The sequence below is a fragment of the Methylobacterium sp. HMF5984 genome (genome assembly GCF_045033435.1).
In the GTDB taxonomy this organism is placed as follows: domain Bacteria; phylum Pseudomonadota; class Alphaproteobacteria; order Rhizobiales; family Beijerinckiaceae; genus Methylobacterium.
On the sequence record NZ_JBJFLN010000001.1, the window covers coordinates 697501 to 807911 of the forward strand.

108 protein-coding genes (2 of these 108 only partly in view) are annotated in these 110411 nt (G+C 70.9%); 56 read left to right on the plus strand and 52 right to left on the minus strand.

Annotated features, from left to right (window positions below; translation table 11 throughout):
- From dnaK to ACFZ8E_RS03330, 4 genes are all read left to right on the plus strand, one after another.
- A protein-coding gene (gene dnaK / locus ACFZ8E_RS03315; protein ID WP_147728273.1) for a molecular chaperone DnaK crosses the window boundary here: on the plus strand, window positions 1-1692 show its 3' portion. Its footprint begins 225 nt before the window's first position; 1692 of the gene's 1917 nt are visible here — the last part of the coding sequence; its start codon lies beyond the left edge, outside the window; its stop codon occupies window positions 1690-1692.
- A 213-nt stretch (window positions 1693-1905) separates the two neighbouring features.
- Complete coding sequence (dnaJ, locus tag ACFZ8E_RS03320; protein ID WP_147843274.1) at window positions 1906-3066, plus strand: molecular chaperone DnaJ; 1161 nt, start codon at window positions 1906-1908, stop codon at window positions 3064-3066.
- Between the two features lie 203 nt (window positions 3067-3269).
- A complete protein-coding gene (locus ACFZ8E_RS03325; protein ID WP_147728271.1) occupies window positions 3270-3899 on the plus strand; it encodes a class I SAM-dependent methyltransferase in 630 nt (209 codons plus the stop codon).
- Window positions 3900-4020: 121 nt separating this feature from the next.
- Complete coding sequence (locus ACFZ8E_RS03330) at window positions 4021-4347, plus strand: hypothetical protein (RefSeq protein ID WP_147860226.1); 327 nt, start codon at window positions 4021-4023, stop codon at window positions 4345-4347.
- Window positions 4348-4384: 37 nt separating this feature from the next.
- On the opposite strand, the gene deoA is transcribed toward ACFZ8E_RS03330, so the two are convergent.
- Genes deoA through cdd form a run of 4 tightly spaced genes read right to left on the minus strand, consistent with a single transcriptional unit; the run spans window position 4385 to window position 7685 of the window.
- Window positions 4385-5695: a thymidine phosphorylase gene (deoA, locus tag ACFZ8E_RS03335; protein ID WP_405042006.1), complete on the minus strand. Its 1311-nt coding sequence runs from the start codon at window positions 5693-5695 to the stop codon at window positions 4385-4387.
- Window positions 5692-6438, minus strand: a complete 747-nt coding sequence (gene deoC, locus ACFZ8E_RS03340) for a deoxyribose-phosphate aldolase (protein WP_405042007.1) — start codon at window positions 6436-6438, stop codon at window positions 5692-5694. Before deoC ends, deoA begins: the two co-directional genes overlap by 4 nt.
- Window positions 6439-6466: 28 nt before the next feature.
- Window positions 6467-7276 (minus strand): purine-nucleoside phosphorylase, encoded by an 810-nt coding sequence (locus tag ACFZ8E_RS03345; RefSeq protein ID WP_405042008.1) that lies wholly within the window; start codon window positions 7274-7276, stop codon window positions 6467-6469.
- Window positions 7269-7685: a cytidine deaminase gene (gene cdd / locus ACFZ8E_RS03350; protein WP_243933862.1), complete on the minus strand. Its 417-nt coding sequence runs from the start codon at window positions 7683-7685 to the stop codon at window positions 7269-7271. Before cdd ends, ACFZ8E_RS03345 begins: the two co-directional genes overlap by 8 nt.
- A 137-nt stretch (window positions 7686-7822) precedes the next feature.
- On the opposite strand from cdd, the gene ACFZ8E_RS03355 reads away from it, so the two are divergent.
- A complete protein-coding gene (locus tag ACFZ8E_RS03355; protein WP_147728475.1) occupies window positions 7823-8041 on the plus strand; it encodes a DUF2093 domain-containing protein in 219 nt (72 codons plus the stop codon).
- Window positions 8042-8048: 7 nt separating this feature from the next.
- On the opposite strand, the gene ACFZ8E_RS03360 is transcribed toward ACFZ8E_RS03355, so the two are convergent.
- From ACFZ8E_RS03360 to ACFZ8E_RS03390, 7 genes are all read right to left on the minus strand, one after another.
- Window positions 8049-8429 carry a VOC family protein gene (locus tag ACFZ8E_RS03360; RefSeq protein WP_147728474.1) on the minus strand — a complete coding sequence of 127 codons (381 nt, stop codon included), beginning with the start codon at window positions 8427-8429 and terminating at the stop codon, window positions 8049-8051.
- A gap of 15 nt (window positions 8430-8444) precedes the next feature.
- Window positions 8445-9671 carry a gephyrin-like molybdotransferase Glp gene (gene glp / locus ACFZ8E_RS03365; RefSeq protein ID WP_243937643.1) on the minus strand — a complete coding sequence of 409 codons (1227 nt, stop codon included), beginning with the start codon at window positions 9669-9671 and terminating at the stop codon, window positions 8445-8447.
- A 187-nt stretch (window positions 9672-9858) separates the two neighbouring features.
- Entirely contained in the window at window positions 9859-10350 is a 492-nt protein-coding gene (moaC, locus tag ACFZ8E_RS03370; protein ID WP_147729090.1) for a cyclic pyranopterin monophosphate synthase MoaC, read from the minus strand.
- 2 nt (window positions 10351-10352) lie between these two features.
- Complete coding sequence (gene trpC, locus ACFZ8E_RS03375; protein ID WP_405042009.1) at window positions 10353-11228, minus strand: indole-3-glycerol phosphate synthase TrpC; 876 nt, start codon at window positions 11226-11228, stop codon at window positions 10353-10355.
- Between the two features lie 9 nt (window positions 11229-11237).
- Window positions 11238-12251, minus strand: coding sequence for an anthranilate phosphoribosyltransferase (gene trpD, locus ACFZ8E_RS03380; protein WP_405042010.1), 1014 nt, complete (start codon window positions 12249-12251; stop codon window positions 11238-11240).
- A 36-nt stretch (window positions 12252-12287) separates the two neighbouring features.
- Window positions 12288-12935 (minus strand): aminodeoxychorismate/anthranilate synthase component II, encoded by a 648-nt coding sequence (locus ACFZ8E_RS03385; RefSeq protein WP_147729087.1) that lies wholly within the window; start codon window positions 12933-12935, stop codon window positions 12288-12290.
- Window positions 12936-12993: 58 nt separating this feature from the next.
- Entirely contained in the window at window positions 12994-13776 is a 783-nt protein-coding gene (locus ACFZ8E_RS03390; protein ID WP_405042011.1) for a VOC family protein, read from the minus strand.
- Window positions 13777-13845: 69 nt separating this feature from the next.
- Here ACFZ8E_RS03390 and ACFZ8E_RS03395 point away from each other — a divergent pair, with 69 nt between their 5' ends.
- Complete coding sequence (locus ACFZ8E_RS03395) at window positions 13846-14286, plus strand: MarR family winged helix-turn-helix transcriptional regulator (protein ID WP_147843136.1); 441 nt, start codon at window positions 13846-13848, stop codon at window positions 14284-14286.
- Between the two features lie 2 nt (window positions 14287-14288).
- On the opposite strand, the gene trpE is transcribed toward ACFZ8E_RS03395, so the two are convergent.
- The 5 genes from trpE to ACFZ8E_RS03420 form a co-directional block, all read right to left on the minus strand.
- On the minus strand, window positions 14289-15806 hold the full coding sequence (trpE, locus tag ACFZ8E_RS03400) for an anthranilate synthase component I (RefSeq protein WP_405042012.1): 1518 nt from the start codon (window positions 15804-15806) through the stop codon (window positions 14289-14291).
- 5 nt (window positions 15807-15811) lie between these two features.
- Window positions 15812-17710 (minus strand): peptidylprolyl isomerase, encoded by a 1899-nt coding sequence (locus tag ACFZ8E_RS03405; RefSeq protein WP_243933978.1) that lies wholly within the window; start codon window positions 17708-17710, stop codon window positions 15812-15814.
- A gap of 125 nt (window positions 17711-17835) precedes the next feature.
- A complete protein-coding gene (locus tag ACFZ8E_RS03410) occupies window positions 17836-19302 on the minus strand; it encodes a TadE/TadG family type IV pilus assembly protein (RefSeq protein ID WP_405042013.1) in 1467 nt (488 codons plus the stop codon).
- A complete protein-coding gene (locus ACFZ8E_RS03415) occupies window positions 19287-20000 on the minus strand; it encodes a TadE/TadG family type IV pilus assembly protein (RefSeq protein WP_405042014.1) in 714 nt (237 codons plus the stop codon). The genes ACFZ8E_RS03410 and ACFZ8E_RS03415 overlap by 16 nt, the downstream gene beginning before the upstream one ends.
- On the minus strand, window positions 20000-20551 hold the full coding sequence (locus ACFZ8E_RS03420; RefSeq protein WP_405044321.1) for a TadE/TadG family type IV pilus assembly protein: 552 nt from the start codon (window positions 20549-20551) through the stop codon (window positions 20000-20002). Before ACFZ8E_RS03420 ends, ACFZ8E_RS03415 begins: the two co-directional genes overlap by 1 nt.
- A 263-nt stretch (window positions 20552-20814) precedes the next feature.
- Here ACFZ8E_RS03420 and tpiA point away from each other — a divergent pair, with 263 nt between their 5' ends.
- On the plus strand, window positions 20815-21576 hold the full coding sequence (gene tpiA, locus ACFZ8E_RS03425) for a triose-phosphate isomerase (RefSeq protein WP_147728023.1): 762 nt from the start codon (window positions 20815-20817) through the stop codon (window positions 21574-21576).
- Window positions 21577-21591: 15 nt separating this feature from the next.
- Here the strand turns inward: tpiA and ACFZ8E_RS03430 are convergent, their stop codons facing one another.
- Window positions 21592-22032: a nuclear transport factor 2 family protein gene (locus ACFZ8E_RS03430; protein WP_405042015.1), complete on the minus strand. Its 441-nt coding sequence runs from the start codon at window positions 22030-22032 to the stop codon at window positions 21592-21594.
- Between the two features lie 260 nt (window positions 22033-22292).
- On the opposite strand from ACFZ8E_RS03430, the gene secG reads away from it, so the two are divergent.
- The 8 genes from secG to ACFZ8E_RS03470 all read left to right on the plus strand — a co-directional run bounded on the left by secG (window position 22293) and on the right by ACFZ8E_RS03470 (window position 29524).
- Window positions 22293-22724 (plus strand): preprotein translocase subunit SecG, encoded by a 432-nt coding sequence (secG, locus tag ACFZ8E_RS03435; RefSeq protein WP_147859624.1) that lies wholly within the window; start codon window positions 22293-22295, stop codon window positions 22722-22724.
- Window positions 22725-22898: 174 nt separating this feature from the next.
- Window positions 22899-24527 carry a CTP synthase gene (locus ACFZ8E_RS03440; RefSeq protein ID WP_147729175.1) on the plus strand — a complete coding sequence of 543 codons (1629 nt, stop codon included), beginning with the start codon at window positions 22899-22901 and terminating at the stop codon, window positions 24525-24527.
- A 16-nt stretch (window positions 24528-24543) separates the two neighbouring features.
- Window positions 24544-24942: a DUF350 domain-containing protein gene (locus ACFZ8E_RS03445; RefSeq protein WP_405042016.1), complete on the plus strand. Its 399-nt coding sequence runs from the start codon at window positions 24544-24546 to the stop codon at window positions 24940-24942.
- A gap of 185 nt (window positions 24943-25127) precedes the next feature.
- A complete protein-coding gene (locus ACFZ8E_RS03450) occupies window positions 25128-25736 on the plus strand; it encodes a DUF1190 domain-containing protein (protein ID WP_405042017.1) in 609 nt (202 codons plus the stop codon).
- Entirely contained in the window at window positions 25736-26902 is a 1167-nt protein-coding gene (locus ACFZ8E_RS03455) for a glutathionylspermidine synthase family protein (RefSeq protein ID WP_405042018.1), read from the plus strand. The genes ACFZ8E_RS03450 and ACFZ8E_RS03455 overlap by 1 nt, the downstream gene beginning before the upstream one ends.
- Window positions 26903-26955: 53 nt before the next feature.
- Window positions 26956-27408 carry a DNA polymerase III subunit chi gene (locus ACFZ8E_RS03460; RefSeq protein ID WP_147728855.1) on the plus strand — a complete coding sequence of 151 codons (453 nt, stop codon included), beginning with the start codon at window positions 26956-26958 and terminating at the stop codon, window positions 27406-27408.
- A 200-nt stretch (window positions 27409-27608) separates the two neighbouring features.
- Complete coding sequence (locus ACFZ8E_RS03465; protein ID WP_405042019.1) at window positions 27609-29141, plus strand: S10 family peptidase; 1533 nt, start codon at window positions 27609-27611, stop codon at window positions 29139-29141.
- Window positions 29138-29524: a hypothetical protein gene (locus tag ACFZ8E_RS03470; protein WP_147728854.1), complete on the plus strand. Its 387-nt coding sequence runs from the start codon at window positions 29138-29140 to the stop codon at window positions 29522-29524. The genes ACFZ8E_RS03465 and ACFZ8E_RS03470 overlap by 4 nt, the downstream gene beginning before the upstream one ends.
- A 74-nt stretch (window positions 29525-29598) precedes the next feature.
- Here ACFZ8E_RS03470 and ACFZ8E_RS03475 read toward each other — a convergent pair whose 3' ends face one another.
- Window positions 29599-31389 carry a hypothetical protein gene (locus ACFZ8E_RS03475; RefSeq protein WP_405042020.1) on the minus strand — a complete coding sequence of 597 codons (1791 nt, stop codon included), beginning with the start codon at window positions 31387-31389 and terminating at the stop codon, window positions 29599-29601.
- A gap of 169 nt (window positions 31390-31558) precedes the next feature.
- On the opposite strand from ACFZ8E_RS03475, the gene ACFZ8E_RS03480 reads away from it, so the two are divergent.
- The 4 genes from ACFZ8E_RS03480 (at window position 31559) to ACFZ8E_RS03495 (ending at window position 35469) form a co-directional block, all read left to right on the plus strand.
- Window positions 31559-33061: an NAD(P)/FAD-dependent oxidoreductase gene (locus ACFZ8E_RS03480; protein WP_405042021.1), complete on the plus strand. Its 1503-nt coding sequence runs from the start codon at window positions 31559-31561 to the stop codon at window positions 33059-33061.
- Window positions 33062-33209: 148 nt separating this feature from the next.
- Window positions 33210-34505 carry a sorbosone dehydrogenase family protein gene (locus ACFZ8E_RS03485; protein ID WP_243933962.1) on the plus strand — a complete coding sequence of 432 codons (1296 nt, stop codon included), beginning with the start codon at window positions 33210-33212 and terminating at the stop codon, window positions 34503-34505.
- Window positions 34506-34637: 132 nt separating this feature from the next.
- The gene (locus tag ACFZ8E_RS03490) at window positions 34638-34958 is read left to right on the plus strand and encodes a cytochrome c (protein WP_147728826.1); all 321 of its coding nucleotides are present in this window, start codon (window positions 34638-34640) and stop codon (window positions 34956-34958) included.
- A gap of 67 nt (window positions 34959-35025) precedes the next feature.
- Window positions 35026-35469 (plus strand): hypothetical protein, encoded by a 444-nt coding sequence (locus tag ACFZ8E_RS03495; protein ID WP_405042022.1) that lies wholly within the window; start codon window positions 35026-35028, stop codon window positions 35467-35469.
- A 63-nt stretch (window positions 35470-35532) separates the two neighbouring features.
- Here the strand turns inward: ACFZ8E_RS03495 and ACFZ8E_RS03500 are convergent, their stop codons facing one another.
- The 4 genes from ACFZ8E_RS03500 to ACFZ8E_RS03515 all read right to left on the minus strand — a co-directional run bounded on the left by ACFZ8E_RS03500 (window position 35533) and on the right by ACFZ8E_RS03515 (window position 40098).
- Entirely contained in the window at window positions 35533-36657 is a 1125-nt protein-coding gene (locus ACFZ8E_RS03500) for a GNAT family N-acetyltransferase (RefSeq protein WP_405042023.1), read from the minus strand.
- A complete protein-coding gene (locus ACFZ8E_RS03505; protein WP_405042024.1) occupies window positions 36654-38000 on the minus strand; it encodes a lipopolysaccharide biosynthesis protein in 1347 nt (448 codons plus the stop codon). The genes ACFZ8E_RS03500 and ACFZ8E_RS03505 overlap by 4 nt, the downstream gene beginning before the upstream one ends.
- 95 nt (window positions 38001-38095) lie before the next feature.
- The gene (locus tag ACFZ8E_RS03510; RefSeq protein ID WP_243933955.1) at window positions 38096-38995 is read right to left on the minus strand and encodes a GDSL-type esterase/lipase family protein; all 900 of its coding nucleotides are present in this window, start codon (window positions 38993-38995) and stop codon (window positions 38096-38098) included.
- Between the two features lie 11 nt (window positions 38996-39006).
- Window positions 39007-40098: an OpgC family protein gene (locus ACFZ8E_RS03515; protein ID WP_147729421.1), complete on the minus strand. Its 1092-nt coding sequence runs from the start codon at window positions 40096-40098 to the stop codon at window positions 39007-39009.
- Window positions 40099-40281: 183 nt separating this feature from the next.
- On the opposite strand from ACFZ8E_RS03515, the gene ACFZ8E_RS03520 reads away from it, so the two are divergent.
- Complete coding sequence (locus ACFZ8E_RS03520; RefSeq protein ID WP_147729422.1) at window positions 40282-40554, plus strand: hypothetical protein; 273 nt, start codon at window positions 40282-40284, stop codon at window positions 40552-40554.
- 30 nt (window positions 40555-40584) lie between these two features.
- Here ACFZ8E_RS03520 and rfbA read toward each other — a convergent pair whose 3' ends face one another.
- The 5 genes from rfbA to queE all read right to left on the minus strand — a co-directional run bounded on the left by rfbA (window position 40585) and on the right by queE (window position 44923).
- On the minus strand, window positions 40585-41463 hold the full coding sequence (gene rfbA / locus ACFZ8E_RS03525) for a glucose-1-phosphate thymidylyltransferase RfbA (protein WP_243937701.1): 879 nt from the start codon (window positions 41461-41463) through the stop codon (window positions 40585-40587).
- The gene (gene rfbD, locus ACFZ8E_RS03530) at window positions 41460-42359 is read right to left on the minus strand and encodes a dTDP-4-dehydrorhamnose reductase (RefSeq protein ID WP_243933952.1); all 900 of its coding nucleotides are present in this window, start codon (window positions 42357-42359) and stop codon (window positions 41460-41462) included. Before rfbD ends, rfbA begins: the two co-directional genes overlap by 4 nt.
- Window positions 42360-43436, minus strand: coding sequence for a dTDP-glucose 4,6-dehydratase (gene rfbB, locus ACFZ8E_RS03535; RefSeq protein WP_405042025.1), 1077 nt, complete (start codon window positions 43434-43436; stop codon window positions 42360-42362).
- A 47-nt stretch (window positions 43437-43483) separates the two neighbouring features.
- Window positions 43484-44035 carry a dTDP-4-dehydrorhamnose 3,5-epimerase gene (rfbC, locus tag ACFZ8E_RS03540; protein ID WP_243934421.1) on the minus strand — a complete coding sequence of 184 codons (552 nt, stop codon included), beginning with the start codon at window positions 44033-44035 and terminating at the stop codon, window positions 43484-43486.
- Window positions 44036-44290: 255 nt separating this feature from the next.
- Window positions 44291-44923: a 7-carboxy-7-deazaguanine synthase gene (gene queE, locus ACFZ8E_RS03545; RefSeq protein ID WP_243950222.1), complete on the minus strand. Its 633-nt coding sequence runs from the start codon at window positions 44921-44923 to the stop codon at window positions 44291-44293.
- A gap of 252 nt (window positions 44924-45175) precedes the next feature.
- Between queE and ACFZ8E_RS03550 the strand changes: the two genes are divergently transcribed.
- The 3 genes from ACFZ8E_RS03550 to ACFZ8E_RS03560 all read left to right on the plus strand — a co-directional run bounded on the left by ACFZ8E_RS03550 (window position 45176) and on the right by ACFZ8E_RS03560 (window position 48807).
- Window positions 45176-46690 (plus strand): serine hydrolase, encoded by a 1515-nt coding sequence (locus ACFZ8E_RS03550; protein ID WP_405042026.1) that lies wholly within the window; start codon window positions 45176-45178, stop codon window positions 46688-46690.
- Between the two features lie 48 nt (window positions 46691-46738).
- Window positions 46739-47809 (plus strand): CobW family GTP-binding protein, encoded by a 1071-nt coding sequence (locus tag ACFZ8E_RS03555; RefSeq protein WP_405042027.1) that lies wholly within the window; start codon window positions 46739-46741, stop codon window positions 47807-47809.
- Window positions 47810-47916: 107 nt separating this feature from the next.
- Window positions 47917-48807, plus strand: a complete 891-nt coding sequence (locus tag ACFZ8E_RS03560) for a hypothetical protein (RefSeq protein WP_243950218.1) — start codon at window positions 47917-47919, stop codon at window positions 48805-48807.
- A 4-nt stretch (window positions 48808-48811) separates the two neighbouring features.
- Here ACFZ8E_RS03560 and ACFZ8E_RS03565 read toward each other — a convergent pair whose 3' ends face one another.
- The 5 genes from ACFZ8E_RS03565 to ACFZ8E_RS03585 all read right to left on the minus strand — a co-directional run bounded on the left by ACFZ8E_RS03565 (window position 48812) and on the right by ACFZ8E_RS03585 (window position 52866).
- Window positions 48812-49132, minus strand: coding sequence for an HPr family phosphocarrier protein (locus ACFZ8E_RS03565; RefSeq protein WP_147728691.1), 321 nt, complete (start codon window positions 49130-49132; stop codon window positions 48812-48814).
- Window positions 49133-49258: 126 nt separating this feature from the next.
- Complete coding sequence (locus tag ACFZ8E_RS03570) at window positions 49259-49660, minus strand: PTS sugar transporter subunit IIA (RefSeq protein ID WP_147728692.1); 402 nt, start codon at window positions 49658-49660, stop codon at window positions 49259-49261.
- Between the two features lie 124 nt (window positions 49661-49784).
- A complete protein-coding gene (locus tag ACFZ8E_RS03575; RefSeq protein ID WP_405042028.1) occupies window positions 49785-50321 on the minus strand; it encodes an HPr kinase/phosphorylase in 537 nt (178 codons plus the stop codon).
- An 8-nt stretch (window positions 50322-50329) separates the two neighbouring features.
- Complete coding sequence (locus ACFZ8E_RS03580; RefSeq protein WP_147842981.1) at window positions 50330-52135, minus strand: sensor histidine kinase; 1806 nt, start codon at window positions 52133-52135, stop codon at window positions 50330-50332.
- Window positions 52136-52155: 20 nt separating this feature from the next.
- The gene (locus ACFZ8E_RS03585) at window positions 52156-52866 is read right to left on the minus strand and encodes a response regulator transcription factor (RefSeq protein ID WP_147728688.1); all 711 of its coding nucleotides are present in this window, start codon (window positions 52864-52866) and stop codon (window positions 52156-52158) included.
- Window positions 52867-53168: 302 nt separating this feature from the next.
- On the opposite strand from ACFZ8E_RS03585, the gene ACFZ8E_RS03590 reads away from it, so the two are divergent.
- Window positions 53169-53966, plus strand: coding sequence for a HugZ family protein (locus tag ACFZ8E_RS03590; RefSeq protein ID WP_405042029.1), 798 nt, complete (start codon window positions 53169-53171; stop codon window positions 53964-53966).
- A gap of 59 nt (window positions 53967-54025) precedes the next feature.
- On the opposite strand, the gene ACFZ8E_RS03595 is transcribed toward ACFZ8E_RS03590, so the two are convergent.
- Entirely contained in the window at window positions 54026-54289 is a 264-nt protein-coding gene (locus ACFZ8E_RS03595) for a hypothetical protein (RefSeq protein ID WP_243950209.1), read from the minus strand.
- Between the two features lie 271 nt (window positions 54290-54560).
- Between ACFZ8E_RS03595 and lepA the strand changes: the two genes are divergently transcribed.
- The 11 genes from lepA to eutC all read left to right on the plus strand — a co-directional run bounded on the left by lepA (window position 54561) and on the right by eutC (window position 66252).
- Complete coding sequence (gene lepA, locus ACFZ8E_RS03600; RefSeq protein ID WP_147726221.1) at window positions 54561-56366, plus strand: translation elongation factor 4; 1806 nt, start codon at window positions 54561-54563, stop codon at window positions 56364-56366.
- A 106-nt stretch (window positions 56367-56472) separates the two neighbouring features.
- Entirely contained in the window at window positions 56473-56766 is a 294-nt protein-coding gene (locus ACFZ8E_RS03605; protein WP_243934410.1) for a nucleotidyltransferase family protein, read from the plus strand.
- Window positions 56767-56807: 41 nt separating this feature from the next.
- On the plus strand, window positions 56808-57113 hold the full coding sequence (locus ACFZ8E_RS03610; RefSeq protein WP_243950204.1) for a DUF86 domain-containing protein: 306 nt from the start codon (window positions 56808-56810) through the stop codon (window positions 57111-57113).
- Window positions 57114-57246: 133 nt separating this feature from the next.
- Complete coding sequence (gene poxB / locus ACFZ8E_RS03615; protein WP_243934408.1) at window positions 57247-58980, plus strand: ubiquinone-dependent pyruvate dehydrogenase; 1734 nt, start codon at window positions 57247-57249, stop codon at window positions 58978-58980.
- Window positions 58981-59052: 72 nt separating this feature from the next.
- The gene (locus ACFZ8E_RS03620) at window positions 59053-60072 is read left to right on the plus strand and encodes an NADP-dependent oxidoreductase (RefSeq protein WP_405042030.1); all 1020 of its coding nucleotides are present in this window, start codon (window positions 59053-59055) and stop codon (window positions 60070-60072) included.
- 62 nt (window positions 60073-60134) lie between these two features.
- Window positions 60135-60878 carry a (Fe-S)-binding protein gene (locus ACFZ8E_RS03625; protein WP_147726217.1) on the plus strand — a complete coding sequence of 248 codons (744 nt, stop codon included), beginning with the start codon at window positions 60135-60137 and terminating at the stop codon, window positions 60876-60878.
- Complete coding sequence (locus ACFZ8E_RS03630; RefSeq protein WP_243935873.1) at window positions 60875-62458, plus strand: lactate utilization protein B; 1584 nt, start codon at window positions 60875-60877, stop codon at window positions 62456-62458. The genes ACFZ8E_RS03625 and ACFZ8E_RS03630 overlap by 4 nt, the downstream gene beginning before the upstream one ends.
- On the plus strand, window positions 62455-63069 hold the full coding sequence (locus ACFZ8E_RS03635; RefSeq protein WP_405042031.1) for a lactate utilization protein C: 615 nt from the start codon (window positions 62455-62457) through the stop codon (window positions 63067-63069). The genes ACFZ8E_RS03630 and ACFZ8E_RS03635 overlap by 4 nt, the downstream gene beginning before the upstream one ends.
- Window positions 63070-63154: 85 nt before the next feature.
- Complete coding sequence (locus ACFZ8E_RS03640; RefSeq protein WP_243934399.1) at window positions 63155-64015, plus strand: transglutaminase family protein; 861 nt, start codon at window positions 63155-63157, stop codon at window positions 64013-64015.
- An 81-nt stretch (window positions 64016-64096) separates the two neighbouring features.
- Window positions 64097-65479 carry an ethanolamine ammonia-lyase subunit EutB gene (locus tag ACFZ8E_RS03645; protein ID WP_405042032.1) on the plus strand — a complete coding sequence of 461 codons (1383 nt, stop codon included), beginning with the start codon at window positions 64097-64099 and terminating at the stop codon, window positions 65477-65479.
- Window positions 65476-66252 carry an ethanolamine ammonia-lyase subunit EutC gene (eutC, locus tag ACFZ8E_RS03650; protein ID WP_405042033.1) on the plus strand — a complete coding sequence of 259 codons (777 nt, stop codon included), beginning with the start codon at window positions 65476-65478 and terminating at the stop codon, window positions 66250-66252. The genes ACFZ8E_RS03645 and eutC overlap by 4 nt, the downstream gene beginning before the upstream one ends.
- Before the next feature lie 10 nt (window positions 66253-66262).
- On the opposite strand, the gene ACFZ8E_RS03655 is transcribed toward eutC, so the two are convergent.
- Window positions 66263-66790: a hypothetical protein gene (locus ACFZ8E_RS03655; protein ID WP_405042034.1), complete on the minus strand. Its 528-nt coding sequence runs from the start codon at window positions 66788-66790 to the stop codon at window positions 66263-66265.
- A 599-nt stretch (window positions 66791-67389) separates the two neighbouring features.
- Between ACFZ8E_RS03655 and ilvD the strand changes: the two genes are divergently transcribed.
- Window positions 67390-69120, plus strand: a complete 1731-nt coding sequence (gene ilvD / locus ACFZ8E_RS03660) for a dihydroxy-acid dehydratase (RefSeq protein ID WP_147726211.1) — start codon at window positions 67390-67392, stop codon at window positions 69118-69120.
- Window positions 69107-70003 (plus strand): tetratricopeptide repeat protein, encoded by an 897-nt coding sequence (locus ACFZ8E_RS03665; RefSeq protein WP_147842963.1) that lies wholly within the window; start codon window positions 69107-69109, stop codon window positions 70001-70003. The genes ilvD and ACFZ8E_RS03665 overlap by 14 nt, the downstream gene beginning before the upstream one ends.
- A 147-nt stretch (window positions 70004-70150) precedes the next feature.
- Here the strand turns inward: ACFZ8E_RS03665 and ACFZ8E_RS03670 are convergent, their stop codons facing one another.
- The gene (locus ACFZ8E_RS03670; RefSeq protein WP_405042035.1) at window positions 70151-70774 is read right to left on the minus strand and encodes a glutathione S-transferase family protein; all 624 of its coding nucleotides are present in this window, start codon (window positions 70772-70774) and stop codon (window positions 70151-70153) included.
- A 201-nt stretch (window positions 70775-70975) separates the two neighbouring features.
- Between ACFZ8E_RS03670 and ACFZ8E_RS03675 the strand changes: the two genes are divergently transcribed.
- A complete protein-coding gene (locus ACFZ8E_RS03675) occupies window positions 70976-72148 on the plus strand; it encodes a zinc-dependent alcohol dehydrogenase (protein ID WP_405042036.1) in 1173 nt (390 codons plus the stop codon).
- A gap of 64 nt (window positions 72149-72212) precedes the next feature.
- Here the strand turns inward: ACFZ8E_RS03675 and ACFZ8E_RS03680 are convergent, their stop codons facing one another.
- Complete coding sequence (locus ACFZ8E_RS03680) at window positions 72213-73238, minus strand: GNAT family N-acetyltransferase (protein ID WP_147726659.1); 1026 nt, start codon at window positions 73236-73238, stop codon at window positions 72213-72215.
- A gap of 151 nt (window positions 73239-73389) precedes the next feature.
- Window positions 73390-73776 (minus strand): DUF2780 domain-containing protein, encoded by a 387-nt coding sequence (locus tag ACFZ8E_RS03685; protein WP_147726661.1) that lies wholly within the window; start codon window positions 73774-73776, stop codon window positions 73390-73392.
- Window positions 73777-73913: 137 nt separating this feature from the next.
- Here ACFZ8E_RS03685 and ACFZ8E_RS03690 point away from each other — a divergent pair, with 137 nt between their 5' ends.
- The gene (locus ACFZ8E_RS03690) at window positions 73914-75458 is read left to right on the plus strand and encodes a helicase HerA-like domain-containing protein (RefSeq protein ID WP_405042037.1); all 1545 of its coding nucleotides are present in this window, start codon (window positions 73914-73916) and stop codon (window positions 75456-75458) included.
- A 32-nt stretch (window positions 75459-75490) separates the two neighbouring features.
- Here the strand turns inward: ACFZ8E_RS03690 and ACFZ8E_RS03695 are convergent, their stop codons facing one another.
- A complete protein-coding gene (locus tag ACFZ8E_RS03695; RefSeq protein WP_405042038.1) occupies window positions 75491-77002 on the minus strand; it encodes a DUF2252 domain-containing protein in 1512 nt (503 codons plus the stop codon).
- 138 nt (window positions 77003-77140) lie between these two features.
- Entirely contained in the window at window positions 77141-77935 is a 795-nt protein-coding gene (gene xth / locus ACFZ8E_RS03700; RefSeq protein ID WP_147726667.1) for an exodeoxyribonuclease III, read from the minus strand.
- A 101-nt stretch (window positions 77936-78036) separates the two neighbouring features.
- Here xth and ACFZ8E_RS03705 point away from each other — a divergent pair, with 101 nt between their 5' ends.
- The 3 genes from ACFZ8E_RS03705 (at window position 78037) to glpX (ending at window position 81352) form a co-directional block, all read left to right on the plus strand.
- Window positions 78037-78717, plus strand: a complete 681-nt coding sequence (locus ACFZ8E_RS03705; protein ID WP_405042039.1) for a ceramidase domain-containing protein — start codon at window positions 78037-78039, stop codon at window positions 78715-78717.
- 169 nt (window positions 78718-78886) lie between these two features.
- Window positions 78887-80209 carry a homoserine dehydrogenase gene (locus tag ACFZ8E_RS03710; RefSeq protein WP_243947107.1) on the plus strand — a complete coding sequence of 441 codons (1323 nt, stop codon included), beginning with the start codon at window positions 78887-78889 and terminating at the stop codon, window positions 80207-80209.
- 147 nt (window positions 80210-80356) lie between these two features.
- Window positions 80357-81352 carry a class II fructose-bisphosphatase gene (glpX, locus tag ACFZ8E_RS03715; protein ID WP_147726672.1) on the plus strand — a complete coding sequence of 332 codons (996 nt, stop codon included), beginning with the start codon at window positions 80357-80359 and terminating at the stop codon, window positions 81350-81352.
- A gap of 59 nt (window positions 81353-81411) precedes the next feature.
- Here glpX and ACFZ8E_RS03720 read toward each other — a convergent pair whose 3' ends face one another.
- The gene (locus ACFZ8E_RS03720; protein ID WP_147858917.1) at window positions 81412-82398 is read right to left on the minus strand and encodes a L,D-transpeptidase; all 987 of its coding nucleotides are present in this window, start codon (window positions 82396-82398) and stop codon (window positions 81412-81414) included.
- A gap of 445 nt (window positions 82399-82843) precedes the next feature.
- Between ACFZ8E_RS03720 and ACFZ8E_RS03725 the strand changes: the two genes are divergently transcribed.
- The 5 genes from ACFZ8E_RS03725 (at window position 82844) to ACFZ8E_RS03745 (ending at window position 88534) form a co-directional block, all read left to right on the plus strand.
- A complete protein-coding gene (locus ACFZ8E_RS03725; protein ID WP_147728408.1) occupies window positions 82844-83107 on the plus strand; it encodes a hypothetical protein in 264 nt (87 codons plus the stop codon).
- Between the two features lie 400 nt (window positions 83108-83507).
- A complete protein-coding gene (locus ACFZ8E_RS03730) occupies window positions 83508-84761 on the plus strand; it encodes a nitrate/nitrite transporter (protein WP_147728409.1) in 1254 nt (417 codons plus the stop codon).
- 418 nt (window positions 84762-85179) lie between these two features.
- Complete coding sequence (locus ACFZ8E_RS03735; RefSeq protein WP_147844086.1) at window positions 85180-86472, plus strand: MFS transporter; 1293 nt, start codon at window positions 85180-85182, stop codon at window positions 86470-86472.
- A gap of 10 nt (window positions 86473-86482) precedes the next feature.
- Window positions 86483-87703, plus strand: a complete 1221-nt coding sequence (locus tag ACFZ8E_RS03740; protein ID WP_147858916.1) for a CaiB/BaiF CoA-transferase family protein — start codon at window positions 86483-86485, stop codon at window positions 87701-87703.
- Between the two features lie 21 nt (window positions 87704-87724).
- A complete protein-coding gene (locus ACFZ8E_RS03745) occupies window positions 87725-88534 on the plus strand; it encodes an enoyl-CoA hydratase/isomerase family protein (RefSeq protein WP_243937584.1) in 810 nt (269 codons plus the stop codon).
- Between the two features lie 274 nt (window positions 88535-88808).
- Here ACFZ8E_RS03745 and ACFZ8E_RS03750 read toward each other — a convergent pair whose 3' ends face one another.
- The 3 genes from ACFZ8E_RS03750 to dctP form a co-directional block, all read right to left on the minus strand.
- Window positions 88809-90161 (minus strand): TRAP transporter large permease, encoded by a 1353-nt coding sequence (locus ACFZ8E_RS03750; RefSeq protein WP_243947095.1) that lies wholly within the window; start codon window positions 90159-90161, stop codon window positions 88809-88811.
- On the minus strand, window positions 90158-90853 hold the full coding sequence (locus ACFZ8E_RS03755) for a TRAP transporter small permease (protein ID WP_243947093.1): 696 nt from the start codon (window positions 90851-90853) through the stop codon (window positions 90158-90160). Before ACFZ8E_RS03755 ends, ACFZ8E_RS03750 begins: the two co-directional genes overlap by 4 nt.
- Before the next feature lie 112 nt (window positions 90854-90965).
- Window positions 90966-91988 carry a TRAP transporter substrate-binding protein DctP gene (gene dctP, locus ACFZ8E_RS03760; protein ID WP_147726682.1) on the minus strand — a complete coding sequence of 341 codons (1023 nt, stop codon included), beginning with the start codon at window positions 91986-91988 and terminating at the stop codon, window positions 90966-90968.
- Window positions 91989-92148: 160 nt separating this feature from the next.
- Here dctP and ACFZ8E_RS03765 point away from each other — a divergent pair, with 160 nt between their 5' ends.
- Both ACFZ8E_RS03765 and ACFZ8E_RS03770 read left to right on the plus strand, forming a co-directional pair.
- The gene (locus ACFZ8E_RS03765) at window positions 92149-92805 is read left to right on the plus strand and encodes a GntR family transcriptional regulator (RefSeq protein ID WP_147843307.1); all 657 of its coding nucleotides are present in this window, start codon (window positions 92149-92151) and stop codon (window positions 92803-92805) included.
- A 157-nt stretch (window positions 92806-92962) separates the two neighbouring features.
- On the plus strand, window positions 92963-93889 hold the full coding sequence (locus tag ACFZ8E_RS03770) for a class I SAM-dependent methyltransferase (RefSeq protein WP_405042040.1): 927 nt from the start codon (window positions 92963-92965) through the stop codon (window positions 93887-93889).
- Window positions 93890-93893: 4 nt separating this feature from the next.
- Here the strand turns inward: ACFZ8E_RS03770 and ACFZ8E_RS03775 are convergent, their stop codons facing one another.
- Together ACFZ8E_RS03775 and ACFZ8E_RS03780 are read right to left on the minus strand one after the other, a co-directional pair.
- Entirely contained in the window at window positions 93894-94595 is a 702-nt protein-coding gene (locus tag ACFZ8E_RS03775) for a GntR family transcriptional regulator (protein WP_147726689.1), read from the minus strand.
- Window positions 94596-94651: 56 nt separating this feature from the next.
- On the minus strand, window positions 94652-97609 hold the full coding sequence (locus ACFZ8E_RS03780; protein ID WP_243947086.1) for an FAD-binding and (Fe-S)-binding domain-containing protein: 2958 nt from the start codon (window positions 97607-97609) through the stop codon (window positions 94652-94654).
- Window positions 97610-97723: 114 nt separating this feature from the next.
- On the opposite strand from ACFZ8E_RS03780, the gene ACFZ8E_RS03785 reads away from it, so the two are divergent.
- A complete protein-coding gene (locus tag ACFZ8E_RS03785) occupies window positions 97724-98815 on the plus strand; it encodes a low specificity L-threonine aldolase (RefSeq protein WP_243947116.1) in 1092 nt (363 codons plus the stop codon).
- A 136-nt stretch (window positions 98816-98951) separates the two neighbouring features.
- On the opposite strand, the gene ACFZ8E_RS03790 is transcribed toward ACFZ8E_RS03785, so the two are convergent.
- Entirely contained in the window at window positions 98952-100370 is a 1419-nt protein-coding gene (locus tag ACFZ8E_RS03790) for a TadE/TadG family type IV pilus assembly protein (protein WP_405042041.1), read from the minus strand.
- Window positions 100371-100671: 301 nt separating this feature from the next.
- Entirely contained in the window at window positions 100672-100932 is a 261-nt protein-coding gene (locus ACFZ8E_RS03795) for a PepSY domain-containing protein (RefSeq protein WP_147729719.1), read from the minus strand.
- 125 nt (window positions 100933-101057) lie between these two features.
- On the opposite strand from ACFZ8E_RS03795, the gene ACFZ8E_RS03800 reads away from it, so the two are divergent.
- The 3 genes from ACFZ8E_RS03800 (at window position 101058) to ACFZ8E_RS03810 (ending at window position 103669) form a co-directional block, all read left to right on the plus strand.
- Complete coding sequence (locus ACFZ8E_RS03800; RefSeq protein WP_405042042.1) at window positions 101058-102590, plus strand: YifB family Mg chelatase-like AAA ATPase; 1533 nt, start codon at window positions 101058-101060, stop codon at window positions 102588-102590.
- A gap of 41 nt (window positions 102591-102631) precedes the next feature.
- Entirely contained in the window at window positions 102632-103126 is a 495-nt protein-coding gene (locus ACFZ8E_RS03805) for a ParA family protein (RefSeq protein ID WP_405042043.1), read from the plus strand.
- A gap of 69 nt (window positions 103127-103195) precedes the next feature.
- Complete coding sequence (locus ACFZ8E_RS03810) at window positions 103196-103669, plus strand: hypothetical protein (protein ID WP_405042044.1); 474 nt, start codon at window positions 103196-103198, stop codon at window positions 103667-103669.
- A 13-nt stretch (window positions 103670-103682) separates the two neighbouring features.
- Here the strand turns inward: ACFZ8E_RS03810 and ACFZ8E_RS03815 are convergent, their stop codons facing one another.
- From ACFZ8E_RS03815 to ACFZ8E_RS03835, 5 genes are all read right to left on the minus strand, one after another.
- Window positions 103683-104405 carry a glutathione S-transferase gene (locus ACFZ8E_RS03815; protein WP_243947046.1) on the minus strand — a complete coding sequence of 241 codons (723 nt, stop codon included), beginning with the start codon at window positions 104403-104405 and terminating at the stop codon, window positions 103683-103685.
- A 24-nt stretch (window positions 104406-104429) separates the two neighbouring features.
- Window positions 104430-104852 carry a hypothetical protein gene (locus tag ACFZ8E_RS03820; protein WP_147843604.1) on the minus strand — a complete coding sequence of 141 codons (423 nt, stop codon included), beginning with the start codon at window positions 104850-104852 and terminating at the stop codon, window positions 104430-104432.
- A 182-nt stretch (window positions 104853-105034) separates the two neighbouring features.
- Window positions 105035-105421: a hypothetical protein gene (locus ACFZ8E_RS03825; RefSeq protein ID WP_147727633.1), complete on the minus strand. Its 387-nt coding sequence runs from the start codon at window positions 105419-105421 to the stop codon at window positions 105035-105037.
- Between the two features lie 109 nt (window positions 105422-105530).
- Window positions 105531-107402, minus strand: a complete 1872-nt coding sequence (locus ACFZ8E_RS03830) for a methylmalonyl-CoA mutase family protein (RefSeq protein WP_405042045.1) — start codon at window positions 107400-107402, stop codon at window positions 105531-105533.
- Between the two features lie 112 nt (window positions 107403-107514).
- Window positions 107515-108318 carry an undecaprenyl-diphosphate phosphatase gene (locus ACFZ8E_RS03835; RefSeq protein ID WP_243947114.1) on the minus strand — a complete coding sequence of 268 codons (804 nt, stop codon included), beginning with the start codon at window positions 108316-108318 and terminating at the stop codon, window positions 107515-107517.
- Here ACFZ8E_RS03835 and ACFZ8E_RS03840 point away from each other — a divergent pair.
- From ACFZ8E_RS03840 to queG, 3 genes are all read left to right on the plus strand, one after another.
- A complete protein-coding gene (locus ACFZ8E_RS03840) occupies window positions 108302-108502 on the plus strand; it encodes a hypothetical protein (protein WP_405044461.1) in 201 nt (66 codons plus the stop codon). The genes ACFZ8E_RS03835 and ACFZ8E_RS03840 overlap by 17 nt on opposite strands.
- A gap of 75 nt (window positions 108503-108577) precedes the next feature.
- Window positions 108578-109270 (plus strand): glutathione S-transferase family protein, encoded by a 693-nt coding sequence (locus ACFZ8E_RS03845; protein WP_147727635.1) that lies wholly within the window; start codon window positions 108578-108580, stop codon window positions 109268-109270.
- 29 nt (window positions 109271-109299) lie between these two features.
- Window positions 109300-110411, plus strand: partial view of a tRNA epoxyqueuosine(34) reductase QueG gene (gene queG / locus ACFZ8E_RS03850; protein WP_279603570.1) — the 5' portion only. It continues 19 nt past the right edge of the window; only the first 1112 of its 1131 coding nucleotides appear in the window; the start codon lies at window positions 109300-109302; its stop codon lies off the right edge, out of view.

The window sequence follows — 110411 nt, forward strand, 5'->3', positions numbered from 1 at the left end:
ACCTACGACGATCCGATGACGCAGAAGGACAAGGGCCTCGTGCCTTACAAGATCGTCCGCGGCGACAACGGCGACGCCTGGGTCGAGGCCGACGGCAAGAAGTACTCGCCGTCCCAGATCTCGGCCTTCACCCTTCAGAAAATGAAGGAGACCGCCGAGTCGCATCTCGGCCAGCCGGTGACGCAGGCCGTCATCACGGTGCCGGCCTACTTCAACGACGCCCAGCGCCAGGCGACCAAGGACGCCGGGCGGATCGCCGGCCTCGAGGTGCTGCGCATCATCAACGAGCCGACGGCGGCCGCGCTCGCCTACGGCCTCGACAAGAAGAAGGCCGGCACCATCGCGGTCTACGACCTCGGCGGCGGCACCTTCGACGTGTCGATCCTCGAGATCGGCGACGGCGTGTTCGAGGTGAAGTCGACCAACGGCGACACCTTCCTCGGCGGCGAGGACTTCGACAACCGCGTGGTCGAGTACCTGACCGCCGAGTTCAAGAAGGAGCAGGGCATCGACCTGACCAAGGACAAGCTCGCCCTCCAGCGCCTCAAGGAGGCCGCCGAGAAGGCCAAGATCGAGCTGTCCTCGGCGACCCAGACCGAGATCAACCTGCCCTACATCACCGCCGACGCCACCGGTCCGAAGCATCTCGCGCTCAAGCTCAGCCGCGCCAAGTTCGAGTCGCTGGTCGACGATCTGGTCCAGCGCACGATCGAGCCGTGCCGCAAGGCACTCAAGGATGCCGGCGTCTCGGCCTCCGAGATCGACGAGGTCGTGCTCGTCGGCGGCATGATCCGCATGCCGAAGATTCAGGAGGTCGTGAAGTCGTTCTTCGGCAAGGAGCCGCACAAGGGCGTCAACCCGGACGAGGTGGTGGCCATCGGCGCCGCGGTCCAGGCCGGCGTGCTCCAGGGCGACGTCAAGGACGTGCTGCTGCTCGACGTGACCCCGCTCTCGCTCGGCATCGAGACGCTGGGCGGCGTGTTCACCCGGCTCATCGATCGCAACACCACGATCCCGACCAAGAAGAGCCAGACCTTCTCGACGGCCGAGGACAACCAGAACGCGGTCACCATCCGGGTCTTCCAGGGCGAGCGCGAGATGGCGGCCGACAACAAGCTGCTCGGCCAGTTCGACCTGATGGGCATTCCGCCGGCCCCGCGCGGCATGCCGCAGATCGAGGTGACCTTCGACATCGACGCCAACGGCATCGTCAACGTGACGGCCAAGGACAAGGCGACGAACAAGGAGCACCAGATCCGCATCCAGGCCTCTGGCGGCCTCTCGGACGCGGACATCGAGAAGATGGTCAAGGACGCCGAGGCGAACGCGGAGGCCGACAAGCGCCGCCGCGAGCTCGTCGAGGTGAAGAACCAGGGCGAGAGCCTGATCCACGCGACCGAGAAGTCGGTCAAGGAGTACGGCGACAAGGTCTCGGAGGCCGACAAGGGCGGCATCGAGACGGCGATGACCGCGCTCAAGACCGCGCTCGAGGGCGAGGATGTCGAGACGATCAAGGCCCGCACCACCGACCTGATGCAGGCCTCGATGAAGCTCGGCGAGGCGATGTACGCCGCGAGCCAGACCCCCGAGGGCGGTCCGGACGCCGCCGCCGGCCAGGAAGCCAAGAAGGACGACGTCATCGACGCCGACTTCTCGGAGGTCGACGAGAAGGACCAGAAGAAGCGGGCGTAAGCTCCGCGCGCAGCCTGAAGCGGGGCCGGAGCGATCCGGTCCCGTTTTCGCTTGCGGGTTCGGCTTCGGGCCGTCATTCCGGGGGCCGCTCCGGCGCCCGCGCGGAACGGGCGGCCGCCCGGGCGCGACACGACCCTTCAAGACGCGGAAACAGCGACATCGCCGACTGCCTGGGGCAGGCGGACGGATCGTTAGGGACTATCGAGGCAAGGCATGTCGAAGCGGGACTATTACGAGATCCTGGGCGTCGCCAAGACCGCGTCGGACGGCGAGATGAAGGTCGCCTTCCGCAAGCTCGCCATGACCTACCACCCGGACAAGAATCCCGGCAACAAGGACGCCGAGATCAAGTTCAAGGAGATCAACGAGGCGTATCAGTGCCTGTCCGACGGGCAGAAGCGCGCCGCCTACGACCGCTTCGGCCACGACGCCTTCACGCAGGGCGGCGGCCAGGGCGGGCCCGGATTCGGCAACGAGTTCGGCGACTTCATGTCGGACATCTTCGACAACTTCTTCGGCGACGGCCGCGGCGGCCAGCAGCAGGCCCGCGGGCGCGGCGGCGCACCGGGACGCGAGCGCGGGGCCGACCTGCGCTTCAGCCTGGAGATCTCGCTCGAGGAGGCCTTCACGGGGAAGGCCGAGACCATCAAGATCCCGACCTCGATCACCTGCGAGACCTGCGCCGGATCGGGGGCGAAGCCCGGCTCCAAGCCGCGCACCTGCCAGACCTGCGCCGGCTACGGCCGGGTGCGGGCGGCGCAGGGGTTCTTCGCGATCGAGCGCACCTGCCCGAACTGCCACGGCCGCGGCGAGATCGTCGACGACCCCTGCACCGCCTGCGCCGGCGCCGGCCGGGTCAACCGCGAGCGCACGCTGGCGATCAACGTGCCGGCGGGCGTCGACGACGGCCTGCGCATCCGGCTCGCCGGCGAGGGCGAGAGCGGCCTGCGCGGCGGGCCGGCCGGCGACCTCTACGTGTTCCTCTCGATCAAGCAGCACGCCTTCTTCCAGCGCGACGGCGCCGACCTGTTCTGCCGGGTCCCGATCTCGATGGTGACGGCGGCGCTGGCCGGCGAGATCACCGTGCCGGTGATCGACGGCTCGCAGACCCAGGTGCGGATCCCGGCCGGGACCCAGACCGCCAAGCAGTTCCGCATCAAGGGCAAGGGCATGCCGGTCCTGCGCACCCGCGAGGTCGGCGACCTCTACATCCAGGTCTTCGTCGAGACGCCGCAGAACCTGACCAAGCGCCAGCGCGAGCTGCTCCAGGAGTTCGGCCAGACCGCCTCCGACGACAATCATCCGGAGGCCGCCGGCTTCTTCTCAAAGGTGCGCGATTTCCTCGGCGGCTTCGGCGGCACCGCCCGCCAGTAGCGGGAAACGCAAGATGCGGGGCCGGGCGGATCAAAACCGGCCGGCCCCGGTTGAGCCTTCGGCCGAGGTCGCTTCGATCGCCGAGGCTGGTGTGATCGCAATGCGCTAGGCACGAGCGCAACCTTGCCTGTAAGACATGTGCCGACCGCTGCGCTGACCGCCGGGATCGCGACGTCGCGATCGGACCTGAAGGAACATCGGACTTGCCGCCGCTACGTCGTTCCAGTGCGAAAGCCTCGTCCGTGAACGCGAAGGTGCGGCGCGATCCGCTGGAGGACGAGGCGCGATTCCTCAAGTCCTGGCTCGAGCGCCCCCTCGTCACCGGCTCGGTCACCCCGTCCGGCAAGATGCTGGCCCGGACCATGGCGGCCTACGTCGATCCGGCCGTCTCCGGCCAGGTGATCGAGATCGGACCCGGCACCGGCCCCGTCACCGAGGCGCTGATCCGCCGGGGCGTCGCGCCCGAGCGGCTGGTGCTCATCGAGTTCAACCCCGATTTCTGCACCCTGCTGAAGCGCCGGTTCCCCGGCGTCACCGTGGTGCGCGGCGATGCCTACGACATTCGCGGCAGCGTCGGCGCGGTGCTGACCGGGCCGGCGGCCGCGACGGTCTCGAGCCTACCGCTGTTCACCAAGCCGCTCGAGCAGCGCCTCGACCTGCTCAACACCGCCCACGACCTGATGCATCCCGGCGCGCCGTTCGTGCAGTTCACCTACGCCGTCGTGCCGCCGATCCCGGCGCGCTGCGCGCTGGGCAGCTACACCGCCAGCGGCTCGAACCGGGTCTGGCTCAACCTGCCGCCGGCCCGGGTCTGGGTCTACCGCCGGCCCTGATCGGCGGGGTGCCCCAATGCGAGCTGAGCGTAGGCCTCAGGTCGCATTCAGGTGCTGGTTGCTACTTCTCCTCTCAAGGCCGGTGCGCGAGCAGCCGGTCGCCCGAGAAGGAGAACCGCCGATGTCCACGACGCCGACCCGAACCCGCCTCGCCCTCGCGGCCCTCGCGCTCGCCGGCGGCCTCGCCGTCGCGGCGCCGGCCCAGGCCGCACCGTTCGCACCCGCTCCGCTTGCCGGGGCCCCCGCCGACGTGGTCCAGGCGCAGTATGGTTACGGCTACGGTCACGGCCCCCGTCATTTCGGCCACGGCCCGCGCCACTTCGGCTACGGCCCGCCGCGCCCCCGCCACTTCGGCTGGGGCGGCCCGCGCTTCGGCCATCATCACCATCATCGCGGCTACGGCTACGGCTACGGCCGGGGCTACGGATACGGCCGCGGCGGCTGGTAGGCGAGACCGGGCCGGTGGTGAGAACCACCGGCCCCTTTCATGTCGCCGGGGCGATCCGCTCGAGCACAACCGGTCCCTCGGGCGGCCCCTCGGCCGGCGGCGCCCGGAGACTGTAGGCTGCCCGCAACGCGGCCTCGGCCCGATCGGCCGCCGCCGCGTCGGCCGCGTGCACGATCCCGAGCCGTCCGCTCGCATCGCCCGGCCGGGCGAGCTGCGAGAATCCCACCCGCCCGTCGATCCCGTCCTCCGGCCGGGTCCGGCCGCCGCCGAGGCCGATCACCGCGAGCCCGATCGCGCGGGTCGCGACCCGTTCCACCGTGCCGACCGCGCGCACCTCGCGGATCACCGGCGCGACCGGGAGGTGCTTTGCCGGCTTCTCGATCAGGTCGGCCGGGCCGCCGAGCGCCGAGACCATGCGAGAGAAGCGCTCTGCCGCCCGCCCCGAGGACAGGCTCGCCTCCAGCCGCACCGCGGCGTCGCGCGTGTCGGGTGCGAGCCCACCGGCCACCAGCATCTCGGCCGCCAGCGCCAGCGTCACCGCGTGGAAGCGCGGCTCGCGATGCCCGGTGAGGTAGTCGACCGCGTAGGCGATCTCCAGCCCGTTGCCGGCGGCATGCGCCAGCGGCGCGTCCATGTCGGTGATCAGCGCGACGGTGCGCAGGCCGGCGCCGTTCGCCACCGCGACGATGCTGTCGGCGAGCGCCCGCGCTTCGTCGATCCTAGTCATGAAGGCGCCGGAGCCGACCTTCACGTCCATCACGAGGCCGTCGAGCCCGGCCGCGAGCTTCTTGGCGAGGATCGAGGCGGTGATGAGATCGAGCGATTCCACCGTGCCGGTCACGTCGCGGATCGCGTAGAGCTTCCGGTCGGCCGGCGCGAGGTCCGCGGTCTGGCCGATGATGGCGCAGCCGACCTCCGAGACGACGCTGCGGAACCGGGCGAGATCGGGCGTCGCGTCGTAGCCGGGAATGCTGGCGAGCTTGTCGAGGGTGCCGCCGGTATGGCCGAGGCCGCGGCCCGAGATCATCGGCACGTAGCCGCCGCAGGCCGCGACCATCGGCGCGAGCACGAGGCTGACCGCGTCGCCGATCCCGCCGGTGGAGTGCTTGTCGAGGACGGGGCCGGGGAGGTCCCAGGCGAGCACGTGGCCGGACCGCGTCATCGCCCGCGTCAGCGCCACCCGTTCGGCCACCGACATCCCGCGCAGGAACACCGCCATGGCGAAGGCCGCCGCCTGGCCCTCGCCGACGCGCCCGTCGGTCAGGCCGGCGACGAAGCCGGCGATCTCGTCGGCGTCGAGCGCCTTCCCGTCGCGCTTGTCCCGGATGGTCTCCTGCGGCAGCCTCATGACGTCCCCTCCGGGGTCGCGGCGGCCATCAGCACGCCGAACAGGCTGCTGGCGCCGAGCCGGACCGTGGCGGGGCTCGCCCAATCCGGCCCCATGATCTTGTCGGCGAGCGCGAGGTAGGCGGCGGCGTCGGCGAGCGTCCTCAGGCCGCCCGAAACCTTGAGGCCGCCGCGCCCGGCCTCGCGGATCGCGCGCAGCATGGTCTCGGCCGCCTCGGGCGTCGCCGAGACCGGGCTCTTGCCGGTCGAGGTCTTGATGAAGTCGGCGCCGGCCGCGAGTGACAGCCGGCTCGCCGCGGCGATCGCGTCCGCGGTGCGCAGTTCCCCGGTCTCGAGGATCACCTTCAGGCCGGATTTCGGGCAGGCCTCGCGCACCGCCTCGACCATCAGGCGGGCGGTCTCCGCATCGCCGCGCAGCAGCGCCCCGTAGGGCAGGACGAGGTCGATCTCGTGCGCGCCGTCGCGCAACGCCTCCGCCGTATCGTCGACCGCGCGCTCCACGTCCTCGCCGCCCGCGGGAAAGTTGATCACCGTGGCGATCCGCACCGGGCCGCCCGCTAGCACCCGCGCCGCCTGATGCACGAATTGCGGCCAGACGCAGATGGCGGCGACGCCGCCCGCGCGGGCATCCCGGCAGAGCCCGTCGATCTGCGTGGCCGTGCAGGTGTCGCCGAGATCCGTCAGGTCGAGGAGCGCGAGGGCGCGGCGCGCGACCAGGGCCGGGTCGAAGGTCGGATCGGTCATGCGGGCGGACTCTCGAAGGGGCCGAGGCTCATGGATCGCCCGCGGGCAGGCTGGCGACGAAGCTTCGGATCAGGCGGATCAGGTCGGCGGCGGCGGCGGTCGCGGCCTGCTTGGTCTCGGCATGGTGCGGGTCGCCGTCGCCGATGCCGGCGGCGCGGTTCGTCACCACCGATACGGCGGCGACGGGCAGGCCGAGGAAGCGGGCGAGGATTACCTCCGGCACCGTCGACATGCCGACGAGGTCGGCGCCGAGCCGGCCGGCCATCCGCACCTCGGCCGGGGTCTCGAAGGACGGCCCGGAGAACCAGGCGTAGACGCCCGCGGGAAGGGGGATGCCGCAGGCCGCCGCCGCGGCGTCGAGCCGGGCATTGAGGGCGGGGTCGTAGGCCCGCACCATCGGCACGAAGCGGGCGTCGCTCGGCTCGCCGATCAGCGGGTTCATCCCCGACAGGTTGAGGTGGTCGGACAGCCGCACAAGGCTGCCGGGACCGGCCTCCGGCATCAGCGAGCCGGAGGCGTTGGTGAGCAGCAGGCAGGCGGCGCCGAGCGCCTGCGCCGCGGCGATCGGGATGCGCATCGCGGCCGCGTCGCCGTGCTCGTAGGCGTGGGCCCGGCCCTCGAGCACCAGCACCGGGCGCCCGGCGATCACGCCGCGATGCAGCCGCCCACGATGGCCGCTGACGCCGGCGCCCGGAAAGCCGGGGATGTCGGCATAGGGCAGCGATACCGCGTCCGCGAGCGCATCCGCGAGCCCGCCGAGCCCGGTGCCGGCGACGATGGCGCAAGCGTAGGGCCCGGCAAAGCCCGCCGCGCGCAGGGTCTCGACCGCATCAGCCACCGAGCGTCTCCGGACCGAAGGAGGCCGGCAGCAGCGCCTCGAGGGTGAAGCTCTCCGCGACCCCGCCGGGCCCTGCGGCGTGGATCGGCGTCTCGGGGGCGGCGAACTCGCGGATGCGCTGGCGGCAGGCGCCGCAGGGCGTGACGAGGCCGCTGCCGTCGCCGAGCACCAGGATCTCGCGGATGCGCCGGCCGCCGGCCAGGATCATCGCGGCGATCGCCCCGGCCTCGGCGCAGGTGCCGACCGGGTAGGCCGCGTTCTCGACGTTGCAGCCGGCATGGATCGCGCCGTGCTCGTCGCGGAGCGCCGCGCCGACCGCGAAGCGCGAGTACGGCGCGTGCGCCCGGGCGCGGGCCGCGGCGGCGGCGTCGAACAGGGCGGCGAGGTCGAGAGGGGAAGAGCCCGGCATCCGCGATCATTGGCACCGGCCGTGCCGGGCTGTCGAGAGGGCGGGCGAGGCGGCAGGGGCGTGCGCGCCGCCGGCTTTCGCTCGCCGAGCGCGCGTTCTAGAACGCTGGGAACGATTGTCATCATCCGGGGACGACGATGCTGGGCCGTTACGAGCGCGGAGCGGGGGGCGAGGCGGTCGTCGCCTACGGCGACGGCACGATGCGGGTGGTCAAGCCCGGCGCCTTCGTGCGCTGCGCCACCACCGGCGTGCCGATCCTGCTCGACGACCTGCGCTATTGGAGCGCCGTGCGCCAGGAAGCCTACGCCACGCCCGAGGCGGTGATGGAGCGGCTGCGGCAGACCGGCCGGCCGTAAGCCGCGATCAGGCGTCGCGGCGTTCCAGCAGCTCGATGCGCACGCCGTCCGGCCCGTCGATGAAGGCGATCCGCAGCCCCGGCCGCATCGCCTTGGTCTCGACAAGCACCGTGACGCCGCGCGCCCGCAGGTCGGCGAGCGTCGCGTCGATGTCAGCGACGCCGAGCCCGATATGCTCGATGCCGAGATGCGGCGCCCGCGCCGGCGGCGGCAGGTCGGCCGGCGCCTGCTCGATGAAGACCGTGAGGCCGCCGAGGTCGAGCACGATCCGGCTCGTCGGCGTGCCCTCGCGGCGGACCTCCCGCGCGGCGAGCTTGTCGACGTAGAAGGCGGCCGCGGCCGCCGCGTCGGGGCTGCGCAGGTGGACGTGGTCGATGTGGAAGTCCATCGGGTCCTCGCGGGCTCAGAGGAGGGTCCGGTCGAGCCGGATGATCCGGCACGGGTCGCCCGCCCGCGCGGCCGGCGCGTGCGGCGCGCGGATCAGCAGCGCCTCGGCCCGGCCGAGCACCGCCAGCATCGACGAATCCTGGCGCGATTCCGGATGCGCCACCGGCAGCCGGTCCGGTGCGGTGTCGAGCACGGCGCGCATGTAGTCCTGGCGCCCGTCGTTGGCGTCGAGGTCGCGGCCGAGGGTGGCCGGCTCGCTGCGGTCGGCGCCGGCACGCGGATCGCCGAGCAGCGCGCGCACGGCCGGCACGACGAAGAGCAGCCCGCACACGATCGACGAGACCGGGTTTCCCGGCAGCCCGATCACCAGCATGTCCCCGAGATGCCCGTGCATCAGCGGCTTGCCGGGGCGGAGCGCCACGCGCCAGAACCCGAGCTCGAGCCCCTCCGCCGCGAGCGCGGTCTGGACAAGGTCGTGGTCGCCGACCGAGGCGCCGCCCAGCGTCACGAGAAGGTCGGCCTCGGCCGCGCGTGCCCGCGCGAAGGCCGCCTCCAATGCCGGAAGCGTGTCGCCGGCGATGCCAAGGTCGATCGCCGCGCCGCCGGCGCCGTTCACCAAGGCGGCGAGCGCCAGGGCGTTCGAGGCGACGATCTGGTCCCAGGCCGGGACCTCGCCCGGCTGCACCAGCTCGTCGCCGGTGGCGAGGATCGCGACGCGGGGCTTGCGGCGTACCGAGACCCGTCCGCGGCCGGCGGCGGCGACCAGCGCCAAGCGGCGCGCATCGAGGGTGTCACCGGCCGCCAGCAGCCCGTCGCCCTCGGAGAAGTCGAGGCCGGCCCGGCGGACGAATTTTTGGGCGGTCACCGCTTCGAGGGCGCGGATCGTCTCGCCGTCGGCCTCGGCATTCTCCTGGATTAGGATCCCGTCGGCGCCCTCGGGGACGGGCGCGCCGGTGAAGATCCGCACGGTCTCGCCGGGGCCGATCGTGCCCGAGAAGCCGTGGCCGGCGGCGCTGGTGCCGACGAGGCGCAACGCGGCCCCGGCCGTCGCGTCGGCGGCGCGCACGGCGTAGCCATCCATGGCGGAAGCCGGGAAGGGCGGTTGCGTGCGGGTGGCGACGACCGCGGCCGCCAGCGTGCGCCCGGCGGCCTCCGCGATCGCGACCTCTTCGGCCGCGACCGGCCCGGGCACGCTCGCGAGGATTCGCGCGAGCGCTTCGGCGACGGGGATCAGGCCGCTCACGCGAGCGCCCCCGGTCCCGGACGCGCTCCGGTTTTCTCCCTCCCCCCTCCGCGGGGGAGGGTGGGCCTCGCGGCACCGAAGGTCGGGAGAGGGGGGCGACCTCTCCGGATACGGCGTTCCCCTCTCCCGACCCGCTTCGTGGGCCACCCGCCCCCGCACAGGGGGGAGGGATGAGCGCCGGGGGCCATCACGCCGCGTCCTCCGCGCGGTACGCGCCGGAGCGGCCGCCGTCCTTGGCGAGCAGGCGGATGCCCTCGATCCGCATGCCGCGGTCGGCGGCCTTCACCATGTCGTAGACCGTGAGGCAGGCGACCGAGACGGCGGTCAGCGCCTCCATCTCGACGCCGGTCGGGCCCTGCACGCGGACCTCCGCCGTGAGGCGCAGGCCCGGCAGCGCGTCGTCGATCTCGCAATCGACCCGGACCTTGGTGAGCAGGAGCGGATGGCAGAGCGGGATCAGCTCGTGGGTGCGCTTGGCCGCCATGATCCCGGCGAGGCGGGCGGTGCCGACCACGTCGCCCTTCTTGGCATCGCCCTCGCGGATCAGCGCCAGGGTGGCGGGCAGCATCACCACCCGCCCCTCGGCGCGGGCGGTGCGGGTGGTCGCGGGCTTGTCGCCGACGTCGACCATGTTGGCCGCGCCGGTGGCGTCGAGGTGCGTGAGGCGGGGTTCGTCCACGATCAGCCCTTCGCCTTCTTCGCGGCCTTGGGCCCGAACAGCAGGTCGTGCGTCGCCGCCGTCACGTCGTCCTGGCGCATCAGGCTCTCGCCGACGAGGACGACGTTGAGGCCGTGGCGGCCGAGCCGGGCGACGTCGGCATGGCCGCCGATGCCGCTCTCGGCCACCGCGATGCGGTCGGGCGGGATCTCGGCGCCGAGCGTGATCGCGGTCTCGAACGAGACCTCGAAGGTCTTCAGGTTGCGGTTGTTGACGCCGATCAGCGCGGTGCCGAGCGGGATCGCGCGGGCGAGCTCGGCGGCGTCGTGCACCTCGACCAGCACGTCCATGCCGAGCTCGTGCGCCGTCTCGACCAAGGCTTCCGCCTCGTCGTCGTCGAGGCAGGCCATGATCGCCAGGATGCAGTCGGCGCCCCAGGCCCGCGCCTCGTAGACCTGGTAGGGCTCGAACAGGAAGTCCTTGCGCAGCACCGGAAGCCGGCAGGCCTCGCGCGCCTGGGTGAGGTATTCGGGCCGGCCCTGGAACGAGGGCTCGTCGGTGAGCACCGAGAGGCAGGTGGCGCCGCCCTTCTCGTAGGCGGCGGCCAGCGCGGCCGGGTCGAAATCCGCCCGGATCAGGCCCTTGGACGGAGAGGCCTTCTTCACCTCGGCGATCAGCGCCGGGCGCCCTTCCGCCACGTGCGCCCGGATCGCGTCGGCGAAGCCCCGCGGCGGCGAGGCCTTGGCGGCGCGCGTCTCCAGCTTGGCGAGCGGCACCCGCAGCTTCGCCTCGGCGATCTCGCGGCGCTTGTAGGCCTCGATGCGGGCGAGCACGCTCGAGCGATCGGTCGGCGGCGGCTCGGTCGGAGGCGGCGGTTCGGCGAGGGCGTCGGTGGCCATCGGTATACCCTATCCGTTCGAGACCGCGACGAGGCGGGCCAGCGTCGCGCGGGCCGCCCCCGAATCGATCGCATCCTGCGCCCGCGCGACGCCGTCGGCGAGGGCGTGCGTCAGGCCTGCGACCACGAGCGCGGCGCCCGCATTCAGAACCGCGATGTCCCGGTAGGCGTTGCGCGTGCCCGACAGGACGTCGGCCAAGGCGCGCGCGTTGTGCTCGGGATCGCCGCCGCGGAGCGCCTCGAGGTCGTGCAGCGGCAGGCCGACGTCGCGCGGATCGACCGCGAAGGTCGAGATCCGGCCGCCCTCCAGCGCCACCACCTGGGTCGGGCCAGTGACGGTGATCTCGTCGAGCCCGTCCGAGCCGTGCACGGTCCAGACCCGGCGACTTCCGAGCTCGGCGAGGACCTGCGTCAGCGGCTCGGCCCAGGCCGCCTGCGACACGCCGAGCAGCTGGCATTCGACGCTGGCCGGGTTCGAGAGGGGCCCGAGCAGGTTGAAGATGGTGCGCACCGGCAATTCCGAGCGCACCGCCGCCACGTGCCGCATCGCGCCGTGGTGGGTCTGGGCGAACATGAAGCACAGGCCGGCCTGCGTCAGGCACCGGCTCAGGCCCGCCGGGTCGAGCCCGAGCCTGACGCCGAGCGCCGCCAGCACGTCGGCCGCGCCCGAGCGCGAGGTCGCGGCGCGGTTGCCGTGCTTGGCCACCGGCACGCCGCAGGCGGCGGTGACGATCGCGGCCAGCGTCGAGACGTTGTAGCTGCCCGAGTGGTCGCCGCCGGTGCCGACCACGTCGACGCTGCCGGCCGGCGCTGCGACCCGGACCATGCGCGCGCGCATCGCCTCGACGGCGCCGACGATCTCGTCCGGCGTCTCGCCGCGGACCTTGAGGCCGACGAGGAAGGCGCCGGCCTGGACGGGCGTGACCTCGCCCGACAGCAGGTCGTCGAACGCCGCGCGGGCTTCCGCCCGGTCGAGGGAGAACCCGGCGGCGACCTTGGCGAGATGGGGCTTGAAGGATTCCATCGGCTCGACGGGCGACGCGTTCGCGGGAATCCCGCGTCAATGCACGCCGGGACGGGCCTTGTCACGTGCCTGGTCCCGCCCGCGCGCCCGGTTCCACGCCGTCGCGATGTCGAGGAAGTTCTGCAGGATCCGCGTGCCGTGATGCGAGAGGATGCTCTCGGGGTGGAACTGCACGCCGTGCACCGGCAGGTGCGCGTGCTCCAGGCCCATGATCAGGCCGTCGGCCTCGGCGGTCACCGTCAGCGCCTCGGGGCAGCCGGCACGGTCGACCACCAGCGAATGGTAGCGCGTCGCGTCGAAGCTGTCGTTGAGCCCGCGGAAGATGCCCTTCGCGCCGTGGCGGATGGTCGAGACCTTGCCGTGCATCGGCGCGGGCGCCCGCACCACGTCGCCGCCGAAGGCTTGGCCGATCGCCTGGAGGCCGAGGCAGACCCCGAAGATCGGGATCTCGCCCGAGAGCTCCCTGACCGCATCGAGGCAGATGCCGGCCTCGTTCGGGGTGCAGGGCCCGGGCGACAGCACCAGGGCGTCGGGCGCGCGCGCGCGGATCTCGTCGACCGTCACCTGGTCGTTGCGCACCACGTCGATCGCGCCGCTGAGCGGGCCGATCAGGTGGACGAGGTTCCAGGTGAAGGAATCGTAGTTGTCGATGACAAGGACGGAGGGCGTCGGCGCGGGTTCCATGACCGACGATCTGGCCCGGCCGGCGGCGCCGGTCAAGGCGACGGGCGCGTCTGCCGCTTCACGCCGGTGAGGCCGCCACCCTCGGGCCGACCAGGGCGAACAGCGTGCCCTGCGGATCCCGCGCCTGGACGATCCAGGCGCCCCCCGGCACCGCGTGCGGGCCCTGCAGGGCGGTGCCGCCGGCCGCAGCGACCCGCTCGGCCGCGGCGTCGATCGATTCGACGGCGATGTAGAACAGCCAGCACGGGGCTGCCGGCATCGGCGAGGTCATCATCCCGCCGAGGTCGACCCCGTGGCGGGCGAAGACCTGATAGGTGCCCATCGGCCCCATATCGACCGCCATGGACTTTTCCCAGCCGAACAGGCCGGCATAGAAGGCGAAGGCCGGCTCCCCGTCGCGGGCGTGCAGCTCGTGCCAGCCGAACGGGCCGGGCGTGCCCGGCGGCGGCATCGGCGGCGGCGTCCCGTCGCCGCGAAACAGCGCGAAGGCTGCGCCCTGCGGGTCGGCGGCGATGCAGAACCGGCCGACGCCCGGGATGTCGCGCGGTCCGAAGGTCACGCGCCCGCCGGCCGCCGTCACGCGCGCGGCGGAGGCGTCCACGTCGGCGACCGCGACGTATCCGAGCCAGCCCGGCCGCGCGCCGGCGGGGGGCTCGCATCCGGTCGGGGCCATCATCCCGCAGATCTGGACGTCGCCCGCCCGCGCGATGCGGTAGTCGACCCCGGGCATCCCCACATCGACGATGCTCCAACCCGCGACCGCGCCGTAGAAGGCCTGCGCCGACGCGATGTCGGGCGTCGTCAGCTCGTACCCGACGAAGGTGCCCGCGTGATCCGCCATGGTCTCGGCTCCAGGAACAGGCACGTTTGTCGCATTGCGATTTGCGTTGATATCAACGTAATTCGACGGATGTCAACCGTCGTCCCCTTCGCGACCACCGCCGCCGTCCGCGAGACGTGCCTTTGCCTGCATGCCCAGCGCGCGGCCCGCGCCCTCAGTCGCCGCTTCGACGACGCGCTGCGGCCGCTCGGGCTGACGAGCGGGCAGTTCTCGCTGCTGATGTCCCTCAACCGACCCGAGCCGGCGCCGATGGCGTCGGTGGCCGGCCTGCTCGCGATGGACCGGACGACGCTCACCGCCGCCGTGAAGGTTCTGGAGCGGCGCGGCCTCGCGACGGTCGCCGTCGATCCGAAGGACCGGCGCGGCCGCCTCCTGGCCTTGACGGAGGCCGGCCGCGCCAGCCTCGCGGCCGCGGTGCCGGTCTGGCGCGAGACGCACACGGCCGTCGATGCGGCGCTCGGCGGGGTCGACGCAGATGCCTTGCGGACCGCGTTGCGCGCGCTCGGCTGAGCCTACTGCCCGCGCTTCGCCTGCGCCGCGAAGCGCACCGCGTCCTCGGCCGCGCGGAACAGGGCGCGGGCCTTGTTCACGCATTCCTGCTGCTCGGATTGCGGATCGGAATCGTAGACGATGCCGGCGCCGGCCTGCACGTGCATGCGGCCGTCCTTCACGATCGCGGTGCGCAGGACGATGCAGGTGTCCATCTCGCCGCGCGCGCCGAAATAGCCGATGCAGCCGCCGTAGGGCCCGCGCTTCTCGCGCTCGAGCTCGTCGATGATCTCCATCGCCCGCACCTTCGGCGCCCCCGAGACCGTGCCGGCCGGGAACCCGGCCGCGAGCGCGGCCAGGGTGTCGTGCTTCGGGTCGAGGTCGCCCTCGACGTTCGAGACGATGTGCATCACGTGGCTGTAGTATTCGAGGAAGAACGAGCCGGTGACGGTGACGGTGCCGAGCCTGGCGACGCGGCCGACGTCGTTGCGGCCGAGGTCGAGCAGCATCAGGTGCTCGGAGCGCTCCTTGGGGTCGGCCAGCAGCTCGTCGGCGAGCGCGCGGTCCTCGGCCGGCGTCGCGCCGCGGCGGCGGGTGCCGGCGATCGGCCGGATCGTGACCTTGCCGTCGCGCACCCGCACGAGGATCTCGGGCGACGAGCAGACGACCTGGAACTCGCAGAAGTCGAGGTAGCACAGGAACGGCGCCGGGTTCGTGCGCCGCAGCGAGCGGTAGAGCGCGATCGCCGGCAGGGTGAACGGCGCCTCGAAGCGCTGCGACAGCACCACCTGGAACACGTCGCCGGCGGCGATGTAATCCTTCGCCTTGGCCACCATCGCGAGATAGGCCTCCGGCGAGGTGTTCGAGACCGGCTCGGGCCTCGCGACCGCGGCGAGGTCGACCCGCGCCTCGATCGGCAGCGGGCCTTCCAGCGCCTCGGCGATCCGGTCGAGGCGCGCCAGCGCCGCCTCGTAGGCGGCCTTCGCCGTCACCCCGGCCACCGGGCGCACCGGGCAGACCACGGTGATCAGGTCGCGCACGGAATCGAACACCACCATCACCCGCGGGCGCACGAGGATGGCGTCGGGCACGTTCAGCGGGTCGGGATTGGGCTCGGGCAGCCGCTCCATGGCACGGACCATGTCGTAGCCGAGATAGCCGAACAGGCCGGCCGCCATCGGCGGAAGCTCGGGGCCCTCGCCCTCCACGATCGCGCTCTCGGCGATCAGCGCGCGCAGGGACTCGAGCGGCGCGCGCGCGTCGGCGACGAAGGCGGAGAGGTCGTCGCGGGCGAGCGCGGCGCGGCCGTCGCGGCAACGCCAGGCGAGGTCGGGATCGAGGCCGATCATCGAGTAGCGCCCGCGCACCACGCCGCCCTCGACCGATTCGAGCAGGAAGGCCGGGCCGGAATGGCGGCTGCGCAGCTTGAGGAACGCGGCGACCGGCGTCTCGAGGTCGGCCACCAGCGTCAGGTCTAGGAGGACCGGGCGACCGGCCTCGTAGGCCGCCGCGTAGGCGGCGTAGTCGGACGCGTCCGCCATCGGCCCTAGTACTCGCCGCCGATCGCGCGCCGCAGCGCCGCCTGGTTGACGCTGACGCCGGCGTTCTTCTGCACCTCGGCGATGTATTCGCCGAGCACGTCGTCGGCCAGCGCGGTGCGGAAGTTGCCCTCGATGGTCTTGTCGGCCGGGCTGCCGGCGACGAAGGCCGGCATCGTCGCGGCCTCGACTTTGTAGACCGCGCGCGCCTCGCCGGACGCGGCCGAGCCGGCCTTGCCGACGGCGGTCGCGAAGATGCGGTTGACCACGTCGACCGTCAGCGCGTCCTTGGCCTGGTTGCGGGCCAGATCGTCGCCCTCCTGCGGGTTGACGCCGATCTCGGTGCCGAGCGCCGCGAGGGTCTCGCCCTTGTCGAGCCGCTCGGCCAGAGCCTTGCCCTTGGCCTGCAGCAGGCGCGAGACCTCGGCCTCGCGCCAGCCTGCGGCGACCGCGTCGCGGACCTCGTCGAGGGGCTTGTCGTGCGCCGCGTCGATCTTGGTCACGTCGTACCAGACGTAGCCGCCGGCCTTGGTCCGCAGCGGCTCGTTGTCGCCGCCGATCTCGGCGCGCAGCAGCGCCGGCAGCGTCGTCTCGGAATCGGGGATGCCGGCCACCGTCCGGCCCGCCGGATCCTTGCCCTGCGCGTCGACGCCCGCGATCGTCACGATCGGCAGGTCGCGCTCTTTGGCGATGTCGGCGAGCGGCTTGGCGCCGGCGCGCTGGTCCTCGATCGCGTCGTGGATCTTGTCGACGCCGTCGCGGGCCCGCGCCAGCGCGATCTGCCTGCGGATCTCCGGCTCGACCTCGGCCAGCGTCTTCACCGTCGCCGGCTCGATCGCGGTGACGTGGAGGAGCACCGTGCCGAAGCGGCCCTTCACCGGCTGGCTGGTGCCGTCCTTGTCGAGGCCGAAGGCGGCATCGGCCACGGCCGGATCGAACAGCTCGGCCCGCGTCAGCGTCCCCAGGGTCAGGTCCTTGCCGTCGGTGCCGCGCTCCTCCGCCACCGCGGCGAAGCTCTTGCCGTCGGCGATCGCCTTGCGCGCCGCCTCGGCGGCCGCGGCATCGGGGAACACGATCTGCTGGATCGTGCGCTTCTCGGGCGCGCCGAAGCGCGCCTTCTCCTGGTCGTAGACCTTCTGCACCTCCTCGGCCGAGACGGCGTCGGGCTTGGCCATCGCCGCCGGGTCGAGCACCAGCAGGGTCGCGGCACGGTATTCCGGGGCACGGTAGGCCGAGCGGTTGCCCTCGTAATAGGCCTTCAGCGCGTCCTCGCTCGGCGCCGCGACCTCGCCGGCGGCCGAGGGCGGCAGCATCAGGTAGGCGGCCTTGCGCCGCTCGGTGGCGTACCGATGGACCGCCAGGCGCATCGCCTCCGGCACGTGCAGGTCGGCGGAGACCGCCTCGGCGAGCTGCAGCCGCGCGATGACGGCGCGCTGCTCGCGCACGAACATCGCCTCGTTCAGGCCGGCGCGCTGGAGGGTCTGGTAGAACAGCGCCGACTCGAACTGGCCTTGCGCGTTCTGGAAGCTCTTCTCGTCGTGGATCGCCCGGATCACCGACGCGTCGGGCACCGCGAGGCCGAGATCGGAGGTCTTCTGGTCGAGCGACGCCTCGGTCACGAGCTGGGACAGCACCTGCCGGTCGACGCCGAGCGCCCGCGCCTGATCCGGGGTCAGCGTGCGTCGCATCTGCGTCTGGTAGCGCTGGAGCTGGTTCTGGTAGGCGGTACGGACGGCCTCGGCCGTGATCGGCGTCTTGCCGACGGTGGCCACCGCGGTCGACGAGCCGCCGCGGAAGAACTCCTCGACGCCGAAGACCGCGACGCCCGCGATTAGGAACGTGAAGATCACCGTCAGCACGATCTTGCCGAGCCAGTGCTGGCTCGCGTTGCGGATGTTCTGCAGCATTCTCTTAGCTTACGCGCGCTCGGATCGCCGGAGGCATCCGGCCCTGTCGGGCGCCGCGAGGCGCCGTCCTTTGATCCGCCCGCGATAGCCTAGTCCGCACCGGCAGGCAAAGGCCGCCGCCGAGCCTACTGCGTCAGGCGGGTCATCTTCACGGCGCGGTCGAGCATCGCGCTCAGCGAAGCGTTGATTTCGTCCGCCGAACTGGCCGTGAAGAAGAAGCCCGGCGAGGCGCAGCTCTTGAGCGGGGTCGAGAGCGTCGGGCTGAATTGGTTGACCTGATTGTTCTCCCAAGCTGTATAGGTTCCGTCGTTGGTTGAGTTGATCGTAATATAGGGGATGTAGAGGACTGAAATTGTCGCGCCGGCGTTCTTCAGCGCTGTGCAATTGGACGGGTCCATCTGGGCGGGGCTGGAGCCGTCCCACCACGCGTTGGCATAGCCGTTGAACTTCGATGGGTTTCCAGGATACGTGTACTTTCCGTTCTTCCAAAGATAGTAGTGTTGACCGTTCTGCATTCCGTCCGTGATGAGAAACACGAACGGCTTCGGGTTGCTGGTGGACGAGCCATCACCGTAAGCCGAGATGGTCGACTTCATCTGAGGCAGGGCGACCTCGAAATGCGTCCCGCCGCTCCCCGTGCCGGTGCTCGGATCGCCGTTGACGGAGAGCTGGGTGGTGTTGGTATCGAGAAGATTGGTGAACGCCATTGGCGGTTGCTTCGTGCATTCGGCCGCCGTGTTCGCCGTGGCAAGGTTGCTGGAGAGCGGAGAAAGCGTCGCCAACTGATTGATGAACGGATAGATGCCGACCCGGTACTGGTTCGGGACGATCATTTGGCTCGTGGCACGCTGAAGCAGCGAGCAAACGGCATTGTTGACAGAATCCGAACGCAATTGAATCGGTTTCGGTTTGTAATTGACTGCCAGGTTCCACCCGTTGGCTCCGGGCCAGTGGCAAGCGAACATGCATCCCTGTTTGGAATCGGTGAGCGTCGATTCGACGTTCATGCTGGCGAGCAGGTTCATGTCGCTGGCCGAGGTCGGCAGTCCCATCGATCCCGACACGTCCACCATCACGTAGAAGTCGAGGTAGCTTGCGAGGTCGGTCGACGCGGTCACCGTGTTGGCGAGGGGGGTCGTCGGCGTGCGGAAGATCCGGCCGAACGTGTTCGTCACGGTGGCGGTGTAGGCGACCGTCGACGTCAGGGATTGGCCGTCCGGGGCCAGCTGCGGCGTCTGCAGCGTGTAGGTGGTGAACGGCACCTTCCCCGCGTTGACGTTGAAGACGTTGGTGGCCTGGGTGATGCCCGCAGCGATCGCCTTGGCGGTGAGGTTGGGCTGGCCCTGGTTGGCGGCGATGTAGGCCTTGGCCGTCGCCACGGCCGCGACCGCGGCCGCGTCCGCCGCGCCGTCGAGCTTCGTCTTGTTGGTGATCGCGACGCCGTAATCGACCCCGAGCCCAATGAGCCCGACCAGCGGGATGAGGCTGAGGCCGAAGATCATCGCGACGTTGCCACCCCTTGCCTCCGCAAAGCTCGGACGCGAGATGGCGTGCCGGTCTGCCCGGCGAAGGCGGTTCAGTAGCCAGAACATTTCGTGGCGATCCCGTCGCTGTTCGCGGTGTCGTAGTTCACGAGGGTGGCGTAGCGCGGCTGGACGTAGACCGAGCGGGCGATCTGGCTGCCTGAAAAGAACTTCGCACCGAAGAACGGCTTGAAGGTGAATGCCACGTCGATGACGATGATCGAGCCGGGACCGTAGACCGAGCGCGGCAATGTTCCGACGTTCGGCGCGGCGGTATTGTCGGCGGGCAGCAAAGGCGTCCCGCAGGGGCGCTGGGTGCTGCCGGACGTGCCCGTGCTCGTCCACACGACGTTGGCCGTGTAGCAGGCGCTCATGTCGGCCGGGTCGTTGCAGGCGGTCGACTTTTGCGTGAAGGCGACGCTGGCGTACTTGATGGTGATGTCGTTCGACCAAAGCACGTTCTGCCGGGCCGCATCCTTCATGACGTAGGGGAACAGCACGAGCGCCGAATCGAAGCTGAAGTGAAGGTCGGTCGCGTTGACCGTGGCGATCGTGGACCCCGGCGGCGGCGGCACCTGTGAGATCATCTGGCTGATCGAGTGCGCGACGAGCTCGACCTTGCGCGTCGCGTTCACGTACGTGACCAGCTGGATGCCGCCGAGCATCAGCGCGAGCAGCGCCGGCAGGACGAGCGCGAACTCGACCGCCGACAGCCCGCGCCGGTCGTCGCGGAAGCGTTGCGTGAGGGATGGCCGACGGGGTGCCATCAGAACTTCTCGTTGCGGAATGCCGCCGTCGAGATCGCCAGGTAGCTCGTGGAGCCGTCGGTGCCGAGCAGGGATGCGAAGACGCTCGGCAGGACCGAAATCGGGTAGATGACCTGCAGGTACTGATAGTCTCCAGCATTGCCGAGATCGTACTGGCCCGATCCGTTCGTCTGGGACGGCACCAGGAGGCCGCTGACGTCCGGCTTGACGAAGGCGTAGTAGCCGCTCTTCGCGCCGGAGGTCGGCTGCACTTTGTAGAGGTTCACCACAACGTTCCCGCACGACATCACGGCCGGCAGCCTGCTGCAGAGCGCGGTCTTGAACGTCGCCTGATCGATGCCATTGATCTTGGCTTTGCCGATCATCACCTGCCGCGCGGCCTGGCTCGTCGCGTAATCGAGCCGCTGGTTGACGAACATCACCAGGGCGACGGCCATGACGAAGGCGATCGTCAACAGCAGCATCGGCGCGACGAGGGCGAATTCGACCGCCGTCGCTCCGCCTCTCGCCTGAAGGAATGTCCGTGGACCGCGCATGCGCCGTGATCGCATGTCAGGAATTAAGGCCGATCTAACATAGGGTAGCCGTTTTCGGCCTATCGCCCCTCCGCCTCGCCGGCATCCCCCGCGCGGGTGTCCTCGGTTCTTTCGATCCATCGCGTCTCGGCATGCCGCCCGTCCCCGGAGCGGGGGCCAGGTGATCTTCGTCGCGGATCGTCTCCCGGCGCGGCCGATCCGGTTTGCGCCCTCATGCGGGCTCTGGTAGCCCCGGCCTACGCGTGCGCCGGCAGGCGTTTGGGACGGCAGGGACATCGATGATGCGTTCGGGACGGCGGCCCCTGGTTGCGGGCAACTGGAAGATGAACGGCACCCGGGCCTCGATCCCCGTGGTCGACGCGGTGCGGACCGGCCTGTCCCCGGCGCTCGCCGAGACGATCGACCTGCTGATCTGCCCGCCCTCGACGCTGATCTCGGCCTGCGTCGCCGCGACCTACGATTCGTCGATCGCCATCGGCGGCCAGAACCTCCATGCCAAGCCGAGCGGCGCCTTCACCGGCTCGATCTCCGCCGAGATGCTGGCCGACCTCGGCGCGCGCTACGTCATCGTCGGACATTCCGAGCGCCGGGCCTACCATCACGAGACCGACGACGGCGTCCACGCCAAGGCCCTGGGCGCCCGGCGCGCCGGCCTGTGCGGCATCATCTGCGTCGGCGAGACCATGGAGGAGCGCGAGCAGGGCCGGGCCCTCGACATCGTCCGGGCGCAGCTCGCCATCGGCACGCCGAAGGGCGCGACCGGCGCCGACACCGTGATCGCCTACGAGCCGGTCTGGGCGATCGGCTCGGGCCGCACGCCGACGGCGCGCGAGATCGCCGAGGTCCACGCCTCCCTGCGCGAGATGCTCGACAAGCTCGTCGGCGAGGAGGCGGCCAAGATCCGCATCCTCTACGGCGGCTCGGTCAAGCCCGGCAACGCGCGCGAGCTGCTCTCGGTGGAGAACGTCGACGGCGCGCTCGTCGGCGGCGCCAGCCTCGTCGCCGAGGATTTTCTGGGAATCTGCGCCGCCTACGCCTGAGCGATCCGCGCCCGCTCAGATCTTGTAGGCCTGCCGGGCGAGCAGCCGCCAGCGGCCGCCGTCCCGGTGCCAGACCTGCATCACGCCGATGCGCACCGGCGCGGTCTTGCCGCCGGAGGTCGTCTCGCCGCTGAACACGTGCCGGGCGATGGCGTCCTCGCCGACGACCGAGACCGAGCGGTCCGACAGGACGATGCTCGGGAAGGCGGAGCGCCCGCTCGTCAGCGCGTCGACGAAGGCCGCCTTGCCCTGCACAGCGCCGCTCGAATGACCGTAGCTCAGGCCGTCGAGCACCAGCGCGTCGAGGGTGGCCGCGTCCGGCGCGAGCAGGGCCGCGGTCAGGGCGTCGACCGCCGCCTCCACCTCGGCCTCCGGTCCCGCCGCGCCCGCCGGGGCGGCCCGGGCGACGGAGGCGGCGAGCGCCACGGCGAGCACGAGGCGGCGTGAGATGGGCATGGCGTCATCCTCCGGTCCGAGGCGGCCGATCCGAAGCGCCGCTCTTCGCGCCCGCCTTTGAGCACGCGGAGCGATCGTCCGGGGAGCCGGGCGGCTGACATCGGCGCGCCGATCGTCACGTTTGGCGCCCGCACGCTTGTGGTGTATGTCCCCGGCAGATTTGTAGCCGGTGCGATGCAGCTCCGGCCGTCGTGTCCGGCTCCCCGTCCCAGCGAGCGGCTCCCGGGACCGGCGCGCGCAAGAACGATTCCGGAATTCCGATGCAGACAGTCCTGATCGTCGTCCATCTCATCATCGTGCTGTCGCTGATCGGCGTGGTGCTGCTGCAGCGGTCCGAGGGCGGGCTCGGCCTCGGCGCCGGCAGCAGCGGCGGCGGCGTCTCGGGCTTCATGACCGGGCGCGGCCAGGCCAACGCGCTGACGCGGGCCACCGCGATTCTCGCCGCCCTGTTCTTCGTCACCAGCCTGACGCTGGCGGTGATGTCGCACCGCTCCGCCGCGCCGAAATCGATCCTCGACGGCGCCAACGGCACGACGCAGCCGGCCGGCCAGCCCGCGGGCGCCGACAACCTGCTCGACACGTTGCGCCGGCAGAACAACGCCCCGGCCGCGGGCACCCCGGCGGCGCCCGCCGCGCCGGCGGCCCCGACTCCGGCCCAGCCGGCCGTTCCGGACGCGCCCCAGTCGCGTTGAACGCCGCGATCGAATCGGAACGACGCAGCCGCGCCGTTCGATCGGGCAAAGGAAACTTAACGCTCCCGCCCTAGGCCGGCCCAATCCAGCATTGTGCGAATTCCGTGGGAATCGCGCGGTGCGGGTGGCATGCCGTTTGGCGAATCGCCCAGCCTTCTCTATGGACCGAGGCCCATGACGCGGTACGTTTTCATCACCGGCGGCGTGGTCTCCTCGCTCGGCAAGGGTCTGGCCTCGGCGGCGCTCGCGGCGCTGCTCCAGGCGCGCGGCTACTCGGTCCGCCTGCGCAAGCTCGACCCCTACCTCAACGTCGACCCGGGCACGATGAGCCCGACCCAGCACGGCGAGGTCTTCGTCACCGACGACGGTGCCGAGACCGACCTCGACCTCGGGCATTACGAGCGCTTCACCGGCGTCCCGGCGACGCGTGCCGACAACATCACCACCGGCCGGATCTACCAGGACATCATCGCCAAGGAGCGCCGCGGCGACTACCTCGGCGCGACGATCCAGGTGATCCCGCACGTCACCAACGCGATCAAGGACTTCGTTCGCGACGGCAACGACGCCTTCGATTTCGTGCTCGTCGAGATCGGCGGCACGGTCGGCGACATCGAGGGCCTGCCGTTCTTCGAGGCGATCCGCCAGCTCGGTAACGACCTGCCGCGCGGCTCCACCGCCTTCGTGCACCTGACGCTGCTGCCCTACATCCCGTCCGCCGGCGAGCTGAAGACCAAGCCGACGCAGCACTCGGTGAAGGAGCTGCGCTCGATCGGCATCCAGCCCGACATCCTGCTCTGCCGCTGCGACCGGCCGATACCCGCCGACGAGCGGCGCAAGCTCGGGCTGTTCTGCAACGTGCGCGAGACCGCGGTGATCGAGGCGCGCGACGTCGCCTCGATCTACGACGTGCCGCTCTCCTACCGCGAGGCCGGCCTCGACCGCGAGGTGCTCGCGCATTTCGGCCTCGCCCACGACGGCGAGCCGGACCTCTCGCGCTGGCGCACGATCTCCGAGCGGGTGAAGAACCCCGAGGGCGAGGTCACCATCGCCATCGTCGGCAAGTACACGGGCCTGAAGGACGCCTACAAGTCGCTCACCGAGGCGCTGATCCACGGCGGCATCAGCCATCGCTGCCGCGTCAACCTCGAATGGATCGAGGCGGAGGTGTTCGAGCGCGAGGACCCGGCCCCGTTCCTCGAAGGCATCAACGGCATCCTGGTGCCCGGCGGCTTCGGCCAGCGGGGGGCGGAGGGCAAGATCCGCGCGGCGCGCTTCGCCCGCGAGCGGAAGATCCCGTATTTCGGGATCTGCTTCGGCATGCAGATGGCGGTGATCGAGGCGGCCCGGTCGCTCGCCGGCGTGCCGGACGCGAACTCGACCGAGTTCGGCGACACGGCCGAGCCGGTGGTCGGCCTGCTCACCGAGTGGCTGCGCGGCAACGAGCTGGAGCAGCGTGCCGCCGCCGGCGACCTCGGCGGCACCATGCGGCTCGGCGCCTACGATGCGACGCTGCACCCCGACACGAAGATCGCCGGGATCTACGGCAGCACCCACATCTCCGAGCGCCACCGCCACCGCTACGAGGTCAACATGGCCTATCGCGAGCGGCTCGAGGCCAAGGGCCTGCGCTTCTCCGGCCTGTCGCCGGACGGGCTCCTGCCCGAGACGGTCGAGCATGTCGGCCACCCGTGGTTCATCGGCGTGCAGTTCCACCCGGAGCTGAAGTCGCGTCCCTTCGCGCCGCATCCGCTGTTCGAGGGCTTCGTCGGCGCCGCGATCGAGCAGAGCCGCCTGGTGTGAGGCGGGACCGCCCGCGATGACCTCGATCTCCGGGCTGCCCGCCTTCCTCGGCTACGGCGCCATCGCCTGCGGGCTCGTGGCGCTCTACCTCGGCGTCTACCTGACGGCGACGGCGCACCGCGAGATCGCGCTGATCCGGGCGAACAACGTCGCCGCCGCCACCGCGCTCGGCGGCAGCCTGCTCGGCTACGCGCTGCCGCTGGCCGTGGCGATCTACAACGCGCAATCGGCCCTCGACTGCGTGATCTGGGGCCTCGTCGCCCTCGTCGTGCAGATCCTGATCTACTTCCTGGTCCGGCTCGTCCTGCCCGACCTGTCCCGGCGGATCGCGGCGGGCGAAGGCGCCGCGGCGATCCTGCTCGCCTCGGCCTCGCTCGCCGGCGGCGTGATCGATGCGGCGGCCATGACCTACTGACGAGCCCGCGATCGGGATCCGCCGAGCGTGCGGCGCCAGGCGTCGCGGATCGCGCATCGGGCTCCGCGGCGGGGCCGGCCGGCGAAGCTTGACCATCTTCTCAAGGGCCGCCGGCGTTCCTACATCCGGGCCTCGCGGCGTTCTGCCGCCTGGGAGCTGGGCCGTCCGAGACGGTCCGAACGATCATGGCCTCGTCCATCGAACGGTCCTCGAAGCGCTCGACCACCGTCGCGCTCGTCCTCGTCGCCGGCGCCGGCGCCACGGCCCTCGCGCTTGGGCGGTACGATCCCTCGCAGCGCGAGGAGGATGTCCTGGTCTACGGCGGTCCCGACGCCTGCATCCGCGGCGGCATCCGGACGGAGACCGATTGCCGGAGCACCTACGCCACGGCGCTGGCGGCCTATCCGGAGGCGGCGCCGCGCTACCTCTCCCTGGCCGATTGCGAGGGTCATCACGGCGCCGGGCATTGCGTCGACGGAACCGCCGTCGCGACGAGCGCGGCCGGCCGCTTCGTGCCGATGCTGGCCGGCTACGTCATCGGCCGCCGGATCGAGCAGGCCCTCGAGCCGCAGCCCGTCTACGATCATCGCCTCGGCCAGGCCGGGGCGGCGTATTCCGGATCGGGCGGCTACTGCACGAGCTGGGGCGGCCGCGTCGTCACCGGAAGCGGCGGTGCGTCGTCGCGCGCGCGCGTCGCCTCGTCGGCGGTGCGCCCGGCCGCCTCCGGCGGGTTCGGCGCGACCGGCCGGGGCTTCGCCTCCCACGGGATGGCGGGTCACGGGAGCGGCGGCTGATGCGCCGCATCGCGATCGGCGAGCGGCCGGGCTGGCGCGCGAGCGCGCGGGCCGCCGGCTTCACCTTCCACACCCTCGACGGCGCGCCTTACTGGGACGAGAGCCACGCCTACGCCTTCACGCTCGGCGAGATCGAGCGCGACATCGAGGCGCCGGGCACCGAGCTCCACGCGCTGTGCCTCGCCTTCGTCGCCGACGCGGTCGAGGACGCGCGCATCCTGGCCTCCCTGGCGATCCCGGAGGCGATGTGGGACGTCGTGCGCACCAGCTGGCGCCGCGGCGACCCCTCGCTCTACGGGCGGCTCGACCTCGCCTACGGCGGCGAAGGCACCGGCCCGGCCAAGCTCCTCGAATACAACGCCGACACGCCGACCGCGCTCTACGAATCCGCGGTGTTCCAGTGGCTCTGGCTCGAGGACCTGCTGCGGCTCGGGCGGGTGCCGGCGGGCTCGGACCAGTTCAACGCCGTGCACGAGCGCCTAATCGAGCGGTTCCGGGCGGTCGGCGGCACCTGCCTGGCCCTGGCGGCCTACGCCGACGCGCCCGAGGACCGCGGCACCGTCGCCTACCTGGAGGATTGCGCGCGCCAGGCCGGCCTCGCGACCCGCTTCCTCGACCTCGGCGATATCGGCCATGCCGCGAGCGGCGCCTTCGTCGACCGGACGGAGGCGCCGATCGCGACCCTGTTCAAGCTCTACCCGTGGGAATGGGCGTTCACGGATGCGTTCGGCGCAGCGCTCGCCGCGACGCCGACGCGGTTCCTCGAACCGCCCTGGAAGGCGGTCCTGTCCAACAAGGGGCTGCTGCCGCATCTCTACGCCCGCGAGCCCGGCCACCCGAACCTGCTGCCGGCCTATTTCGAGAACGACCCGCAGAAGGCGCGGCTCGGCACCTCGTTCGTCAAGAAGCCGCTGTTCTCGCGCGAGGGCGCCAACGTCCTGATGGTGCGCGACGGCGCGGTGCTGGCACAGGATCACGGCCCCTACGGCGCGGGCGGCCATGTCCGGCAGGCGCTCGCCGAGCTGCCGTGCTTCGACGGGCGCCACGCCCTCGTCGGCGCCTGGATCGTCGGCGACGCCTGCGTCGGGATCGGCCTGCGCGAGGCGGCCGGCCCGATCACCACCGACGCGGCGTTGTTCGTCCCGCACGTCATCCTGCCCGGGTGAGTGCGCCGATGACGCGCTGTGCAAAGCGCGCCCAGCGGCCTATCTGAGCGGGCGTGACGGACATCCTCTTCTACCACCTCCAGAACCAGCCGCTCGAAGCGGTGCTGCCGAACCTCGTCGAGAAGTCGCGCGAGCGCGGCTGGCAGGCGGCGATCCAGGCGGCGAGCGAGGAACGGCTCCAGGCGCTGGACGATCACCTCTGGACCTTCCGCGACGACAGCTTCCTGCCCCACGGCACCGATCGCGAGCCCGACGCGGCGAGCCAGCCGGTGGTGCTGACCTTGCGCGACACCAACCCCAACGCCGCCGCGATCCGCTTCCTCGTCGAGGGCGCGGACCTGCCGCCGGATGCGGGCGACTACGAGCGGATCTGCGTGCTGTTCGACGGCACCGACCAGGACGCGCTCCTGCGCGCCCGCGAGCAGTGGAAGGCCGCCAAGGCCGCCGGCCACGCGGTCGCCTACTGGCAGCAGGACGACGGCGGCCGCTGGCTGAAGAAGGCGTGACGCTCCCCCGCGACTGGAATGCAGGACCGACCATGCCGATCATGAAAATGGCGCGCGTTCTTCCCTCCCCCCTTTGCGGGGGAGGGTGCCCTGCGGAGCAGAGGGGGAGAGGGGAGCGCCGTATCCGGAGAGGTCGCGCCCTTCTCCCGGCCCTCGCTGACGCGAGGGCCCCCCTCCCCCGCAGAGGGGGGAGGGGGTTCGTGGCACTCGTCGCGCTTCTCTTCGCGATCGTTCCGCTTGCGGCGACGGCCCAGGCGCCGCAGCGTGGGCCCACCGAGGCGCGCGCGCCGGAGGGAAAGAAGCTCCCGCCCGACGTCACCACCGAGCAGAGCGTCACGCTTCCCAACGGCCAGAAGCTCGATTTCACCGCGACCGCGAGCAGCCTGCCGCTGGTCGACGAATCGGGCAAGCTGCAGGCCGAGATCGCCTTCGTCGCCTACACCCGGCCCGCGGCGGCCGGGACGGTGCGGCCGATCACCTTCGCGATCAACGGCGGGCCGGGGGCGGCCTCCGCCTACCTGAACATCGGCGCGATCGGGCCGTGGCGCCTGCCGGCCGACGGCGCGAGCATCAGCCCGTCGCGCTCGGTCGCGCTGGTGCCGAACGACGGCACCTGGCTCGATTTCACCGACCTCGTCTTCATCGACCCAATCGGCACCGGCTACAGCCGCGCCGCGGACGGCGACGGCAAGGCGTATTGGAGCGTGGAGTCGGACGCCTCGGTGCTGTCGGCGGCGATCGCCCGCTACCTGCGCGTCAACACCCGGATGGGCGACCCGAAATTCTACGTCGGCGAGAGCTACGGCGGCTTCCGGGGACCGCTCATCGCGGCCAAGCTGCAGGAGGAAATCGGCGTCGGGCTGTCGGGCCTCGTGCTGCTGTCGCCGGTGCTCGATTTCGGCACACTGGCGCCCCCGCGCGCCAACCCCTGGGGCAACGTCCTGCGGCTGCCCTCCTACGCGGCCGGCGCCCTGGAGCGGGCCGGCACCGTGCCGACTCGCGAGACCCTGGCCGACACCGAGCGCTACGCCACCGGTGCCTACCTCGCCGACCTGCTCAAGGGGCCCGACGACGCGCCGGCGGTGGCGCGCCTGACCGAGCGCGTCGCCGCGCTGACCGGGCTCGACCCGGCCTTCGTCAAGGCGCAGGGCGGGCGGCTGTCCTCAAGCAGCGTCCAGCGCGAGGTCGACCGCGCGTCGGGCCGCGTCGCCAGCGCCTACGACACCGGCGTCTCGGGATGGGACCCCGACCCGACCGCGGCGCATTCCAGCTTCGACGACCCGCTGCTCACCGCGCTCCAGGCGCCGCTCACCAGCGCGATGATCGACCTCTACGCGAAGACGCTGAACTGGCGGGTGACGAACCTGCGCTACGAGCTCCTGAACACGGCCGTGAACCGAGGCTGGAGCTGGGGCGGCGGCCGCTCCGCGCCGGAGGCGGTCGGCGCCTTGCGCGGCGTGCTGGCGCTCGACGGCAACGTCCGCGTGCTGGTGGCGCACGGCTTCACCGACCTGGTGACGCCGTACTTCGCCTCCAAGCTGCTGATCGACCAGATCCCGTCCTACGGGGCGGAGCCGCGGCTCTCGCTGGCGGTGTACCCCGGCGGGCACATGTTCTATTCCCGCCCCGATGCCCGGGCGGCGTTCAAGCGCGACGTCTCCGCCCTCTACGCCGCCGCGCTGAAGGCGCGCGAGGCGACGGCCCCGAACCCGCAGCGCAAGGAGGCGCCGTGACGTTGCCAGATCTGCGGACCCTCGCCGGCGCCGGCCTGATCGCGGCCGCCCTCCTCGGCGCCTGCACCGTGACCGAGCGGACATCCCCGCCCGCGCCCTCGGAGATCGTGCCGATCCCGCCGCGCGTGCCCGCGGCGGCGACCTTCACCGGCCCGGTGCTCGCGCCGGACGGATCCTGCACCGGTCCGGCCCCGGCGAGCGCCGCCGCGATCGAGCCGGGCATCGGCGAGTGCGACCTCGTGCGGCTGAAGGGCCGCCCGCCGGTGGACGTGCTGGTCGGGGAAGGCCGCGCCGGCCGCGAGGTCCAGGTGCTCTACACCGAGCCCGGCGCGAAGGAGCTGTACTTCTTCGTCAACAACAAGCTCGACCGCGTGGTGAAGTAGGCCGCCGAAGGCGCGCCTCCGTGTCACGACCGCTATGAAGGCAGGGGGGCGACGGGACCCGGTCGAACCCTGGGCTATCGCACCCGCCAGACCTTCAGCACGTCGCCGCCGACGGGCAGCGGCTCGAGCCAGTCGGCCTGCACGTCGCCGCGGGCGAGGCGCGTGGCGAAGGCGGGGCCGTCGAGGCCCTGGCTCGGCCGCGTGCAGCAGACGATGACGTAGCGGACGCCGTGCGCCGCCACATGCCGGCGCAGGTCGGCCTCGCTGCCGCCGAGACCCTCGATCGCGGCGGTAAGCCCCGGGATCGCCCGGTGATAGGGCGCCGCGACCACCGCGTGCGGCGTCCGCATCAGGATCGACGGTCCCATGATGATCGGCGCGAGCACCGTTCCGGCGGGCAGCGCGGCGAGCGGCGTCACCGCGGCGTCGTCCTGGCAGGCAAAGGACTTGGCGGTCGCCGCCGAGGCCCCGCTCTCCTCGACCAGGCCGGCGAGGACCGCCGGGATCATCCAGGCTGTGCTGATCAGCGCGATGCCTAGGGCGGCGAGGCCGGCGCGTTGACGCGGCGGCGCGGCGCGGTCGCTCGCCAGCGCGTGGGCGCGGTCGAGCGCCGGCCCCGCCACGAACGGGATCAGCCCGGAGGCGACGTAGATCCCGCGGAACTGGAACCAGCCGATGACGAGGCCCGGCCAAAGCAGCATGGCCGCGACGCCGTAGGCGCGCCGGTGCGCGGGCGCCCCCCGGAACGCCGCCCAGGAGGCGGCGAGCGCCGCCAGCACCAGGACGGGATAGTAGACCAGAATCTCGTACTGCCTGCGAGCGACGAACTTCGGAACCGAGGCCATCTCGTTGACCATGAGCAGCCAGCGGTCCCGGACCAGCGGCGTCATCCCTGGAAAGGGGCCGCCGAGGCACACCGGGAACAGCAGGACGAAGCCGCCGACGAGGATCGCGCCGATCGTCGCGACGACCGCGACGCGCGCCCCGATCGAGCCGAGCCGCCGGTCGAGCCCCGCGCAGGCGAGCGCGGCCGCCCCGCCGCCGCCCGCCAGCCAGAGCCAGGGCGGCGAGAGCGCGTCGCAGGCGGTGGCGGTCCAGAGATGCGGTGCGGTCTGCGCCCCGAACAGGAGCGGCGCCGCAAGCCCGATCCCGAGGCCGAAGCCGAGGAAGCAGAGCAGGGCCGGTCGCCCGCGGAAGACCCAGTCGCCGACCACGAACAGCGCCCCGAGCGCGACGGAGGGCAGGCCTTCGAGGCCGATCGCCAGGGAGAGGGCCGCGAGCGCCCCGGCCGCACACCCGGCCCTGGCACCGCCGCGGATCAGGGCCGTCGCCATCCCGAGAATCGCGATCATCTGCACGTCGTGGTGGTCGATCCGGCCGGCGGCGAACTGCACGGTGACGCCGAAGGTCTGCGTTGCAGCGAACAGCGCCAGCACCGCCGCCCGCTTGCCGAAGGTCGTACGCACGCCGGTCCACAGCACCGCGGCGTAGACCGCGAGCAGCAGCGGCGGCCAGAACGCCGCGACGATTCCCTCGGCGAGCCCGGAGCCGAGCAGGGGCGTCAGTGCGAGGAGCAGGCCGGCCAGCGGCGCGTCGAGCAGGCGCGACCAGTGGCTCGGCACGCCGCCCGGCGGCAGGAATCGGTACTGGACGTTGTCGTACCAGCCCTGGCCGGCGGCGAGGTCGCGCGCCTCGACGAGGCGCATCGCGTCGTCGGTGTCGGGCACGCGCAGGTGCCGGATCGTCTCGATCACGTCGCCCGGCGGATACAGCGTGACCGCGCAGAAGAGCACCAGCAGCCACAGGATCGTCCCCGCATCGAGGCGTGCCGGCTTCCCGGCCGAAAACGAAGCTGTGGCCGCCATCGCGCCTCTCCGGTGCCCGCCGGCCGCTCCGGCCGCGGCGGGTCTCGTTCCGCTCGCGCGACCCTGCCGCGAATGCGCTTAACGGGCGGTCAAGAGCGTCAGCCTGGCAGGTTTCCTTAACCACACCGTGCGCAAGGTGCGCGGACGCAGAAGCAGGCCGGGGCAGCGGATGAGTCATCACACCGAGACGCTGGTGATCGGCGGCGGCCCCGCCGGGCTCACCGCGGCCTACCTGCTGTCGAAGCAGGGCCGCGACGTCACCGTGCTGGAGCGCGACTCGACCCAGGTCGGCGGCATCTCGCGCACGGTGAGCCACAACGGCTACCTGTTCGACATCGGCGGCCACCGCTTCTTCTCGAAGTCGAAGGCCGTGGTCGACCTCTGGGACGAGCTCCTGCCCGACGACTTCATCGAGCGGCCGCGCCTGTCGCGGATCTACTACCAGGGCAAGTACTACGCCTACCCGCTGAAGGCCTTCGAGGCCCTGCGCAATCTCGGGCTCCTCACCAGCACCGCCTGCGTGCTGTCCTACCTCTACGCCCGCGCCCGGCCGATCGCCGCGCCGAAGCACTTCCACGGCTGGGTCCGCAACCAGTTCGGCGAGAAGCTGTTCTCGATCTTCTTCAAGACCTACACCGAGAAGGTCTGGGGCATGTCCTGCGACGCGATCTCGGCCGACTGGGCCGCGCAGCGCATCAAGGGCCTCGACCTCGGCGCCGCCATCCGCGACGCGCTGAAGCGCTCGCTCGGGATCCGGGCGAAGCCCAAGGCCGGCGAGCCGGTGATCAAGACGCTGATCGAGTCGTTCCGCTATCCCCGCCGCGGCCCCGGCATGATGTGGGAGGCGGCGTCGGAGAAGATCGCCGCGCAGGGCGGCAGGGTTCTGCTCGACCGCGGCGTCGACGGCCTGTCGTTCGACCCCGCTGCCGGCCTGTGGCGCGTCGCGGCGGTCCGCGGCGACGGCACGCGCGAGACCTTCACCGCGCGCCACGTGATCTCCTCGGCGCCGGTGCGCGAGCTCGTGGACGCGATCACGCCGCGGCCGATCAGCACCTTCCAGGCGCGCGCGCTGCAGTATCGCGACTTCGTCACGGTGGCGCTGATCGCCAAGTCGCAGAAGAACTTCCCCGACAACTGGATCTACATCCACGATCCCTCGGTGCAGGTCGGGCGGGTGCAGAACTTCCGCTCGTGGTCGCCCGAGATGGTGCCCGACGAGGCCCATACCTGCCTCGGGCTCGAATACTTCTGCTTCGAGGGCGACGGCCTCTGGACCGCGAGCGATGCCGACCTCGTCGCTCTGGCCAAGCGCGAGATCGGGCAGATCGGCCTGATCGACCCGGCCGACGTGGTCGACGCCTGCGTCGTGCGCCAGCCCAAGGCCTACCCGGTCTACGACGAGACCTATGCCGAGAACGTCGCGCTGGTGCGGATGGAGCTGGAGCGGGACTTCCCGACGCTGCACCTCGTCGGCCGCAACGGCATGCACAAGTACAACAACCAGGACCACGCGATGATGACGGCGATGCTCACCGTCGAGAACATCGTCGCGGGCCATCGCCGCCACGACGTCTGGCGGGTCAACGAGGATGCCGAGTACACCGAGGCCGGAATCTCGGGGGCGCAGGCCGCTCTCGGCAGCGAGCGGCTGGTTCCGCGCAAGGTCGCCTGAGGCGACGGGAGCGAGAGGCGTTTGCCAAGACAGTGATGCGCCCGCGTCACGACGCGGCCTTGCCGATGCCGGCGCGCGGCATACACTCCCCGCCAACGCCCGGTTGCAGGGGCGGTTTCGGGAGGCAAGCCCCATGCGATCGGTCCCCATGCGATCGGTGATTCTCGCCGCGCTCCTGTCGAGCGCGGCCGTCGCGACCTCGGGATTCGCGACCTCCGCCCTGGCGCAGGGCGCGTCCCCCGCCGAGACCAAGGCGAAGGCGGACGACCTGGAGAAGCTGCAGGGCTTCAAGAGCACGAACACGGCGCCCGCGCCCGAGATCCCGCAGACCGGGCGCAAGGCCGACGCCATCCGCAAGACGCTCGGCAGGATCAAGCTGCCCGAGGGCTTCAAGATCGACCTCTACGCGATCGTGCCCGACGCCCGCTCGATCGCGGTCGGCCCCAATGCCGGCGTGCTGTTCGTCGGCACCCGCAAGACCAAGGTCTACACCGTCACCGACCGCGACAAGGACCGGGTCGCCGACGAGGTCCGCGCCTTCGCGCCGGGCATCGACTTCAAGATCCCCAACGGCGTCTGCTTCTCGAAGGACGGCGTGCTGACGGTCGTCGAGCAGAACCGGGTGCTGTCCTTCCCCGCGGCGGAGTTCTTCTACGAGAACCCGGACGTCGCCGCCGGCATCGTCGTCAAGCAGGGCGAGCTGATCCCGGCTGGAGAAGAGAGCTACAACCACACCGCCCGCGTCTGCCGCGTCGGGCCCGACGGCAAGACCTACATCGCGCTGGGCCAGCCCTACAACGTGCCGGCGCCGGAGAAGCTCGAGCTGTACCGCACGCACGGCATCGGCGGCATCGTGCGCGTGGACGCCGACGGCAAGAACCGCGAGGTCTACGCCACCGGCATCCGCAACTCCGTCGGCATCGACTTCGCGGCCGACAAGACGCTGTGGTTCACCGACAACCAGGTCGACGGCATGGGCGACGACAAGCCGCCGGGCGAGCTCAACCACGCGACGAAAGCCGGCGAGAACTTCGGCTTCCCGTGGTTCGGCGGCGGCGCCGTCCGCACCGTCGAGTACAAGGACCAGGCGCCGCCGGCCGACGCGGTCGCGCCGGTGGCCGAGCTGCCGCCGCACGCGGCCGATCTCGGGCTGACCTTCTACAACGGCAAGCAGTTCCCCCAGGCCTATCGCGGCGGCCTCTTCATCGCCGAGCACGGCTCGTGGAACCGCACCGAGCCGGTGGGCGCGCGGATCATGTTCGCGCCCGTCTCCGACGGCAAGGTCGGCGCGCCCAAGCCCTTCGCCGAGGGCTGGCTGACCGGCGACGGCGAGTATCTCGGCCGCCCCGTGGACGTCGCGGTGCTGCTCGACGGCTCGCTCCTGGTCTCCGACGACGCGGCCGGGGCGGTCTACCGGATCTCGTACGAAGGCGACGCGAAGTAGGGCGATCGGCCGTCGAGGGCCGTGCACCCTCTTCCCTCCCCCGCGTAGGGGGAGGGAGAACGCGCCGAGCCGGCGTCGCCCAGCGCGTTGCACGCGCTGTCTGAGTCCCCCCTGAATGCTTCCGGTCACCCCATGCTCCGCCCGTCCCTCCTCGTCCTGATCCTCGCCCTCGCGCCCGTCGCCGTCCAGGCGGGCGATGCCGCCGCCGGGCGCAAGCGGGCCACCGCCTGCCAGGCCTGCCACGGCATGGACGGGCTCTCGAAGCTGCCGGAGGCCCCCAACCTCGCCGGCCAAGTCGAGATCTACCTGGTGAAGGCGCTGACCGAGTACCGCGACGGGACGCGGCAGAACCCGGTGATGTCGGTCGTGGCGAAGGACCTGTCGGACGCCGACATCGCCAACCTCGCGGCCTATTACGGCGGCCTGCAGATCGAGGTGATCCCGCCGGGCTGAGGTCCCGAGGCGGCTTTCGCCCGGCGCCCCGTCGCCCTATCCCGATCGAACGACGCGGAGGTTTCCGATGTGGACGTCGACGATGCCGCGCCCGGAGGCGCCGGCCTTTCGCCAGCGCGGATGGCCGGCCACGCCGGCGCCGCGCGGGCTGCTCGCCCTCGGCACCGTCCTGGCAATCGCCGCCGCGGGCTTGGTGGTCGCGCGCGCCCCGGCGACGACGATCGATCCCGATCTGGTGCGGGTGATCCGCGCCATGGCCGTGATCAAGGGCGGCTTCGCCGCGATGGCGCTCGCCGCGTGCTGGTGGCGCCTCGGACAGCCGGCCTCGGGCTGGCGGGGGGGCGCCTACGTCGCGGGCCCGGCGCTGATGGCGGGCGGCGCCCTCGCGCTGTGGTCGCTGCAGAGCGTCGGCGCCGCCGCGCTCGGCCTGCATCTCGGGCTGTTCGGCGTGCTCGCCGCCGGGCTGACGGACCCCGCCTTCTTCGACGGCCGGCACCGCCGGCGCACGTGACGCGTTTTCGAGCGCGATGGAGGCCGGCTCGCGTGAAGAAAACGCGACTGCAAAGAAGACGCCTCAGCGGCCGAGGCGCCGCCGCGCCGCGTCGCGGGCGCGGTGCTCGAAGCGGGCGAGGCGGACGCGCCGCTCCAGCGAGAGCGCGTCGCGGCCCGGCGGCATCGCGATGATCTCGGCGACGCGCTCGCGCTCGCGATACAGGCTTTCCAGGGCCGAGCCCGCGAGCGTGGCCGAATCGAGCCGGTCGGCGAAGGCGGTCTCGTGGCAGGCGCGCACGATCTCGGCTTCGAGCAGCAGGCCCGGGGCGCAGGCGCGCCGGTCCTCGTCGTAGGCGGTCTTCAGCAGCGTCGCGGTGCCGCCGCCGGTGAGCGCGAGGCTGATCGCGACCGGCCTGCCGTCGACGGCCAGGATGTCGGCGCGCGCCCCGACGGGCCCGTGCGTCGGCCCGAACAGCGCGCGCGCGAAGGCCGCGTGCTCCGGGCGACAGGCCATCGCCGAGCCGGCCGCGCCCTTCCAGCCGGCGCGCTCCAGCGCGAGGAAGGCGGCGACCGCCCGCTCCAGGCCTGGGCCGGAGGCCGCCGTCTCGAACGTCACCGCGCCGGCCTCGCTCAAGCGCTTGGCGCGGCGGCGCAGGTCCTTCAGGCGGGCCCTGTGCGGGTGGCCGGCGAGGAAGGCGTCGTGGCTCGGGCGCCGGTCGAGCACCGGGCGCTCAAAGGCGGCCACCGTGGCCCGGCGCCAGCCGGCGCGGTCCATGGCGGCGACGAGCCCGGCACCGGCCGGCCCGTCGAGGGACAGCAGCGGCCAGCGCCAGGCGCGCCCGCCCGAGGCCGCGCCGAGGCCCGCGACGAGGGCGTCGAACACCGCATCCGGCCCGTCGGCGACGAGGGGCGCCGTCGCGGTGACGAAGGGCGAGAGGAAGGGCCGCGCGACGCGCCCGCCGAGGCCGCTGAGATCGCGCACCATCCGGTAGGGCAGGGCGGCCTCGAGCCGTCCCTCGCGGCGGACGGTGACGAAACGCAGGGCCTCGGCGGCGAGGCCCGCCCGCTGGTGCGCTTCGACGACGTGGCGCGCGTAATGCGGATGCGGCGCCCGGGCGCGGCCGAACAGGTCGTCCCATTCTTCGGGACGCGGCGCGTCGGACGGCCCGGCCTCGATCGCGGGGACGGGCGATGCGACCCGGATCATCGGGCGTCCATCGCGAAAAGGCCGGCCCAGACCGGGGTCGCGAGGCCGTGAACGCGCCGCGCCGCCAGCGCCAGGATGCCGGCCCGCAGGACCGTGGTCAGCGCCATCCCCAGCGCCGCCCCGATCACCCCGAGCGGCGGCACGAGGACGAGGCAGGCGCCGACCGCCACCGCCAGCATCGCCAGCGTGATGCCGGCGCAGAGCCGCTCGCCGCCGAGCATGGTCAACAGGTCCTCGCCCGGGCCGAACAGGCTCGCCGCGACGCTGCCGGCGGCAAGCACCGCGAGGATCGGGATGCTGTCGGAGAATTGCGGCCCGAACATCGCCAGCAGCAGCGGGCTCGCGGCGACGACCCCGAGCGCCACCAGGGCGGTGGCGGCCAACGTGCCGCGGCCCTGCAGGCGCACCAGCCAGGCGAGCGTGTCCCGGTCGCCGACGGCGTGCGCCGCGCTGAAGCGCTGCGCGGTGGCGGCGACGGCGGCGAAATGGACGAACACGACGAACTGCTGGATCCGCGTCGCGGCGAAGTACAGGCCGACGGCGGAGGGCGGCATCAGGAAGCCGAGCACGACGACGTCGACGAAGGTGAAGCCGGCATTGGCCAGGTCGATCAGCGCGATCGGCAGGCTGGCGCCGAGCCAGTGCCGCCAGCGGTAGCGGCGCGGGCCCCGGGGCAGCGTGCGCGCCATCCGCGCCAGCACCAGCCCGGCCTGGATCGCGACGGCGAGGATCGCGGCGGCGAGCATGCAGGCCATCGCCACCCAGGCCTCGGCCGGCGCGCCGAGCAGGATCGCGGCGACCATCGCGACCATCATCACGGTCTGGCGCAGCAGGTAGGGCGGCGCGATCGCCAGCACCGCCCAGTTCTGGCTGCGGGCGAGGCCTTCCAGGTAATCCTGGAGCGCGAACAGCGGCAATACGAGCGCCGCGACGAGGAGCGGCGCGCGGTAGGGCCCGGCGACCCAGCCCGGCCACAGCGTCAGCACCGCGGCTCCGAGCAGCGCGACGGCCAGGGCCGCCCCGCCGATCGCGACGGCGCCGGCCACGAGGTAGCCGCGGGCGTGGTCGAGGTCGCCGCGGGCCTGGTCCACCGGCAGGAAGCGGCAGGCGCCCTGCGACAGGCCGAGCGTCACCGAATGGCCGATCATCGCGGTCCAGACCCAGACCGTGGCGAAGACGCCGTATTCCTGCCAGCCCATCAGCCGGGCGGTGAGCACCTGCGCGCCGTAGGCGAAACCGGCCGAGGCGATGCGGATCGCGAACACGTCGAGGGCGGTGCGGGCCGGGCCGGTCGCGGCGATGCGCAGGCGGCGGACGGCCGAGCCGAGGGTCGCCGCCGCCATCTCCGCCTCCCTCGACCCCGCGGTTCCGCACCGCGCGGATCGGACCCGAGCCCTAACCCGGGCCCCGTTGCGGCGGGGTTAATGGGCCGGCGCCGTCACGGTCTGGGGGGCGCGACCGCCGCGCCCACGGTGCCGGACGTCTCGCGCGGCGGCGCGGCCGCGCTGCCGGTGGCGTCCGGCTGCTGCAGCGACAGCGTGATCGCCCGGCTGACATGCTCGGCCATGCAGCGCAGGCCGAGGTCGTTCAGCCGGAACTGCTGGCCGAGCATGTGGCCCTCGCCCTTGTCGCTGCGCCCGGCGAGGTAGCGCATCGCGTCGTAGCGCAGCACCAGCGGCACCTTCTCGCTCGTCGCCACGGTGCGTACCGACTGGACGATGCTGGTGTAGTACGCGTCGGCGGCGAGGCTGGCGGTGTAGAGCGGATCGACCAGGACCACGTCGATGTCGTGCGACTTGATCCACCTCACGGTCTCTGTGAGGGCGTCGGTGAAGGCGTCGAGCTCGACCCGGGCGAGGGCGTCGTGGGTACCCACCTGCCAGATCACGAGGTCCGGCTCGACGTCGGCCACCATGCTGCGCAGGCGCTCCGCCGCGCCCGAGGCGATCTCGCCCTGGAGGCCGCGATACTCCATCACCACGTCGACGTTGGGCATCGCGCGCTCCAGCGCCGTCTCGAGCTTGACCGGGTAGGTCGCGGACGCGCCGGGCGCGGCATTGCCGCCGATGGCGAGCACCCGCACCGGGCGCTTCTTCAGGATCGCCGCCTTCACCGCCTCGAGCTGGGCCAGCGTGTAGAGCTGCGAGCCCGGCACGCGGCATTCGGGCGACAGGCTGGGATCGGCGGGCTCCGCCTCCTTGGCCGCGGCGCCGGAGGGCGGGGACACGATCATGGGAGCGCCGCTCGACCGGGGCGCGGCCTCGCGAGGGGCGTCCTGCGCATCCGCGGGGGCGCTCGCGATGAGGCCGAGGAGCAGAGCGGCGGCGATCCGGCGCATCGCGGCGGCCCTCACGACGCCACCCGGACTTTTCGGCCGCGCCATTCCACGAACCATGCGGTCGCGCCGAGGCCGACGATGCCGACGGCGAGCACGATCATGTCGACGATCAATCCGCCGCCGGTCCGAAAGCGCAGGAGCTGGCCGCCGAGGCTCAAGATCGATCCCATGGAGAACACGGCCAGGGAATTCCGGCCCAGGCTCGCAAGATACCCGACAATCAAGGGGATGCGGGGCGCGATGATACCGTAGACCGGACCGAATGCGAGAAGGACGCCCACGAAATGTAACAGGCGCGCCGGCGTCAAGTAGGTCTTGTCGAAGCTGAACAGCAGTCGCGGGTCCGGGACCAGCATCGGATCGGGGCGGATCTCCAGCACCGAGAGCACGATCCCGAGGACGACGATCGCGATCCCGAGGGGGAACAGGCGGCGCGACCACAGCCGCAGCGTGCCCGAGGTGCGGTTCCAGTCCTGCAGGACGAAGCCGAGCACCAGGAGCAGCTGCCAGCACCACGGATCGAAGAACCAGTCGCCCTGCCCGGGCCAGGACGGCAGGTTCCACTCCTCGACGAGGCTGGCGAGGTAGAGGCCGGCCGAGAGCCCGAGGGCGAGGAGCCGGCTCTCTCTGGCGATCAGCACGAAGACCGGGGCGATCCCGAGCAGCACCACGTAGAGCGGCAGGATGTTGAAGAACCCGAGCTGGTGGGTGAGCAGCACCATGCCGACGACGGTTTGGATCGGGTCGGCGAAGAACCCGCCGGCATTGTGCCATTCGAGGATCAGCGGGTTGTCGAAGACCAGCGCGGTGCCGGCGATCATCGCCAGCGCGATCACCATCACGGCGAGCTGCGCCCGGTAGACCTCGATGGTGCGCGACAGGAGGCGCAGCACCGAGCGCAGCCGCGGCTCGGGCGTGCCGTCGCGGCCGCGGGTGGCGATGCCGATCGACCAGCCGGCCAGGAACACGAACAGCTCGGCCGCGTCCGAGATGCCGTACTGCGAGTAGGTGTAGCGCTCGAAGGTGTTGCCGGGGACGTGATTGATGAAGATCGTGACCAGGGCGAGCCCGCGCCAGAAATCGATCGCGTTCGGTTCCCGCATCGCGGTGTCGGCTCCGGAAGTTCGGCGTGCGGGTTCGTCCGCCGGCGGCGCGTCGCGACGCGGCGAAGGCCGGTCCTGATACGGCGGCGCAGGCCCGACTGCAAAGGTGCGCCGCAGACGCCCCGCCCCGCGGGTCGAACCGACACGCCGTCGCCCGCGTTACGCCGGGACAAGGAGCCGACGATGTCCAGAACCCACGGAATTTCCGCTTTCGCCCTCGCCGCCGCTGTGGCCGCGTCATGGTCGGGCCAAGCGCTCGCCCAGGCCCAGACGGGCACGGGCGGCGGGCCGACCACGACGATCACCGCGCCGAACACCTCGAGCGTCGGCCAGACCGTTCCGCGCCCGGGCGCCGCCGGCGAGGGCAGATTGGGCGACCGGGAGACGCGGACGGCCAACGAGAAGAAGGACGATCAGCTCATGCGCGGCATCTGCATCGGCTGCAGCAAGCAGTGACGGCGGCCCGGCGGTTCACTGAACCCGAGTTCACGCCGCCGGGTTCTCGCGTGCCAATCGCAACAGGTTCTGTCCGTAGGCGGTCTTCTTGAACAGCTCGCCGCGGGCGACGAGCTGCTCGTGGCCGATGAAGCCCTGCTCGAACGCGATCTCCTCCAGGCAGGCGACCTGCAGCCCCTGGCGGTGCTGGATCGTGCGCACGAACTCGGAGGCCTCCAGCAGGCTGTCGTGCGTGCCGGTGTCGAGCCAGGCGTAGCCGCGGGACATCTTCTCGACGTGGAGCTGGCCGCGCTCGAGATAGGCCTCGTTGACCGAGGTGATCTCGAGCTCGCCCCGCGCCGAGGGCGTCACCGCGGCGGCGATGTCGAGCACCTGATTGTCGTAGAAGTACAGGCCGGTCACCGCCCAGGTCGATTCCGGCTCGGCCGGCTTCTCGACCAGCCGCAACGGCCGCCCGGCCGCGTCGAGCGTGACCACGCCGTAGGCCTGCGGGTTGTCGACGTGGTAGGCGAACACCGTCGCCCCCGCCTTGCGCTCGGCGGCGCGCGCCAGCAGGTCGCTCATGCCGGCGCCGAAGAACAGGTTGTCGCCGAGGATCAGCGCGACGTCGTCCTCGCCGACGAACTCACGGCCGATGAGGAAGGCCTGCGCCAGCCCCTCGGGCCTCGGCTGCACCGCGTAGGCGAAGCGCAGCCCGAACTGCTCGCCGGTGCCGAACAGGCGCTTGTAGTTGTCGAGGTGCTCGGGGCTCGAGATGATCAGGATCTCGCGGATGCCGGCCAGCATCAGCACCGAGACCGGGTAGTAGATCATCGGCTTGTCGTAGACCGGCAGCAGCTGCTTGTTGATCGACAGCGTCGCCGGATGCAGCCGCGTGCCGGAGCCGCCGGCCAGGATGATGCCCTTCATCGGAAGGCCTCCGTTGTGACCGGCCCGATCAGGCGGTCGAGAATGGTGTCGAGAGCTTGTTGCCACGGCCGCATCGCGATGCCGTAGGCGGCGTTCAGGCTCTCGGTCGAGAGCGCGGAGTTCGCCGGCCGCCGGGCCGGGGTCGGGTAGGCGCTGGTGGGGATGCCCGCGACCGGCACGGAGCGGCCGCCGCGGCGGGCGCTGCCGGCGACGATGGCTTGCGCAAAACCGTGCCAGGTGGTCGTCCCGGCGTTGACGCAGTGGAAGGTGCCGGTCGGCGCCCCCGCGTCGCCCGCCATCCGCAGGGCGACGGCGGCCAGCGCCGCGGCGAGGTCGGCCGCCGAGGTCGGGCAGCCGTGCTGGTCGTCGACCACGGTGAGCCGGTCGCGCTCGGCGGACAGCCGCAGCATCGTCTTCACGAAGTTGCCCCGGTGCGGGCTCACCACCCAGGCGGTGCGCAGGATCGCGTGGCGCGGGTTGCCGGCCCGCACCGCCAGCTCGCCCCCGGCCTTGCTCGCGCCGTAGACGCTGCGCGGCGCGATCGGGTCGTCGGGCCGGTAGGCGCCGTCGCGCGTGCCGTCGAAGACGTAGTCGGTCGAGACCTGCACCAGCGGGACGGCGTGGCGCGCGGTCTCGGCGGCCAGGATCGCCGGCGCCAGCGCGTTGAGGCGCCAGGCGGCCACCGGCTCGGCCTCGGCCCTGTCGACCGCGGTGTAGGCGGCCGTGTTGATCACCGCGCCCCAGGGGCGCTCCGCCATCCGAGCCGCCACCGCCTCCGCATCGGTGATGTCGAGGGCGGCGCGGTCGGGCGCGTGGACTCGGACGCCGTCCGGCCAGGCGTAGGCCTGCAGCTCGGTGCCGACCTGCCCGGCGCCGCCGAGAACGAGGATGTCCATTCAGGCGCCGCCCGTCGCGGCGGGCGCGGCCGGGGCGAGGCCGAGGCGCTCGCCGGCGTAGCGGCCCTCGCGGATCGGGCGCCACCAGGCCGCGTTGTCGAGGTACCAGCGCACGGTCTCCTCCAGCGCCTGCTCGAAGGTCTTGGACGGCGCCCAGCCGATCTCGGCCTCGGCCTTGCCCGGGTCGATCGCGTAGCGCCGGTCGTGCCCGGGCCGGTCGGCGACGAAGGCGATCAGCCGCGCGTGCGGGGCGTGCTCGGGCCGCAGCCGGTCGAAGGCGGCGCACAGCGCCTCGACCACGGCGAGGTTGTTGCGCACCGCGCGCCCGCCGAGCAGGTAGGTCTCGCCGACCCGGCCGCGCTCCAGCACCGCCACCAGGCCGCGGGCGTGGTCCTCGACGTGGATCCAGTCGCGCTCGTTCAGGCCGTCGCCGTAGACCGGCAGCGGACGGCCCTCGAGCGCGTTGAGGATCATCAGCGGAATGAGCTTTTCCGGGAAGTGGCGCGGCCCGTAGTTGTTCGAGCAGTTCGTCACCAGCACCGGCAGGCCGTAGGTCTCGTGCCAGGCCCGGGCCAGGTGGTCGGAGGCGGCCTTCGAGGCCGAGTACGGCGAGCGCGGGTCGTAGCGGCTGCCTTCCGTGAAGAACCCGCCCGGCGGCAGCGAGCCGTAGACCTCGTCGGTCGAGACGTGGAGGAAGCGGAAGCGGCCCTGCGCGTCCGCCGCCAGCCCCTCGTGGTGGCCGCGCGCCGCGTCCAGCATCACCTGGGTGCCGATCACGTTGGTCCGGATGAACGCGCCCGGATCGGTGATCGAGCGGTCGACGTGGCTTTCGGCCGCCAGGTGCATCACCGCGTCGGGCCGGAAGTCCGCGAACGCCGCGCGCACCGCGTCGGCGTCGCAGATGTCGGCCTCGACCAGGCGGTGGCGGGGATCCTCGGCGAGGGGCGCCAGCGACACCGGGTTGGCCGCGTAGGTCAGCGCGTCCAGCGTCAGCACGTCGTGGCCGAGGTCGCGCACCAGGTGGAGCACGAGGGCGGAGCCGATGAAGCCGCAGCCGCCGGTCACCAGGATGCGCATGTCGGGCCTTTCCTTCACGTCGTCGATGGCGCTCGCGTGCCGGGGCTTCAGAACACCGGCCCGAGCTCGGACAGGCGCGGCGCCGCCCGGTCCTTGTCGGACAGGATCGCCTCCGCGGCCAGGACCGGCCAGTCGATGCCGACGTCCGGGTCGTTCCAGACCAGGGCGCGGTCGTGGGCCGGGCTGTAGTAGGCGTCGACCTTGTAGGCCACCATCGTGTCCGGCGTCAGGGTGCAGAAGCCGTGGGCGAAGCCGTGCGGGATGAACAATTGCTCGCCGCCCTCGGCATCGAGCGTGACGGCCACATGCTGCCCGTAGGTGGCGGAATCACGGCGCAGGTCGACCGCCACGTCGAGGATCGCCCCGGCCAGCACCCGCACGAGCTTGGCCTGGGCCTGCGGCGCGACCTGGAAGTGCAGCCCGCGGATCGTCCCCTTGGGCGCCGAGAACGACTGGTTGTCCTGCACGAAGGCGCAGGCGATCCCCGCCCGCGCCAGCGCGTCGACGCGAAACGTCTCCGAGAACCACCCGCGCGCGTCCCCGAAGCGCTTCGGGACAACCCGCATCACCCCCGGAACCCGGGTCTCGATCACATCCATCGCACGCTCCCCGAATGCGCCGCGCTCGCGCCGGACACCGCCCCGGACCGAGCCTCGGCGCCTGTCCCGCCCATCGCGACGGGGCTTCCAAACATTCCCGGAAGTTGTCAAGGCTCGGCAATCCGAGGGAACCGACGGATCCGGGCCATGACCGCGACGATCCGCGCGCGCCTGAAATTGCAACTAGTAGTTGACCGCGGGGTTAACCGCCCGGTGAAATCGCGCCGCCGACGGATCGGCTCGGCGGGCGCGCGCTCACGGGATCCCGATCATCTTGTGCGTCTGGAGCGAGAGCCGCCAGCGGGCATCCGCGCGGCAATAGGCGACGGCGGCGCCGGTGTTGGCGATCCGGTCCGGCCCGTCCATCGGCTGGAGCCAGCGATGGTGGAAATCGAGGTCGGCGACCGTCTCCGGCGCGAGGTCGGCCTGCGGGAAGACGAGCTTCAGCTCGTCGCCGCGTCGCTGCACCAGCGGCGCACCGGCCTTGGGGCTGACGCAGATCCAGTCGATCCCTTCCGGTGCCGCGAGCGTCCCGTTGGTCTCGACCGCGATCGCGAAGCCGCGGGCGTGGACGGCCGCGATCAGCTCCGGGTCGAGCTGCAGCAGCGGCTCTCCGCCGGTGAAGACGACGTAGTGCGCGTGGGGACCGCCCTCCCAGGTCCGTGCGATCGCATCCGCGAGGTGGTCGGCGGTCGCGAACTTTCCGCCGCCCTCGCCGTCGGTGCCGACGAAGGCCGTGTCGCAGAACCAGCAGACCGCCTCGGCCCGGTCCGCCTCGCGGCCGGACCAGAGATTGCAGCCGGCGAACCGGCAGAACACCGCCGCCCGCCCGGCCTGCGCGCCCTCGCCCTGGAGCGTGTGGAAGAGTTCCTTGACCGCGTACGCCATCGTCCCGCCGGGCCCGAGCCGATGACGGCCGGGGCATCGTCCTGTCCTGAAAAGATCGTCGCGCGACAGCACATAGGCGCGCCCGTGCCGCAACGCCACATCACGGCGGTGGACGCGCGAAGATCCGCCATGCTCTCGCCACGGTGCCCGCGTTGAACGGCCGACGTTCTCAGGGCCCTCCTTCGCGGCCGCGAGAGGGACGGCATCGGGCCCGGTGCCGGCGCGGCGTTCCACTGCTTTGAGTCGGGGTCGATGTCGAACCGTTTCCTGAGGCGCCTCACCCTGGGGCTCGCAACGCTTGCCGGCCTGCTCGCTGCGCAGGCGGCCGACGCCGTGACCGCACCCGTCCTCGTGGTGGAGGTGGATTCCGGCAAGGTGCTCTACGCGCAAGGCGCGACCGACCCCTGGTACCCGGCCTCGATCACCAAGCTGATGACCACCTACGTCGCCCTCGACCTGGTGCGGCAGGGCAAGGTCTCGCTCGACTCGATGATCACGATCTCGGCCGCCGCCGCCGCCGAGCCGCCCTCCAAGATGGGCTTCAAGCCGGGCACGCAGCTCACCCTCGACAACGCGCTGAAAATCATCATGGTCAAGTCGGCCAACGACGTGGCCTGGGCGATCGGCGAGACCCTCGGCGGCACGATCGACGGCTTCGCCGACATGATGAACGAGACCGCGCGCCGGATCGGCATGCGCGAGAGTCGCTGGTACAACCCGAACGGCCTGCCCGACCCCCGGCAATGGACCTCGGCCCGCGACATGGCGGTGCTCGGCCGCGCGCTGCTGCGCGACTTCCCCGACTCGCACGACCTGTTCTCGATCTCGGCGATCCAGTTCGGCCGCTCGGTGATGGCCAACCACAACGGCCTGCTCGGGCGCTATGCCGGCGTCGACGGGATGAAGACCGGCTTCATCTGCGCCGGCGGCTTCAACGTGGTCGCCAGCGCCAACCGCAACGGCCGGCGCATCCTCACCATCGTGATGGGCAGCCCGAGCGCGCGCGAGCGCGACCTCAAGGCCGCCGACCTGTTCGATTACGGCTTCGGCCAGTCGGCCGGATGGACCGCGCAGACGCTCGACGCGTTGCCCGCTTCCGCCATCGGCGCGCCGCCTGACATGCGGCCCTACATCTGCGACCGCAAGAAGCCGATGCCGATCGACGAGGGCCCCGGCGCCATCGCCGGAAACGCCGACAACGCCGGCGCGCAGTTCCTCGGCGCCGCCGGCCTGTCCTCGCCCGCGCTGACCCTGGCGACGCTCAACGGCGCCGCCGCTCGCAACCGCACCCTGCCGCCGCGCGCCCCGCTGCAGCCGATCCTGGTCTGGATCGGCCGCGACCCGGCGGAGGGGCAGATCATGCTCAACGAGCAGGCCGAGGCCGAGAAGGCCGCCGCCGCCGCCACGCGCGAGGCGAAGCTCGAGGCCGCCAAGGCCAAGCGCGAGGCGGCGCTCGAGGCGGCCAAGCAGAAGCGCGCCGCGGCCGCGGAAGCCAAGACCCAGGCAAAGGCTCAGGGGAAGGATCAGGGCAAGGCGAAGGCCGCGATCGCCGGCGCCGTGCCCCGCGCGGCCAGCGCCTACACCTCGGTCGACGTGTCCGGCATGCCGGAGGCCAAGCACAAGCCGCCGACCCACGCCAAGCCGGCGACGGCGGTGACGCATAAGGGCGGCAAGCCCGCGGTGGCCAAATCCGTGCAGACCAAGCCGAAGGCCGGCGCGAAGCCCAAGCCCAACGCGGCCAAGTCGGCCGAATCCGCGGACGAGTGATCGGCGCGCGCGATTGAGCCCGCCGCCCGACCGCGCTAGGCCGGCGGCATGACCGACGCTCCCCGCCGACCGGACCCGATCCCGCTCACCGTGCTCACCGGCTTCCTCGGAGCCGGCAAGACCACGCTGCTCAACCGGGTGCTGCGCGATCCGGCGCTCGCCGACACGGTCGTCATCGTCAACGAGTTCGGCGAGATCGGCCTCGATCACCTGCTGATCGAGGCGATCGACGAGAACATGGTCCTGCTCGGCGCCGGCTGCCTGTGCTGCACCGTGCGCGGCGACCTGATCGCGACGCTGGAAGACCTGCTGCGCAAGCGCGACAACGGCCGGATCACGCCGTTCCGCCGGGTCGTGATCGAGACCACCGGCCTCGCCGACCCCGCGCCGATCCTGCACGCGCTGATCTACCACCCCTACCTCGTGATGCGGTACCGGCTGCAAGGCGTCGTCACCGTGGTGGACGCGGTCAACGGGTTCGACACGCTCGACGCCCACCCGGAGGCGGTGCGGCAGGTGGCGGTGGCCGACCGGATCGTCCTCGCGAAGGCGGATCTGGCCGGCGACACCGGTTCGCTGCGGGCGCGCCTGCACGCCCTCAACCCGGCCGCACCGATCGATCCGCCCGACGTCCCCGCCGAGACGCTGCTCGGCGGCCTGTTCGGCCTCGACGGCAAGGCCGCCGACGTGCAGGCCTGGCTCGGAGCCGTGCCGGAGGCGGACGGGCACGCTCACGACGTGAACCGGCACGACGCGGCGATCCGCGCCTTCTCGCTGACGAGCGACGTGCCGGTGCCCCGCGCGTCCTTCGAGATGTTCCTCGACCTGCTTCGGGGAAGCCACGGCCCGAAGCTGCTGCGCCTGAAGGGCCTCGTCGCGATCGCCGACGATCCCGACCGGCCGGTGGTAGTCCACGGCGTCCAGCACGTGGTGCACGCCCCCGTCACCCTGCCGGCCTGGCCCGACGACGACCGCACCTCGCGCCTCGTCCTGATCGTCCGCGACCTCGACCCGGACTTCGTCCTCCGGCTCTGGGACGCCTTCCTCGGCCGCCCGCGGATCGACGCGCCGGATGCGGCGGCGCTTACCGACAACCCGCTTGCCATTCCCGGCGGCTGACGGCTCCCGCGGCATCATCCTTGAAGCCCGCACCCCAAAGGGCGCCTCCAGGGGTGCCGAACGTTCCAGAGTGGGACGGTTCCTCTCGAATGCGGGACGCAGGTGCCATGATGCACGGCTTCACGGTCATCCAGGGCGGGCAGGCGGTCCCCGACGCGGCGGCGATCGGCCATCCGGTCGCGCGGGCGTCCGAGGAGGCGGCTTCGAACGGACATGCGGCGTCGCGCTGGCGCGTCGACCTCCACCGTGCCGGCACCGTCGACGACGATGCGGTCGCCGCCTGGCGGGCGCTGATGACGCGCAACGCGATCACCGATCCGCGGGTCGATCCGGATTACGTGCTGAGCGCCGCCCGCCATCAATCCGGCGGCCGGACCATCGCCTTCGCCCTGGCCTGGGACCGGGACGGCAACGGCCGCGCGGCGCTCCACGGGGTGATGCCGATGGCGATGCCGCACCCGATCTGGGGGCGGGGCCGGGCCGACCTGTGGCAGCCGCCGGGCCTCCCGGACCCCGCGGCCGCCCTGATCGACGGGTCGCGGGCGGAGGCCGTCGAGGCCGCGGTCCGCGGCCGGCTCGCGGGCCTGCGCTGGCCCCTGCGGCTCGGGGCGCCGACGCGCCTGCCGACCCAGGGCGACGCCCCGCGCCCGGTCCTCGCCGCCACCCATGAGGGCCGGCGCCGGACCATTCCCGCCGACTGCGTGATCGGCGTGCGCGCCGGGGACGACGCGGCGGCCGAGGTCGAACAGGTGTCCGCCCCGGGCCTGATCCCGTCCGCGGTCGAGGAATTCCTCGCGCTGGACGCGCGCCACGCGGCGCGCCCGATCATCGCCGATCCGTCGGAGGCGTCGATGGTGCGGGTGGTGACCCGCCTGTTCGCCCGCCGCGGGCAGATGCGGATCGAGCTCGCCCGCCGCGCCGGGGAGCTTGTCGCCGGCACGCTCCACCTCGGCGCGGGCGCCCGCGCCGTGGTCTGGCGGCGCGCGGCGCGGGTGTGACGCGCTACTCGTCCTCGCCGAACCTGTCGGCGAGCAGCGCCTCGATCGCCGCGAGGCAGGGCTCGGCGTCGGCTCCGACGGCGGTGACCATCACATGGGTGCCCTGCGCCGCGCCGAGCGTCAGCAGCCCCATGATCGAGCGGCCGCCCACCGTCTCGCCGGCGCGGGTCACCGTGACCTGAGCGTCGAAGCGCTCGACGGTCTGGACGAACTTGGCGGATGCCCGCGCGTGCAGGCCGCGTCGGTTGATGATCGGCAGGCGCCGCAGGAAGCCGCCGTCGGGCACGGGCGGCGGCTCGTCGTCGGGTTCGAAGAGGTCGTCCATCCCCCGGCGCGCTTCCCTGTCCGTCGCCGCGCTGCGATTCGCGTCGGCCTGAATCGGCGCGCGCACGGCGCGGCCCTCACCGTGCGTAGCGGGTCGGCGGTCGGGACGGCAAGATGACGGGGAAGACTATTTGCCGGCGAGAACGCGCGAGGCGACGTTGATGTACTTGCGGCCGGCTTCCTGGGCGTGGAGCACCGCGTCGCCGAGGGATTCCGCATCGCGGACGCTGGCGAGCTTGATCAGCATCGGCAGGTTGATGCCCGCCACCACCTCGACGGCGCCGCCGTTCATGCAGGACAGCGCGAGGTTCGACGGCGTGCCGCCGAACATGTCGGTCAGCACGACGACGCCGGTTCCGGTATTCACCCGGCCGACCGCCGACATGATGTCCCGCCGCCGAAGCTCCATGTCGTCTTCCGGACCGATCGTGATGGTTTCGATCTGCTTCTGAGGGCCAACCACGTGCTCCAATGCGGCCCTGAATTCGGTCGCGAGCAGTCCGTGGGTGACGAGCACCATGCCAATCATCGACACGTATTCCGGTGTCCTGTGAACGAGTCCGCCATGTTGTGCATTGCACGCACAGGCTCAAGGCAGTCGCGACGTTTTGATCGCCCGTCGCCGCGATCATGCCACGCAAGTGAGCACCGCGCTACGGGGCCGCGCGGGTCCGGTCGACGGGAAGCGCCGTGTGCGACTGCGAAGACACGCTGAGCCCGGCCAATGCCCGTTCCGCGAGCACCAGGCCGGGTGCGAGGCCGGCCTCGCGCACCGCGCGGTCGATCCGGAGCGCGGGCAGGGCGATGCCGAGGATCGTGGCCTCGCCATCCGGCGCATCGGGCAGGCGCGGCTCGCCGGCGACGAGGTCGACGACGAGCCGCAGGACGCAGGCCTCGACGCTCTCCACCGCGATGATCCCGTGGCCGCGGATCTCGATCCGCCCGGCGATGGCGGGATGCGGGCGTGCCACGACGCGCCCGTGGCACCGCGCGAGGCGCACCCGGTCGTCGCCGACCAGGGCCGCGAAGCCGCCCCGAAGGGTGGCCCGCTCCATCAGCGCTAGGGCGAGGCTCGACTTGCCGGCGCCCGCCTCGCCGCGGAGCAGCACGCCCGCCTCGCCGACCACGACGCAGGTGGCGTGCACGGTGGCACGCTCCGCATCCGTCGCATCGTGCGATGCGCGGCGCACCGGCCCGATCACGCCGCCGACAACTGCCGCGGCGCCGCCGGGATCCGCACGATGAATCGGGCGCCGCGGACCGTCGGCTCGCCGTCCTCGTCCGCCGGGCCGGGGCGGTTCTCGGCGCGGATCGAGCCGCGATGCGCCTGGACGATCTGGCGGGAGATCGAGAGGCCGAGCCCCGAGTTCTGGCCGAAGCCCTGCTCGGGACGGTCGGTGTAGAAGCGCTCGAAGATCCGCTCGAGGGCGTGCTCGGGAATGCCCGGCCCCTCGTCCTCGCAGATCAGTTCGATGTCGCCGCGCACCCGGCGCAGCGCCACGCGCACCTTCGCCTCGGTCGGCGAGAACGAGCGGGCGTTGTCGAGGAGGTTGTTCACCACCTGCCCGAGGCGGCTGTCGTGCCCGATGATCGCGAACGGCGTGTCCTGGTCGCCGGCCGGCGCGTCAACGTCGAGCTGGATCAGGCAGTCCTTGGGGCGCTTGCGCTCGTTGGCGACCGAGACCACCGTGGTCAGGAGCTTGCGCAGGTCGACCTTGCGCGCCTCGGCGCGGGCGAGCTCGGCGTCGAGCCGCGAGGCGTCGGCGATGTCGCTGATCAGGCGGTCGAGGCGCTTCACGTCGTGCTGGATGATCGCCATCAGCCGGCTGCGCGAATCGTCGTTGCGGGCGAGCGGCAGGGTCTCGACCGCGCTGCGCAGGGAGGTCAGCGGGTTCTTCAGCTCGTGGCTGACGTCGGCGGCGAAGCTCTCGATCGCGTCGATGCGCCGGTAGAGCGCCTGCGTCATGTCCCGCAGGGCGCCCGAGAGGTGGCCGATCTCGTCGGTGCGGCTGGTGAAGTCGGGGATCTCCTCGCGGGTCTTGATCCCCATGCGCACCTTCTCGGCGGCTTCCGCCAGCCGCCGCACCGGGCCGGCGATGGCGCCGGCGAGCAGGATCGAGAGTACCACCATCACCATCGCGGCCACGAGGAAGACCTGGAACAGGCCGAAGCGCTCCGAGGCAATGACGCGGTCGATCGCGTCGCCCTGCGTCGAGAGCAGCAGCGCGCCGCGCACCGCCCCCGAGCGCTGGATCGGCACGGCGACCGACACCGTGGTCTCGCCGAGCCCGTTGCGGCGCACGAGGCTGCCGCGGGCGCCGTTCAGGGCGGTCTGGACCTCGCGCAGGGAATGGCCGTTCGTCGGCCCGATCTCCTCCTGCGGCTTCACCCGCTCGCCGAACAGGCCGAAGCTCCACGCTTGCGCGACCTCGAAGGCGCGCTCGAGCAGGGAGCGCTTGCGGATCTGGGGCGCACCCGCGGCGCCCTCGGGCCGGTTGAACAGCGAGCGCGTGTCGAACAGCAGGCCGCCCTCGCTGTCGTAGACCCGCGCGCGGTTGCCCGTCGGGGTCACGAGGCGGCGCAGGAGCGGCGCGACCTGCTCCGGGTTGAGCGAGAAGGCGAGCGGCTGCGATTCCTCGTCCGGCGCGTTGCTGCCCTCGCCCGCCTGCTGCTGCAGCAGCTTGTCGGGGTCGATCCGGATCGTCCCGGTATCGACCGAGGCGGAGGAGGCGATGGCGCCGGCGATGATGTCGCCCTGGATCGCCAGGCTCTGCACGCGGGCCTGGATCAGCCCCTGCCGGAACTGGTTCAGGTATAGGAACCCGACGAGCAGCGCGATCAGCCCGACGAGGTTGAGCACGACGATGCGGCGGGTCAGGCTCGACGAGGCCCGCTGACCGATCGCATCCCAGGAGGCCCGCGGCCATGCGAGCGGGCCGCGGCGCGGCTCTTCATCGGTCTGCGACGTCACGACGGTCCGGTGTTCGAGAAGCGATCGAGGCATTCGGGGCGGGGCGCGGAGCTTCAGCCTTCCTTGAAGCGGTAGCCGACGCCGTAGAGCGTCTCGATCATGTCGAACGCGGTGTCGGTCACCTTGAACTTCTTGCGCAGGCGCTTGATGTGGCTGTCGATGGTGCGGTCGTCGACGTAGACCTGGTCGTCGTAGGCCGCGTCCATCAGCGCGTTGCGGCTCTTCACGACGCCCGGACGGTGGGCGAGCGCCTGCAGGATCAGGAACTCGGTCACCGTCAGGGTCACCGGCTCGCCCTTCCAGGTGCAGGTGTGGCGCTCCGGGTCCATCATCAGCGAGCCGCGCTCGAGCGAGCGGGCGGCGGCGTCCGCCTCGCGGGCGGCGGCGCCCGGGCCGTCCTTCGGGGCGAAGCGGCGCAGCACCGCCTTCACCCGCTCGACCAGCAGCCGCTGCGAGAACGGCTTATGGATGAAGTCGTCGGCGCCCATCTTGAGGCCGAACAGCTCGTCGATCTCCTCGTCCTTCGAGGTCAGGAAGATCACGGGAAGGTCCGATTTCTGCCGCAGGCGCCTGAGAAGCTCCATCCCGTCCATGCGCGGCATCTTGATGTCGAAGATCGCGAGGTCGGGCGGCGAGTGCTTGAGCCCGTCGAGGGCCGAGGCGCCGTCGGTGTAGGTCTGGATCCGGTAGCCTTCGGTCTCCAGGGCGATCGACACCGAGGTGAGGATGTTGCGGTCGTCGTCGACGAGGGCGATGGTCGGCATGCGCGTTCCTTGACTGATCGGGGCGGTGCGGGCGCGTGACGAGGGCCTGCGTCGCCGCCTCCGGCCCCGGACGGGGCAGGCAAAAACGCGAACGCGACGACGAGTCGTATGACCGTGTCCGTTTCGCGCGGAAGGTCTGGTGCTTTAAGCCGAAGTTTCGAAAAAAGCGAGCGGCCATGGTAGCTTGGCCGTATCCGGGCGATGCGCCGCGTCCCCCCGGCCTCGTCGCCGGCCGCGATTTCGCCCTATGATGCGGCGGGCGCGGCGTTTTTCCGACGCCGCTTCGGGGAGCGACGGGCGCGATGGCAGAGACATCCGACAGCGTGGGCGGGGCCGAATCGAGCGCGCCGCGCGGGCCGGCGCGGCCGCTTCCGGCGGCCCAGGCCCCGTTCGACGCGATCGGCCTGTCGCGGCGCCTGCTGCGCAGCATCCGCTCCGGCGCGCTGGCGACCCTCGATGCCGACGGCACGCCGTTCGCCTCGCTGGTGACCATCGCCACCGACGTCGACGGCACGCCGCTGATGCTGCTGTCGCAGCTCTCGGCCCACACCCGCAATCTGCTCGCCGACCCGCGCTGCTCGCTGCTGTTCTCGGCCGGCGGCAAGGGCGATCCGCTCGCCCACCCGCGGCTGACCGTCGTCGGGCGGGGCCTGCGGACCGACGAGCCGCGCGCGCGGGCCCGCTTCCTTGCCCGGCACCCGAAGGCCGCGCTCTACGCCGACTTCCCCGATTTCGGGTTCTTCGCGATCGCGCCGACGGCGGGCCACCTCAACGGCGGCTTCGCCAAGGCAGCGACGCTGACGCGGGCCGAGCTGCTTCTGGATCTCGCCGGCGCGGAGGCGATCGTGGCCGGCGAGCGCGGCGCGATCGAGCACATGAACGCCGACCACGCCGACGCGCTGGCGCTCTACGCGGCCTCGGAGGGAACGGCTGCGTGGCGCCTCACCGGGCTCGACCCGGATGGCATGGACCTGCTGGCCGGCGACCGGACCGCGCGGGTGACGTTCCCGGACACGGTCCGCGACATGGGCGCCTTGCGCAAGGTCCTCGTGGTCATGGCCGCCGAAGCAAGGGCGGCGGCCGAGACGCCGCGGCCCTGAAGCCGACGCATCCCCGCTCGGCCGGCATGCCGCGCGGGCCGACGACGGGGAAAGGGGCCTCAGACCTCTTCGGCGGCCGGCTTTTCCGTCTCGGCCTCGTCGCCGTCCGTCTCGGCGTCCACGGTCTCGGCTTCGGCGGCCTCCGGCTCGGGCTGAGCTTCGGCGCCGGGCGAGGGCCGGGTGCGGCGGCGGCTCCAGCCGGGCGTCGCGCGCGGCGCGCCGCGGGTGACTTCCTCGTTGCCTTCCAGCACGCGCTTCACCCGCGCGTTGAAGTCCGACATCGAGATGCTGGGCGAGCGCCCGTTGGGGGGAGTGCGAGCCATTCGGGGGCCTTCCGCTTCGTAGCCCAAGGCACGGGATTGCGCGGAGGGAAGCTCTCTAGATAGGGCGGAACGTGCGGAAACCGAAGGGCCGAGGCGCGGAGCGCGGCGCTGAGCGGGTCTGCACGCCCTCTTTCGCCCCGCGACGACGCCCGCGCTTGGCGCTCTCCCCCGCGGCTGCTATCCCGCGGGCGACCGACACCGCCTCCTCACATCAGACGGCGCGCAGCGATGGCCCTTCGGCCGGCCGCACGCGCGCCGGAGATCCGCATCGATGACGACTACGCCGATCGACAACATCCGCAACTTCTCGATCGTCGCGCATATCGACCACGGCAAGTCGACGCTCGCCGACCGCCTGATCCAGACGACGGGCACCGTGGCGCTGCGCGACATGAGCGAGCAGATGCTCGACTCGATGGACATCGAGAAGGAGCGCGGCATCACCATCAAGGCGCAGACCGTGCGCCTGGAATACAAGGCCGAGGACGGGAAGAACTACGTCCTCAACCTGATGGACACGCCCGGCCACGTCGACTTCGCCTACGAGGTCTCGCGCTCGCTCGCCGCCTGCGAGGGCTCGCTGCTGGTGGTGGATGCGAGCCAGGGCGTCGAGGCGCAGACGCTGGCCAACGTCTACCAGGCGCTCGACGCCAACCACGAGATCGTCCCGGTCCTCAACAAGATCGACCTGCCGGCCGCCGAGCCGGAGCGCATCCGCGCGCAGATCGAGGAGGTGATCGGCATCGACGCCTCGGAAGCGGTCGCGATCTCGGCCAAGAGCGGTCTCAACATCGAGGCGGTGCTGGAGGCCATCGTCAAGCGCCTGCCGCCGCCCAAGGGCGACCGCGACGCGCCCCTCAAGGCGCTGCTGGTGGACAGCTGGTACGACGTCTACCTCGGCGTCGTCGTGCTGGTGCGCATCGTCGACGGCGTGCTCAAGAAGGGCATGAACATCCGCATGATGCGGGCCGACGCGGTGCACGGCGTCGACAAGATCGGCGTGTTCCGGCCGAAGATGGCCGACATCGGCGAGCTCGGGCCGGGCGAGGTCGGCTTCTTCACCGGCTCGATCAAGGAGGTCGCCGACACCCGCGTCGGCGACACGCTCACGGAGGACAAGCGCCCGTGCAAGGAGATGCTGCCGGGCTTCAAGGACGTGCAGTCGGTGGTGTTCTGCGGGCTGTTCCCCGTCGACGCGGCCGAGTTCGAGACCCTGCGCAGCGCCATGAGCAAGCTCCGGCTCAACGACGCGTCGTTCTCCTACGAGATGGAGACCTCCGCCGCGCTCGGCTTCGGCTTCCGCTGCGGCTTCCTCGGGCTCCTGCACCTCGAGATCATCCAGGAGCGCCTGGAACGCGAGTTCAACCTCGACCTGATCTCGACCGCGCCCTCCGTCGTCTACCACCTTCAGATGACCGACGGCACGGTGAAGGAGCTGCACAACCCGGCCGACATGCCGGACGTGATGAAGATCACGGCGATCGAGGAGCCGTGGATCCGCGCCACCATCCTCACGCCGGACGACTACCTCGGCGGCGTGCTCAAGCTGTGCCAGGACCGCCGCGGCACGCAGGTCGACCTCAACTACGTGGGCAAGCGTGCCATGGTCGTCTACGACCTGCCGCTGAACGAGGTGGTGTTCGACTTCTACGACCGCCTCAAGTCGATCTCGAAGGGCTACGCGTCGTTCGACTACCACATCTCCGACTATCGCGAGGGCGACCTCGTCAAGATGTCGATCCTCGTCAACGCCGAGCCGGTCGACGCCCTCTCGATGCTGGTCCACCGCTCCCGCGCCGAGCATCGCGGCCGCGCCATGTGCGAGAAGCTGAAGGACCTGATCCCGCGCCACCTGTTCCAGATCCCGGTCCAGGCGGCGCTCGGCGGCAAGATCATCGCCCGCGAGACGATCAAGGCGCTGTCCAAGGACGTGACCGCCAAGTGCTACGGCGGCGACATCTCGCGCAAGCGCAAGCTCCTGGACAAGCAGAAGGAAGGCAAGAAGAAGATGCGCCAGTTCGGGCGCGTCGAGATCCCGCAGGAGGCGTTCATCGCCGCGCTGAAGATGGACGATTGAGCTTTTCGGCGCCCTGGGGTTCACTGGGCCGTGTGACGGAATCGGTGCGGCGACCCACGCGCTGTACCGGCGGCGCGGCCTTCGTGCCGGGTGACGGTGATACGCGATGCAGCGCAGCGAAGTGATCGCCAGACTGACTGAGCGGGCGGGGCATCTTCAGGAGGCCGGCATACTCGCGCTCTACCTTTTCGGCTCCGTCGCCCGTGACGAGGCCGGCCTCGACAGCGACGTCGACCTGTTCGTCGACCCGCAATACGAACGGTTCGGCTTCGTCGAATTGTTCAGGACGGAGGCCTACCTGGCTCAAGCCCTCGGCTGCCGGGTCGACCTGACGACGCGGGAAGGGCTGCATCCTCAATTGCGGGCCGAGATCGAACGCGAGGCCATCCAGGTCCTGTGATGAAGCGGTCGGCGATTGCGCGCCTCACGGACATCCTGACGATGATCGACGCGGCGGCGGACATCGTCGCGGGACGAACGTTGGCCGATTATCGCATGGACTTGGTGATGCGCCTCGCCGTCGAACGATGTGTCGAGATCGTATCGGAAGCGAGCCGGCACGTGCCGCCGGATGCGAAGACACGCTTTCCGTCCGTACCGTGGTCCGAGATCGCAGCCGTCGGCAACAAGCTTCGGCACGAGTACAATCGCATCGACGACCTCATCCTTTGGAAGATCGCGACGGTGTCGCTTCCCAAGCTTCGCCCGATCATCGCGGCGATCCTGAGCGAGGCGTCGGCTGGCTGAGCGGCGCTGCGCGCGACGCCCGCCATCGGCGCGACGTCGTGGCGAACGTGGCATCCGTCACCGGCCCCGATCCACGAGCCGGAACCGCGCTGCACCGCAAAAGGTTCGCCCTCCGAAAACCGGAGCCGAACCGATGCGGATCACCACCGTCGCCGACCACGTCGTCGAGACCCTGCAGGAGGCCGGCGTCCGGCGCATCTACGGGGTCGTCGGCGACAGCCTGAACGCGATCACCGAGGCGATCCGGGCCCGCGGCGTGATCGCGTGGATCCACGTCCGCCACGAGGAATCCGGGGCCTTCGCCGCCGGCGCCGAGAGCCAGATCACCGGCGAGCTCGCGGTCTGCGCCGGCTCGTGCGGCCCCGGCCACGTCCACCTCATCAACGGCCTCTACGATTGCCACCGCTCGCGCACGCCCGTCCTGGCGATCGTGGCGCACATCCCGTCGGCCGAGATTGGCTCGGGCTACTTCCAGGAGACGCACCCGACCGAGCTGTTCCGCGGCTGCAGCCACTACTGCGAGCAGGTCTCCGACCCCGCCCAGCTTCCCTACGTGCTGGAGAACGCGATGCGCGCCGCGATCGGGCAGCGCGGCGTCGCGGTCGTCGTCATTCCCGGCGACGTCGCGCTCAAGGACGCGCCGGCCCGCGCGGTCGCGACGAAGGCCGGCCTCGTGCCCCCGAAGCCCGTGGTGCGGCCGGCCGAGGCCGACCTGGACGCGCTCGCTGCGCTCCTCAACGGCGCGAAGAAGATCACGCTGCTCTGCGGCCGGGGCTGCGCGGGCGCGCATGCCGAGCTGCTGCAGCTGGCCGAGGCCCTGAAGAGCCCGATCGTCCACGCGCTCGGCGGCAAGGAATACGTCGAGTACGACAACCCCTACGACGTCGGCATGACCGGGCTGATCGGGTTCTCGTCCGGCTACGCGGCCATGCACGGCTGCGAGACCCTGTTGATGCTCGGCACCGGCTTTCCCTACAAGCAGTTCTACCCGGCCGACGCGAAGGTGGCGCAGGTGGATCTGCGCCCGGAGGAGCTCGGGCGCCGCTGCCGGCTCGACCTCGGCCTCGTCGGCGACGTCGGCGCCACGATCCAGGCGCTGCTGCCGAAGCTCGCGGTCAAGACCGACCGCGCCTGGCTCGACGGCAGCCTCAAGCACTACGCCAAGGCGCGCGCCGGCCTCGACGAGCTGGCGGAGGGCAAGCCCGGGCGCAAGCCGATCCACCCGCAGCACCTCACGCGGCTCCTGAGCGAGGCGGCCGCCGACGACGCGGTGTTCACCGCCGACGTCGGCACCCCGACGATCTGGGCGGCGCGCTACCTCAAGATGAACGGCCGGCGCCGGCTCATCGGCTCCTGGGTGCACGGCTCGATGGCCAACGCCATGGTGCAGGGCATCGGCGTCCAGGCGGCGGCCCCGCGGCGCGAGGTGATCGCGCTGTGCGGCGACGGCGGCTTCAGCATGCTGATGGGCGACTTCCTGACGCTGCGCCAGCATCGGCTGCCGCTGAAGGTGGTGGTGTTCAACAACGGCTCGCTCGGCTTCGTCGAGATGGAGATGAAGGCCGCGGGCTACCTCGAGACCGGCGTCGCGCTGGACAACCCCGACTTCGCCGCGATGTCGCGGGCGGCCGGCATCTTCGCGATCCGCGTCGAGGATCCGGGCGAGCTGGAAGGCGCGATCCGCGAGTTCCTGGCCTTCGACGGCCCGTCGCTGCTCGACGTGGCGGTGGCGCGCAACGAGCTGTCGATCCCGCCCAAGATCGATGGGCAGCAGGTCAAGGGCTTCAGCCTCTACATGCTGCGCGCGGTGATGAGCGGACGCGGTGACGCGGTCCTCGACCTCGCCAAGACCAACCTGATTCGATAGACCGGATTGAAATCGTTCCAGGGCGCGCCGCGGCGCGCGCATGGCGCGTTCGAGACATACGGGAGGGCGCGCATGGCCCGGCAGCGGAACATCTGGCGCCTCGCGCGCCGCCCCGTCGGCACGATCGCCGAGGGCGACCTCGCCTACGGCTCGGAGGCGCTGCCCGAGCTGCAGCCCGGGCAGTTCCTGCTGCAGGTCCTGTACCTGTCGCTCGATCCGACGAACCGGATCTGGATGAGCGACGCCGAGCAGTACATGCCGCCGGTCGGCCTCGGCGAGCCAATGCGGGGCCTCGTCGCCGGCCGGGTGGTCGAGAGCCGGAAGGACGGGGTCGAGGTCGGCGCGCTCTATGCCGGGATGGGCGCCTGGGCCGACCACATGGTCACCGACGGCCAGGGCCTGCAGCCCCTGGCCCTGCCGCCGGGCGTGCCGCTCTCGGTGGGCTTCGGCGTGTTCGGCCTCGTCGGCCCGACGGCGTATTTCGGCCTGCTCGACATCGGCCGCCCCAAGGCCGGCGAGACCCTGGTGGTCTCGGCCGCCGCCGGCGGCGTCGGCCAGATCGTCGGGCAGATCGGCAAGATCAAGGGCTGCCGGGTGATCGGCATCGCCGGCGGCCCGGACAAGTGCCGGTTCGTCGTCGACGAGCTCGGGTTCGACGCGGCGATCGACTACCGCAGCGAGGATGTCGGCGCCCGCCTCGACGCGCTGGCGCCCGACGGCGTCGACATCAACTTCGAGCAGGTCGGCGGGGCGGTCTCAGACGCGGTGTTCGCCCGGATGCGCCTGTTCGGGCGGATGCCGCTGTGCGGCCTGATCGCCTCCTACAACGACACCGCGGAGCGCCCGGGGCCGGCAGCGTCCGCGGCGTGGCGGCAGATGCTGATGCGCAGGCTCACGGTGCAGGGCTTCATCGTCACCGACTACGCCGCGCGCTGGGACGAGGCGGTGCAGGCGCTCGGCGGCTGGATGGCGGAAGGCCGGATCAAGACCCGGCAGGACGTCCGGCCGGGCCTCGCGCGGGCGCTCGAGCACCTCGACAGCCTCTACACCGGCGGCAACTTCGGCAAGCTGCTGGTCGAGGTCGGCGCCTGAGGGCGTCGGCGAACGGCCGACGCGGACGGCCGGGGGAATCGGCCGAGGAAGATGGCAGGAACATGCGGATCGGACTGTTCGTCCCCTGTTACGTCGACGCCTTCGAGCCGGAGGTCGGCATCGCCACGCTCGAACTGCTGGAGCGCCTCGGGCTCGATGTGGCGTACCCGTTCGACCAGACCTGCTGCGGCCAGCCGATGACCAACACCGGCTGCCACGCGGAGGCCGCCGCCACGGAAGCCCTGTTCGTCAAGAACTTCGCCCCGTTCGATTACGTCGTCGCGCCCTCGGGCAGCTGCGTGCACCAGGTCCGCGAGCACCTCACCGCGATCCCGCAGACGGAGGAGGTGGTCGGCGTGCGGCGCAAGACCTTCGAGCTGGTCGAGTTCCTGCACGACGTGCTGAAGATCGAGGAATTCCCCTGGGCGTCGTTCCCGCACAAGGTCGCCTACCACTCGAACTGCAATGCCCTGCGCGGCATCCACCACGCCCGGCCCTCCGAGATCGTCGCGCCGCCCTACTCGAAGCCGCTCGACCTGCTCTCCAAGGTGAAGGGCATCGAGATCGTGTCGCTGACGCGGCCCGACGAGTGCTGCGGCTTCGGCGGCACCTTCTCGGTGTTCGAGCCGGCGGTCTCCGCCAAGATGGGCTACGACAAGGTGACCGATCAGGCGCGCGCCGGGGCGGCCTACGTCGTCTCGGCCGATTCCTCGTGCATGATGCACCAGAAGGGCTGCGCCGAGCGCCTCGGCGTGCCGCTGAAGTACATCCACATCGCGCAGGTCCTCAACGGAGCCGCCGCATGAGCATCGAAGATCTCACGCCCCGCGAGACCGGCGGCATGATCCATCCCGAGGTCCGCGCGCCCGTCGACGAGAGCGAGCGCCACCAGGACGGCGGCCGCCTCCAGCACGCCGAGGCGGCCTCGAAGCCGATCGCCGCGCCGAAGACGCGCGAGCCGCAGCCGCGCGGGGCCAAGATCCGCGGCAACCGGCCGATCGACCAGGGCGAGGCCGCCGAGCGCTTCCTCGCCGCGCCGCTGCATCAGGCGGCGCACGACGAGCGCCTGTGGGACCTGCGCAAGAAGCGCGACGTCTCGGCCCACGGCATCCCCGAATGGGAGGAGCTTCGCGAGATCGCCTCGAACATCAAGGCGCACACGCTGAGCCGCCTCGATACCTATCTCGAGCAGTTCGAGGCGGCGGCGAAGGCCAACGGCGTCCACGTCCACTGGGCCGCGGACGGGGCCGACCACAACCGCATCGTGCTCGAGATCCTCCGCAGCCACGGCGCGAGGACGCTGGTGAAGTCGAAGTCGATGCTCACCGAGGAGTGCGGCTTCCGGCACCACATGGCGGCCAGCGGGATCGAGATCATCGAGACCGATCTCGGCGAGCGCATCCAGCAGCTCGACAACGAGGAGCCGAGCCACATCGTGGCGCCGGCCGTCCACAAGACCCGGATGGACGTCGCCGAGGTCTTCGCGAAGACGCTGGGCACCGACCCGGACAACGACGACGCCCACTACCTTGCCGAGAGCCAGCGCGAGACCACGCGCCCCTACATCCTCAACGCCGATGCCGGGATGACCGGCTGCAACTTCGCCATCGCCGAGACCGGCACGGTCGTCACCTGCACCAACGAGGGCAACGCCGACCTCTCCGGCAACGTGCCGCCGCTGCAGATCCACTCGATCGGCATCGAGAAGATCATCCCGCGCATCGAGGACCTCGGCGTCTTCATCCGCCTGCTGTCGCGCTCGGCGCTCGGCTCGCCGATCACCCAGTACACCTCGCATTTCCGCGGGCCGCGGCCGGGCACCGAGATGCACTACGTGCTGGTCGACAACGGCCGCTCCGAGCGCCTCGGCATGGAGGAGTTCTGGACCTCGCTGAAATGCATCCGCTGCGGCGCCTGCATGAACACCTGCCCGGTCTACCGCCGCTCGGGCGGGCTCTCCTACGGGGCGACCTATGCCGGGCCGATAGGCCTGATCATCGACCCGACCTTCAACAAGCGGAAATACTCGACGCTGCCGTTCTCCTCGACGATGAACGGCTCCTGCACCAACGTCTGCCCGGTGAAGATCAACATCCACGAGCAGATCTTCGCCTGGCGCAAGGTGCTGGCCGAGGAGCACCAGATCCCGCTCCTGAAGCAGGGCATGATGAAGGCGGCCGGCGCCGTGCTGAGCCGCCCGGCCGCCTACCGCGCGGCGATCGGCACGGCGGATTCGGCGCTGCGCGCGCTGCCGCGCTTCGCCGTCTACAACCCGCTCAACACCTGGGGGAAGAAGCGCGAGATGCCCGACGCCCCGAAGCAGAGCTTCCACGCCTGGTACAAGCAGAACCGCATGGCCGGCGCGGCGAAGAAGGACGTGTCGTGAGCGCCGGCACCCGCGCGGCGACGCTGGCCGCGATCCGCCGGAACCGGCCGGCCGGCGACCACCCGCTGCCGCAGGTCCCGGTCTTCGCCCCGCTGGTCGCCGACGACCACGTCGCGGCCTTCACCGAGGCGCTGAAGCGCATGGGCGGGCGCGTGGTCGAGGCCGGCCCCGCCGGCGATCCGCTCGGCCACGTGCGCGAGCGCCTGGACGCGGCGAAGGTCGTCGCCTCCGCCGTGCCGGAACATGCCGGCAACCGCGACCTCTCCGCCGTCACCCGGCCGCAGGCGGTCGACGACGTCGACGTCGCGATCGTGCGCGCCCGCTTCGGCATCGCCGAGACCGGATCGGTGCTGTTCACCGAGGCCGAGCTGGTGGTGAATGCGGTGGCCTACCTCGCCCAGCACCTCGTGGTGCTGCTCGACCCTGCCGACATCGTCGTCAACGTCCAGGCGGCCTACAAGCGGCCGGACTTCGCCGGGGCGGCCTACGCCGTCCTGCACACCGGCCCCTCCGCCACCGCCGACATCGAGGGCGTATTGATCCACGGGGCGCAGGGCGTGCGCTCGCTGACCGTCGTCCTGTTGCCGCGCGGCGACGTTCGGACCGCCTGATCGATCGCGCCGTCGAGCTCGGGGAACCTCGGAACGGGCGTGCTCCTTGCTTGGGCTAGACCCTCGGCAACGCTACGGAGGCCCGATGCGCTACACTCTCGGCTGCAGCCTGTCCTACAACATCCTTTCGGACACGACCTTCATCTTCAACCTGGAGGTCGCGCGCCTGCGAAGCCTTGAGATTCTCAGCGAATCCCTCGTGCTGACGCCGAACCTGAAGCGCGACATCTACACGACGCCCGATCTGCTCAACCGTTACCTCGGCGTCAACGTGCCGATGGGCCAGTTCGCGCTGGAATACAACGCCGAGGTCGAGCTCACCGTCCACCGGGCCGACCCGGCGACGATCAACGAGACGCCGATCTCGGCGCTGCCGCTCGACATCCTGCCGTTCCTGCTGCCGAGCCGCTTCGTCTCGTCCGATCGGCTGACGCCGTTCGCCCAGGCCGAGTTCGGCGCGCTGCCGAAGGGGCATCAACGGGTCAACCAGATCTGCAACTGGATCCACGACCACATGACCTACAAGCCGGGCACCAGCGACGGCGAGACCACCGCCGACGAGAGCCTGCTCAAGCGCGCGGGCGTGTGCCGCGACTTCGCGCATATCGGCACCGCCTTCTGCCGCGCGCTGGGCATCCCCGCCCGCTTCGTGTCCTGCTACGCGCACGGCCTGGTGCCGAGCGACTTCCACGCGGTGTTCGAGGCCTATCTCGACGGGCGCTGGTGGCTGTTCGACGCGACCCGCCAGGCCGATCTCGACGGCCTGGTGCGCATCGGCGTCGGCCGGGATGCCGCCGAGATCGCGTTCTCGACGCCCTACGGCAACATGCAGCCGGTCAACCAGCAGATCCGCATCACGCGCTCGGACGGCCTCGGCAGCCCGCCCCAGCGCACGGTCGACGCGATCTCGACGGAGGTGCCGGCGCCGCATGCGGGCGCGGCGTAGGGTTCGCCATCGAACACGGAGGGCATATGCTTCTCTTTCCCTCGCGGAGAGGGCCTGCCGCTGGTTCGATAAAGGACTCCCATGGCCTACCGCCACGTCGTCGGCCCGCGCAGCTGGGCGTTCGCCGACCTTGCCGAGCTGATGGCGAAGGCGACGCCGGTCCGCTCCGGCGACCGGCTCGCGGGGCTCGCCGCGGAATCGGCGGAGGAGGGGTCGGCCGCGCGCTGGTGCCTCGCCGACGTGCCGCTGCGCGAGATCCTGGCCAAGCCCCTGATCGCCTACGAGGACGACGACGTCACCCGGCTGATCCTCGACGGCCACGATGCGGCGGCGTTCTCCGAGATCGCGCACCTCACCGTCGGCGACTTTCGCGAATTCCTGCTCGTCGCGACCAGCGAGACGCTGGCGCGGATCGCGCCCGGGATCACGCCGGAGATGGCGGCGGCGGTCTCGAAGATCTCGCGCAACCAGGACCTGATCCTGATCGCCCGGAAGTGCCGGGTGGTGACCCGGTTCCGCAACACCATCGGCCTGCCCGGCACGATGGCCGTGCGGCTGCAGCCGAACCACCCGACCGACGATCCCGCCGGGATCACGGCGGCGATCCTCGACGGGTTGTCCTACGGCTGCGGCGACGCGGTGATCGGCATCAACCCGGCCTCGGACTCGGTGGCCGCGCTGGGCAAGCTCCTCCACCTCCTCGACGCGATCATCCAGCGCCATGCGATCCCGACGCAGGGCTGCGTGCTGACCCACGTCACCACCACCCTTGAGGCGATGAACCGTGGGCTGCCGGTCGACCTCGTGTTCCAGTCGATCGCCGGCACGCAGGGCGCCAATGCCGGGTTCGGCGTCACGCTGGCGATCCTGAAGGAGGCGCACGAGGCGATGCTGGCGCTGAAGCGCGGGACGGTCGGCGACAACGGCATGTACTTCGAGACCGGGCAGGGCTCGGCGCTGTCCGCGAACGCCCATCACGGCATCGACCAGCAGACGCTGGAGGCGCGGGCCTACGCGGTGGCGCGCCCGTTCCGGCCGCTTCTCGTCAACACCGTCGTCGGCTTCATCGGGCCGGAATACCTCTACGACGGCAAGGAGATCATCCGCGCCGGGCTCGAGGACCACTTCTGCGGCAAGCTGATGGGCGTCCCGCTCGGCGTGGACGTCTGCTACACCAACCACGCCGAGGCCGACCAGAACGACATGGACGTGCTGCTGACGCTGCTGGGGGCGGCCGGCTGCACCTACGTGATGGGCGTGCCCGGCGCCGACGACGTGATGCTGAACTACCAATCCACCTCGTTCCACGACTCCCTCTACGTCCGCGAGGTTCTGGGCCTCAAGCGCGCCCCCGAGTTCGAGGCGTGGCTGCACGCCCTCGGGATGACGGACGATCACGGCACGCTGCTGCCCGCCGAGCCGGGATCGCCGCTGCTCGCCGACGCTTCAGGGCTCGCCGCATGAGCGAGGACGCGAAGGTCTGGGCGCGGCTCGCCGGGCTGACGCCCGCCCGGATCGGCCTCGGGCGGGCCGGGAGCGGCCTGCCGACCCGCGAGGTCCTGCGCTTCGGCCTCGCCCACGCCCAGGCCCGCGACGCCGTGCACGCGCCGATGGATGCCGATGCGATCGCACGGGCGATCGCGGCGTTGGGTTTCGCGACGCTCCGGGTCGCCTCGCGGGCGGCCGACCGCGCGACCTACCTGCGCCGGCCCGACCTCGGGCGCGCCTTGGCGGAGGAGGGCCGCCAGGCCCTCGAAGAGGCCGCCGGCGATCCGGTCGATCTCGCGATCGTCGTCGCCGACGGGTTGTCGGCCCGTGCCGTGCACGAGGGCGCGGCCGGTTTCCTTGCGGCCTTCAAGCCGCATGCCGACCGGGCCGGCTGGCGGCTCGCGCCGGTGGTCGTCGCAACGCAGGCCCGCGTCGCGCTCGGCGACGCCGTCGGGAGCGCCCTCAAGGCCCGCGCGGTGGCGGTGCTGATCGGCGAGCGTCCCGGCCTGTCCTCGCCCGACAGCCTCGGGATCTACCTCACCTTCGCGCCGCGCCCCGGCCGCTCGGACGCCGAGCGCAACTGCATCTCGAACGTCCGCCCCGCCGGGCTCTCGCACCCGCTCGCCGTGTTCAAGCTCGACTGGCTCCTGACCCAGGCCTTCGCCCGCGGGCTGACCGGCGTGTCCCTGAAGGACGAGAGCGACGCCGCGCTCGCCGCGGCTCAAGAAGCGAACATGATCGACGTGTAAGCGATACCCGTCAGGCGGTTGCATCCAGCAGGCAAAGGGCAAGATCCGCCGCTTCTGCGACTTCAGCGTTCTCGGAGGTCAATAAGGCCGCCAACGCGGCTTTCGCCGATCGGTACGTTTCCTCGTCGGCGCAATCGACGCGGCCAAGCTCGAAGAAGATCAGCGTTTCGGCACGCGCTTCGTACGATCCCTTCGCGATCAGCCGAGCGGCCAAGTCAAGCGGCAGGGTGCCGCCCAGCTCGCTGAGAGCGAACAGAAGCGTTCCCGCTTCTCCGGCGACCCGTTCGTCCCGCAAGGTCGTGACGATGGGCTCGGACATCTCCGCAAGACCGCAGTCCGCCAGCGCCAACGCAGCCGTATTCCGCACGCGGCGGGATCGTGTGGACTGCAGGATCTCCGCCACGTCCCTCAAGGCGTCGGGGGAGGGCGCGTGGCCCTTCAGGTCTTCGAGCGTGGCTACCAAGGCTTCCTCATCACCGGAGCCTGCGGCATCCGCGACGGAAGACTGCCGGGGCAGAACGAGCGTGTTTGAGACCATGCGTTACGACCGCTCCTTCGGCGGATGTGAACTGGCCCAGTCCGCGTAAGTATCCTCCGCCTCCCGCCGCGTCGTCAAATCGCCGAGCCCAGCCCTCGCTTTTTCGCGGTGCCACCATCGTCGAAACTCGTCGAACCGTGGTCGGCTTCGCAAGCCGAACCAGGGATCGCGGGTGAACATCCGCCCTCCGCGCAAGGGTCGTCTTTCGTCTTCGGCCATGGCTCGCACAGATGCGTCGTCAATGTGAGCATACGCAGTGCCGACCGCTCACGTGTCCAGAACGATCACCGGCCCGCACGTCTGAATATCTGGGCGCCGAGCAAGCCAAACGCGGCTGTGGCGGGGTCGCAACACCGCGAAAGCATCCCGGGTTTGCCCCGAGACCTGCCTTCAACCGCCGCGATCCCGCCATAAACCGGGACCACCTCAGCATCCGCGGTAAACGGCTTTTCCCCCAACCGGTTACCGCTCGGTTGCGAGCGATTCCAAGAGCGTGGTCGAGCCTCCTCGCGCAACGTCGGTCGACGCTGCGGGACGGTCGTTCGCACCCCGCCGGGGATCGGCCGATGCGTAGCGGACCCGGGGGTGCGGGACAGGTCATGGACGCGCCTACGAACGACAAGTCGAAGCTGCCGAGCCGCCACGTCACGGAGGGGGCCGACCGCGCGCCGCACCGCTCGTATCTCTATGCGATGGGCCTGACCAAGCAGCAGATCCACCAGCCGCTCGTCGGCGTGGCGTCGTGCTGGAACGAGGCCGCCCCGTGCAACATCTCGCTGATGCGCCAGGCGCAGGCGGTGAAGAAGGGCGTCGCGGCCGCCCACGGCACCCCGCGCGAGTTCTGCACCATCACCGTCACCGACGGCATCGCCATGGGGCACGCCGGCATGCGCGCCTCGCTGCCGTCGCGCGAGGTCATCGCCGATTCCGTCGAGCTGACCATGCGCGGCCACGCCTACGACGCCCTGGTCGGCCTCGCCGGCTGCGACAAGTCGCTGCCGGGCATGATGATGGCGATGGTGCGTCTCAACGTGCCGTCGATCTTCATCTACGGCGGCTCGATCCTGCCGGGCTCGTTCCGCGGCCGCCCGGTCACCGTGCAGGACCTGTTCGAGGCGGTCGGCAAGGTCGCCGTCGGCGACATGAGCCTCGACGACCTCGACGAGCTCGAGCAGGTCGCCTGCCCCTCGGCCGGCGCCTGCGGCGCGCAGTTCACCGCCAACACCATGGCCACCGTTTCCGAGGCGATCGGCCTTGCGCTGCCCTACTCGGCCGGCGCGCCGGCGCCTTACGAGATCCGCGACCAGTTCTGCGCCACCGCCGGCGAGAAGGTGATGGAGCTGCTGGCCAAGAACATCCGCCCGCGCGACATCGTCACCCGCAAGTCCCTGGAGAACGCCGCCGCCGCGGTGGCGGCCTCGGGCGGCTCGACCAACGCCGCGCTCCACCTGCCGGCGATCGCGCACGAGTGCGGGATCAAGTTCGACCTGTTCGACGTCGCCGAGATCTTCCGGCGCACGCCCTACGTCGCCGACCTGAAGCCGGGCGGCCGCTACGTCGCCAAGGACATGTTCGAGGTCGGCGGCATCCCGCTCCTGATCAAGACCCTGCTCGACCACGGCTTCATCCACGGCGACTGCATGACGGTGACCGGCCGCACCATCGCCGAGAACATGGAGCACGTCCGCTGGAACCCGGACCAGGACGTGGTCCGCTCGGCCGGCAGCCCGATCACCCCGACCGGCGGCGTCGTCGGCCTCAAGGGCAACCTCGCCACCGAGGGCGCGATCGTGAAGGTCGCCGGCATGCCGCTGGACAAGCAGGTCTTCACCGGCCCGGCGCGGGTGTTCGACGGCGAGGAGGCCTGCTTCGAGGCCGTCCAGAAGCGCACCTACAAGGAGGGCGAGGTCCTGGTGATCCGCTACGAGGGCCCGAAGGGCGGCCCCGGCATGCGCGAGATGCTGTCCACCACCGCCGCGCTCTACGGCCAGGGCATGGGCGACAAGGTCGCCCTCATCACCGACGGGCGCTTCTCCGGCGCCACCCGCGGCTTCTGCGTCGGCCATGTCGGGCCCGAGGCGGCGGTGGGCGGGCCGATCGGCCTGCTGCGCGACGGCGACATGATCACGCTCGACGCGATTAAGGGCACCCTCGACGTGGCGCTCTCCGACGCCGAGCTCGACGCGCGCCGCAAGGCGTGGACGCCGCGGACCAATTCCGCGACCTCCGGCTACCTCTGGAAGTACGCGCAGACCGTCGGACCCGCCGTGAACGGCGCCGTGACCCATCCGGGCGGCGCCGAGGAGATCCAGAGCTATGCGGACGTCTAGGACCGACCGCGACCGGCCGGACCGGGCCGATCCCCGTCGGTCCCGCGGCGGGCTGAACGTGCACCTGCGCGGCCTCGCGCTCGCCGCGACGGCGGTCGCGACCCTGCTCGCCGGCACGCCGGCGACGGAGGCGCTCGACGCCAGCGTCCGTACGCCCGTGCCGGAGAAGAGCTACCGCAGCGCCAAGGACGCGCTGCGGGCCGGCGTGCGCGAGTACAATGCCGGCGACAAGGAGGGCGCGGCCCGCGCGCTCGAATACGCCGCCGACCAGGGCCACGCGCTCGCCCTGTGGAAGCTCGGCCGGATGTACGCCGAGGGCGACGGTGTCCCGCACGACGACCTGAAGGCGTTCGAGTTCTTTTCGCGGATCGCCGATTCCGGCACCGACGACGGGCCCGACGCGCAGACCTCGGCGGTGACGGCGAGCGCCTTCACCGCGCTCGGCAGCTACTTCCTCGACGGGATCAAGGGCACCTACGTGCGCCCGAACCCCGAGCGGGCCTACGACATGTTCAACTACGCGGCGTCGTATTTCGGCGACCCGAACGCGCAGTACAACCTCGCCCGCCTCTACCTCGACGGCACCGGCGTCGAGGCCGACGCGCGCCAGGCCGCGCGCTGGTTCAACCTCGCCGCCGAGAAGGGCCACCACCCGGCCCAGGCGCTCTTGGGCGACATGCTGATGAACGGCATGGGCGGCGTGCCGGTGCAGCGCGCCCGCGGCCTGATGTGGCTCTCGCTGGCCCGCGAGGGCGTCGAGGGGCGCAAGGACGCGTGGATCGTCGCGCTCTACGAGAAGAACTGGGCGGCGGCCAGCGACGAGGACCGCGCCGAGGCGCAGGCCCAGGTGCAGACGGTGGGCTCGATCAAGCGCCGCCGCTGAACCCGGGCGGGCACGACGGCCCGGCCGGGGCGATGTCATATCCCGCGACGCGAATCGAACCCGGCACGGGTTCCTCCCTCCCCCGCCGAGGGGGGAGGGAGACGCGCTGAACCGAGTTCATCAGAAACGCGGTCTATCGGACGGCGCTCAGCCCTTGCGCGCGGCCATGGCCGTGACGAAGGACGGGCGCGCCAGGATGCCGTCGACGTAGGCCGCGAGCTTCGGCCAGCGGGCGGCGTCGATCTTCGCGTCCGCGAGGTGGAAGTTGTAGAAGCCGGTCGCGATCGCGATGTCGGCGATCGAGAAGGCGTCGCCGACCAGGAACGCGCCGTCGATCCGACCCTCGAGATGGTCGAACAGCGGCGGCAGGTCGGTGTCGAGCGACTTGGCGACCGCGGCGTCGTCGCAGGGCTTGCCCATCATGTTGGGCTTCAGCACCCGCTCGCGGAACGCCACGACCAGCGGGCCGAACAGCTCCGTGTCGCCGAACTTGTCGAACCAGACCGCGCGGCCGAGCGCCTTCGCGTCGGCCGGCATCAGCGTCGGGTCCGGGTGCTTGCGCTCCAGGTACCACAGGATCGCGGAGGAATCGGCGAGCTTGAAGCCGTCGTCGTCGATCGCCGGGATCTTGCCGAGCGGGCTCGCCGCCTGGAACGCCGCATCGGGCGCGTGGAACATGCAGGGCACGTGCTCGTAGGGCACGCCCTTCTCGGCGAGCGCCACGAGGATCTTGCGGACGTAGGGCGAATAGCCGGTGCCGTAGACGATCATGCTGGTTCTGGACCCATCGGGTTTGCGGAGGGCGCCTCGTAGCACGGATCCCGTCGGCACGGCCGCGACCGGCCCCCCGGATGCGGTCGGACCGCTGCGGCCATTCGACGGGCCATCGGAACTTGGCCGTACGATCGGGCACTTACCCGCACGAGCCCGCACCTCCGTGGGCCGCGATTCCGCCGTCACGAGAGGATTTCCATGAAAGCGCTGTGCTGGCACGGCAAGGGCGACATCCGCTGCGACACGGTCCCCGATCCGCAGATCGAGGATGCGCGCGACATCATCATCAAGGTGACGTCCTGCGCCATCTGCGGCTCGGACCTCCACCTGATGGACGGCCAGATGCCGACCATGGAGGCGGGCGACGTGCTCGGCCACGAGTTCATGGGCGAGGTCGTCGAGGTCGGGCAGGGCTTCACCAAGTTCAGGAAGGGCGACCGCGTGGTCGTGCCGTTCAACATCAATTGCGGCGAATGCCGCCAGTGCCGGCTCGGGAACTACTCCGTCTGCCAGCGCTCGAACCGCAACGCCGCCATGGCCGCCGCCCAGTTCGGCTACACCACCGCCGGCCTGTTCGGCTACTCGCACCTCACCGGCGGCTACGGCGGCGGCCAGGCCGAGTACGTGCGCGTGCCGATGGCCGACGTGGCGCCGATGCTGGCGCCCGAGGGCGTCGACGACGAGTCGCTGCTGTTCCTCACCGACATCCTGCCGACCGGATGGCAGGGCGCCGAGCATTGCGAGATCAAGGGCGGCGAGATCATCGCGGTCTGGGGCGCGGGCCCGGTCGGCCTGTTCGCGATCCAGTCCGCCAAGATCATGGGCGCCGAGCGCATCATCGCGATCGACACGGTGCCCGAGCGCCTGGCGCTCGCCCGCACCTACGGCGCGACCGACATCATCGACTACGCGAAGGAAGACGTGTTCGAGCGGATCAAGGAGATCAGCAAGGGCGAGGGCGCCGACGGCGTCATCGACTGCGTCGGCATGGAGGCCAGCGCCGGCCATGGCGTGGCCAGCCTCGTCAACACGATCCAGGAGAAGCTGACCTCGACCGAGCGGCCCTACGCCCTGATGGAGGCGATCAAGGCGGTGCGCCCCTGCGGCATCGTCTCGGTGCCCGGTGTCTACGGCGGCCCGATCCCGGTCAACATGGGCATGATCGTCCAGAAGGGCCTGACCATGAAGAGCGGGCAGACCCACGTGAAGCGCTACCTGGAGACGCTGACGAAGCTGATCCAGGAGGGGAAGATCGACATGACGTCGATGATCACCCACCGCTCCACCAACCTCGCCGACGGTCCGGACCTCTACAAGACGTTCCGGGACAAGAAGGACGGTTGCGTGAAGGTCGTGTTCCACCCGAACTGATCGACGGGGCGATGCTGGCGCGGTCCGGAACGGACCGTCGCCGGCGTCGCTCGCCGCGGGGGGCTCACGCCGCCCGCGCGTTCGCCGTCGGCGCGAAGTGGCCGAGGTAGCGCGTACCGATCGCCGTCACCGGCAGCACGACGAAGACGTCGGTGGTGCCGAACTGGCGGTCGATCACCGCCCCGTCGCCGAAGGTGGCGCCGACGCGGAGGTATCCCTTGATCAGCGGCGGCAGCGCCTGCAGGGCGGCCTTCGGGTCGATCGCCTCGCGGTCGAGCCGGTCCATCGGCACGTAGCGCTCGGGAAGCGCCCGGGCCCGCCAGCCGTCGGGCGCACGGGCATGGTGGTGCAGGAAGCTCAGGGGCAGCGCGAGGCGGGCGGGATCGGTGCCGTCGAGGCTGGCGCAGCCGATCAGCGCGTCGATGCGGTGGTGCAGCACGTAGGCGTAGATGCCGGCCCAGAGCAGCTCGACCGTGCGCTTGGTGCGATAGGGCTTCAGCACGCAGGAGCGGCCGAGCTCGAGCAGGCGCTTGCCGGGATGAGCCGCGAGCAGCGGCGCGATGTCGAACTCGGAGGCCGAGTAGAAGCCGAAATGGCGCTCGGCCGCCTCGCCGCGGAGCAGGCGATAGGTGCCGACCACCTTGGGCCGCGCCTTGCGGAACGGCTTCGCGTCGGTCGCGGCGTGGTCGATCACCAGGAGGTGGTCGCAGACCGCATCGTAGGCGTCGACGTCGCGCCGCGACAGCATCGCCATGCCGCTGGGGATCGCCGACATCTCCTCGTAGAACACCTGGTAGCGCAGCCGCTGCGCCCGGCGGATCTCGGACTTGCGGGTGGCGAGGCACACCTCGAGGCTGCCGATGCGGCCGAGGCTCGGGCCCAGCTCGGGGAGGGGCTTGCCCGCACCCTTGGCCTTGAAGCGGATCGGCGTGGCGCCGGGCGGGGTCAGGCTGCGGCCACCGAAGCCGGGCAGGGTGCCGTCGGCCGACTTGCGCTTCAGCTTCGCGATGGGGGACTCGACGCTGTCCCAGCCGTTGGCCCGGATCGCGTCCCAAGCGGCGGAGGCCCCACGCGTAAACTTCGCGACCATGGTCGACGCCCATTCCGGGTCGGGAGCGCGCCCCCGCGGGGCGGCCGGCTCCAGGCCCTGGAACCGGACACAATCACGAAGGCCGCACGCTTTTATGACAGGCCCGCGCCGGCGCCCGTGAGCGTCCCGCGAGCCCGAAGGCCGTCCGGTCTCAGACGAACTGGCTGAGGCCGGGGACGGAGCCGACGATCGGCCCCATCACGTCCTCGCCGGCCTTCTCGCGGCCGTAGGCGAACAGCTCCTGGCCGAGCGGCTGCATCTGGCCCATCGGCACGCCGGCCGCCATCAGCTTCTGGCCGAGCGCCATCACGCCGCCGCCCATCATGCCGCCGAGCATGCCCATGAGGCCGCCGCCGCCCTCGTCGGCGTTCGAGGTCGCGACCAGGGATTCGGCGCCCGGCATCGCCGCCATCAGCTGGCTCACCTCCGTGGCGGGGCCCTCCTTCTGGAGGAACGCCAGGATGTGCCCGATCGCGGTCTGCGCCGTCGCGGCATCGAGCCCGGTGCGGTTGGTCACGCGGGCGATGAGTTCTTCCATGATCGGCAGCTCCCGAGGGTGTTTCCTCGTCCTTCGGGCTTAGGGAAGCAGAAATCAAGCAAAACGGCCGCGCATCTGGCAAAGCCGGTCTTCGGCCGGCATAACCTTCACCGGTGGTGCGAAGGGGATTGGGCGTGATGGCGGGCGACGGCAGCATCCTCGTTGGAAAAAGCATCCCGAAGACCGGCGCGCCGAAGCCCGAGGTGCTGACGCTCAAGCTCGCCAACCGGCACGGGCTGGTGGCCGGCGCGACCGGCACCGGCAAGACCGTGACGCTGCAGGTGATGGCCGAGGGCTTCTCCAATGCCGGCGTCCCGGTCTTCGCGGCGGACGTGAAGGGCGACCTCTCGGGCTTGGCGGCGGCCGGGGAATCCAAGCCGGTCTTCGTCAAGCGCGCCGAGGAACTCGGCATCGCCTACGAGCCCGACCGCTTCCCGACCGTGTTCTGGGACCTGTTCGGCGAGCAGGGCCATCCGATCCGCTGCACCGTGACCGAGATGGGGCCGCTGCTGCTGGCGCGGCTGCTCGAGCTCAACGACACGCAGGAGGGCGTCCTCAACATCGCCTTCCGCGTCGCCGACGAGAACCAGTGGCCGGTGATCGACCTGAAGGACCTGCGCGCGCTGCTGGCCTTCTGCTCGGAGAACCTCAAGACGATCTCCGGCCAGTACGGCCACGTCTCGGCGGCGTCGGTCGGCGCGATCCAGCGCCAGCTCCTGATGCTCGAGAACCAGAACGCCGACCGGTTCTTCGGCGAGCCGGCCCTCAACCTCGAGGACTTCATGCGGACCGACCGCGACGGGCGCGGCGTCGTCAACATCCTGGCCGCCGACAAGCTGATGCAGCGGCCTCGGCTCTACGCCTCGTTCCTGCTGTGGATGCTCTCCGAGCTGTTCGAGCAGCTGCCCGAGGTGGGCGACCTGGACAAGCCGAAGCTGGTGTTCTTCTTCGACGAGGCGCACCTGCTGTTCAACGATGCGCCGAAGGCGCTGCTGGACGCGGTCGAGCAGGTGGTGCGGCTGATCCGCTCGAAGGGCGTCGGCGTCTACTTCGTGACGCAGAACCCCCTCGACGTGCCCGAGACGGTGCTGGGCCAGCTCGGCAACCGGGTCCAGCACGCGCTGCGCGCCTTCACCCCCCGCGACCAGCGCGCGGTGAAGGCCGCCGCGGAGACCTTCCGGCAGAATCCCGGCTTCGACGTCGCGGAGGCGATCACCCAGCTCGGCGTCGGCGAGGCCCTGGTCAGCTTCCTGGAGCCGAAGGGCACGCCCTCGGTGGTCGAGCGCGCCCTGATCGCGCCGCCCCAGGGGCGCGTCGGCCCGCTGACGCCGGCCGAGCGCGCTGACCTGATCGCCCGGAGCCCCCTGCGCGGCAAGTACGATGAGGCGATCGACAGCGAGAGCGCCTACGAGATGCTGGCCAAGCGCAAGAATCTCGACGCCGCCCCGGCGGAAGCGGCGCAGGCCTCGGAAGGCGGCCTCGGCGGGTTCCTCGGCGGCATCATGGGCAGCGTGTTCGGCACGCCCGCCGCCAAGGGTGGCGGCAAGGGGGGCCGCAAGGCGCCGCAGAGCCTCGCCGAGCAGGTCGTGTCGAACGCGGCGCGCTCCATGGCGCGAAGCGTCGGCACCCAGGTCGGCAACGCGATCCTGCGCAACGTGCTCGGCGGGCTGACGAAGCGGTAGCAGGGAGCGGGCGCGGCGCGGGCCGCGCCGGGTCACAGGCAGGGATCGGGTGCCGCCTCGAGCCGGCCCGCCTTGATCGCGGCGAGGAAGGCCTGGTAGTCCGCCGCGTTCCGGTCGCCGTAGGCGTGCGCCCAGTCGGCCAGCGCCTCGCGCAGGTCGGCGTGGCGGTCCTTGCCGCAATAGCCGGCGATGGCCGCCGCGTCGCCGGTGCGGGCATGCGCGCGGGCGAGCAGCGCGCCGTAGGCCCAGGAGAAGTACAGCAGCGGCTGCCCGGTCATGCAGGAGACCGGGATCTCGCCCTTCATGTTCTTCATCTGCCGCACGTAGAACGGGCGGTCGGCGATCGTGGTCCAGCCGAGCAGCGGGTCGCCGACGCCCTGGAGCAGGCGCTGGCCGTAGATCACCCGCTCGCCCTCGTGGCTGGCATAGGGCTCCGGCATGCCGGGCAGGTAGGGGGCGTGGGCCGGGCGCACCGCCTCCTTCACCTGCAGGAAGAGCACGTCCTGGTCCGAGTTGCCGCAGAGCAGCGCCACGTAGGCGCGGGTCCCGACGCTGCCGACCCCGACGACGCGGTGGGCGACGTCGACCACGTGGTAGCGGCTCAGCATGAACCGGCGCTCGCGCGGCAGCGTCTCGGCGTAGTGCTCGAGCCCGGTGATCACCGACTCGCGGGTGTCGTCGTCGACGCGCGTGAGGATCGGCGCGTCCTCGCGGAAGCGCCAGCCTCCGTCGACGCGGCGCTCGCCGACGCGGGCGAGCAGGCTCTGGTTGTTCTTCTTGCGCGCCTTCTCCACCGCCTTGCGAACGACGGCCTGGGACGCCTCGTCGATGCGGACGCCGGAGAAATCGAGCTCGTCGGCGCGGGTGGCCTGCTGCCAGACGTCGAGGGACCCCTGCGGCGCGAGGTCCAGCATCGTGTGCTGGTAGCCGCCGACGGCGGCCATCACCGCCTGCCGGCGCTGGTCGGCGGGCACCCCGTCCTCGCGGGCCGCGACCTCGATGCTGGCGACGAGGCGCTTCAGGTCCCACTCCCAGGGGCCGATCGTGACCTCGTCGAAATCGTTGAGATCAAGCACGACGTCGCCCTGCGGCGTCCCGAACAGGCCGAAATTCGAGATGTGCGCGTCTCCGTTCATCACCACCATGATCTCGCTGCGCGGGCTGTGCGCGAGATCCCAGGCCATGACGTGGGCCGCCCCGCGCAGGAAGGCGAAGGGCGAGCTCGCCATGCGGGCGACGCGCAGCGGCACCAGCTCGGGCTGCCGCCCCTCGTGGGCGCCCGCGATCAGGTCGACCGGATCGGGCCGGTCGGCGGGCAGGTCGAGGGCGGCGTGAGCTGCGTGGTCCACCACCTCGCGCAGGCGCTTGCCGGCGGCGCGGCGCTTGTCCCAGGGCTCGCCGCCGGCGCGGAGATCGATGTGCGGGTAGTCGGCTAGCGGCTCCAGGACGCCGGCTTCGGCGGCCTCGTCCGCGGCCGCGTGGTCCTGGCCGGTCTCGGCGCCGGCGGACGCGTCCTCGCCGTGGATGGGGTTCGGTCGTTCCATGGCTGCCTGCGACTCCGATCGACCGGGGACAACCTTGACCGCATAAGTTCGTTGCGGCGGCGGGGATTATGTCGCCATCGAATCCGTGGGGCGTAGCGCGGAAGGGTTACGATATCGGACGCCGGGCCGATCCGGCCTTCACGTCAGCTCCACCGTCACGGGCACGTGGTCCGATGGTTTCTCCAATCCGCGCAGGTGCTTCTGCACCGAGGCCGCGACCAGGCGGTCGGCGGCCTGGGGCGAGAGCAGCAGGTGGTCGATGCGGATGCCGAAGTTTCGCGACCAGGCGGCAGCCTGGTAGTCCCAGAAGCTGTAGAGGCCGGGGCGCGGGTCGCAGGCGCGGACCGCGTCGGTCAGCCCCTCGGCGAGGAGCGACCGGAACGCCGCGCGCGTCGTGGGCAGGTAGAGCGCGTCGTCGGCCCAGGCCGCGGGCTCGGCCGCATCCTCCGGCTCGGGAATGACGTTGTAGTCGCCGGCCAGCACCAGGGCGGTCTCCTCGCGCATCCGCGCGCGGGCATGCAGGCGCAGGCGCTCGAGGAAGGCGAGCTTGTAGGGGTATTTCGGGCTCGCCACCGGGTTGCCGTTCGGCAGGTAGATCGAGGCCACCCGAACCGGCGCGACGCCGTCCCCGGCGACTAGCGCCTCGACGTAGCGGGACTGCTCGTCCTCGGCGTCGCCCGGAAGCGCGCGCAGAACGGTCTCCGGATCGTAGGTCAGCGGCGCGCGCACCAGCAGCGCGACCCCGTTATAGGCCTTCTGGCCCACGGCCTCGACGGCGTAGCCCGCAGCCTCGATCTCGGCGCGCGGAAACGCCTCCTCCTGGCACTTCAGCTCCTGCAGGCAGACCACGTCCGGCTTGGCCTCGTCGAGGAAGGCGAGCAGGTGCCCGACCCGCTGCTTGATCGAATTGACGTTCCACGTGGTGATGCGCATCGCTGGCGTCCTGGAGAGCGGAGCCCGTCATCGGGCCTTCGCACCGCCCTGACAAGCGGAAGGCCGGACGCATCGTCGTCCGTCCCGCAACGAGGTCGCCGGTGGACTGGTTCGAGCCGATCGCCGGCTATTGCGAGCGCGGGAGCCCAGCGTTCTGGGCCGAGCCGGTCAACGCCGTCTCCAACGCCGCCTTCCTCGTCGCCGGCACCGTCGCGTTCCGGCGTGCCCGCACGGTGGACGATCGGCCCGCCGCCGCTCTCGCGCTCCTGACGGCAATCGTCGGCGTCGGATCCTTCCTGTTCCACACCCTCGCCGTGCGCTGGGCGATGCTCGTCGACGTGGTGCCGATCGCCGTGTTCATCCACGCCTACTTCTTCCTGGCGATGGTGCGGTTCCTGCGATTCGGGCTCGTAGCGGCGGCGGCGGCGACCCTGGCGTTCGCGGGCTTCGGCTTCGGGCTCGTCCCCGCCCTCGATGCCGCCGCCGGGCGCTCGGTCGAGGCCCTCACCAACGGCTCGGTCGACTACCTGCCGGCCGTGCTGGCGCTCCTCGGCGTCGCGCTCGGGCTGCGATGGCTCGGCGACCCGTCGCCGACCGGCGAGCGGCTCGTTGCGCTGGCGCTCCTGTTCGGCGTCTCGCTCGCCCTGCGCACCATGGACCGCAGCGTCTGCGCGCGCGTGCCCGTCGGCACCCACTTCCTCTGGCACCTGCTGAATGCCGGCATCCTCTGCGGCCTGGTCGTCGCCGCCGTGCGGCATCGGGCGGCGTCGCGCCGCCGGTGACGGGGGGCGCCCGGAGACGACCGCGCGACCGGCCGATTTCTTGCGCCTCCCGGCAAATCGAGGCAGAAGGACGCCGCCGCAGCCGATGGGGCGCGCGGCGTACCCCGCGCCCGTCCGCGCTGGCCGACAGGCCGCCGACGGCGCAGGGCAGAAGGCTACGAAAACCAGCATGTCCCAGAGCTTCCGCCTCGGTGTCGCCGGTCTCGGCACGGTCGGTGCCGCCGTCGTCCGCATGATCGCGCGCCGCTCGTCGGCGCTCGCCGCCGCCACCGGCCGCGACATCCGCGTCGTCGCGGTCTCCTCCCGCGACCGGACGCGCGACCGCGGGTTCGACGGCGCCGGGCTGCACTGGTTCGACGACCCGGTGGAGATGGCGCGCTCGGCCGAGGTCGACTGCGTGGTCGAGCTGATCGGCGGTTCGGAAGGGCCGGCCAAGGCGGTCGTCGAGGCGGCGCTCGCCGCCGGCAAGCCGGTCGTCACCGCGAACAAGGCGCTGCTCGCCCTGCACGGCGCGGCGCTGGCGACGTCCGCCGAGACCGCGGGCGTGGCCCTGGCCTACGAGGCGGCGGTCGCCGGCGGCATCCCGGTGATCAAGGCGCTGCGCGAGGGGCTGGCCGGCAACGCGGTGAGTCGCGTCTACGGGATCATGAACGGCACCTGCAACTACATCCTCACCCGGATGGAGCGCGAGGGCCTGACCTTCGAGGCCTGCCTCAAGGACGCGCAGGCGCTGGGCTACGCCGAAGCCGACCCGACCTTCGACGTCGAGGGCTTCGACACCGCCCACAAGCTCGCGATCCTGACGAGCCTCGCCTTCGGCACCGCGATCGACGCCGAGGGCGTCTCGGTCGAGGGCATCTCCGGCGTGAAGCCGCTGGACCTGCTGATGGCCGAGGAGCTCGGCTACCGGATCAAGCTGCTCGGCGTCGCGCAGGCGACGGAGGCCGGGATCGAGCAGCGCGTGCACCCGACCATGGTGCCGAAATCCTCCAGCATCGCCCAGGTGATGGGCGTGACGAACGCGGTGACGATCGACGCGGACGCCGTCGGCGAGCTGACCCTGATCGGCCCGGGCGCCGGCGGCGAGGCCACGGCGTCGGCGGTCGTCGCCGACATCGCCGACCTCGCCGCCGGCCTGACCCGCCCGACCTTCGGCTGCCCGACCGCGCAGCTGCGCCCCGCCGAGCGGGTCGAGATGCAGCGCCACGAGGGCGGCTATTACATCCGCCTCACGGTCCACAACCGGCCCGGCGTCGCGGCGGGCGTGGCCACCCGCATGGCCGAGCGCGAGATCTCCCTGGAGAGCATCCTGCAGCGCCGCACCGGGGAGACGGCGGAGAGCGATCCGCACGGGCGCTCCGGGCAGCCGGTGCCGCTGGTGCTGATCACCTACGCCGCGACGGAGGGCAACATCCGCGCGGCGCTCGACGCCATCGCGGCCGACGGGCTGCTGGCCGAGGCGCCGCAGCTCATCCGAATCGAGCGGGAATAAGCCTCCTCGGCACCTGAAGAATAGGCACTATCGTTCCTCTTCGCTGGAAATTCGGAAACCTGAGTTATTTTCGTGCATCCTGCCTGCGCTAAGCTGTAGGAGCAGGGCACCGAAAACGTTCGGGCCGCGGGAAGGGCTTGGGAAACGATGGACGAGGCGCTCATGCAGGGCTCGCGGAGCGTCGTCGCGCGCACGCTCACCCTCGAACTCGCGCGCGTGACCGAACGCGCGGCCATCGCCGCGGCCGCCCTGCGCGGGCAGGGCAACGAGAAGGCCGCCGACCAGGCCGCCGTCGACGCGATGCGGGCCGAGCTCAACGCGCTGCCGATCGACGGCACCGTGGTGATCGGCGAGGGCGAGCGCGACCAGGCGCCGATGCTGTTCATCGGCGAGCGCCTCGGCAGCGGCGGCGGGCCGCGCGTCGACCTCGCGGTCGATCCGCTGGAGGGTACGACCCTGTGCGCCAAGGACATGCCGGGCGCCATCGCGATCATGGCGATGGCCGAGCGCGGCTCGCTCCTCGCCGCCCCCGACGTCTACATGCAGAAGATCGCGATCGGCCCGGGCTATCCGCCGGGGATCGTCGATCTCGACGCCAGCCCCGCCGACAACATCGCTGCGCTCGCCCGCGCCAAGAGCGTGCCGGCCTCGCAGATCGTGGCGATCGTCCTCGACCGGCCGCGCCATGCCGACCTCGTCGCCGCAATCCGCGCGGCGGGCGCCGGGGTCCGCCTGATCTCGGACGGCGACATCGCCGGCATCATCTTCACCAACTCGCCCCACGAGACCGGCGTCGACATCTATCTTGGGACCGGCGCGGCGCCCGAGGGCGTGATCGCGGCCGGCGCGCTGCGCTGCATCGGCGGCCAGATGCAGGGCCGGCTGATCCTCGACACGCCCGAGAAGCGCCGGCGGGCGCAGGACATGGGCATCGGCGACCCGAACCGGAAATACGAGCTCACCGACCTCGCCCGGGGCGACGTCATCGTGGCGGCGACCGGCGTCACCGACGGCGCGCTGCTGCGCGGCGTGCGCTTCAGGCCCGGCGTGATCGAGACCGAGACCGTGGTCTATCGCTCGGCCACGGGCACGGTGCGGCGCATCCTCGGCGAGCACCGCCGCACGGAGCGCAACGTCGACTGAGCATGCGCGAACGCCGTCCGCGGAGGCTTCCCCTGCGGACGGCGCGGTCGTTTACCCGATCAGTTCAGGACGACGACCTTGGTGCCGACGTTGACGCGGCTGAACAGGTCGATCGCATCCTGATTGATCATGCGGATGCAGCCCGACGAGACGCTCTTGCCGATCGAGTTCGGATCGAGGGTGCCGTGGATGCGGAACAGCGTGTCCTTGTTGCCCTGCCAAAGGTACATGGCCCGGGCGCCGAGCGGGTTGCGGTTGCCGCCGGGAACGCCGACGCCGCTCGGCAGCGTGTCGACCTCGCGGGCGAGGTGCGGCGTCCGGGCGATCATCTCCTTGGGCGGGTACCAGTCGGGCCAGGCCTGCTTCAGGTTCACCGTGGCGGTGCCCGACCACGAGAAGCCCTGCTTGCCCACGCCGACGCCGTAGCGCCGCGCCCGGCCGTCGGCCTGGACGAGGGTGAGCTGGTGCGCCCGCGGGTCGACGATGATCGTGCCGGGCTCGTAGGGCCCGGTATAGGCGATCTCCTGGCGCAGGAACGCCGGGTTGGTCTTCTTCCAGTTGAACGCCGCCACCGGGAACGCGTCGTCGGCGATCGCGGCATAGGCCTTGTCGTAGCTGATCGGGCCGTTGTCGATCGGCCGGTTGATCGCGGCGGCCATGGCCGGGGAGAGCTGGTTGGCGCCGGGCTTCGGCCCGACGGTGAGCGGCGCGGCGGGCGCGTCGGCCGGGCTCTCGGCCAGCGTCTCGGGCGGGCGCTCGGCGAGCTGCTGGCGCTCGGGGGCGAGGCGGCGCTCGGACGTCGCCGCGCGATCGGGAACGGCGCGGCCGAACTCGACGCGGCCGGCATAGGGCTCGTAGCGGCCGGCGCGGAGGCGGTAGAGCGCGCCGGTCTGGTCCTGGAACAGGCGGTCGTCGTCGCCGACGCCGTCGATGGCGCTCGAGGCGAGGGCGCCCCGTCCCTGGGCGTGACCGGGCGCGGTCGCGGACAGGCTCGCGAGGCTGGTCATCGCGCCGACGAGCAGAAGGCTTCGCAGGGTATTCGACATGGCGGTTCGAAACGTCCTTGATCCGAGGTCCCCGGGTCGGCGCGGGGCCGGCACGGAACCTTGAGTCACGCGGTCGTGCAGCGGCGGCCGCGATCCGGTGGTGACGATCCAAGGCTTAGCAAGTCCCGGCCCGTCGCGTCATCCTCCGCAGCGTCCCGGACGCCGTTTCATCGCGTGCCGTCGATTCCTTGCAACGGTCGGCGCCGAGCGCGCGCTCGTCTATCGAGAATCTGCCGGGTCGCGAGATCTGCAGTGCAGAGCTGGTGCGTGGCCGGAACGGGAGGCGAGAGCTGGATCGCAGCATCCGGGCGCCCGTCGGCACCCGCCCTTTACCATGCCCGATCGTTCCCGGCAGAGCGGGGACAAGTTGCGGAGACGCGATTGATTTGTCGCCCGTCTTGGCGCCAACAGTATCGCAGATCACACCATCTTCGGACATCGACCCGTGTCATCCGCTTCGAACTTGCGCGCGCGCCTCGCGGCGTCGCTCCTGGCGCTCGCCTGCGTCGTCGCGGTCCCGGCCGTCGCGCGGGACGCCGCGAAGCGTCCGGAGCGCCCGCGCCCGGTCCAGACCGTCGAGCCGGACGCGTCCGAGCCGAAGGCCGCCTGGACGGCGGGGACCGCGCCGCCGGATTGCACGCGTGCCCGCCGCAAGTTGTGGCAGCCCGAGCAGGGCTGGATCGTGAAGACCATCACCACCTGCCATTGAGGCTGCGATCCGGCAACCGATCTCGGAGACGTGATCGGTTGATCCGCGGGCCATGCACCCGCACGAAATGCCCGTGGATTGGGCGGTTTCCGGCGATCGCATCCTGCCCAGGCATCGTTGCCCTGAAATCCGGCACCGGCTGCTGGCGGGACGGCCGCATCCCGTCCCGTCGCCGGGGCCCATTGCACCCCGAGGATCCGACCCTCCGGAGCGCCGGTCGTCAGGCCGGGGGCATCCGGCGTCGCGTCCGCGTCTGGCACGGTTGCTGCTTGGGGTGGTGCGCTGCGCCATGCGCGGCACGCTGGGCAACGAAGCCTCGCAATGCGGACGGTGTGAGTCCGGTTCCTCCGGCATGAGCGGCTGCGCCCGAGCGCCCGCCCGATCAAGACGAGCACCCACGATGGCCTCCTTCAAGACCGTGATGAAGTCGGGACATCCCCCGACGCTGTTCGCCGCCTTCCTCTACTTCGACTTCTGCTTCGCGATCTGGGTCCTCAACGGCGCCATGGGGCCGTTCATCACCGAGACCTACAAGCTCTCCCCGGCCCAGACCGGGTTCATGATCTCGCTGCCGATCCTCGCCGGCGCGATCATGCGCTTCCCGCTCGGGGTGCTCGCCCAGTACATCGGCCGGAAGAACGCCGCCATCACCGAGATGAGCGTCATCATGCTGGCGATGGCCTACGGGTTCTTCTTCATCTCCAGCTACAACGACGTGCTCGCCATGGGCGTGCTGCTCGGCATCGCCGGCGCCTCGTTCGGCGTGGCCCTGTCGCTCGGCTCGGGCTGGTTCCCGCCGGAGCACAAGGGGCTCGCGATGGGCATCGCCGGCGCCGGAAATTCCGGCACCGTGCTCGCCGTGCTGTTCGCGCCGCCGCTCGCCCAGGCCTACGGCTGGCAAGCGGTCTACGGCTTTGCCGGCTGCGTCATGGCGATCCCGCTCATCGTGATGATCGTCCTCGCCAAGGAGCCCCCGGATCTCGAGCACCAGTCCTTCAAGGACCATATCTCGTGCCTGTTCACCAAGGACGGCTGGGCCTTCTCGCTGATCTACGTTATCACCTTCGGCGGCTTCATCGGCCTGTCGAACTTCCTGCCGACGTTCTTCTACGAGCAGTTCGCGGTGACCAAGGTCGAGGCCGGCCGTCTCACCATGCTCGCCGCCTTCATGGGCTCGGGCATCCGCATCCTCGGCGGCTACTTCGCCGACCGCCTCGGCGGCATCGCCGTGCTCTCGGTCGTCCTGCTCGCCTCGATCGCCTCGTTCCTGGCGCTGACCGCAACGCCGTCGCTGGCCGCGACCACGATCCTGTTCATGCTCTGCTTCGCCGCGCTCGGCGCCGGCAACGGTGCGCTGTTCCAGCTCGTGCCGCTGCGCTACCCCACCAACACCGCAGTGTCGGGCTCGATGATCGGCGAGATCGGGGCGCTCGGCGGCGCGATCCTGCCGAACGTCATGGGCTTCTCGAAGCAGTATACCGGCGCCTTCGCCACGGGCTTCGTCGTCTACGCCGTCTTCGCCGGGATCGTGCTCGGCTGCCTGTTCCTGTGGCAGCGCAAGTGGGTTGGAACCTGGGTCGGCCCGCGCGGCAAGGTGCTCGATCCGTCGGCCACCCCGGCCGCGAACGACGGCATGCGCGCCGCCACGGCCTGAACCCTCTACCATCGTCACGGATTAGCACGGGGGCTTCGGCCCCCGTTTTTCGTTTCGCCACCAGCCGACGGCGAGAAGGGCGAGCGGGGACGGCGAGACGCGACCGTCGCGTTCGCTGCCTCAGCCCGGCGCGAGGGACGCGCAGTCCGGTGCCGTGCTCGGCCCGCCACGGGTGCGATCGACCCGCCCCAGCCTCGCTCGCGCTGCCCGAGCCATCCCGACGCCGCCGTCGGCCGACGTCGCGGTGGATTGCGCCTGCGGAAAAAACCGGGTCTTTGTCACCGACGGTTGCACTCCGGCATCGGCCGAGCGTACTGAATACGTAATGCGAAACGTCGCATCCGGTCGCGAGGCCAGGGTGCCGGCGAGGACCGCCACAAGGCGGCTGCGACAAAAATCCTGCCGGAGGATCGACGCCATGATCAAGCGCCTGAGCGCCACGAACAGCGTGCTGTTCCTGCTCTGCCTGATGTACTTCATCACCTATCTCGACCGCGTGAACATCGCCACCGCGGGCGCCGTGATCATCAAGGATCTCGGCATGTCGAACACCCAGTTCGGCCTGATCCTCTCGGCCTTCGCCTACCCCTACGCGATCTTCCAGGTGATCGGCGGCTCGGTCGGCGACAAGTTCGGCGCGCGGCGCACGCTCCTGGTCTGCGGCCTGATCTGGGCCACGGCGACGATCCTCACCGGGTTCGTCGGCGGCCTCGTCAGCCTGTTCCTCGCCCGCGTGCTGCTGGGCTTCGGCGAGGGCGCGACCTTCCCGACCGCCACCCGCGCCATGCAGAACTGGACCGCGCCCGGACGGCGCGGCTTCGCGCAGGGCATCACCCACGCCTTCGCACGGCTCGGCAACGCGGTCGCGCCGCCGATCGTCGCCTTCCTGATCTACCATTTCGGCTGGCGCTCGAGCTTCGTCATCCTCGGCGCGATCAGCTTTGTCTGGGTCGTGGTCTGGTACCTGTACTTTCGCGACGACCCGTCCGACCACAAGTCGATCACCCGAGCCGAGCTCGACCAGCTGCCGCCCCCGCGCAAGGTCGGCGCCAAGCAGTCGGTGCCGTGGGGCGCGCTGACCAGGCGCATCCTGCCCGTCACGATCACCTATTTCTGCTACGGCTGGACCCTGTGGCTGTTCCTCGGCTGGCTGCCGAGCTTCTTCAAGCAGAGCTACGGCCTCGACCTGAAGAACTCGGCGCTGTTCGCCTCGGGCGTGTTCTTCGCCGGCGTCGTCGGCGACACGCTGGGCGGCGTGCTCTCCGACCGGATCTTCGAGAAGACCGGCAACCTCAAGCTCGCGCGCCTCTCGATCGTCGTGATCGGCTTTCTCGGCGCGGCGGCGAGCCTGACCGGCGTGTTCTTCACCCGCGACCTCACCTACGTCGCGCTGCTGCTGTCCTCGGGCTTCTTCTTCGCCGAGCTGGTGATCGGGCCGATCTGGTCGGTGCCGATGGACATCGCGCCGAAGTTCGCCGGCACCGCGAGCGGGCTGATGAACACCGGGTCGGCGGTGGCGGCGATCGTCTCGCCGATCGTGTTCGGGCTCATCGTCGACGCGACCGGCGACTGGACGCTGCCGTTCGCGGGCTCGATCGGCCTGTGCCTGCTCGGCGCGGCGACCGCCTTCACCATGCATCCCGAGCGGCCCTTCGTGGAGCCGGCCGAGGCCGGTCTCGTCCCGCCGGGGGCGACCCTTCCGGCGCGCTGAGGGGATGCCGATGACGGAGACCCGACGCGAAGGCCCGCTCGCGGGCGTCAAGGTGGTCGAGCTCGCCCACATCATGGCGGGCCCGGTCTGCGGCCTGATGCTCGGCGACATGGGCGCCGAGGTGATCAAGGTCGAGAAGATCCCGGGCGGGGACGACACCCGCCGCTCGGTGCCGCCCGCGATCGAGGGCGAGAGCGCCGCCTACATGATGATGAACCGCGGTAAGCGCGGCCTCGCCCTCGACCTCAAGAGCGAGGCCGGCAAGGCGGTGCTGCACCGCCTGCTCGCCGATGCCGACGTGCTGATCGAGAACTACCGCGCCGGCACGATGGAGAAGCTGGGCTTGAGCTACGAGGCCCTGCGCGAACGCTACCCCGCCCTGGTCTACTGCTCGCTCTCCGGCTTCGGCCGCTCCGGCCCCTACGCCGAGCGCGCCGGGTTCGATCTCGTCGCGCAGGGGATGAGCGGGCTGATGAGCGTCACCGGCGCCGGGCCGGGCGAGCCGCCGATGAAGTGCGGGCCGCCGGTCACCGACATCACCGCCGGCATCCTCGCGGCGATGGGGGTGCTCGCCGCCTACACGCACCGGCTCAAGACCGGCCTCGGCCAGGTGGTCGACACCTCGCTGTTCGAGGCCGGCATCACCCTGACCTACTGGCAGTCGGCGATCGCCATGGCGACCGGGATCGCGCCGGGGCCGATGGGCTCGGCCCATCCGCTGAATGCCCCCTACGAGGCGTTCGAGACCGAAGACGGCTGGATCACCATCGGTGCGGCCAACCAGACCAACTGGCTGCGCCTGCTCGACGTGCTCGGCGCCGCGGAACTCGCCGCCGACCCGCGCTTCGCCCTCAATGCCGGCCGCATGGAGCATCGGATCGCCCTCGCCGAGGCGCTGGCGCCGTTCTTCCGCAGCGCCACCTCCGAGGCCTGGCTCGCGCGCCTGGAGGCGGGCGGCGTGCCGGCCGGGCCGGTGCTCGACGTCAACCAGATGCACCGCGACCCGCACACGTTGGCCCGCGAGATGGTAGTCCCGGTCGATCATCCCCGCGCCGGGACGATGACGACGCTCGGGCTGCCGGTGAAGTTCTCGGCGACGCCGGGCAAGGTCCACGGCCCGGCACCGCTCTTCGGCGAGCACTCGCGCGCGATCCTGCGCGGGGCCGGCTACGACGCGGCGGCGATCGACGGCTTGATCGCGGCGGGCGTCGTGGGCGAGACGACGGCGTGACGATTGGAGAGGACTTCCACCATGAGCGACGCCGCCCCGACCGATGAGCTGCTGGTCTCCCAGGACGGCGCGATCGCCCGCATCGTCCTCAACCGGCCGCACGCCCGCAACGCGCTGACCTTCGCGATGTACGAGGGCCTGGTCACGCAGTGCCTGCGGATTCAGGAGGACGCCTCGGTCAAGGCGCTGGTGATCACCGGCGCCGGCGAGAAGGCGTTCGCCGCCGGCACCGACATCGCCCAGTTCCGCAGCTTCGAGACCGCCGAGGACGCGCTCGGCTACGAGCGCTTCATGGACCGGGTGCTCGGCACGCTGGAGCGGATGCGGGTGCCGACCATCGCGGCGATCGCGGGCGCCTGCACCGGCGGCGGGGCGGCGATCGCCGCCGCCTGCGACCTGCGCATCGCCACGCGCGACGCCCGCTTCGGCTTCCCGATCGCCCGCACGCTCGGCAACTGCCTGTCGCAGGGCAACCTCAAGCGCCTGTCGGACCTGATCGGCCCGGCGCGGGTCAAGGACATCATCTTCACCGCCCGCCTCGTCGGCGCCGAGGAGGCGCTCGCCATCGGCCTCGTCGGCGAGGTGGTGGCCGATGCCGCCGCCCTGGCCGCGCGCGCGACGGAGCTGGCGACGCTCCTGACCGGCCACGCCCCGCTGACGATGCAGGCCACCAAGGAAGGCCTGCGCCGGCTCGCCGAGGAGGCCGCCGCCCCCGAGGGCGAGCCGCAGCCCGGCGACGACCTGATCCTCAGCTGCTACATGAGCCGCGACTTTCGCGAGGGCATGGAGGCGTTCCTCGCCAAGCGCACGCCGGACTGGCAGGGGCGCTGATCCGCTTTCCCGCACGGGCGATCGAACCTCGCTCGATCCGCATTGGGTCGCCCGTTCGCCGCACATCCCCTCGCTCCGCCTGCGGGGAGAGGGCCGCGACGACCTCGTCGTCGGCGCGGCGCGGCGGCAGCCGAAGGTGAGGGGGCTTCGACGAAGGAGCCTCGTTCGTCCCCACCCCCTCACCCTCGCTACGGCTTCGCCTCCGCTTCCCGCAGGCACGACGAGGTGCCTGCGGGCCTCTCCCCGCGTGCGGGGAGAGGGGAGAAGGGCCGCGCTACCGCGTGGACGGCAGCAGCAGGTCCGGCAGCCACAGGGCGATGCCCGGCACGAGGCACAGGATCAGGATCGCGACCGCCATCAGCACCACGAAGGGGAGCGTGCCCCAGATGATGTCCGAGAGCGGGATGTCGGGGGCGATGTTCTTGATGACGAAGATGTTGAGCCCCACCGGCGGGTGGATCAGGCCCATCTCCATGGTGATCGTCATCACCACGCCGAACCAGACGAGGTCGAAGCCCGCGGCCTTAAGCGGCGGCAGGATGATCGGCGCCGTCATCAGGATGATCGAGACTGGCGGCAGGAAGAAGCCGAGCCCGATCACCAGCCCGAGGATCGTCGCCAGCAGCACCCAGGGCGAGAGCTGCATCGCCACGATCGCGGCGGCGGCCGACTGCGAGATGTGCAGGTAGCTCATCACGTAGGCGTAGAGCAGCGACATGCCGATGATCAGCATCAGCATGGTCGATTCGCGCAGGGTCGCGGTGAGGATCGGGCTGACGTCCCGCGGGCGCCAGACGCCGTAGATCGCCGCGATCAGGCCGAGCGCCAGGAGGCCGCCGAGGCCCGCGGTCTCGGAGGGCGTCGCGTAGCCGCCGTAGAGCGCGACCATCACGCCGGTGAGCAGCACCACGAAGGGCAGCACCCGCGGCAGCGTCTCGAACCGCTGGCGCATGCTGTAGGTGTCCTCGGCGAGGATCGGCGACTGGACGCCGCCCCGCTCGTAGGCGGCCTTCGCGGTGGCGTACTCGGCGCGGAAGCGGAACATCGCCCACGCCGCGAACAGCCCCACCAGCAGCAGCCCCGGCCCGATGCCGGCGAGGAACAGGCGCCCGAGCGACTGCTCGGCGGCCACCGCGTAGAGGATCATGGTGATCGACGGCGGCAGCAGGATGCCGAGCGTGCCGCCGGCCGCGATGATGCCGGCGGCGAAGCCCGGCGAGTAGCCGCGCTTGCGCATCTCCGGGATGCCGGCCGAGCCGATCGCCGAGCAGGTCGCGGGCGAGGACCCCGCCATGGCGGCGAACAGCGCGCAGGCGAAGACGTTGGCGATGCCGAGCCCCCCGGGGATGCGGTGCATCCAGGCATGCATCGCCGAGTACAGGTCCTGCCCCGCCTTCGAGCGCCCGATCGCGGCGCCCTTCAGGATGAAGAGCGGGATCGAGAGCAGGGTGATCGAGGCCATCTCCTCGTAGACGTTCTGCGCCACGGTATCGAGCGAGGCCGACGGCATGAAGAAGAACATGAACGCCAGCGCGACGAAGCCGAGCGCGAAGGCGATGGGGATGCCGGCCAGCATCGCCGAGAGGGTGGCTCCGGCATAGAGGAAGCCGATCGCGGCGGTGCTCATCGGGTGATCCTCGCGGTGTCGACGGTGTCGCCCATCGGGTCGGTGCCGCGCGGCGTCGCGTCGGGCCGCCCGTGCATGTCCTTGTTCAGGTCGGCGCCGACGCCGATCTTCGGCGCGACCCAGCCGGCGGAGTTCGGGCCGTAGGTCAGGGCCTGGACGATCTGCACGGCGAACTGGATGCCGAGCAGGCTCATGCCGACGGCCATCAGCGCGTAGGGGATGGCGAGCGGCGGGCCCCAGCTCGATTGCGAGACCTGCCCGTCGACCCAGGCCTCGTGGAACAGCGTCCAGCTCTTCCACGCGAAGAACACCACGAAGACGAAGCTGATCACGTCGGCCATGAGCAGGCGGGCGCGGTTGACCTTGGGCGACAGGAACCCGGTCAGCGCCTCGATCGCCACGTGGCCGCGCTTGGCCTGGACCGCGGCGGCCGAGAAGAAGGTCGCGCCGACGATCAGGAACACGGCCATCTCGTCCTGCCAATCGGTCGGCTCGTGCAGGACGTAGCGGATCACCACGCTGTAGCTCAGCACGAGGCAGGCGCCGACGAGCGCCAGCCCGCCGAGCACCATGATCACCCCGTTCAGGCGCTTCATCGCGCGATCCATGACGCCGAGCGCGCCGGGGATCCGGGGCTCGGCGACCGCCTTCGTCTCGGAGGCGGCCGAGGCCGCGTCGAAGGCGTGGCTCATCGTGTGTGCTCCCGATGCCGACGCCTCGGGAGCGTTCCGCGGCACCGGCCGCGGCGCGCATTCGCGCTTGCCGGCCGTTGGCCGGATGGCCAGGACTGCGCTTGCCTCGCGCTCATGCGACCTGCTCCGCGAGCTTGAGGAGCTCGGCGCACTGCGCGTTCTTGGAGGCGTAGTCCTTCCACGCCGTGTCGCGGGCGATGTCGCGCCACTGCCCCATGGTCTTCTCGTCGAGGTTCTGCACCTTGGCGCCGGCCTTCGCGAAGACCTGCTCGACATGGGTGTCGTCGGCCTTGGCGCCGTCCTGGCCGAAGGATTCGAGCTCGGCGCCGACGGTCATGATCAGGTCCTGCTGGTCCTTCGGCAGGCCGCTGAAGATCGACTTCGACATCATGATCGGCTCGAGCATGAACCAGTACGAGCGCTCGCGGCCGGAGGTGAGCGCCTTCGACAGCTCCTCGAGGCGGAACGAGATCAGGCTGGTGGAGGAGGTGATGACCGCGTCGCACGCGCCGGTCTGCATCGCGGCGTAGGATTCGCTCGACGGGATCGAGAGGGTGGCCGCCCCCGCCTGCTTCATCATCAGGTCCATCTCGCGCGAGCCGCCGCGGACCTTGAGGCCCTTGGCGTCGGCCGGCGCGTAGAGCGGGCGCTCGCGGCTGGCGACGCCGCCCGCCTGCCAGACCCAGGAGACGAGGATGATGCCCTTGGCGTCGAGGATCTCGGTGAGCTTGCGGCCGACCGGCGCCGCCTTCCAGGCGACGCCCTGCGCGTAGGAGGTCACCAGCCCCGGCATCAGACCGATGTTCAGCTCGGGGATCTCGCCGCCGGCGTAGGGCGACGGGTAGAGCGACATGTCGAGCGCGCCTTTGCGCATCGCGCCGAACTGGGCGTTGGTCTTCATCAGCGACGAGCCGGGATAGACCTGCACCTCCAGCGCGCCCTTCGAGCGCTCGCCGACGGCCTTCGCGAGCTTCCGGCACATGCGGTCGCGGAAGTCGCCTTCGTCAATGGTGCCGCCCGGGAACTGATGCGAGAGCTTCAGCACGGTCGCGGCCTGGGCCGCGCCGAGGCCGAAGCGCAGCAGGGCCGGCGCGGCGAGGCCGCCGGCGAGGAGGGCGCGTCGGGTCGGCATCATGATGTTTCTCCCGCGTCGCACAATCGCGACTGTATTGTTTTGCGCCGCACAATATACGGGATGCAACGCTTGGTATACATTGAAGGGGCTCTTGTATATTTTGTCAACGCCCCTGCATAATGAGCGGAGAGAAAACGTTGCGCCCGGGAGGGGTTCGGCGATGAGCCAGGCACAGCGCCTGCGGCAGACCATCGAGGACGAGATCGTGGCCGGCCGCTTGGCCGTCGGCGCGCGCCTCGACGAGGTGGTTCTCGCCGAGCGGTTCGGGGTGTCCCGGACGCCGATCCGCGAGGCGCTGCTGCAACTGGCGGTCACCGGGCTCGTCGAGACCAAGCCGCGCAAGGGCACCATCGTCAGCGCGCCGGAGCCGCAGCTCCTGCTGGCGATGTTCGAGACCATGGCCGAGCTGGAGGCGGCCTGCGGCCGCTTCGCGGCCCGGCGCCTGACGCCGGACCACGAGGCTGCGCTGAAGGCGGCGCTCGCGGCCTGCGAGACCGCCGCCGCGGCCGGCGACACCGAAGGCTACTACGCGGAGAACCACGTCTTCCACGCGGTGGTCTACGGCGCCTGCGGCAACGCCTTCCTCGCCGAGCAGGCGCGCCTGCTTAGCCGGCGGCTCGCGCCCTATCGCCGCCTGCAGCTTCGGACGCGGCATCGGCTCGGTCAGTCGCTGGCGGAGCATGACAGCATCGTCGCGGCGATCGTCGGCGGCGACGACGCGGCGGCCGCCGAACGGCTGCGGACGCACGTGGTGGTGCAGGGCGACCGCTTCTCAGACCTGGTCGCCGGCCTGCGCTCCCTCGGCAACGCCGCCTGAGCCACCGACCGGACGGAACCATCCGGCTCGGGCGGGCAGCGGGAATTGCATTTACCGCGATTGCGATCGGAGCGGGCGTCTACGCAGAACAACTCAACCACAGATTGTTTTTGATGGTACGATCCTTCGTCCTGGGGCGTGCGGGTCGGAGTCGTCGATGCTCAAGCACTTGGTGAAGACCGCGGGCCGGAAGGCGGGTCTCGACATCTTCCGGGCGAGCACCGATCCGTTCCGGTGGAGCCACACCGTCCACGATTACTATCCGGTCGCCCCGCAGGCGCGCTGGCAGCCGCAGACCCTTCCGCACAGCCGCCTGCGAACGGTGCTCGACCAGGGCCGCCCGGATTACGAGCGCTTCGTGTCGGCGCTGGAGGACCACGCGGCGCTGATCCACGGGGTCGCCCACGCGCCCGACATCGCCAACCCGATCGCGCCGTGCTGGAACAACACCTGGTTCACGGCGCTCGATGCGGCGGCCCTCGTCACCTTCCTCGCCTGGAAACGGCCGGCGCGCTACGTCGAGATCGGTTCGGGCACCTCGACCTGCTTCGCCCGCTACGCCGTCGAGGCCCTGTCGCTGCCGACGCGGATGACCTCGATCGATCCCAACCCGCGCCGGCACATCGACCAGATCTGCGACCGGGTGATCCGCCAGCCGCTCGAGGTCTGCGACCTCGCGGTCTTCGACGCGCTGCAGGCCGGCGACGTGCTGTTCTTCGACGGGTCGCACCGGGCCTTCGCCAACTCCGACGTGGTGGTGTTCTTCTTCGAGATCCTGCCGCGGCTGGTCCCGGGCGTGATCGTGCACATCCACGACATCTTCATCCCCGACGACTACCCGACCGCATGGAACTACCGGCTCTACAACGAGCAATACCTGCTCGCCGCGATGCTGATGTGCGGACGGCCGCCGTTCAAGGTCACGGCGCCGATCACCTATCTCTGCCAGGATGCCGGCTTCGGCGAGCGGGTGAAACGGGTGTTCGCGGCGCCCGCCGGCGGCCCGGACATCCCGTTCCACTACCCGAACGACACCGGCCTGCCGGGCGCCTCGTTCTGGTTCGAGATGACGGACGCCGACTAAAGCCTCAGTCGGCGGCGTCCGCTGGCAGGTCGGCGGAGGCCTCGCCGAAATTGGCGGCGATCACCGGCTTCTTGCCGCGGATGTGCTCGCGCATCAGCTGGGAGAGCGCGGTGCCGTCGCGGGCCCGCAGAAGCTGCACCATGCGGTCGTGCTCCTCGATCGCCCGGGTCCACTGCTCGGGCGTCTGGTGCGCGGAGTAGCGCGAGCGCTGGATGCGGCCCGACAGGCTGCGATAGATCCCCGCCAGCGTCGCGTTGCGGCTCGCGGCCATGATCGCCTCGTGGATCTGGCGGTTGAGGCGGAAGTAGCCGGCCTCGTCGGAGGCCTTCCACATCCCGACCATCGCGTCGTGATCCGCCTGGATCGCGGCGATCTCGTCCTCGGTGACGGTGCGGCAGGCGAGGTCGGCGGCCGTCGCCTCGAGGCCGGCGATGACCTCCATCATCTCCTCGATCTCCACCTGGGAGATGCTGGCGACCCGCGCCCCGCGATTGGGCAGCAGCTCGAGGTGGCCTTCGGTGGCCAGGATCTTGATCGCCTCGCGAAGCGGCGTGCGCGAAATGCCGAAGCGTTCGGTGAGCTCGCCCTCGTTGACGCGCGCCTTGGGCTCCATCTCCCCGGATTGAATCAGCGCCCGGATCCGGTCCGCCACCTCGTCGTGAAGATAACGTCGATTGATGCCGAGGCCGGGATCGATCTTGTTCATGCGTTCGATGCAATCGCGGGCGAGCAGGAGGCGCCCCTGTTTAGGCGCCTCCGAAATCAGTGTCGAGGCATCAGGGCTCGGTCCAGGATCCTGATCACATGTTCTGCCTCCAACCCGAGCCCGTCGTGGATCTGGTGGCGGCAGCTGGTGCCGTCCGCGACCACGAGATCGCCGGGGCCGGCCTTGCGCAAGGCCGGAAACAGCGACAGCTCGGCCATCGCCAGCGAGGTGTCGATGGTCTCGGCGCCGTAGCCGAAGGCGCCGGCCATGCCGCAGCAGCTCGATTCGATCGGGCGCACGTCGAGCCCGGGCACGCTGCGCAGCACGCTCTCCACCGCGCCCATCGCGCCGAAGGACTTCTGGTGGCAATGGCCGTGCAGATGCGCGACGCGGCCCCCCTGGTCGGCGAAGTCCGGCGCGATCAGGCCGGCCTTGAGGTCGGCGGCGAGCAGCTCCTCGATCAGCAGGCTCTGCTTGGCCAGCAGGTTCGCGTCCGGCCCGGGCAGCAGGGCGACGAACTCGTCGCGGAAGGTGAGCAGGCAGGACGGTTCGAGGCCGACGACGCGGGCGCCGGCCCTGACGAAGGGCAGGAGCGCGTCGAGCGTCCGTCGCGCCTCGGCCCGCGCCCGGTCGGTTTGGCCCGAGGCGAGCCACGTCCGCCCGCAGCAGAGCGGGCGTTTGCCCTTGGCGGGAAAGACGCGGTGCAGCCGATAGCCGGCGGCGACGAGCACCCGCTCGGCCGCCTCCAGGTTCTCGCGCTCGAAGGCGCGGTTGAAGGTGTCGCCGAACAGGATCACGTCGCGGTGCTCGCCCACCACGTCCTGCGGATGGGCCGGCTCGCCGGTCTCCTTCCAGGGCCTGCGCCAGCGCGGCAGCGAGCGCCGGGCGGAGAGGCCGGCGACCTGCTCGGAGATCCGCGCCAGCGCCGGCACCCGGTCGCGCAGGTTGAGCAGCGGCGCGAGCCGGGCGGCGATGCCGGCGTAGTGCGGCATCGCGCCGATCAGCCGGTCCTTCAGCGGCAGGCCGTGGCGGGCGTGGTAGTGGTGCAGGAACTCGACCTTCATCCGCGCCATGTCGACGCCGGTCGGACATTCGCGGCGGCAGGCCTTGCACGAGACGCAGAGGTCCATCGTGCGCTTCATCTCGGGCGACGTGAACGCGTCCTTGCCGAGCTGGCCCGAGATCGCCAGCCGCAGGGAGTTCGCCCGGCCGCGGGTCAGGTGCTGCTCCTCGCGCGTGACGCGGTAGGACGGGCACATCGCCCCGCCGGCGAGCTTCCGGCAGGTGCCGTTGTTGTTGCACATCTCGACGGCGCCGCCGAAGCCGCCGGCCTCGGGCCAGTCGAGCGCCGTCGCCTGCGGCTCGCTCACCCGGTAGTCCGGCGCGAACCGCATCAGCGTGTGGTCGTCCATCCTGAGCGGGCGCACGATCTTGCCCGGGTTCAGGCGGTTCTCCGGGTCGAACGCGTCCTTCACCGTGTCGAAGGCGCGGGCGAGGCGCGGCCCGAACAGGGGCGCGATGTATTCCGAGCGCGAGATGCCGTCGCCGTGCTCGCCGGAATACGAGCCCTTGTAGCGGCGCACCAGCTCGGAGGTCTCCTCCGCGATGGCGCGCATCTTGGCGACGTCGCCGCCCAGCTTCATGTCGAGGATCGGGCGGACGTGCAGGCAGCCGACCGAGGCGTGGGCGTACCAGGTGCCCCGCGTGCCGTGCTTGGTGAACACGTCGGTGACGGCGTCGGTGTAGTCGGCGAGGTGCTCGAGCGGCACCGCGCAATCCTCGATGAACGAGACCGGCTTCGCGTCGCCCTTCATCGACATCATGATGTTGAGGCAGGCCTCGCGCACCTCCCATACGGACTTCTGGCGCGACGGCTCGTGGATCTCGACCACCGCGTCGGGGAAGCCGTGGTCGGCCATGCAGGCGTCGAGGCGCTTCAGGTCGCGCTTCAGCCCGGCGAGATCCTCGCCGGCGAACTCCGCGAGCAGAAGGCAGTTCGGCGTGCCGCGGGTGATGTCGGCGAGCGTCGCGCGAAACAGCGGGATGTCGGCGCCCAGCACCAGCACGTTGTTGTCGACGAGCTCCACCGCCACGGGGTCGAGGTCGACGATGTGCCGCGTGGTCTCCATCGCGGCGCGGAACGACGGGAAGTGGCACACCCCCATCACCCGGTGCGCCGGCAGCCGCGAGAGCTTCAGCGTCACCGCGGTGGTCGCCGCCAGGGTGCCCTCGGAGCCGACCAGCAGGTGGGCGAGGTTCGGCCGCGCCTCGATCAGCGCATCGAGGTTGTAGCCGCCGACCCGGCGCTGGACCTTCGGGTATTTGTCTCGAATTTCCTGGCGCTCCGATTCGGCAAGCGCGATCATCTTGCGCGCGAGGTCTTCCGCGCGGGCCGAGCCGGTGACGCCGTCGGACGCGTTGCCGGTCAGCCCGAAGCCGAAGGCCTCCGCATCGTGGAACAGCGCCTCCATGGCGAGCACGTTGTCGCTCATCTTGCCGAAGCGCAGCGAGCGGGCGCCGCAGGAATTGTTGCCGGCCATGCCGCCGATGGTGCAGCGGGTCGCCGTCGAGGGCTCGACCGGGAAGAACCAGCCGTCGGCCTTCACGCGGGTGTTCAGGCGCTCCAGCACCATCCCCGGCTCGACGGTGACGGTGCCGGCCTCGGCGTCGTAGTCGCGGATGCCGTTGAAGTGGCGGGAGCAGTCGACGACCAGCCCGGAGCCGATCGGCTGCCCGTTCTGCGAGGTGCCGCCGCCGCGCATGATCACGGGCACCCCGTGCTCGGCGGCGATCGTCAGGGTCGCGGCGATGTCGGCCGCGCTCCGCGGCAGCACCACGCCGGCCGGCATGATCTGGTAGATCGAGGCATCCGTCGCGTAGCGTCCGCGCGTGAAGGCGTCGAACCGGGCCTCGCCCTGCAACGCCTCGGCGAGACGCCGCGCAAGACCCGCTCCGTTCCGCCCCGCGACGCGTGCGCCCTGTCGTGCACCCTGGGGCGCCGTTCCAACCGCCACCTGCTCGGCCCTCCGTGCGACCGAACGCGGCCGCCTCTCCTAAATGTATTCAAAATTCATTTTTAGGGAAAGATGGCGCGCATCGCCTTCGCGATCCCGCTCGGCCATGGCACTATGGCGCCGCAACCCCGCCCAGAGGCAAGCCTTCCCGTGACGATCGATCTCTACAGCGACACCCAGACGCGGCCGACGCCGGGCATGCGGGAGGCGATGGCGCGCGCGGTGGTGGGCGACGAGCAGTCGGATTCCGACCCGACGACGCGCGAGCTCTGCGACCGGGTCGCGGCGCTGCTCGGCCAGGAGGACGGCGTGTTCATGCCCTCCGGCACGATGTGCAACCTGGTCTCGATCCTGGTGCAGACCCGAGCCGGCGACGAGATCGTGGTCGACGACCAGTCGCACATCTATAACACGGAGGCCGCCGGCTCGGCCGCGATCGGCGGTGTCTCGGTGAGGGCGCTCCCGACGCCGGCAGGCGTCTACACGCCCGAGGCGTTCCGGGCCGCGATCCGTCCGCCGGCGCGCACCGCGCCGCGCAGCGCCCTCGTCTCCATCGAGCAGACCACCAGCTTCTCCGGAGGCTCGGTCTGGGAGCTGGCCGACATGCGGGCGATCCGCGACATCGCCCGCGCGCATGGCCTCAAGGCGCATATCGACGGCGCCCGTCTCCTCAATGCGGTGGCCGCCACCGGCATCCCGGCGAAGGACTACGCCGAGGGGTTCGACAGCGTCTGGCTCGACCTCAGCAAGGGTCTCGGCTGCCCGGTCGGCGCGGTGCTGTGCGGCTCCCGCGACTTCGTCGTCGAGGCGTGGCGCTGGAAGTACCGCCTCGGCGGCGCCATGCGCCAATCCGGCGTGATCGCGGCCGCCGGCCTCTACGCGCTCGACCACCACGTCGATCAGCTGAAGACCGACAACGCGCATATCCGGCTGATCCACGCGGCAATCGCCGACGTGCCCGGCCTGCATTTCGACCCGACGGCCGGGCAATCGAACATCCTGTGCTTCGGCGTCGCCGGCCTCGGCGTCACCGCCTCGGACTTCGCAGAAGCCTGCCTCGCGCACGACGTCCGCATCCGCGCCATCGGCAGCCAGATCCGGGTCACGACCCATCTCGACGTCGACCGCGCCGGCGCCGAGCGGGCCGCCGAGGTGATCCGTGCGACGGCGTTTTCGTTTGCCGAGCGCCGGGGGGGCGTTCGTTAGTGGTCGAACCCTGACGGGTGATACCCACATCGAGGGTCCGCATTCGACCCTTTGCAAACATCAGAAAGGTCGCTTGCGACTGTCGACGAGGCAAAGGCCTACGGTCGGGTTGGATAGATCTCCGCCGGCCTGTGTTCTATTGTGTAAGTACGACCTTGCCGTTGACGGGCCCGACACCCTTGGGCACCGGCACGCTCGTCGCGTCGTAGTTCGCGTTCAGATACAGTGTTGGACCGTCGTAGAGGTCGAGGAGCTGCACGGCGATGACCGTGTAGGCCGACTGATCGCTCACGGCCGCGCTGCCGTCGATGATGAGCCGACCGGCTGGCAGGTAGATCGTGCCCAGCATCGTGCGGGCATTGTTGCTGATGATACGGTACTCGCGCAGCGGCTTCGAGGGGGGAGATGGCGGGGGCGGGGGTGAGCCTTTCGGGCCCGGTGGTGGTGGAACCGGCGCGGACACGCTTGGCTGCTCTGTCATCAGGAAGCCCGCCAGGGGGCCGCTCACCGGTGCCGACAGGCTGATCGTGGTGTTGGCATCGAACCGCAGACCAGCGGCGTCGCCCATTAAATAGAACCCGACATTCTGACCCGACATGCTGGCTTGCTGATCCACGATCAGCGGACCGTCCTTGATGATGTAGACGCCCGGGTTGAGCGTGACCTTGGCCGTTCCGGTGATGTGCAGGCCGCCGCAATACGTGCCGGGATCAAGCGTCGTGCTGGCCGTCACCGCAACGTTGCCGGCTGCTGGTCCTCCCGGTCCCTTTCCTGGGCCAGGGCCGGCCGCCGAACTCACCGTCACGCAGCCCCCGGGAGGCGGTGCGGTCACGATGCTGGCCAAAGGATCGTTGATCGCAGGGCAACCCGTGGTCACAGGCGGCGCGAAGTTGGCGCGGGCTGTGCTCGATCCACCGACGCTGCAGATCCTTTCAGCCTTGGCGATGGCGTTGTCGTCACCCTGGATCGCCTTGGCATCTTTGGGGTTGGCATAAAGGGAGCAAGACGTCGCCGACAGGTTCGCGTTCTTCTCCAGATGCAGGCTACCCGTAGCAGCGGGATCGAGGGTGAGCAGGCACAGGCGCATCTTGCCCATGACCGTCGCGGTCGAGCGGGCTGTGATCGGCACCACTTTCACGCCGACGAAGGCTCCGAAGGTGAGTTTGAAATTGTCGGTCGCACTGGCTGGGACGCCGGTCTTGTCACTGGTGACCGACACCTGCACGGTCAGGGGCCGATCAGGCGGGGAGGGTGCATTTTCGACGATGATCCGCTGAACGATGCTGGCCACCGCAGTCGTATTCGATGGCGCGAGCTTCAAGGCATTACCTGCCGCGAGCATGGCATTGTCGACGGCGCTCTGCAATTGGCTACGGCGATAGGCTATGCGGCTGTAATCGATGCCGCCGCCAACCAAGCCAAGGAGGACCACGCTGGTCAACGCGAAGATCAGAGCGACTGCACCGCGGCGATCCGCATGGAAGCGTTGCCAGGTCTGCAGCGCGCGCTGCCAGTAGGGGACACGGTACGCGTGGGTGCGGCTTTGCCGAGCCATTCAGGTACCGTTTGCGAGCGTGTTCCCCCGAACGCTCACACAGCAGCACACACACGTTAAAGATGCATTGGCTCTTGGTCTTCAGCGCCTCGGTCTCTGCGACGTGCCCAGTCCCGAACCTCGCCTACACCTCGACGGCAGGCTTGGATTGAAGGCAAAACGTCCGCTTCGGGGCAAACGGCCAGGGTCCGGTTGCCACTCTTCTCGGAGGTTTGGCTACAGGTACCAAGCGTCGGATTTCGACTCCTGGCAGGGTGGGCGCCGGTCGGCAGAGCCGCACGGCGCCCGCATCGTCCCTGAGCTACTCGGCCTTGCGCTTGACGATGGCGAGGGTCTTCGGATCGAGCTTCAGGTCGAACTGCTTGCCGGAGCCGTCGACGGCATCGTCGACCTCGATCATGCCGTCGTCCAGCTCGATCTCCTTCCACTGGGTGAAGCCTTCCTGCTTCAGCATCGCCTCGACCTTGGCCTGCTGGTCCGGCGGCAGCTTCTCGTCGGCCCGCGCCGCACCGGACAGGCCGGCGGCGAGGACGAGGGCGAGGACGGTGGAGGTCGGGCGCATGGCGGTTTCCCTTCGTGGTTGTCGACCGGCGGAGAACAGCCGCGCGAGGAGCCGGTTCCTGAGGTTGTCAGGCTCATAGGCGCCGCCTAGGCTTACTTTCCCGTAAGCCGAAGGCTCCTCACGTCATGGTCACCCGCGTCGCCACCGTCGCCTTCGAGGGCATCGAGGCGCGTGCCGTCGACGTCCAGGTGCAGATCATCCCCGGCGCGGTGAACTTCACCGTGGTCGGCCTCGCCGACAAGGCGGTGGGCGAATCGCGCGAGCGCGTGCGCGGCGCGCTGATCGCCTCGGGGCTGGCGATGCCGGCCAAGCGCATCACCGTGAACCTCGCCCCCGCGGATCTGCCCAAGGAGGGCTCGCACTACGACCTGCCGATCGCGCTGGGCGTGATGGCGGCGATCGGCGCGCTGCCGGCCGACGCGCTCGCCGGCTACTGCGTGCTGGGCGAGCTGGCGCTCGACGGCACGATCACCGCGGTCAACGGCGTGCTGCCGGCGGCGATGGCGGCGGCCGCGCGCGGGCTCGGGCTGATCTGCCCGGCCGCAACCGGGCCCGAGGCGGCCTGGGCCGGCGGCGACCTCGACGTGCTGGCGCCGCGCTCGCTCATCCAGCTCGCCAACCACTTCAAGGGCACGCAGGTGATGGCCCGGCCGGTGCCGGCGGTCGCCGCTCCCGGGGCGCCCCTGCCGGACCTCCGCGACATCAAGGGCCAGGAGGGCGCCAAGCGCGCGCTGGAGATCGCGGCCGCCGGCGGCCACAACCTCTTGTTCAACGGGCCGCCCGGCGCGGGCAAGTCGATGCTCGCCGCGCGCCTGCCCTCGATCCTGCCGCCGCTGACGCCGCGCGAGCTGCTCGCGGTCTCGATGATCCAGTCGGTGGCCGGGGAGCTGAAGGAGGGGCGGCTGTCGGACCGGCGCCCGTTCCGGCAGCCGCACCATTCGGCCTCGATGGCGGCGCTCGTCGGCGGCGGGATCAACGCGCGGCCGGGCGAGGCCTCCCTGGCCCATGGCGGCGTGCTGTTCCTCGACGAGCTTCCCGAGTTCACGCCGCAGGTCCTCGATTCGCTGCGCCAGCCGATGGAGACCGGCGAGATCATGATCGCGCGGGCCAATCACCGCATCACCTACCCGGCCCGCTTCCAGCTGGTCGCCGCGATGAACCCGTGCCGGTGCGGGCAGGCGCTGGAGCCGAGCTATGCCTGCCGACGTGGCCCGAACGGACGTTGCATGGCGCAGTACGGCGCCCGCATCTCCGGGCCGTTGCTCGACCGGATCGACCTGCGCATCGAGGTCGCGGCGGTGACCGCAGCCGACCTGATCCTGCCGCCGCCGGCCGAGGGCTCGCGCGAGGCCGCCTCGCGGGTCGCGGCAGCGCGCGACCGCCAGACCGCGCGCTACGACGCCGCGGGCTTGGCCGCTGGCACCACCAATGCGACCTGCCCGGCCAGCCTGATCGAGCGGGTTGCCGCCCCGGATGCCGACGGCGCCGCGCTGATCCGCACCGCCGCCGAGAGCATGCGGCTGACCGCCCGCGGCTTCCACCGGACGCTGCGCGTCGCCCGCACGCTCGCCGACCTCGACGGCGAGCCGACGGTTCGCCGCCTCCACCTCGCCGAAGCGCTGTCGTATCGCGGGCGGGGGGAGAAACCTCTAGTATGACACTCTAGGTGTGATAACATGCAACTTAGAGGAGATTTTCAATGGCAAAATTTATTAGCGTTTTCAATAACAAAGGTGGTGTCGGAAAGACAACTCTAACTTGGAATATTGCTGACTCTCTTGCAGAGCAAGGCAAGAATGTACTCCTTATTGATTTTGATCCGCAATGCAATCTCTCGATCGCTATGCTTGGAAGTGCGGGATTCAAGGAGTTAATATCCGCGAATAAGTCACCAAAAACAATCAGGGGATTCTTACAAGGGTATTTACAAAACACCGGACCCGGAGAGATACAATCTTATACTGGAGATCACACAAATTCAAAACTAAAAATCATAGCGGGAGATTCTTGGCTTAATGTCTATTCAGACTCTTTGAGTGTCGGCAATGATTTATTGACCGGAAACGGAATCGCAAAATTTGTTGCATTAAGGACATTGGAAGCAAAACTTCGTGAGAAGGGCGAGGTATACGACTATATAATGATCGACCTGCCCCCCTCTTTTGGCGGCCTAGTTCGATCCGCTCTTTATTAATCTGATCATCTCATTATTCCATGCACCTCTGATATTTTCAGTGAGTACTGCATTGGATTGATTGCGCAAATGTTGCCACAGTTTATATTGGACTGGAATACAGGTATTGGCTGTTTCAAGCAGAATAATTACGGATTGAAAGATTATGATGGCTACGGTCGTCCGGTCTTCAGCGGTTGGATTTTCAACGGATTCGATACTAGAGATAAGAAAATGCTTAGGGCCGATAAGGCTCATTACGAAAATATAAATGAAGCTATAGAAAGTTTATCCGAAAGCCTGCAAAAGACCATAAAAGACTATAATCCTGTGATGGAATACACTGACGATGATTTTAATATTGGCCAAGTAGAAGATATGAACGTACTAATACAGAACATTATTTGGCAAAGTGTGCCTGCATCGAAACTTGCTGCACATAAACAAGTGAAAGATCTTACTGGCGATAGGGCCGCTTGGAGTGCATCGCAAATCGAATTGATCGGAAAGGTTGAAAATCAAATCAACGATATTGCTCAAAACATAATAAATAATTTTGAGTGAGAATGGGATCACATCATCCGTCGAGCGCGGCGTAGCGGCGGAAGATGCCCTGCTCGTTGAACGGGATCCGGCGCGGGCTCGCGAGGTAGGCCGCGATCCGTGGGCGCACCGCGACCGTCGCGTGCAGCGCGGCCACGCGCGGATGGTCGGGGAGCCGCGCCGCCATCGCCTTCGGGAAGGCGTAGCGCAGCCCGTCGATCAGCTGGAACAGCGACAGGTCGGCGTAGCTCAGGCGATCGCCGACGAGGTGGGTGCCGTCGTTGCGGGTGAGCACGTGCTCGAACCACGCCAAGAACTCGGGGATGCGGTCGGCGCGGAAATGCGCGGCGCGGCGCGCGGCTTCGGTCGTCTGGGCCTCGTAGGCGAGGCCGGCCGCGATCGGGTGGTGGGTGTCGTGCGCCTCGGCCACCATGTCGGCGATGGTGAGCTGGATCTGGTGCGTCCAGATCCGCTCGCCCTCGGCCGCTCCGGCCAACCCGAGCCGCGGGCCGAGATAGAGCAGGATCGCCGCCGTCTGCCCGACGACCACGTCGCCGTCGCGCAGGAAGGGCGGTGCGAAGGCCGGGCGCGGCTCGTCGAGATCCTCCAGGATCCGCGTCAGCGCCGGCAGGCCGAGACCGTCGGTCTCCGCCTCGCGGGCGACGTCGACGTAGGCCGCGCCGGCCTCTTCCAGGGCGAGGCGCACGAACTCGCCGCGGCCCTGCAGCATCGGCCAGTAATAGAGCTCGTAGGGCATCGCCGCGCCGTCACGCGCGCGGCGTCACTCGCCCGGGGCCTCGTCGGCGGCGGCCTTGTCGGCCGGCGGCTCGGCGCTGGCGACGGTCTTGCGCTCCAGCATCGGCTGGAGGCGGAGCGCGAGCTGCTGGTCGAGATGGCGGGCGTAGGCGCCCTTGAAGAACTTGGCGCCGGTGCCGCCGCCGTAGAGGCGATCATGCGCCGCGATCATCGCGTCGACCTCGGGACGGCAGAGAAAGCCGATCACGCCGGCGGCCTGGAACCAGCGACCGGCGCGGGCGTGGTTCATCGCGCCCGGGTTGGCCATCACCGTCTCGGCGAAGCAATCGGTCGCGGCCTGCTGCAGCGGCGCCAGCACCTTGTCCGCCTCGGGCTTCGAACGCTCGCGCGCCGTGGCCGGCGCGAGGGCGAGGAGGAATGCGAGCGCACCGAGCAGCGGGGTCTTCATGGCGCGGGAAGCCTCGAACGAGTGATCGATCGAGGCGAGTATTCCCCAGGGATTTTGTCGGGAACAGGGCCGTCCGCGCCGCAGCGCACGCGCCGGGCGCGATCCTGCGCCATCGTCGCTTCCGCGTCACAGCGGCGCCCCCGCCACCGCCGCTTCGACCGCCGGTTTCGCCTGGGAGCGTCCTAGCCGCGGCGCTCGGCGTTCCAGCGACCGCTGCATTCGGGGCCGCCCTGGGTCGACCAGGTGCCGGTGCCGGTCCCTTGGCGGCCGAGGCGCCCGACGACGTTGGCGGTCGCCGCCCCGTTTGAGATCGTCGCGCGCACCGACCCGTTGGTCGCGACCCGGCCGCTGATCGCGAAATCGCCGCCGGGATAGCTGGCCTCGCCGCGCTGGATCCGCACGCCGTAGCGATAGGCCCGGTCGCAGATGCCGGATTCGGTGATGACCTCGATGCTCCAGTTGCCGTCGTAGCGGTCGGGGATCTGGACCTTCTTCCGGGCCGCGTCGGCGGGGCTGAGGCCGGCGGCTGCGAGGATGAGGAAGGCGGAGGCCAGCGTCAGTGCTTTCATCGGATCCCGATCGGGCGAGCGTGTCGAGTGCCCGGCACGCACCGCGCGGGCGTGCAGGCATGTCCGCTTCGAAACACGCGACGGCCGGATCGGTTGCCGATTTCCCCGCTCAGGCGCGGGCGGCCCGTCTCAGGGCGTCGTTCAGCAGCGCCAGGAGGTCGCCGCCGGCATGGAGGAAGCCGTGGACGCCCGCCGCCGCGAGCGGTTCGGCGAGATCCGCCCCCGGCTTGCCCGCGAGGTAGATCGTCCCGGCGCCGGCCGCCGCCAGGGCCTTCGCCGCGGAGACGGCGCGGGCTTCGTAGACGGCGTCGGAGGAGCACAGGCAGGCGAGCGCCGCACCCGAGGCCTTGAACGCCTCGGCGAGGCTCGCATCGTCGGGGAACCCGTCGGTGCTCAGCGCCTCGATGCCGCCGGCGGCGAAGGCGTTGGCGGCGAAGGTCGAGCGGGCGTTGAACACCGCGACCGGGCCGAGATTGGCCAAAAACACCTGCGGGCGCTTCCCGGTCTTGTCGAGGAAGCCGTCGGAGGCGTCGCGCAGGGCCTCGTAGGGCTCGGCGAGCCGCTGCGACGGCAGGGCGTCGCAGGCGACCGCCGTTCCGCTGCCGAAGCTCGCCGCCGGGGGGGCGGCGACGGGCGCCACGTCGAGCACCGCGACCGACTTCTCGGCAAGGTAGGGGAATTCGGTGGCGCCGGTCAGCGCCTCGCGCCGCGTCGCGACGTTCTTCGCCCGCGTCTCCCGGGTGATCTCGATCCGGCGCTGGAGCTTGCCGACGCTGAGCGAGGCGACGATGCCGCCCTCGCGCTCGATCGCCCGGAACGCCTCCCAGCCGGCCTCGGCCAGCTGCGCCGTCAGGCTCTCGAAGCCGCCGGCGCCGGCGGCCGGATCGGCGACGCGGGCGAGGTTCGATTCCTCGATCAGCACGATCTGGCTGTTGCGCGCCACCCGCCGGGCGAAGGCGTCGGGGAGACCCAGCGCCTGGGTGTAGGGCAGGGCGGTGACGGCGTCGGCGCCGCCGAGCCCGGCCCCGGTCGCCGCCATCGCGGTCCGCAGGATGTTCACGAAGGGGTCGCGCCGGGTCATCATTCGCCACGCGGTCTCGGCCTGGAGCCGCAGCGGCTTCGGAGCGAGCCCGCAGGCCTGCTCGATGCGGGCCCAGAGCCGGCGCATCGCCCGAAACTTCGCGATGGTGAGGAACTCGTCCGCGTCGGTCACGAGCAGGATCCCGACCGCGTCGCGGGCCCGTTCCAGCGACACCCCTTCCGCCTCCAGCGCCCGGAGATAGGTCACGGCCGTGGCGAGCACCGCGCCCAGCTCGGCCGCCTCGCCGGCGCCGGCCTCGTGATAGGGCCGCCCGTCGGCCAGGAGCGCGCGCCCGGTGAAGCCGGCGGCGTCGAAGTCCTTCACCGCCTGCCCGAGCTTCGGTGCGATCTCGGACCACACCGCCCCGAGGCTGCCCGAGGCGGCAAGCGTGCCCACCGGATCGATGCCGAGGTCGAGGTCGCAGGCCGACAGGTCCTCGCCGCGCGCCTTCGCCAGCTCGACCACGAGGCGGGCCGCCTCCAGCCCGAGCGGGCCGGCGTCGACGCGCAATCCGATCAGCGGCAGCATCACGCCGGCAAGCGCGGCTTCCAGCTCTTCGACCGTGCGTGCGGTCAGGCCGTAGCCGTGGGCCGCCGGCGCGCCGGAGAACACCAGGGTCAGCGCATCGGCGCCGCCTTCGAGGTCGGCCAGCGCCTGCCGGTTCGCCTGCTCGATCTCGGGATGGTCGACCCGCTGGGCGATGCGCCACGGGCCGGCCGCGCGGACCGGCTGCGGCACGGGCTCGGCCGCCTCGTAGAGCGGCTCGATGCGCAGGCCGTCCGCCGTCTTGGAGACGAGGCGCTTCTCGTAGTCGGCGCCCTTCAGAACGCCCTCGACGAGGCCGAGCCAGCGCGCGCGGGTCGCGGGCTCGAAGAGGTCGGCAAGCGGTCTGTCTTCCATCGCGGAGGGCCTTCAAACGGTGCCGGGACGCGGGTCTTTCGCCCGCTCTCCCCATCCGTCTGCCCTCGCACGGCCCCGCTGGCGAGGCAATCGACGGCGGCGACCGTATTTTTTATCCAAAGATGATCAGGCCGGCGAAGCCCGCCGAGCCGACGATGATGCGCCACCACGCGAACAGCCAGAAGCCGTGGCGGGAGACGTAGTCGAGCACCGTCCGCACCACGACGAGGGCCGAGACGAAGGCCACCACGAAGCCGATGACGATCAGCCCGACGTCGTCGCCGTTGAGGTTCTTGTAGTTGTCGAGCAGGTCCTTGGCGAAGGCGCCGGCCATGGTCGGCATCGCGAGGTAGAACGAGAACTCGGTGGCGGAGCGCTTGTCGGCGCCCATCAGCATCGCGCCGACGATGGTGGCCCCGGAGCGCGACACGCCCGGGATCATCGCCAGGCACTGGAAGATGCCGATCTTCAGGTCCATCGGCAGGGTGAAGTCGTAGACGTCGGTCTTCTTCACCTCGAGATCGGTGTCGTCCAGGACGAGCAGCACGAGCCCGCCCGCGACCAGGGTCGCGCAGACGATCCACGGGTTGAACAGGTAGGCCTTGATCACCTTCGAGAACAGGCCGCCGATGATCGCCGCCGGCAGGAAGGCGAGGAGGATGCCGAGCACGAACCGGCGCGCCTGCGGGTCGTTCGGCAGGGCGAACGCGATGCCGAGCAGCCGGCGGAAATACACCGCCAGGATCGCCAGGATCGCGCCGAGCTGGATCAGCACCTCGAAGGTGTTGTTGGGCGAGTGGAACCCGATGAAGTGCCCGACCAGGAGCTGGTGCCCGGTGGAGGAGACCGGGATGAACTCGGTCGCGCCCTCGACGACCGCGAGCACGACCGCCTTCGCGATGCTCAACGCATCCATCATCGCAGATCTCGCATCATCGCTGGTCTCGACCGTTCGCGCCGCGCCGGCCGGCGACCGGCCTGAGGGAATGGAATCGCCGCCCGCGGCGGGACGCCCGCAGGCTTCGCCGACGATGGTGAACGAGCGGTTACCGCGTTCCGTGCGGCGTGTTAATGAGGCGGCAACGATCGAGCAATCATGATCATCCCACGCTCGGTCCCGCGGGTGTCCCGTGCGGCGCGTCCCGCCGGCCCTTTTCAGTCCGACAACGGCCTCGATGGCGACGCTCTATCACTTTCCCTTCTGCGCCAACTCGCGCTTCATCCGCCTCGTCCTGGCCGAGATGGGCCTGGAGCCGAGCCTCGTCGAGGAGCGGCCCTGGGACAGGCGCGACGAGTTCCTGCTAATCAACCCGGCCGGCACCACGCCGGTGCTGATGGAGCAGGGCGGCCTGGTCGTGCCCGGCGGCGGCATCATCGCGGAATACCTCGACGAGACCCGCGGCCTCGGCCTCACCGGGCGCCGGCTGATGCCGGACCATCCGGCCGAGCGGGTCGAGGTGCGCCGGCTGATGGACTGGTTCCTGGTCAAGTTCGAGGCGGAGGTGACCGGCTACCTCGTGACCGAGAAGATCGCCAAGCGCTTCATGACCAGCGCCACCGGCGGCGGCCCGCCGGACATGAACGCGATCCGCGCCGCCCGCACCAACGTCCGCTACCACCTGAAGTACATCGGCTACCTGATGGCGCGGCGCCGCTGGATCGCCGGCGACCACCTGACCTATGCCGACCTCGCCGCCGCGGCGCACCTGAGCTGCGTCGACTACCTCGGCGACGTGCCGTGGGACGAGGACGAGACCGCGCGCGACTGGTACGCCCGGGTGAAATCGCGGCCCTCCTTCCGCGCGCTGCTCGCCGACCGGGTCGCGGGCATGCCGCCGGCCGGGCATTACGCGGACCTGGATTTCTGACCGACCGCCGCATCTTCGCAGGCCGGGACCTGCGCCGCCTCGTCGAGGCCCGCGCCCGCCACCTGGGCTTCTGCGACCTGCAGGTCACCCGCCCGGAGGCGGTGCCGGAATTGCCCGGACGCCTCGCCGCGTGGCTGGGCGAGGGCGCGCACGGCACGATGGGCTGGATGGAAGACCGCGCCGACCAGCGTGCATCGCCCAAAACCCTGTGGCCGGGGGTGCGCAGCATCATCATGCTCGCCACGAACTACGGACCCGAAACCGACCCGCTCGATCTGCTCGCGAAGAAGGATCGCGGCGTGATCGCGGCCTACGCCCAGCGCCGCGACTATCACGAGGTGGTGAAGGGCCGGCTGAAGGAGCTCGGCGGCTACCTCTCGGCCAAGGGCGACGTGCGGGTGAAGGTGTTCTGCGACACCGCCCCGGTGATGGAGAAGCCCCTGGCCGCGGCGGCCGGCCTCGGCTGGCAGGGCAAGCACACGGTGCTGCTGTCGCGCGATCACGGCAACTGGCTGCTGCTCGGCGCGATCTACACCTCGGCCGACTTGGAGCCGGACGCGCCCGAGCGCGACCATTGCGGCTCGTGCCGCGCCTGCCTCGACATCTGCCCGACCAACGCCTTCCCGGGCCCCTACCGGCTCGATGCGCGCCGCTGCATCTCCTACCTGACGATCGAGCATGCCGGCCCGATCGCCGCGGAGTTCCGCACCGCCATCGGCAACCGGGTGTTCGGCTGCGACGACTGCCTCGCCGTTTGCCCCTGGAACAAGTTCGCCCGCGTCGCGCAGGACGCGCGCATGGCCGCTGATCCCGGCCTCGACGCGCCGCCGCTGGCCGAGCTCGCCGCCCTCGACGACGCCGCCTTCCGCAGGCGCTTCGCCGGGACGCCGGTGAAGCGCACCGGCCGCGACCGCTTCCTGCGCAACGTCCTCATCGCCGTCGGCAACTCGGGAGACCCGGCGCTGGCGTCCTCCGCCGTGCGGAACCTCGCGGACCCGGCCGCGATCGTGCGGGGCATGGCGGTCTGGGCCTGCGGCAGGCTTCTCGGCGCCGCGGCCTGCCGTCCCCTTTACGAACGCCACGGGCTCGGCGAGACCGATCCGGACGTTCGGGCCGAGTGGCGTGCCGCGCTCGACCCGCC

Bases quoted from the DNA above. Each gene is read 5' to 3' on its own strand.
- dnaJ (WP_147843274.1), top strand. From the start codon at position 1,906: ATGTCGAAGCGGGACTATTACGAGATCCTGGGCGTCGCCAAGACCGCG.
- ACFZ8E_RS03330 (WP_147860226.1), top strand. From the start codon at position 4,021: ATGTCCACGACGCCGACCCGAACCCGCCTCGCCCTCGCGGCCCTCGCG.
- deoA (WP_405042006.1), bottom strand. From the start codon at position 5,695: ATGAGGCTGCCGCAGGAGACCATCCGGGACAAGCGCGACGGGAAGGCG.
- deoC (WP_405042007.1), bottom strand. From the start codon at position 6,438: ATGACCGATCCGACCTTCGACCCGGCCCTGGTCGCGCGCCGCGCCCTC.
- cdd (WP_243933862.1), bottom strand. From the start codon at position 7,685: ATGCCGGGCTCTTCCCCTCTCGACCTCGCCGCCCTGTTCGACGCCGCC.
- ACFZ8E_RS03355 (WP_147728475.1), top strand. From the start codon at position 7,823: ATGCTGGGCCGTTACGAGCGCGGAGCGGGGGGCGAGGCGGTCGTCGCC.
- ACFZ8E_RS03360 (WP_147728474.1), bottom strand. From the start codon at position 8,429: ATGGACTTCCACATCGACCACGTCCACCTGCGCAGCCCCGACGCGGCG.
- trpC (WP_405042009.1), bottom strand. From the start codon at position 11,228: ATGGCCACCGACGCCCTCGCCGAACCGCCGCCTCCGACCGAGCCGCCG.
- trpD (WP_405042010.1), bottom strand. From the start codon at position 12,251: ATGGAATCCTTCAAGCCCCATCTCGCCAAGGTCGCCGCCGGGTTCTCC.
- ACFZ8E_RS03385 (WP_147729087.1), bottom strand. From the start codon at position 12,935: ATGGAACCCGCGCCGACGCCCTCCGTCCTTGTCATCGACAACTACGAT.
- ACFZ8E_RS03390 (WP_405042011.1), bottom strand. From the start codon at position 13,776: ATGGCGGATCACGCGGGCACCTTCGTCGGGTACGAGCTGACGACGCCC.
- ACFZ8E_RS03395 (WP_147843136.1), top strand. From the start codon at position 13,846: ATGTCAACCGTCGTCCCCTTCGCGACCACCGCCGCCGTCCGCGAGACG.
- trpE (WP_405042012.1), bottom strand. From the start codon at position 15,806: ATGGCGGACGCGTCCGACTACGCCGCCTACGCGGCGGCCTACGAGGCC.
- ACFZ8E_RS03405 (WP_243933978.1), bottom strand. From the start codon at position 17,710: ATGCTGCAGAACATCCGCAACGCGAGCCAGCACTGGCTCGGCAAGATC.
- ACFZ8E_RS03410 (WP_405042013.1), bottom strand. From the start codon at position 19,302: ATGTTCTGGCTACTGAACCGCCTTCGCCGGGCAGACCGGCACGCCATC.
- ACFZ8E_RS03415 (WP_405042014.1), bottom strand. From the start codon at position 20,000: ATGGCACCCCGTCGGCCATCCCTCACGCAACGCTTCCGCGACGACCGG.
- ACFZ8E_RS03420 (WP_405044321.1), bottom strand. From the start codon at position 20,551: ATGCGATCACGGCGCATGCGCGGTCCACGGACATTCCTTCAGGCGAGA.
- tpiA (WP_147728023.1), top strand. From the start codon at position 20,815: ATGATGCGTTCGGGACGGCGGCCCCTGGTTGCGGGCAACTGGAAGATG.
- ACFZ8E_RS03430 (WP_405042015.1), bottom strand. From the start codon at position 22,032: ATGCCCATCTCACGCCGCCTCGTGCTCGCCGTGGCGCTCGCCGCCTCC.
- secG (WP_147859624.1), top strand. From the start codon at position 22,293: ATGCAGACAGTCCTGATCGTCGTCCATCTCATCATCGTGCTGTCGCTG.
- ACFZ8E_RS03440 (WP_147729175.1), top strand. From the start codon at position 22,899: ATGACGCGGTACGTTTTCATCACCGGCGGCGTGGTCTCCTCGCTCGGC.
- ACFZ8E_RS03445 (WP_405042016.1), top strand. From the start codon at position 24,544: ATGACCTCGATCTCCGGGCTGCCCGCCTTCCTCGGCTACGGCGCCATC.
- ACFZ8E_RS03450 (WP_405042017.1), top strand. From the start codon at position 25,128: ATGGCCTCGTCCATCGAACGGTCCTCGAAGCGCTCGACCACCGTCGCG.
- ACFZ8E_RS03455 (WP_405042018.1), top strand. From the start codon at position 25,736: ATGCGCCGCATCGCGATCGGCGAGCGGCCGGGCTGGCGCGCGAGCGCG.
- ACFZ8E_RS03475 (WP_405042020.1), bottom strand. From the start codon at position 31,389: ATGGCGGCCACAGCTTCGTTTTCGGCCGGGAAGCCGGCACGCCTCGAT.
- ACFZ8E_RS03480 (WP_405042021.1), top strand. From the start codon at position 31,559: ATGAGTCATCACACCGAGACGCTGGTGATCGGCGGCGGCCCCGCCGGG.
- ACFZ8E_RS03485 (WP_243933962.1), top strand. From the start codon at position 33,210: ATGCGATCGGTGATTCTCGCCGCGCTCCTGTCGAGCGCGGCCGTCGCG.
- ACFZ8E_RS03490 (WP_147728826.1), top strand. From the start codon at position 34,638: ATGCTCCGCCCGTCCCTCCTCGTCCTGATCCTCGCCCTCGCGCCCGTC.
- ACFZ8E_RS03495 (WP_405042022.1), top strand. From the start codon at position 35,026: ATGTGGACGTCGACGATGCCGCGCCCGGAGGCGCCGGCCTTTCGCCAG.
- ACFZ8E_RS03500 (WP_405042023.1), bottom strand. From the start codon at position 36,657: ATGATCCGGGTCGCATCGCCCGTCCCCGCGATCGAGGCCGGGCCGTCC.
- ACFZ8E_RS03505 (WP_405042024.1), bottom strand. From the start codon at position 38,000: ATGGCGGCGGCGACCCTCGGCTCGGCCGTCCGCCGCCTGCGCATCGCC.
- ACFZ8E_RS03510 (WP_243933955.1), bottom strand. From the start codon at position 38,995: ATGCGCCGGATCGCCGCCGCTCTGCTCCTCGGCCTCATCGCGAGCGCC.
- ACFZ8E_RS03515 (WP_147729421.1), bottom strand. From the start codon at position 40,098: ATGCGGGAACCGAACGCGATCGATTTCTGGCGCGGGCTCGCCCTGGTC.
- ACFZ8E_RS03520 (WP_147729422.1), top strand. From the start codon at position 40,282: ATGTCCAGAACCCACGGAATTTCCGCTTTCGCCCTCGCCGCCGCTGTG.
- rfbA (WP_243937701.1), bottom strand. From the start codon at position 41,463: ATGAAGGGCATCATCCTGGCCGGCGGCTCCGGCACGCGGCTGCATCCG.
- rfbD (WP_243933952.1), bottom strand. From the start codon at position 42,359: ATGGACATCCTCGTTCTCGGCGGCGCCGGGCAGGTCGGCACCGAGCTG.
- rfbB (WP_405042025.1), bottom strand. From the start codon at position 43,436: ATGCGCATCCTGGTGACCGGCGGCTGCGGCTTCATCGGCTCCGCCCTC.
- rfbC (WP_243934421.1), bottom strand. From the start codon at position 44,035: ATGGATGTGATCGAGACCCGGGTTCCGGGGGTGATGCGGGTTGTCCCG.
- queE (WP_243950222.1), bottom strand. From the start codon at position 44,923: ATGGCGTACGCGGTCAAGGAACTCTTCCACACGCTCCAGGGCGAGGGC.
- ACFZ8E_RS03550 (WP_405042026.1), top strand. From the start codon at position 45,176: ATGTCGAACCGTTTCCTGAGGCGCCTCACCCTGGGGCTCGCAACGCTT.
- ACFZ8E_RS03555 (WP_405042027.1), top strand. From the start codon at position 46,739: ATGACCGACGCTCCCCGCCGACCGGACCCGATCCCGCTCACCGTGCTC.
- ACFZ8E_RS03560 (WP_243950218.1), top strand. From the start codon at position 47,917: ATGATGCACGGCTTCACGGTCATCCAGGGCGGGCAGGCGGTCCCCGAC.
- ACFZ8E_RS03565 (WP_147728691.1), bottom strand. From the start codon at position 49,132: ATGGACGACCTCTTCGAACCCGACGACGAGCCGCCGCCCGTGCCCGAC.
- ACFZ8E_RS03570 (WP_147728692.1), bottom strand. From the start codon at position 49,660: ATGATTGGCATGGTGCTCGTCACCCACGGACTGCTCGCGACCGAATTC.
- ACFZ8E_RS03580 (WP_147842981.1), bottom strand. From the start codon at position 52,135: ATGCCTCGATCGCTTCTCGAACACCGGACCGTCGTGACGTCGCAGACC.
- ACFZ8E_RS03585 (WP_147728688.1), bottom strand. From the start codon at position 52,866: ATGCCGACCATCGCCCTCGTCGACGACGACCGCAACATCCTCACCTCG.
- ACFZ8E_RS03590 (WP_405042029.1), top strand. From the start codon at position 53,169: ATGGCAGAGACATCCGACAGCGTGGGCGGGGCCGAATCGAGCGCGCCG.
- ACFZ8E_RS03595 (WP_243950209.1), bottom strand. From the start codon at position 54,289: ATGGCTCGCACTCCCCCCAACGGGCGCTCGCCCAGCATCTCGATGTCG.
- lepA (WP_147726221.1), top strand. From the start codon at position 54,561: ATGACGACTACGCCGATCGACAACATCCGCAACTTCTCGATCGTCGCG.
- ACFZ8E_RS03605 (WP_243934410.1), top strand. From the start codon at position 56,473: ATGCAGCGCAGCGAAGTGATCGCCAGACTGACTGAGCGGGCGGGGCAT.
- ACFZ8E_RS03610 (WP_243950204.1), top strand. From the start codon at position 56,808: ATGATCGACGCGGCGGCGGACATCGTCGCGGGACGAACGTTGGCCGAT.
- poxB (WP_243934408.1), top strand. From the start codon at position 57,247: ATGCGGATCACCACCGTCGCCGACCACGTCGTCGAGACCCTGCAGGAG.
- ACFZ8E_RS03620 (WP_405042030.1), top strand. From the start codon at position 59,053: ATGGCCCGGCAGCGGAACATCTGGCGCCTCGCGCGCCGCCCCGTCGGC.
- ACFZ8E_RS03625 (WP_147726217.1), top strand. From the start codon at position 60,135: ATGCGGATCGGACTGTTCGTCCCCTGTTACGTCGACGCCTTCGAGCCG.
- ACFZ8E_RS03630 (WP_243935873.1), top strand. From the start codon at position 60,875: ATGAGCATCGAAGATCTCACGCCCCGCGAGACCGGCGGCATGATCCAT.
- ACFZ8E_RS03640 (WP_243934399.1), top strand. From the start codon at position 63,155: ATGCGCTACACTCTCGGCTGCAGCCTGTCCTACAACATCCTTTCGGAC.
- ACFZ8E_RS03645 (WP_405042032.1), top strand. From the start codon at position 64,097: ATGGCCTACCGCCACGTCGTCGGCCCGCGCAGCTGGGCGTTCGCCGAC.
- eutC (WP_405042033.1), top strand. From the start codon at position 65,476: ATGAGCGAGGACGCGAAGGTCTGGGCGCGGCTCGCCGGGCTGACGCCC.
- ACFZ8E_RS03655 (WP_405042034.1), bottom strand. From the start codon at position 66,790: ATGGTCTCAAACACGCTCGTTCTGCCCCGGCAGTCTTCCGTCGCGGAT.
- ilvD (WP_147726211.1), top strand. From the start codon at position 67,390: ATGGACGCGCCTACGAACGACAAGTCGAAGCTGCCGAGCCGCCACGTC.
- ACFZ8E_RS03665 (WP_147842963.1), top strand. From the start codon at position 69,107: ATGCGGACGTCTAGGACCGACCGCGACCGGCCGGACCGGGCCGATCCC.
- ACFZ8E_RS03670 (WP_405042035.1), bottom strand. From the start codon at position 70,774: ATGATCGTCTACGGCACCGGCTATTCGCCCTACGTCCGCAAGATCCTC.
- ACFZ8E_RS03675 (WP_405042036.1), top strand. From the start codon at position 70,976: ATGAAAGCGCTGTGCTGGCACGGCAAGGGCGACATCCGCTGCGACACG.
- ACFZ8E_RS03680 (WP_147726659.1), bottom strand. From the start codon at position 73,238: ATGGTCGCGAAGTTTACGCGTGGGGCCTCCGCCGCTTGGGACGCGATC.
- ACFZ8E_RS03685 (WP_147726661.1), bottom strand. From the start codon at position 73,776: ATGGAAGAACTCATCGCCCGCGTGACCAACCGCACCGGGCTCGATGCC.
- ACFZ8E_RS03690 (WP_405042037.1), top strand. From the start codon at position 73,914: ATGGCGGGCGACGGCAGCATCCTCGTTGGAAAAAGCATCCCGAAGACC.
- ACFZ8E_RS03695 (WP_405042038.1), bottom strand. From the start codon at position 77,002: ATGGAACGACCGAACCCCATCCACGGCGAGGACGCGTCCGCCGGCGCC.
- xth (WP_147726667.1), bottom strand. From the start codon at position 77,935: ATGCGCATCACCACGTGGAACGTCAATTCGATCAAGCAGCGGGTCGGG.
- ACFZ8E_RS03710 (WP_243947107.1), top strand. From the start codon at position 78,887: ATGTCCCAGAGCTTCCGCCTCGGTGTCGCCGGTCTCGGCACGGTCGGT.
- glpX (WP_147726672.1), top strand. From the start codon at position 80,357: ATGGACGAGGCGCTCATGCAGGGCTCGCGGAGCGTCGTCGCGCGCACG.
- ACFZ8E_RS03720 (WP_147858917.1), bottom strand. From the start codon at position 82,398: ATGTCGAATACCCTGCGAAGCCTTCTGCTCGTCGGCGCGATGACCAGC.
- ACFZ8E_RS03730 (WP_147728409.1), top strand. From the start codon at position 83,508: ATGGCCTCCTTCAAGACCGTGATGAAGTCGGGACATCCCCCGACGCTG.
- ACFZ8E_RS03735 (WP_147844086.1), top strand. From the start codon at position 85,180: ATGATCAAGCGCCTGAGCGCCACGAACAGCGTGCTGTTCCTGCTCTGC.
- ACFZ8E_RS03740 (WP_147858916.1), top strand. From the start codon at position 86,483: ATGACGGAGACCCGACGCGAAGGCCCGCTCGCGGGCGTCAAGGTGGTC.
- ACFZ8E_RS03745 (WP_243937584.1), top strand. From the start codon at position 87,725: ATGAGCGACGCCGCCCCGACCGATGAGCTGCTGGTCTCCCAGGACGGC.
- ACFZ8E_RS03750 (WP_243947095.1), bottom strand. From the start codon at position 90,161: ATGAGCACCGCCGCGATCGGCTTCCTCTATGCCGGAGCCACCCTCTCG.
- ACFZ8E_RS03755 (WP_243947093.1), bottom strand. From the start codon at position 90,853: ATGAGCCACGCCTTCGACGCGGCCTCGGCCGCCTCCGAGACGAAGGCG.
- dctP (WP_147726682.1), bottom strand. From the start codon at position 91,988: ATGATGCCGACCCGACGCGCCCTCCTCGCCGGCGGCCTCGCCGCGCCG.
- ACFZ8E_RS03765 (WP_147843307.1), top strand. From the start codon at position 92,149: ATGAGCCAGGCACAGCGCCTGCGGCAGACCATCGAGGACGAGATCGTG.
- ACFZ8E_RS03770 (WP_405042040.1), top strand. From the start codon at position 92,963: ATGCTCAAGCACTTGGTGAAGACCGCGGGCCGGAAGGCGGGTCTCGAC.
- ACFZ8E_RS03775 (WP_147726689.1), bottom strand. From the start codon at position 94,595: ATGAACAAGATCGATCCCGGCCTCGGCATCAATCGACGTTATCTTCAC.
- ACFZ8E_RS03785 (WP_243947116.1), top strand. From the start codon at position 97,724: ATGGCGCCGCAACCCCGCCCAGAGGCAAGCCTTCCCGTGACGATCGAT.
- ACFZ8E_RS03790 (WP_405042041.1), bottom strand. From the start codon at position 100,370: ATGGCTCGGCAAAGCCGCACCCACGCGTACCGTGTCCCCTACTGGCAG.
- ACFZ8E_RS03795 (WP_147729719.1), bottom strand. From the start codon at position 100,932: ATGCGCCCGACCTCCACCGTCCTCGCCCTCGTCCTCGCCGCCGGCCTG.
- ACFZ8E_RS03800 (WP_405042042.1), top strand. From the start codon at position 101,058: ATGGTCACCCGCGTCGCCACCGTCGCCTTCGAGGGCATCGAGGCGCGT.
- ACFZ8E_RS03805 (WP_405042043.1), top strand. From the start codon at position 102,632: ATGGCAAAATTTATTAGCGTTTTCAATAACAAAGGTGGTGTCGGAAAG.
- ACFZ8E_RS03810 (WP_405042044.1), top strand. From the start codon at position 103,196: ATGTTGCCACAGTTTATATTGGACTGGAATACAGGTATTGGCTGTTTC.
- ACFZ8E_RS03815 (WP_243947046.1), bottom strand. From the start codon at position 104,405: ATGCCCTACGAGCTCTATTACTGGCCGATGCTGCAGGGCCGCGGCGAG.
- ACFZ8E_RS03820 (WP_147843604.1), bottom strand. From the start codon at position 104,852: ATGAAGACCCCGCTGCTCGGTGCGCTCGCATTCCTCCTCGCCCTCGCG.
- ACFZ8E_RS03825 (WP_147727633.1), bottom strand. From the start codon at position 105,421: ATGAAAGCACTGACGCTGGCCTCCGCCTTCCTCATCCTCGCAGCCGCC.
- ACFZ8E_RS03830 (WP_405042045.1), bottom strand. From the start codon at position 107,402: ATGGAAGACAGACCGCTTGCCGACCTCTTCGAGCCCGCGACCCGCGCG.
- ACFZ8E_RS03840 (WP_405044461.1), top strand. From the start codon at position 108,302: ATGCTCAACGCATCCATCATCGCAGATCTCGCATCATCGCTGGTCTCG.
- ACFZ8E_RS03835 (WP_243947114.1), bottom strand. From the start codon at position 108,318: ATGGATGCGTTGAGCATCGCGAAGGCGGTCGTGCTCGCGGTCGTCGAG.
- ACFZ8E_RS03845 (WP_147727635.1), top strand. From the start codon at position 108,578: ATGGCGACGCTCTATCACTTTCCCTTCTGCGCCAACTCGCGCTTCATC.